Raw genomic sequence first — 111,770 nt, forward strand, 5'->3', positions numbered from 1 at the left:
GCGGGCCAAGAGCGGGACGACGTGGCCAGGCCGGGTGAGGTCGGTCCACGTCGTGGCCGGGGCCGCGAGGGTCCGCGCCGTCAGGGCACGGTCGTGGGCGGAGATGCCGGTGGTGATTCCTTCGGCGGCGTCCACGGACACGGCGAACGGCGGGCAGTCGGTGTCGTCGGCGGGCAGCAGCGGAATACGCAGGGCGCGCAGCCGCTCGCGCGGGAGGGCGACGCAGGCGAACCCGCTGGTGTAGCGGATGAGGAAGGCCATCGACGCGGTGGTCACCAGCTCGGCGGAGAGGACCAGGCAGTCGTCGAGCAGCACCGGTTCGCCGCGGCCCAGGGCCGCGAGCGCTCCGACGTCCAGATCGGCGGCGAGACTCATCAGCCCAGGTAGTCCGTGATCGCGGCGAGCGTGTCGTCCGGGTACTCCAGCAGCATCGCGTGACCGCCGCGCGGCAGGACGCGCAGCGAAGCGTTCGGCAGCAACGCGGCCATTTCCACGGACTGCGACACGGGCGTCAGGACGTCTTCGGCGCCGGCCAGCACGAGGGTGGGGGTCAGCGCCGAAGGCAGGTCCGGGCGGGAGTCGTAGACACGCAGGCCCGCGGCTTGCGCTTCGAAGCCCTCCAGCGACGTCGGGTACGGGTCTTCCGCGGCCAGTTTCGCCTGGGCGGCAAGGGTTTCGTGGTCCGACAACACGCGGGCGGTGAGGCCCCACGCCATGCCGATCACGCCGACGGCCAGCGGGTCGACGTCGGCCCGGCGGAGGGCGAGGCCGGCGTCGAGCCAGGCGTGCTGGATGGGGGTGTACGACGGGAACCCGTTGAGCAGCACGGCTTTCGACAGCAGCGCGCCGTGGCGGATGAGCATCGACTGCAGCACCGACGCACCCAGCGACCAGCCCACGGCGGCGACCGGGCCGAGTCCCAGGAACTCGACCAACGCGGCCGCGTCGTCGGCCAGCGTGTCCACCGCGTACGGGCCCGCGGGCACGGCGCTGCGCCCGACGCCCCGGTTGTCGAAGGTGATCACGGTGAACCGGCGGCTCAGTTCGGGCACCGCACCCGCCCACGCGCTCGAGTTGGCGCCGAGGCCGGCGATGAGCAGCAGTGGCGGGCCTTCGCCCGCGGTGTCGTAGTGGAGGGTCACGCCGTTCACGGTCGCTGTCGCCAAGGTGCACCGTCCTCTCGAAGACACGAGCATCCGGCCGCGCCGGGTCGCGCGACAACGGGAGGATGCACACGAGCCGCACGCCGGACGTGGGCGAACGCACACGCACTGCGCCATCCAGCGGCTTTTGGTCGACGGGGCCGGACATCTGTGGTCAAGATGTCCGCAGGCACCGAGGAGACGAGATGGACACCAACGGCGGTGTGACCACCACGGAACGGGACCTGGCCAGGCTGCTGCACCTGCTCGCCGACGAAACCGGCGCGACGGGCGAGTTCGACCGGCTCGGCGAGGACCTGGCGGGCGAGGGTGACGGCGAGCTCGTCGCTCTCACGCTGACCAGGGCTGCCCGCATCCGCGGGCTGCTCGCCGACCGCAAGCGCCGCGAGCGGGAGATGCAGGCGCTGCTGGACACGGCCAGTGACCTTGCCTCGGTGCGCGAGGTCGACGCCGCGCTCGACGCGATCGTCGCCCGCGCGCGGCGGTTGCTCGGCACGGACGCGGCCTACATGGCGCTCGTCGATCCGGAGACGGGCGACGCGTACATGCGCGTCACGCTCGGCACGATCACGCGGCCCATCGAGTCACTGCGGCAGCCGGCCGGCTACGGCGTCGGGGGCTGGGTCGCGCAGGAGGGCCGTCCGTTCGCCACCGCCAACTACCTGCGCGACGACCGGATCCGCCGCAAGCACTCCGTCGCGTCGGCCGTGGCGGAGGACGGGATCGTGAGCATCCTCGGCGTCCCGATGCGTGTGGGTGCGGAAGTGATCGGCGTTCTGTTCGGAGCCAACCGCGACGAGCGAACATTCGCACAATCCGAGATCGATTTGCTGGGTTCGCTGGCAGATCACGCAGCGATCGTGTTGGAAAACGCACGCCTCTTCGCGGCCACGAAGGCGACCGCCGAGGAGCTGACGGTCGCCAACGACCAGCTCGCCCGCCACAACAAGGCCCTCGAACAGGCTGCGACGGCCCACGAACAGCTGATGGCGATGGTCCTGCGCCGCGCCGACTTGGCCGAGCTGGTGGCGGCGGTCGCGGAAACGCTCGACGGTGCGGTGCTCGCGGCCGAACCCGACGGGACGCCGCTGGCGAAGGCCGGTCCGGCCGAGTTGCTGGACCGGCTGCCGGACCTGCCGCCTGACGACCCCGGTCCCGTTCCCGAGCGGGACCTACGACCGAGCGCGCGGAAGGTTCCGGTACTCGCCACCCAACCCGGCAGGACGCCCCCGGTGAATGCCGATCGGCCGCAACCACCGGAATCCTCAGGCGGCCGGGACCGCGGCCGGACCGGACCGAAGACACCCCCACGCAGCACCGAAGCCGGCCGGGCACCGCTGGTGGAGACCAGCGCCCAGCCACCTGACGCGCCGGGAACCGGCCGAGTCCGCGACGCGCGGGAAGCTACCGCGCTCGCCGCGGAAGCCGGCGGAACGCACCAGGTGGAGGACTGCCTGACGGATCCGGCTCAGCGGCGATGGGAACCCGGAACCGAGCATGGCCGGCGCGCCGACGAGCCCGGTTTTCCTGAACGTCAGACCAGCGGACCCGGCCCCGGCCGCGTGCGGGATCTGGGGCGGCGTGCCTGGACGGTGCCCGTGCGGGCGGGGGCGGAGACGTTCGGGCATCTGCTGTTCGCGGGACGCGCGGAGCCATTGGACACCGACAAGCGGATCCTCGAGCGATCGGCGCAGACGGCGGCCCTGTTGTTGCTGGTCGAACGTCAGATGTCCGCAGCCGAACAACAGGTGCGCGGACAGGTGGTGGACGAGTTGCTCGCCGAACGTGAGCCGGATTGGGCGGCGCTGCGCCGGCGCGCGAAGGTGTCCGGCGCCATCGACTTCTCCGTGCGGCAGACGGTCCTCGTGGTGTCCGCGACAGGCACCACCAGGCGACGGCTGCTGAGAGCCGCCGCCGACTACGTGCGGGCGCACGGAGGTGTGGCGACCGAGCACGGCGGACACGTCGTGCTGCTGCTCCCCTGCGCCGACGCGACGGCTGCCGTCAGAGCCGCGCGGAGGCACCTCGAGCGCGCGACCGACGGCACCGTCACCGCGGGCGTGGCGGGCCCCGCCGCGACCGCGCCCGCCGTGCGGGACCTGCACCGGGAAGCCGAGCGGTGCCACCGGTTGCTCGTCGCACTCGGGCGTGCGGGCACCGCCGCCAGCCTGGCGGACCTCGGCGTGCTCGGCCTGGTGCTCGACGGCGCCTCGCGCGAACACGTCCGCCGCCTCGTCGAGGACAGCGCCGGCGCGATCCTGGTCTACGACGCCGAACACGGCTCCCTGCTGGCCGAAACCCTCGACGGCTACTTCGCCGCCGGCGAGAACCCCCGCGCCGCCGCGCGCCGGCTGCAGGTGCACGCCAACACCGTGTACCAACGCCTCGACCGCGTCGACCAGGTGCTCGGGCACCGCCGTTGGCGCGAACCCGCGGGTGCGCTCACGCTGCGCATCGCCCTGCAACTCCGACGCGTAATCGACCAGATCCCGGTGGTGTCATGACAGCGGAAGCGCTCACCAGGTCCACGGTGGACAATCCCGTCGAAGTCCTCGCCCACCTCACCTTCCTGCTCGCCGAAGAGGCGCCGGCCGGTGACTTCGAGGCCGTCGAGGCGCACGTCCGTGCCCTTCCTGAAGGTGACCGGAAGAACGTGTTGCGGCGAGCGATCGCGGACGCCCGAACCGTCCGCGGCATCCTCGCCCGCCGCGCGCAGCGCGAACGCGAAACCCAAGCCCTGTACGAAACCGCGCGCGACCTCACCTCGCTGCGAGACGTCGACGAGGTGCTCAGCGCCATCGTCGACCGCGTGCGCCGCCTGCTGGCGACTGACTCCACCTACATCGCCCTCATCGACGACGACACCGGCGACGCCTACATGCGCGTCACCTCCGGCACGGTCACCGCGCCGATCCGCTCGGTGCGCCAACGGCCCGGCTCAGGCGTCGGCGGCCGCGTGATCGAGACCGGACGTCCGTTCGCCACCACCAACTACCTCACCGACCCGCGCATCCACCGCGAAACGCAGGTGGCGAGCGCCGTCGGGGAAGACGGCGTGGTGAGCATCGCCGGTGTGCCGATGAAACTCGGACAACGCGTGATCGGTGCGTTGTTCGCAGCCGATCGTCACGAGCGAACTTTCGATCAACACGACATCGCTCTGTTGACCTCGCTCGCGCACCACGCGTCGGTGGTGATCGACAACGCGCGGCTGTTCGGCCAGCTCGGCAGCACCACGGAGGAGCTGCGCGAAACCCACGCGCAAATGTCCGAACAACGCCACGCGCTCGAGCTCGCCGGTGCCGCCCACGAGCTCCTGATGCCGCTCGCGCTCGCGGGCGCCGACCTCGGCGAGGTGGCCGACACGATGGCGCGCCTGCTCGACGGCACCGTCGCCCTCGAGACCGGCACCGACCGCGTCGCCGCCACCGCGCCCGGTGGGATCCCGGTCGACTCGGTGTTCCACTCCGGCACCGTCGTGCCGCTGCGCGCCGGCGGCGAGACGCACGGGCGGCTGTACTTCGGCCGCACCCAGCCGTTGACCGAAACCGAACTCGGCACGCTCGAACGCGCGGCACAAACCGCGACGCTCCTGGTACTTCTCGAACGCCAGACGGCAACAGTCGAACAAGACCTGCGCCACGAGCTGGTGGAAGACCTCCTCGGCGAGCGCGAACCCGACTGGGACTCCATCACGCGGCGTGCGAAAAGGTTCACGGTTCTGGTGGAAAACGAACCGCACGTGATCGTGGTGGTATCAGGCGACGCGCCGGAACTCACCACCGCCGCCGAATGCGCTGCCACCCGGCGCGGCGGCCTCGCGAGCGAAGTGGACAGTCACGTCGTCCTGATCCTTCCCGGGTGTGACGCCGGCGCCATCGCCCGGGCCGTCGCGGCCGAGCTCGACGCCGGCACCCCCGTCACCGCCGGAGCCGCCGGCCCGGCCCACGACCTCCCGGCGCTGCGCACCACCCACCAGCAAGCCCTGCGCTGCCACCGCCTTTTGCTGGCCCTCGGCCGAAAAGGCAGCGGCGCCGGCCTCGACGAACTCGGCGTGGTCGGCGTGGTGCTCGACAACGTCGGGCCCGACCAGCTGCACCGCGTCGTCCGCCGAGCCCTGGGACCACTGCTCGACTACGACGCCGAACACCGCTCGTCCCTGCTGGCCACCGTCGAGTGCTACTTCGACCGCGGCCAGAGCCCGCCCGCCGCGGCCCGCGCGCTCGGCATCCACGTCAACACGCTCTACCAGCGCCTCGACCGCATCGACCACGTGCTCGACGGCGCCGGCTGGCGAGACCCCGAAAACACCCTCGACCTGCAGGTCGCCCTGCAGCTCTACCGGCTCATGCCGGATCCCGCCGAGCCCGCTCCCGCAGCACGAACTTCTGCACCTTCCCCGTCGACGTCTTCGGCAGCTCGCCGAACTCCACCGACTTCGGCGCCTTGAACCGCGCCAGCCGCGACCGCACGTGGCCCACGATCTCCTCTTCCGTGGCCGACGCGCCCGCGTGCAGCGTCACGTACGCCGCCGGCACCTCGCCCCAGTGCTCGTGGGGCGCGGCGACCACGGCGACCTCCAGCACGGCCGGGTGGTCCGCGATCGCCTGCTCCACCTCGACGGACGCGATGTTCTCGCCGCCGGAGATGATCACGTCCTTGCTGCGGTCACGCAGTTCCACGTAGCCGTCGGGATGGAGCACGCCCAGGTCACCGGTGCGGAACCAGCCGTCGGGCGCGGCCGCGCGCGTGGCCTCGGGGTCTTTGAAGTAGCCGAGCATCACGTTGTTGCCCCGCAACGCGATCTCGCCGACGGTGGCACCGTCGGCGGGCACGTCCACCCCGCCGGCGCCGATCACCCGCACGACGCAGGCGATCATGTTCCCCACACCCTGCCGTGCCTTCATCCGCGCCTGCGCCGCCGCGTCGAGGCCGTTCCACTCCGGACGCCAGTCGCAGATCATCGCCGGTCCGAACGTTTCCGTGAGTCCGTACAGGTGTGTCACGTCGAACCCCAGCTCACCCATGCGCCGCAGGATCGCCGGTGACGGTGGGGCGCCACCGGTCGCCACGCGCACCGTCGGGGTGACCGGTGCGGCTTCTTGTGCGTAAGCCAACATCGACAACACCGTGGGCGCGCCGTTGAGGTGGGTGACGCCCTCCTCGCGGATCAGCCGCCACACTTCGGCGGGCTCGACCTTCGGCAGGCACACGTGCGTCGCTGCGGCTGCCGTGACGGCCCACGGGAAACACCAGCCGTTGCAGTGGAACATCGGCAGTGTCCACAAATGCACAGATGATGGTGACAATCCCACGTGGCCCACCATCGCCAACGCCTGCAAGTACGCGCCGCGGTGGTGGTACAACACGCCCTTCGGCCGGCCGGTGGTGCCGGACGTGTAGTTGATCGAAAGCACGGCCCGCTCGTCATCCGGGGTCAACGCCAGCGGAGAAGCGGCCGCGAGCAACGCCTCGTACTCGTCCCCGGCCCGGATCCGCCGCACCCCGCTGACGCTCGACAGCACCTCGTCCACCAACGGGTCGAACACCGGATCGTGCACCAGCACGGACGCCTCGGAGTGCTCCAGGATGTACGCCACCTCGCGCGCCGACAGCCGCGTGTTCACGGCCACCAGCGGCACTCCCGCCCACGGCACGCCGAAGTTGGCCTCCAGCAACACGTGCGTGTTCGGCGCCAGCACCGCCACCGGACGTCCGCCGGCCAACGGCGCCAGCGCCCCCGCCAGCCGACGGCACCGGTCGTGCAGCTCGGCGTACGTCCACCGGGAAGCGCCGTCCACCACCGCGACCCGAGAGCCGTGTGCCGCCGCGGCGCGGTCCAGGTAGGACAGTGGCGTCAGGGGTTCGAACGAGAGCTCCATCAGGCGACCCGCGCCGAGGCGACGAGACCCGCGAACCGCACCACCTCGTCGGCCACCAGGTGCAGCTGCTGCACCACGCGCGGCTGGTCACAGGCACCGTCGGCGAACTGCGTCTCCAGCGAGTTCACCACGGCGCCGTACGGCGTGACCCAGCCACGCAACGCGTGTACCACCGAGCGCAACGCCCCGAGCGTCGTCACCCCCGCCTGCCACCCGTGCGCCGCCACGACCAGCCCCACGGCCCGGTCGGAGAGGTAGGACAACGGGTCCTCGCGCATGTCCTCCACGTAGTCCAGGGCGTTCTTGACCAGCCCCGACATCGACCCGTGATACCCGGGCGACGCGATGATCACCCCGTCGGCCCGCCGCAGGTGCTCGACGAGCTCTCGCGCCACCGCGCCACCCTCGCCGCCCGGCGCGTACATCGGCAGCTGGGCCAACGAAGCGCCCGCGAACGCGTGCGTGGTCGCGCCCAGCTCCTCCGCGTGCCGCAACGCGATCCGCAGCGACTGCTCACTCGACGATCCGGGGCGCACGGTGCCCCCGAGGCCCACGATGTGCAGCTGTCCAGCTTGTTCCACGACCCACCACCCGTCACTCTCGCTGACTTGGCCACCTCATCGTCAGCGGGAGCCGGGCGCGGCGGCAATGGGAATCCGCACATGCCGTGGGCCCGCAGCGCGCACGAACTTCCGTTGTCGCACCCACGTGCCGCCGGTCACAGTCGAGCCCATGGTCATGGCACTGGAGAACAAGATCGCCGTCGTCACGGGCGGCGCGAGCGGCATCGGCCGGGCCACCGCGGTGCGTTTCGCGCGCGAGGGCGCACACGTGGTGATCGGCGACGTGCAAGATGCGAGCGAAACCTTGCGGCTGGTGGAAGAAATCGGCCAAAAGGCTGTGTACAAACGAACAGACACCACCAGCGAAGCCGATTGCGACGCCCTCGTCGCCGCGGCGGTGGCCGAGTTCGGCCGGGTCGACGTCGGCGTGGCGGCCGCGGGCATCGCGACCGCGGCGGGGATGAGCAATGTCGAGACCCGCGCGCAGAACGGCGACGCGACGCACGTGGTGAACCTGGCGACGGAGGCGTTCCGGCGGGTGCTGGACGTCAACGTGCTGGGTGTGATGATGACCGACCGCGCGCTCGCCCGGCAGATGCTCGAACAGGGTGACGGCGGTTCGATCATCAACATCGCTTCGAGCGCCGCGAAGATCCCGCTCGCCGGCGCGGCGCCCTACTGCACCTCGAAGGCCGGCGTGTGGATGCTCACCAAGGTCCTCGGCCTCGAGCTCGCCACCACCGGCGTCCGCGTGAACGCCGTGGGCCCCGGCTACACGGCGACGCCGATGATCGCCGGCATCGAGGACAACGAGGCGGCCTACTCCTCGGCGATGAGCATCACGCCGATGAACCGCCTCGGCACAGCCGACGAGCAGGCGAACGCGGTGCTGTGGCTCGCGTCCGCCGAATCGTCGTTCGTCACCGGCCAGATGCTGCACCCGGCGGGCGGCCAGTTCACCGACTGAGGAATGGAGGTTCCCGCATGACAACGCTGGACATCGCAGGTATCGGGCGGTTCGAGGTCGACCTCTGGGAGGACGGCAGCGGGTCGCCCCTGCTGTACCTGCACGGGTACGAGCGCCACCCCGGTGGCGCGGGCTTCTTGAAGCGGCTCGCCGAGTCCCGGCGGGTGCTCGCGCCCGAGCTGCCCGGCTGGGGCAAGTCGACCGGGTTCGAGCACTTCACCGACGTACTCGACGTCGCGCTGTTCCACCGCGAACTGGTCAGCTCCTGGGGCCTGGAGCAGGTGGACGTCGTCGGGCATTCGCTCGGCGGAATGTTCGCAGCCGAACTCGCCGTGATCGCTCCCCAACTCGTACGGCGGCTCGTGTTGGTGGATCCGTTCGGAGTCTGGCTCGACGACCAGCCTTCACTCGACCCGTTCGGCGCCGCCGCCGACGTGAAGGCCGCCAAGTGGCACGCCGGCCCGCCCGAGCAGGAGCCGACGAACTTCATGCCCGATCCCGAAGACCCGCACGCGGCGATCCTGTTCTCCGCCCGCAACCTCGGCTCGGCCACGAAGTTCATGTGGCCCATCGCCGAGCGCGGGCTCCGGCGCCGGCTGCCGCTGATCTCCGCGCCGACGCTCGTGGTCAACGGCGCGTCCGACGGCCTCGTGACCACCGCGTACGCCGAGGAGTTCGCACGGCTCGTGCCCGACGCCAAGGTCACCGTGATCGACGAGGCCGGGCACTACCCGATGGTCGAGCAGGAGGACGAGTTCGTGTCCGTGGTCACCGCTTTCCTGGATTCCTGAGAGGACGTCGAAATGGGCAGGGTAGACGGCAAGGTCGCACTGGTCACGGGGGGCGCGGCAGGCATCGGCCGCGAGACCGCGTACACGCTGGCGCGTGAAGGCGCGTCCGTCGTGGTCGCCGACATCAACGAGGACGGCGCCAAGGCGGTGGCCGAGAAGATCGGTGAAACGGCCAGCGCCGTGCGCTTCGACGCCACCGATCAGCAGTCCATTCAGGACATGGTCGCCGCGGTGATCGAACGCCACGGCCGCGTGGACGTGATCCACAACAACGCCGCGCTCGTCGGTCCCGACGCGTGGTTCGGCGACACCACGGTGATCGACACCGACATCGCACTGTGGGACCGGGCGTTCGCCACGAACGTGCGGAGCATCTTCCTGGTGTGCAAATTCGCACTGCCGCACATGGTCGAGGCCGGCCGCGGCGGTTCGATCGTGAACATGGCGTCGATCGGCGGGTTGCGCGGGAGCTCCGGGCTCACCGCGTACGGCACCACGAAAGCCGCCGTCGTCGGGTTGACGCGGTACATCGCGGCGCAGCACGGCCGTCAGGGCATCCGCTGCAACGCAATCGCCCCGGGCGTGATCCAGACGCAGCAACTGCTCGACGCGGTGCCCGATCTCCCGGAGCAGTCACTGGCCGGAACGGCGTCGCCGCGCGCCGGGCTGCCTTCGGACATCGCCAACATGGTGCTGTACCTGGCTTCCGACGAGTCGGCTTTCGTCAACGGCGAGACCTACCGCGTCGACGGCGGCTCCATGGCAGCGGGCTGAACCCCTACTTCTTCGAAAGGCAGGTACGCACGTGAAGTTCCACTGGTTCGCGCAGCAGTACTACACCAAGCTCCCCGACGACTACGGCAGCACCGTGCACAGCTCGTGGGTCACGCCGCCGGCATCGGTCGCCGACCCCTCGCAGGTGCACGAGGATTACCACACCTACCTGCGCCTGATGCAGCAGGCCGACGGCCTCGGCTGGGACTCTTTGTTGTTGAACGAACACCACCAGACCTCACTCGCGATGACACCGTCGCCCAACCTGATCGCCGCCATCCTCGCCGGGACCACGCAGAACTCGGCGATCGCGCTGTGCGGCAACTCGCTGGCGCTGTACAACCCGCCGGTGCGCGTGGCCGAGGAGATCGCCATGCTCGACACCATCTCGGGCGGCCGCGTCATCGCCGGCATGGTGTTCGGCACCCCGATGGACACGGCCTTCTCCTACGGCGTGCCGCCGATCGAGCTCCGTGAGCGCTTCCACGAGGCCCGCGATCTCATCACCCGCGCGTGGAAGGCCGAGGAACCGTTCGCCTTCAACGGTAAGTACACCAAGCTGCGCTACGTCAACACGTGGCCGAGGCCGGTGCAGGACGAGATTCCCGTGTGGATCCCGGGCAGCGGCAGTGTGGAGACCTGGGACGTCGTCAACGCCTTCAACTACTGCTACGGGTACCTCTCCTTCAGCGGCAAGCAGAGCGCCGAGCCGATCGTGAAGGGCTTCTGGGACTACACCGAGCAGCAGGGCGCCGACACGAACCCCAACCGGATGGCGTTCACGCAGATCATCTGCTGCGCCAACAGCGACGCCGAGGCCGAGCGGCTCTACGGCGACGCCGTGAAGTACTTCTACCGCCAGAACCCCACGGCGCTGGAGTTCGCGACGCCGCCGGGCTACAACTCGCTCCCGTCGATCCGGGCCAACCTCACGCGGGCGCGCACGATCTCCAATGAGGAACGCATGAAGGCCCAGAACGGCGAACTGTCCTTCTGGGAGTACGACGAGCTCGGCTACATCATCGCCGGCACCCCGGAGCGGGTCGAGCAGCGCGTGCGCGACCTCGTGACGGACCTGCGGATCGGCCAGCTCATCACGTGCATGCACGTCGGCAACCTGTCCGAAGAGGTCGCGGCGATGAACAACCAGCTGTTCGGCACGCAGGTGATCCCGAAGCTGCGCGACATCTGGGCCGGCCTCGAGGACCGCTGGACGCCCAAGGTGAGCCAGCAGCGGATCGCGGAACGCTTCCCCTCCGCCGTCACCGCGGGCTGAACCGCCGAAGGGGCTTCCCCGCGCGATGCGGGGAAGCCCCTTCTTCAGCTCTTGTGCGTCAGGACACCGGATCGGTGGTCCGGGCCGGCAACGTCGGTTCGAGGTCGCCCGCCACGGCCTGGTGCACCCGTACCTCCTTGGACAGAAGGACCGGGATGATGGCCACGGCGAACAGGATCGCACCGACGATCCAGATGGTGTCGAGCTGGCCGCGGCCCGCCGCGGTGGTGTCGATCCACTTCCCGCTCTGGTCGGTGATCACCCAGCCGACCGCGACCTGCATGGCCGCCGACGCGCCGTTGAGCGTGCCGGTGACCTCCGGCCGGGCGATGCCGGCCCAGTAGCTGTTGACCGTGCCCCAGAACATCGGATCGCAGAGGAAGGCGAAGGCCCCGATGAAGAACCCCCACAGAACCCAGGTCGAATCGTGCAGCAGCACACCCATCAGGAACCCGACGGCACCACAGGCCGGCCCGAGCACCAGCCACGGCCGCGTGCGGCCGCCGAACAAACGGGCCACCAGCGTGCCGTTGACGAGTCCGAAGAGGACCGGGATCGCCGCGATGAGCGGGCTGACCCAGGCCACCGTGTCGGGGTTGACCTTGTCGAGGGTGATCAGGCCGTAGGGCAGCCACGGTCCCGAGAGCCACGTCGGGGTCGTCGCCAGCGCGGTCGCGATGATCATCGTGAGGATGCTGCGGTTCTTGAGCGCGCGCAGCAGTTCGCGGAAGCTCAGTTTCTCGCGGACCTCGACCCCGCGGTGTTCGGCGTGGATGCGCGCGATTTCTTCCTGAGTGATCCCGCGCAGCTTCTCGGGTTTGTTGGCAGTGAACAGAACCAGCATCACCAGTGCCGGCACACCCAGCGCCGCCACCACGATGAACGCGTCCCGCCAGGACAGATGGTTCGCCAGCGGCAGCGCGATCGCCGGCGCGAGCACACCGGCGATGAGGGTCGAGCTCATCCAGGTCGACGTCGCCCTGGCGCCGAGCGCGCCCGGGAACCACACGGAAAGGAGCCGTTGTGAAGGGGCCCAGGAGAATCCGAAGAAGACGCCGAAGATCAGGTTTCGCCACCACATCTCGTCGTAGGTGTGGACGAACGCCATCGTCGCCGAGAGCACCGTGACGCCTGAGATGCAGATGATGAGCATCAGCTTGGCGCCGATGCGGTCGGCGAGGATGCCGGCGAGCAGCAGCAGGGGAAAATACCCCAGCAGGTAGCTCGCCGTGACGCTCGAGATCTGGCTCGGCGAAAGGTGCAGGTCGGTGGACCAGAACGGGTTGAGCAGGCTGAACTTCGCGCTGTCCAGCCAGACCACGAAGTTGACGATCAGGATGCTCGCGAGCATCAGCCCGCGTTTGCCCGTGAAGAGCTTCGGGCGGGTTACCGGTGCGGGGAACGACATGAAAGACCCTCCGGACACAGGGGTGCGGATGCAGGTGATGGATAGGGAGGCGAAACAGGTGCCTCAGCCGAAGTGCTCCCGACCGACTAGTCGGTTCGAGACAGCTTGCGCCCGGGTTCAGAGTGTGTCAAGCACCACTTGGCAGCTTCTCGATTCAGGACAAAGTTCTTGTGCGGCAATGGGTTCGTTGATCTCCTGGGATTCACCCGTGCGGCGCAACGCGTGGTTACCGTTCGTTGATGTTCGAGGTTTGGCGCGGTGTCGCGGTTTTCTTCTCGACCACAAAGGACTTTCCCTCGCCTCGGGCCGAGGCGAGTTCTGAGACAGGTTTTCCATGGAACATCCACTTAGGAGGCTGTTGTGCGTGTAGTCACTTGGCAGGCGATCGAAACCCTTTCCCTCGACGAGATCGACGCACCGGTGTGCGGACCGTCCGATGTGGTCTTGTCCGTCGGGGCGTGCGGGATCTGCGGATCGGATGTGCACTCCTACACCGAGGGCATGTGGATCGCGCCCGGCGTACCGCTGGGGCACGAGTACGCCGGGACGGTAACCGCGGTCGGTTCTGACGTCGCCGGCTTGCGCGTCGGCGACCGGGTCGCCGTGAATCCGGCGGCGCCGTGCGGGTCTTGTCCGCGGTGTTCGGAAGGGCGGCAGAACCTGTGTTCCAACGGATCCGGCCATTCCGGCGGGTTCGGGGACCAGGTTCTGGTGCGCAACGCCGTGGTGGGGCAGCACCTGTTCGTGCTGCCCGGTGACTTTCCGTTGGAGGAAGCCTGTTTTCTGGAGCCGTTGTCGGTGGCCGTGCGGGCCGTGCACCACGCCGCGCCGCCGTTGGACGAGCCGATCGTGGTGTTCGGCCTGGGAACAATCGGACAATGCGTGGTGCAAGTCCTTCTCGCGGCGGGCGCCCGTGATGTGATCGTGGTGGATACTTCACCTCGGCGCCTCGCGGCCGCCATGTCCGCGGGGGCGCACGAAGCGTTGAACCCGGCGACTGACGACGTGGGCGCCTCCCTGTTCGCCTCGCGCGGCACGACTTCGTCGCCCTACCAACCTCGTTCGGGCGCGATCGGGGCGGTGTTCGAATGCTCCGGCGCGGCCCCCGTGCTGCCGCTGGCGTTCTCCCTGGCCCGGGCCGCCGCGCCGATCGCCGCGATCGCCCTCGCGGCCCACCCGTTGAGCATCCCGGTCGACGACCTGGTGCAGAAGGAGCTCCGGCTGCTCGGCAGCTTCGCCTACACCCCGCGCGACTGCCAGGAGGCGTTCGACCTCCTCGTGTCGCGGCAGGTGGACGTCCGGCCGCTCATCTCGCACCGCTTCGCGCTCGCGGACATCACGGCCGCGTTCGAGGCGCAGCGGGACACCGGGACGTCGATCAAGGTGGTGGTGTCACCCTGATCTGCCGCCCGCGTCGGCTGTGCGCATCGTGCTGGCCCCTACGGGTGAAACCGCCGGCACACCCTGCGCTGTCCGTGATGACCTCGTGCTCGCGGAGCTGCAGATTCCGAGCTCTGAAACGGTAAGTGCGCAGCTCGACGAGCTTCTGCAACCGGGCGGCGAGAGCGTAGGGCTCGCCGCCAAGGGAGCAAAGTGGTGCGGGTTCGCCAATACCGTGAACAAGTTCAGTCCCGTGGCGAAGAACGCGACACTTGGCGAACAGCGATTTTCGGCGGCGACCCGATAACGCCGGTGGCCGGTGAATCTTTGCGTTCGTACGCGAGACGCGAAAGGGGTGATGAACGACTCCCGGCTCCCCGGTAGTCAGTGGCCGCAGACGGTAAACCTGTGGAGACACAGCAGTGAACGCATCGTTCCCCCAGGGGTTCCCGCCGTACGGAGGTGCGGTTCCCTGGCCGCCCAAGTGAGGGCTCGGGCCCGGCTGGATCGTCGCGATCGTGGTCGGCGGATTGGTGGTCGTGGCCGGGGTTGTGCTGGGGGCGGGCGCGTTGTCCGGCGGCGGCAGCAGCTACGACCAAGCGGACGCAAGTACGAAGCCGCGCCGCTGCCCGGTTGCGACGAGGTCGCGGGGCGGGTCGGGAACCTGCAACGTGCGGGGTTCGACGTCGACACGTCGTCCGGGGCGTACGTGGTGGATCCGGGGCTCCACCTGGGCGGGAAGGCGGCGTGGGGCCCGCTGCCCAGCGGGCAGGCGTGCGAGCCGGCCGTGCTGGACAGCAACGCGACGTTCAAGGTCGGCATCGACAACCGGGATGCCGATCGAGGCGGTACGGAGACCTGCAAGATCCGGGCGGCGACCGTCGCGCAGGCGTTGTACGGCTCGATCCAGCCGCGATAAGCCCCCTGCTCGACGTGATCGACACCACAAGCGACAATGGAGGTCGTGACTGCCACCTTGAGCAAGCCTGCCCTGCGGATCGGCCCCTACCAGGTCGATCCGCCGGTCGTGTTGGCGCCGATGGCGGGGATCACGAACGTCGCGTTCCGGCAGTTGTGCGCGGAGTACGGGGCGGGCATCTACGTGTGCGAGATGATCACCGCGCGGGCCGTCGTGGAGCGGCACCCCGGGACGATGCACATGATGACCTTCGGCGAGCACGAGAAGCCCAGGTCGATGCAGCTTTACGGCGTGGATCCGAAGACGATGCGCGAGGCCGTGAAGATCATCACCGGTGAGGGGCTCGCGGACCACATCGACTCGAACTTCGGGTGCCCCGTCGCGAAGGTGACGCGCAAGGGCGGCGGGGCGGCGCTGCCGTTCAAGCGGAAGCTCTTCGCGGACATCGTGCGCGAATCGGCCGCGGCGGCGGCCGAGGCGGGGGTGCCGTTCACGGTCAAGTTCCGCGTGGGCATCGACGACGACCACCGCACGTTCCTCGACGCCGGGCGCATCGCCGAGGCCGAGGGCGCGGCGGCGGTCAGCCTGCACGCGCGCACGGCCGCGCAGCGCTACTCGGGCCAGGCGGACTGGTCGAAGATCGCCGAGCTCAAGCAGGCCGTGACCAGCATTCCCGTGCTGGGCAACGGTGACATCTTCTCCGCCGCCGACGCGCTGCGCATGGTCGACGAGACCGGTTGCGACGGCGTGGTCGTCGGGCGCGGGTGCCTCGGGCGGCCGTGGCTGTTCGGGGAGCTCGAGGCGGCGTTCGCGGGGCGCGAGATCCCGGCCGGGCCCCACCTGGGCGAGGTCGCGCGGGTGCTGCGCCGGCACGCGGAGCTGCTAGTGGCGCACGACGGGGCGACCAAGGCGATGCGCGATCTGCGCAAGCACATGGCTTGGTACTTCATGGGCTTCCCCGTCGGGTCCGAGCTGCGGCGTGGCTTCGCGATGGTGTCGAGCCTCGACGAGCTCGACGACCTCATCGCCCGCCTCGACTTCGACGCGCCGTTTCCCGAGAACGCCGACGGTCCCCGGGGGCGGCAGGGTTCGCCCGGCAAGGTGACGCTGCCGCACGGTTGGCTGGACGACCCGGACGACGACTGCGTGCCCGAGGCTGAGGACATGCATTCGGGCGGCTGAGCCCGGTGGTGGTTTTCGGCGCCGGCCGGTGTTGGCCGTTGTTGATCGCCGACAGGATTCGAACACGGCCTGTCGCATAATTCGCGGCCGGTGAGGATATTCGCACTCGCCGAACTGATCACGGCGCTGGAAACCACGTGTCGAGTGCGAATTGCAGCGATTGGCTGTCCCCTTCTGCCCAGGCGATGATGCCGTCCGGGCGAAGCAGCCGTGGGCCGATGTTGGTCACCGGGAGGATTTCCACACGGTTTTTCGCACAATTCGCGAAAGCTCGCGTCTCGGGTGTGAGCAGGAGCAGGCCGCGACCGGAGCGCAGGTGTTCGTGCAGTCCGGAGTGGACGCCGTGGTCGTCGGTGAGCTCCAGGTCGGGCGAGTGGAGGCCGACGGGTTCGGTGGCGGGGTACGGCATTTCGTAGCGATGGTCCACACCGGACAGTAGGGCGCTGAAATACCGGTTCACCGCAGGGATTTCCATGAGATCACTGACGATGTCGCGCAGGGCGTCGACGTGGGGACCGGGCGCCAGGAGGGCCGACTGCGCACGAGTGTTGTGCAGGACGGCCGCCGCGGCGGGGTGGCGTTCGCGGGTGTAGGTGTCGAGCAGCGCCTCGGGCGCGGCGCCGCGGATTACGGCGGCGAGTTTCCAGCCCAGGTTCATCGCGTCGAGCAGGCCGAGGTTCAGCCCTTGGCCGCCACTGGGCGAGTGGACGTGGGCGGCGTCGCCGGCGAGCAGGACCCGGCCGTGGCGGTAGGTGTCGGCTTGACGGGCCTGGTCGGTGAAGTCGCGGGGTTCGCGGACTTCTTCGATCGCGACGTCGGCGCCGGTCACGCGGCGGATCGCGGCGGCCAGCTCGGCCGGGGTGACCGGGCCGCGGGGCGGAGTGAATGGGCGGCCTTCACCGGCCGGGTCAGGTGAGGCGATCGGAGCGGCGGCGCTGGTCAAGGTCGCCGGTGTGGATGGAGTGCCTTCGGCCAAGACGGCCGGAGCACCCGGGCGACCGTCGCCGGGCGACGCGGCTGAGACGACCGGGCCCCCGCCGGCAACCAGGGTGGACGGGCGGCCACCATCTGCCGCGGCGACGGGGGTAGGGGTGCTGGTCGAGGTCACCGAGGGCCCGCCGCCGGTCGAGGTGGCGAGGGTGTCCGGGCCACCGCCGGCAGCCGGAGTGGATGGGCGGCCATCGTCGGCCGTGACGACAGGGGTAGGGGTGCTGGTCGAGGTCACCGAGGGCCCGCCGCCGGTCGAAATGGCGAGGATGTCCGGGCCAGCGCCGGCAGCCGGAGTGGATAGGCGGCCTTCGCCGGCCGGGCTGACCGGGGTGGCGGCCGTGGCGACTGGGGCGGGCGTGGCAGAGCCGGCGAGTTCCGTGACGCCGGCGAGGGAGCCGCCGTGGAGGAAGGTGCCGGTGAGGTAGCGGCCGGGGGGTGGGACGGGGCCGGTGAAGGTGGTGGCGCCGGCGATGGTGCGGAGGAGGGGTGGTGTGCCGGGGAAGGCGAAGGGGGCGAGTTTTCGAACGCGGCTGTGTGCGCCGTCGCAGCCGACCAGGTAGAGGGCGCGCAGGTGGTGTTCGCCGGTGGGTGTGCGGGTGGTGACGGTGACGCTGTCGGCGGCGGGGTCCAGGGCGACGACGTCGTGGCCGCGGAGGATTCGGGCGCCGAGGCTTTCGGCGTGGGTGGCGAGGAGGCGTTCCAGGTCGGGCTGCCAGATGCGGGTGCCGCGGCGCCGTGGGTCTGGGGCGAGTTTGTGGATGTTCGCGAAGTGGCCGAGCTCGGTGCCGTGGTCGCGGGTGAAGTCGCGGGCGCCATCGGGGTCGGCGGCCGCCAGGTGGGGTCCGAGGCCGCGACGCCTGAGGGCTTCGGTGGCCAGGGGGCCGATGCCGCGGGCCTTGCGATCACGCGTGGGCTCGGTGAGGCGTTCCAGCACCACGGCGCGGCCGCCGCCCAGTTGGACCTCGGCGGCGAGGAGGAGACCGACGGGGCCGGCCCCGACGACGATCACGTCTGCGTCCATGAGAACTCCCCTTAACTTGTTAAGTGCTACTCTGCGCCTGAACTAGTTAAGGAGTCAAGAAGCATGCCGATCGACGTACCCGACGCGGTGCGCACCGCACTGGGGCTGCTGGAGGAAGACGGGCTCGACAAGCTCACCGTCCGGCGGCTCGCCGGCGAGCTCGGTGTCAAAGCTCCGGCGCTGTACTGGCACTTCAGCAGCAAACGCGCGCTGCTCGACCACATGACCGATGCGATCGTCGAGCCGGTCCTCGACGAGCTGCCGGAAAAGACCACACCCTGGCTCGAGTGGTTGGAAAAGGCGGGGAACGCACTGCACACCGCGCTGCTCGGCCACCGCGACGGGCCGAGCATCGCGATCGGCGCCGACCTGAGCGTGGCCCGATCGCTGGGTGAGTTCGCGGAGCGCGCGGTCGAGGTCCTGCACCGGGCGGGATTCGCGCTCGCCGACGCGACGCGCGCCGCGGGGGTGTTCGTCCACTTCGTCCTCGGCCGCGCGGTCGAGGACCAGACCAGGCCCGACGAGATCGTGGAGATCCCGTTTCCCTTGATGGCACAAGGTTTGCGCGACCGCCAAGCCGCCGGCGCCACCCCGGCCGACGACTTCCGCTACGCGCTCGGCGTCGTGCTCGCCGGGCTGAACGCGACCCGCCCCGCGGCCCCCTGAGTTGCCCCGGCGACTACCCCCGGCGTGACTGCCGACACGACCCTCTGGGAGGACGAGCGCGATGTCGCCGAACACCGCTGGTGCCGAGGTGAACGCTCCCCTGGGGGTCGACCCCGACCGGGCCTCCGTGGCCTGTGTACGACCACCCGCAGGGCAGCAGCGACAACTACGAGATCGACCGCAAGACCGGCGAGCAGATGACCGCCGCGCTGCCGGACGTGGTCGAGGTCGCCAAGAAGAACCGCGCGTTCCTCATCCGCGCCATGCGGTTCATCACCAAGTAGACCGACGTCACGCAGTTCCTCGACTGCACGCCCACGGCCGGGGGCTGCGGGAGGAGAACGACCTCACGCGCTACGTCGAGGGCGAAATCTTCGACCCGCCCTCGATCCTCGACAACGAGACCGTGCGCACCCACCTCGACTGGCACCAGCCGATCGCGCGCTCGCAGGTCGCGACGCTGCACCACCACAAGGGCGAGCGCAACGCGCCGGCCGAGGTGGTGCGCCAGTACATCGACGCGCACGCGCACCGAGATCGAGGAGCTGTTCGACGGGCTGGAGATGGTGGAGCCCGGCATCACGGAGCTCGTGCACCGGTGGCCGGACGGCCCGCAGCTCAAGCCGCTCACGGTCGCCCACCGGATCATCGCCGGCGGGATCGGACGCAAGCTCTGACCTGCGGTTTCCGGCGTTCTCCACAACCTGTCCCCAGGTTGTCCACAGGGGGTTGTGGATAACAGGGAAAAAGGCCACTCCGAACGCCGGAGTGGCCTTTTTCGCGAGCGGGAAAGGATCAGGCAGCCGCGCCGATCAGCACCGAGTGCACCTGGCCGAAGCCCAGGGCGGCGAGGTCCGCGACGTCGTGGGTGACGACCAGCGACTGGCCCGTCAGGTTCGGGCCGGTGTACAGCGTCAAGGTGCCGGAGACGAACTGGATCGAACCGGTGGCCGGAATGTTGATGTTGACCTTGTCGCCGACGTTGCCGTTGATGCCCTGCGAGCCCTGCGGCTCCGAGAAGTTCTTGCCCGAGTCGATGATCGCGCTGGCGCCGGCGACCGGCTTCGCGGGGGCGTTGTCGCCGATGAAGATGGACTGGACGTGGGCGAAGCCGGCGCCGAAGGTGGCCGGAATGTTGGCGACGCTGTCGGTGAGCACCGCGGCGTCACCCGTCTTGCAGTCCGCGCCGGTCCACAGGGTCATCGTGCCGCCGAAGCTCTGCAGCGAACCGGTGGCGGGGATGTGCACGGTGATGCACTCACCGTCGTTGCCGCCGATGCCCTGCGAGCCTTGCGGCTCCGAGAAGTTGATGCCCGAGTCGAGGATGCCGCTCGCGCCGGAGGAGGCGGGCGAAGCGGAGGCGATGCCGGCACCGCCGAGCACCGCGCCGGCGACGGCACCGAAGGCGGCCAGGGAAAGAACAGTCTTGCGCAGCATGGGATTCTCCAGAACCTTGTCGGATTTCCCGGCGCCGCACCTCGGTGCCGGACACCCGCAGACACGGGTCCCGCCCGGTGAACGGTTCACGATCTTGATGTGACGGCGACCACAACGCGCAGCGAAGGTGAGACAGGGCAACGTACTTGCCCGGAAGAATCCTCGCAGAAGAATCCACTGTGGACGGATAGGGTTCGGCCCCGCCGTTCCCGAAAGGAGCGACGGGGCCGTGCACTGAGCCTGGAACTCAGTTCTCGAGCTGCTGCGGCTCGCCACCGACGGTGATCTTGCGCGGCTGGGCCTTCTCGGCAACCGGGATGCGCAGGGTCAGCACACCGTCGACGTACTCCGCGGCCACGCGGTCGGTGTCGAGGGTGTCACCGAGGACGAGGCGGCGCGAAACCTTGCCGCGCGAACGCTCGGAGACCTGCACGCGGGCGTCCTCGCCGAAGGCGGCGGCGCGCTCGGCCTTCACGGTCAGCACGTTGCGCTCCACGCTCACGTCGATCGACTCGCGAGCCACGCCCGGGAGGTCGAACTGCACGACGTACTCGTCACCGTTGCGGTAGGCGTCCATCGGCATCGTGCGCGGCGAGCTGGTGGGCTGGCCGGCGAAGAACTGCTGGGTCAGGCGGTCGAACTGGGCGAACGGGTCGGTCCGGATCAACATCTGCGTTCCTCCTTCAGGTGGCCTCGATCAGCTCCTGGGTGGCTGACCGGACCTTACGAAGTTGACAACGACCAACTCAACTTAGTTGTTCCCGATAGACGCACATCACAGTCAGGAGTTGTCACCAGGCCACCGCGCGGTGTACAGGTGTGAACATGTACATGGGCGGAAAGAAGCAGAAGCTCGTCGGCGACCTCGCCGAGCTCATCCGCTCGGGCCGGCTCGCCCACGGTGACCAGCTGCCCGGTGAGCACCAGCTCGCCGAGCAGTACCAGGTCAGCCGGGGCACCGTGCGCAGCGCGCTGGTGGAACTGCAACATCAAGCGCTCATTTCCACACACGCCGGCGTCGGGTCGTTCGTGACGTTCGACGGGGTCACGCTCGACCAGCGCGTCGGCTGGGCCCGTGCGCTCGCCGACTCCGGCACGCCCGTGACCACCGAGCTGGTCGGCATCACCGAGGTCGAGGACACCGAGCTCACGCGCCGCTTCACCACGCCGAAGTTCGTGCGCGTGAACCGCCTGCGCCGCGACGAGACCGGCCGTGGCGTCTCGCTCGAAGAGGCCACCCTGCCCCCTGTCGGCTCTCTGGCCGAGCTGCGCCTGGTCGACGACTCCATCACGGCCACCCTGCGTGACGCCGGGCTGCACCCGGCCTGCGGCGACCAGTGGATCACCGCGCAGCCGCTCGACGCCGCTTCGGCCGCGCTGCTCGGCCGCCCCGCCGGTGAGCTGTTCCTCAAGGCCACGCGCACGTCGCTCGACGCGGATTCCCGGCTAGTCGAGCACGTCGTGAGCCGGCTCGACCCCGCGCGCTTCAGCTTCCACCTCACCTTCGGCCGGCGATGAGCGCCCGAGGCCGCGCGCTCGCCGCGCTGACCGGACTGGCCGTGGGTGACGCGCTCGGCATGCCGACGCAGTCGATGTGCCGGGCCGAAATCCGCGCCGCGTATGGAACGATCGACGGTTTCCGCGACGCGATCGCCGGGCAGCCCATCGCACCCGGCCTGCCCGCGGGCACGATCACCGACGACACCGAGCAGGCCCTGCTGCTCGCGCGCCTGCTCGTGGCCGGCGGCGGCCACGTCGAGCCGCGGGTGTTCGCCGACGCGTTGCTGGCGTGGGAAGCCGACATGATCCGCCGCGGCTCGGCCGATCTGCTCGGGCCGTCGACGAAAAGAGCTTTGTCGCTGCTGGAAAACGGCGTCCCGCCGGAAGAGACCGGCCGCGGCGGCACGACCAACGGCGCCGCCATGCGCGTGACCCCGGTCGGTATCGCCACTCCGGCCGACGACCTGACGACGCTCGTCGCCGCCGTGGCCGAGACCGCGCGAGTCACGCACAACACCTCACTCGGCCTCGCCGCCGCGGCCGCCGTCGCCGCCGCCGTGTCGGCGGGTGTCGACGGCGCGAACCGCATGGAGGCCTTCGACCTGGCCGAACGCGCGGCCGCCGTGGGCGCGACGCAAGGCCACTGGAGCGCGGGCGGCAGCGTCGCCGCGCGCATCCACTGGGCGCGCGACTGGGTACGGGGCCTGCGGCGCGGCGAGCTGGACGACGCCGTGGCCGACGTGATCGGCACCTCCGTGTCCGCGCAGGAGTCCGTGGTCGCCGCGTTCGCGCTGGCCGAGGTGCTCGACCCGGCCGACGCGCTGACGACGGCCGCGGGGCTGGGCGGCGACACCGACACCGTCGCCGCGATCTGCGGGGCGCTGCTCGGCGCGTGCGGCGAGCAGATCCCGGCCGAGCTGACCGAAACCGTGGTCCGGGTGAACGGCCTCGAGCTCGGCTCGCTCGTTGACGGTCTCGTCACCGTGCGCAGGACCATCCCGTGAGCCGGTTGATCCACACGGGACAGGTCGTCGTCGATCTCGTCCTCACCGTGCCGCGGCTGCCGGCGCCCGGCGGCGACGTGCTGGCCACGTCCACGAACCTGCTGCCCGGCGGTGGGTTCAACGTGATGGCCGCGGCCGCGCGCTCGGGCGCCGAGGTCGTCTACGCCGGCACGCACGGCACCGGCGGCTTCGGCGACCTCGTGCGCGCCGCGCTGGCGACCGAGGGCATCACGGTCGCGCAGGAACCCACGGCCAGTGGCGACACCGGCGTCGTCGTGGCGCTCGTCGACCCCTCGGGTGAGCGGACGTTCGCCACCGGCACCGGCGCCGAGGGCCGGCTGCGCGCCGACCAGCTCGCGCGCGTCGCCGCCGCACCCGACGACCTCGTGTACGTCACCGGCTACAGCCTCCTGCACGCCGCCAACCGCGATGCCCTGCTGCGCTGGCTGCCGGACCTGCCCGGTTCGCGAGTGTTGTTCGACCCCGGCCCGCTGGTGTCCGAACTGGACCCGTATGCGTTGAGTACCCTGTTGTCCACAGTAGACATCGTCAGCTGCAACGCTCGCGAGGCCCTGTCCCTCGACGTCACCGCGCTCGCCGAGACCACGACCGTGATCGTCCGCGACGGCCCGGCCGGCTGCACGATCCACCACCGCGGCGAGACCACCCGGATCGACGGCTTCCCCGTCACCGCGGTCGACACGAACGGCGCCGGTGACACCCACTGCGGCGTCCTGGCCGCCGAGCTCCTGCTCGGCGCCGAACTGCCGAGCGCAGCCCGCCGCGCCAACGCCGCCGCCGCGCTGTCCGTAACCCGACACGGACCCGCCACGGCACCCACACGTGCGGAACTGAACGAGTTCTGTCGGAATATTGACGGCAACACGGGCGACTTCTACCGTCGCACCGACCAAATATGAACAGGTTCAGATAGGCGGGCACCATGGCCAGGACCGAACAACAGGCACCGGAAACAGGCAGCCGGCTCAAGGTCGAGACACACGGCATCAACGTGATCGGCGACGCCGAGCGCCGGGGCCGGCCAAGGGACCTGTTCTGGCCGTGGTTCGGCGCCAACGTGTCGATCCTCGGGCTCAGCTACGGCTCGTTCGCGCTGGGGTTCGGGATCTCGTTCTGGCAGGCGACCGTCGCCGGTGTCATCGGGATCGTGTTCTCGTTCCTGCTCTGCGGCTTCATCGCGGTGGCAGGCAAACGCGGCTCCGCGCCGACGATGACGCTCTCCCGCGCGGCGTTCGGCGTGCGCGGCAACCACCTGCCGTCGGCGATCTCGTGGATCCTCACCGTCGGCTGGGAGACGGTGCTGACCGCGCTCGCGACCATGGCCACCGCGACGGTCTTCGAGCGGCTCGGCTGGGGCGGCGGCACGACGACGAAGGTGATCGCGCTGATCGTGGTCGCCGGGCTCACCGTGCTCAGCGGCGTGATGGGCTTCGACCTGATCATGCGCCTGCAGACGATCATCACGTGGATCACCGGCGTGCTCACCGTGGTCTACGTCATCCTGGTGGCCGGCCACGTGCACTGGTCGGCGGTGAGCGCGGTGCCCGCGGGCTCGGCGCAGCAGTTCATCGGCGCGCTCGTGTTCCTGATGACGGGGTTCGGGCTCGGCTGGGTCAACGCAGCGGCCGACTACTCGCGCTACCTGCCACGCTCGTCGTCCGGACGCGGCGTGATCGGCTGGACGACGTTCGGCGCGTCCGTGGCACCGCTCGTGCTGCTGGTGTTCGGCCTGCTGCTGGCGGGTTCGTCGCCGGAGCTGAACACGAGCGTCGCCGCCGACCCGATCGGCGCGCTGACCACGATCCTGCCGCTGTGGTTCCTGGTGCCGTTCGCGATCGTCGCCGTGCTCGGCCTGGTCGGCGGCGCCGTGCTGGACATCTACTCCTCGGGCCTGTCGCTGCTGTCCGCGGGCCTGCGGATCCCGCGCTACGCCGCGGCGCTGGTCGACGGCGTGATCATGATCGCCGGCACCGTCTACATCGTCTTCTTCGGCGGCACTTTCCTCGGCCAGTTCCAGGGTTTCCTCACCACGCTCGGGGTGCCCGTGGCCGCGTGGTGCGGTGTGATGCTCGCCGACATGCTGCTGCGCCGCCGCGACTACGCCGAAGCCGACCTCTACGACCGCCGCGGCCGTTACGGTGACGTGCGCTTCGGGCCCATCGCCCTCATCGTCGTCGCGACGGTCGTCGGCTGGGGCCTGGTCACCAACGCGTCCGCGAGCTGGCTGCACTGGCAGGGCTACCTGCTGGCGCCGTTCGGCCTCGGCGGCCGCGAGGGCTCCTGGGCGTTCGCGAACCTCGGCGTGCTGGTGGCACTGGTGCTCGGTTTCGTGGTGACGCTGCTGGTCAGCCGCTCGCGCGTGCGCGCGCAGGAGATCGCCGCGTGAAGCCGCTGCTCGGGGTCATCGACCTGCAGAACATCTTCGGCAACCCGTCGAGCGGCTGGTTCACGCCGGGGTTCGCGTCGATCCTGCCTCAGGTGCGGCGGCTGGTGGACGCGTTCGGGCCGCGGGTGGCGTTCACGCGGTTCCTGGCTCCGGAGAAGCCGGCCGGGGCTTGGGTGAAGTACTACGAACAGTGGCCGTTCGCCTTGCAGCCCGCGGATTCGCCGGCGTACGCGGTGGTCGACGAGTTCCCGGTGGAGTCCACTGTGGATGCCTTCACCTTCGGCAAGTGGACGCCTGAGCTGGCCGGCCTGGTCGGCGACGGCGGTCTCGTGCTCGCCGGGGTCTCCACGGACTGCTGCGTCCTCTCCACCGCCCTGGCCGCCGCCGACGCGGGCGTCCCGGTCACCGTGGTGTCCGACGCGTGCGCGGCCGTTTCGGACGAAAGCCACGAGCAGACACTGGCGATCCTGCGGCTGTACGGCCCGTTGGTCGAGGTCAGGACGACGGACGAGGTGCTGGCGGACTGAAACTGGGCCCCCGGCGGAGAAAACCACGCCGGAGGCCCAGGAGATCAACGCAGCCCTACGTCAGCTCGTCCTGCCGCTCGGCCGCGATCCGGCGGACCCGGCCGCGGACACCGAGCCAGCCGGCGATCAGCACCAGCGCCAGCACCGGGATGCTGTAGATCAGGATCCGCCCAGTCGTGCCGCCCCACCAGCTCATCGTCAGGACCAGTAAGAGGAACGCCAGCGTCACGTAGTTCGTGTACGGCGCCCCCGGCAGGCGGTACGACGGCCGGGACATCTCGCCCCGCGCGGCCTTGCGGGTCATCGCCAGGTGGCAGATCACGATCATCGACCACATCCCGATGATGCCCAGTGCCGAGAACTCCAGCGCGACCTCGAAGGCCTCACCGGGCACCACGAGGTTGAGCACCACGCCGAGCACGTACACCGCGGCGGTCAGCAGCACGCCGCCGAAGGGGACGCCGCTCTTGCTCATCTTCGAGGTGAACTTCGGGGCCGAGCCGGCGATCGAGAGCGACCTCAGGATGCGCCCGGTGGAGTAGAGGCCGGAGTTCACGCTGGACAGCGCCGCGGTGAGCACGATGACGTCCATGATGCCGCCGGCCGCGGGGATGCCGAGCTTGGAGAAGAACGTGACGAACGGGCTCTCCCCGCTCTTGTACGCCGTCCACGGGAGCACCATCACCAGCAGCAGCACCGAGCCCACGTAGAAGATGCCGATGCGCCAGGCGACGGAGTTGACGGCCTTCGGGATGACCTTGCGCGGGTTGGCAGTCTCGCCGGCGGTCACGCCGACCATCTCGACGCCGGAGTACGCGAAAACGACACCCTGCAGGATCAGCAACGCGGGCAGCACGCCGGTCGGGAACAGGCCGCCGTTGGTGGTGATCAGGCTCGGGCCGGTCACCACGCCGTCGACGGGCGTGCGGCTGATCAACACGAAGATCGCGACGACCATGAACACCACGAGCGCGAGCACCTTGACGGCGGCGAACCAGAACTCGAGTTCGCCGAACAGCTTCACCGAGACCATGTTCACCGCGAGGATCGCGAACAACGCGATGAGCGCGGGAATCCATTGCTGCAGGTCGGGCCAGAAGAACTGCGTGTACTTGGCCACCGCGGTCACGTCGGCGACACCCGCCGTGGCCCAGTTCAGGAAGTACATCCAGCCGGCGAAGAATGCGGCCTTCTCGCCGAGGAATTCACGCGAATAGGACACAAAGGATCCGGAGGACGGCCGGTGCATCACCAGTTCGCCCATCGCGCGGACCACGAAGAACGCGATGATCCCGGCCACCGCGTAGACGACGGCCAGCGCCGGACCGGTGCTGTGCAGGCGCGAGCCGGCGCCCAGGAACAGGCCGGTCCCGATGGCACCGCCGATGGCGATCATCTGGACCTGACGGTTCTTCAGTCCTTTGTGGTACCCGGCTTCCTCGTGCTTGAACGAGGTTTCCGGCGGCTCGGCGACCGCCGTCTGATCCGAGGGCGACATGTGATTCCCCTGTTCTGACAACAAAGTGCGTGTCGTGACGCAGGGGTCGGCCGACCACTGTGTCGTACCAGACAATGATGTGGTCGGACCGCATCCGGCCGCAACGTGAGCGGCAATAACTTAGGGTTGATTTGAGCTGCGAACCTCAAGCCATTCTCAAATGTGCCCGATAATGCCGAAATTCACGGCCTCCCGTGCCGGAAAACGCGAAACGCGTTTCAAGCCCAGCTGTCCGGCTGTGAGCCGTCCAAGTCGGTGAAGCCGTACTCGCGCGCCAGCTCCGCCGAGCTCACCGAGCGCTGGTTCCACCGCGCGCGCTCCGGGTCCGCGGCCAGCGCGGCCACCGCGCGGCCCACGTACCGCGGCGACTCCGACTGCGCGAAGGGCGGCGGGGCGGTCGGCAGGCCGTCCGGGCGGTCGGGTTCCAAAGCGGTGCGCCAGGTTTCCTCGGTGACGCCGTAGTTGTCGAGCATCATCTCCGAACGCAGCCAGCCCGGCGTGATCGCGACGGCCGCGCCGCCGTACGCCGCGAGCTCGTGACCCTGCGAGAACGCGAGCCGGTTCACCGAGGCCTTCGCGAGGTCGTAGAACACGGAGATCCGGTACTGGGAAGCGTTGTACTCCAGCGTGCCGTCGGTGACCTCGACGAGGAGCCCGCCGGGCTGCGAGACCAGCAGCGGCAACAAGTAGTGCGAGGTCACGAGGTGCGTTTCCACGCCGAGGCGCAGGATCCGCAGGCCGTCGCCGAGGTCGTGCTCCCAGATCGGCGTGTTCCAGTCGGCCGGTCCGCCCTTGAGGCGTTCGGCGCCCCAGATGTCGTTGACCAGCACGTCGAGCCGGCCGTGTTCGCGGCGCACGCGTTCGGCCAGCACCCGCACCTGCTCGTGGTCGAGGTGGTCGACCTGCCTGGGCACACCGGTGCCGCCGAGGCTGGTGACGAGCGCGGCCGTCTCCTCGATCGTCTCGGGGCGGTCGTAGTCGGAGTGGCCGTCGCGTTCCCAGCTGCTGCGGCCGGTGCAGATCACCGTCGCGCCGGCCTCGCCGAGGGCCGCCGCGATGCCGCGCCCGGCGCCGCGGGTCGCGCCGGCCACCAGGGCTACCCGGTTCCGGAGATCAGCCATCACACCGAGTGTGACACGGTCAGCCCGCCAGTGCGTCCCGGACGGTGTCGGCCAGCAGGCGGGTGCACCCGGGGGCGCCGGGATTCAGCAGCAGGTCAACGCCGCCTTCGAGCAATGCCGGCAGGTCACGCGCCGCGACGGGCAGCCAGCCGGCCGCGCGGACGCGAGTGCGGTGCGCGGGGGCCGTGGTGGCGAGCACGCACGGGATGTTGTCCGGCGACGGCGCTACCAGCGGTTCGTCGTCCACGTCGAGGGCGACCGACACCATCGACTCGCGCAGGATCGCGGCCAGCCGGCCGGCGTCGGCGTCACCGCGGGCGACGAGGCGGAGCACGGCGTCGAGCGGGTCAGTCGGCGAACCGGGGCCCGACGGTTCGTAGGCGGGGTTCGCCTCGAAGCGGCCGACCGCGCCGTCTTCACCGGCCAGCCAGCCGCCCATGACGGCGGCCAGCGGCGGGCCCGCGACCTCGGCGCCGTCCTCCGTCGACGACGGCGCCCACGCCGGGTCGACGAGCAGCACCCACTGGTCATTCGCCATCGCCGGCGCCTCCTCCGCTCGCGTGCGGCTCGCCCACCGAGGCGAGGAAGGCGTCCTCCGACTCACTCACCTTGGCCAGCATCGCATCCTGCTTCGCCGCCTGCTCCTTCATGCGCGCGGCGTACTGCCGGATGTGCTCGGCGGTGCGCCACCGGTTCAGCCACGCCAGGCTGCTCAGGTGCAGGCGCCGCATCACCCACAGCGTGTCGCGGGTCCGCTCCACGCGCTGCTCGAACGTACCCGGCCCGCCGCGCCAGCCCTCCAGCGCGCCGCGCACGGCCTCCTTCAGCACGTCGGGCGCGAGCTTCTCCGAGGCGAACGCGCGGATGGCCGTCGCGAGGTCGCGGGCGTAGGACTCCGCGTCGGCGCGGCCCAGGATCTTGCGGAACTGGCCGAGGAGCAGGCCGTTGTCCAGCGTGGCGTCGAGGGCGCCGTGGCGGTCGAGGACCTCGACGGCGTCGGCGGCCCGGCCGACGTCCGTGCCGTGGGCGACCTCGTTGGCCAGGTCAAGCAGCGCTTCGGCGGCGCGGCCGGGCTTGGCGAGCAGGGTGTCGGCGACGCCGTGCAGCTGCAGGAGCGTGTACTCCTCGGCCAATCCGACGGCGACGGCGGTTTCGGCGGCGGACAGCGTGGCCGGCGCCGAGGTCGCGGGCAGCGAGATCGTGGCCACGGCGGCGGTGCCCGGGCCGGTCGTGACGATCGAGGCCGCCGCGGCGGGTGTGGCACCGGCCGGCGTCAGCTCCGCCAGCAAAGCCTGGACCTGCGTGACGAACCGGGCCCGCACGTCGTCCGGGCCGCTCACCTGGACGTGAGGTGCCGGCAGTCCGTCGGCCGCCCGCTCCACAGTGGACTCGGCGATCCACCGCGCGACGGAGTCGTCGAGCGGCAGCGACACCGGTTCGACGTCGAAATCGCTCGCCGGACCGGGCTCGGTGTTCAGGCGCACGGGCCGGGAGACCGCACCGTCGCGCCAGATGCCCTTGCCCGTCACCGTGAACCGCTCGCGCGCCGACTCCGGCAACCGGACCTGCTGCCAGCGTCCGTCGACGAACCGGTGGTCGATCACGTGCTGCACGTCAGCGTTGTGCGAAGCCAGCTCCAGGGCCGCCGTCCACAGCAGATCGGGCTGCTCGTGGCGGGCCACGACGTCGGCCGCGGCCGTGAGGTCGAGCGCAGTCCCGCCCGAACGCAATGCGCTGACCGCGCCGCTGAGCAGCGCCACCGTGCCGCTGCGGTCGCCGAGGTCGACCGGGCCGGCCGGCATCGACGGCCGGTACCACCAGCCGTGTTCGGCCGCCTGGCTCAGCTCGGCGATCGTGCGCCGATCGTCCTCGGTCAGCGCGTGGTCACCGGAAACCAGGTACGAGACGGCCGGGAAGCTGTCCACGACGTTGTCGGGCGACGGCGCCGGCGTGGCGTGCACCGGAAGGTCCATTCCGGACGAACGCACGCGCTGCGTGAACTCGTCCGCCAGCGCACCCGACGCGAGCACGAGCGTCGGCGGGCGGTCCGCCGCCTGCGCCAGCTCGGCACTGCCCTCGGGCGCGGCGTCGATCTTCGTGACCCCACCGGGCTTCGCCCCGCGGTAACCACCGAACGGCGCCGAATCCGAGGAGTACGCCTTCCCGTCGACACCACCGAACACCGCGGGCACGGCCGGGGAATCAAGTGAGAACTCCACCGCGGCCCCGCGGGCCGGCCGGAACGACACCGTGACACCCGAACCGTCGGCGACGCGGATCTTCACCGGCACCCGCGCCAGCAGGTCGCGGTCACCGAGCTCCCGGCCGAGGTGCGCGGCCAGCTCGCGCGCGGCCGCACGGGCCTGCGCGCGATCGCCACCGGTCACGTGGATCGCGGGCAGCTCACCCTCGACCTCCCGCAACGCCCGTGCCAGATCACGCGCGCCGGTCTCCACGAGACTGTCCGGATCGGACACCAGCACCGCTTCGTCCGGGTTCCGCAAAGTCGCCCCGTGCTGGACCTCGCCCAGCGCGCGGTGCACCCGGTCGGGATCGATGTCCAGCAGAGCCCGCGCGGAAGCAGGCAACTGCACGTCGTGGTCGGTCCCGGTGTAGGTGTGCCGGTCGGTCACCGTGCGCACGAGCGGTGCCAGATCCGGGTCCGCCGCGAGGAACGACAGCGCCGCGGCCCACACCAGGTCCGGGTCGGCGTGGCGGCGCACGGCCGGCTCGACCGCGGTCAGGTGCAGGTCACCGGCGCGGTTGTACAGCCCGCGCACCAGGGTCTGCACCACGTGCTGGGTCAGCTCCAGCGTCTCGTCGCGCCCCGACACGGGTTCGGTCCCGCCCGCGGGCGGCTTGAGCCAGCTGCCGTCGCTGTTCATCCGGATGTCGGTCATCTCCGGCAGGTCGAACGCCGACGGCAGGCCGATCCGCCGCGCGGTGCCCGACAGCACCGAGGGCCCGGTGCGCACGATGATCGAGTTGCGGTGCACACGGCCCTGCGGCATCTGGAAGAACACCGGCGGGAGGTCGTACGCCTCGGGCGGCATGAGGTTGCGCTGCGTCTTGCCGTAGTTCTCGCGCACCACGTCGAGGTGCACGCGCGCGAACGGGTGCCCCTTGCTCATCGCGAACGCCGAGTTGGCCACGTTCATGCCGATGCGGTGCGTCGCGTAGCCCTCGCGCGAGGTCGCCGCGTGGAACAGGTCCTCGAGGCTTTCCACCACGTTGTCACCGTCGGTGTAGAGGCCGCCGAAGCGGTTCATCAGCTCCATGCGCAGGATGTCACTGGCCGCCGCGTAGCCCGGGCCGGTCAGCTTGCCGGTCTCGGACTGGTAGAACTCGTTGAGCAGCATGGGGTTCTCGCTCGAGAACACCTCGTCGACGTTCACCAGCCGCACGTGGTGCTGCTGCGCCCAGCCCACGAAGTCACGCACGTCGGCGAGCGGGTCGGGGCCCTCGGCCGGCGGCTCCGTGGCCAGCGCGAGCTCGACCTGAGAGCGCGGGACGTCGGTCCAGAGCACCGGCACCACGCCGTCGTGCAGCCGCGCGGCCGCGCCGCCGAAGTTCTCGCGGAACGCGGACATCGTGCCGGCGTCGCGCAGCGGCCCGCCGAGCCAGATGGCGTGCATGAGCAGCGGCGTCGACGTGGTCTTCTCCAGCGGCTCGACGTCGCCGGGCGCCCACGCGGATAGCCGGTCGTCGGCGCGCGTGTGCTCGATCGTCCAGTCCCTGAGGTCCGGCAGGTTCGCCGGGTCGGCCTGGTCGCGCAGTACCGGCACGCCACGGGTGAGGTTGAGCGTGTCCAGCAGCGCGAGGCCTTGACCGGCGGTGAGGTTCGAGTAGTCGTGGCCACGCAGGAAGCCGGGCGGTTCCGGCGCGAGGTAGAGGCCGAACAGGTCGGGCCCGAGCAGTGGCGCGCCGTCGGGCACCGGGCCGTGGCCGGTCGAGGCGGCGCGCAGGTCCTGGGTGAGCTCGGCGGCGGAGCCGTACGGCGGCACCTCGTCGGGCGTGGCCGTCGCCCGCAGGTACTCGTTGGCGACGGCCGCGAGCAGCGCGGGATCCTCGTGCCGGCCGAGCAGTGCCTGCACCTGTTCGTCGGGCGCGCGGTCGTAGACGGCGTTCACGACCTCGGCCGCCAGGTACAGCGTGCGGGCGCGGTCGGCGAGGCGGACCGGGCCCGCCGTGGCGGGAACCCGGGCATAGCGCCAGTTCTTGAGCAACGCGTTCGTGAGCTCGTCGACCACGGCCTCGGCGTCGAGCGGACGGCCGAGCGTCTCCCAGTGACCGCCGCGGACCACGGCGGTGAACGCGTCGTCGCGGGCGCCGAAGAGCGGGGCCGACGGTTCGTCGTCAGGGCTGTCGTCGCGGTGGTTGGCCAGCACCGAATCGGTGGCCGCGTGGACGATCGACGGCCCGCCACGCGTTTCGAGCGCCGCCTGGAAGTCGTGCGCGACCCCGCCGGGGCCGAGCCGCCGGGCCGCCGCGCACTGGAACAGCGTGACTGAATCCGGCTGCGCGTCGGCGAACTCGGGCGATGCCGTGACGATCTGCGCGAGCGTCTCGCCGTCGACGTAGAGCTCGCGCCGCGTGCCGTCCGGGCCGGTCACGGCGACCTTCACGCGGGTTTCCTCACCGTGGCCGGTGACGAGGAACGTGCGACCCTCGGCCAGCTCGCCGGCCCACGGCGCGTGCACGGGGATGCCGCCGTCGCCGGGGCCGCGGCCGCGCAGGTCGTGCGCCGCGCCGGTGGCGAAGGCCCGCATCTCGTCCGGATCGGCTTCGACCACGAGGTTCTCGCCCCGGGTCTGCCTCAGCCAGGTCTGGACCTTCGCGGCCTCGACGGGGTCGAGGAACGTCAGCCCGCGCGCGGTGCCGGTGAGGTCGGTCAGCACGGTCGTGGTGACGGCGCCGGGCGCGAAGTCGATGGTCACGCCCGGTTCGCCGACGACCTCGCCGGTCAGGCGCGTGTGGTCGGCGTGCACCAGGTGGTCGAACGCCAGGTCGCCGAAGCCACGCTCGTGCAGCAGACGCGTGACGTCGGCCTTGAAGTGGTCCACGCGGTCCGCGGGCACCGTGACCGGCGGCAGCGGCTCGCCGTCGAGGTGGTGCTCGGCGAGCGTCTCGGCGTAGTGCGCGGCCTCGGGTCGCGGGTGCGTGGTCTCGCGCGCCGGGCCTTCGGTCCACGCGGGGTTGAGCCGCGCGGGCCGGGCCAGCTCGTCGGCGCTCCAGGTGCCCTTGCCCGTCACCGTGATCAGGCCGCGCGCCATCGGCGGCAGCGGCACGCGCGTCCATTCGCCGGTGTCCGGGTCGCGGCGGGCGTCGACCACGGTGTGCACCGGCGTGTTCCCCGAGGCCAGGTGGGTCAGCACCGCCGAGTAGACGACGTCGGGCCGCTCGTGGCGGGCCACGAGGTCCTGCACCTCGGTGAGTCGCAGCTCGCCGGTGCGAGCGGCGGTGCCGGCCAGCTGCCGCTCCACAGTGGACGCCAGTGCGAGCGTGCCGTCGTGGTCGGCCTGCGAGATCGGGCCGGCCGGCGGTTCGGTGCGGGGACTGCTGCCGAGTTCGCGGACGAGGTCGACGATCGCCTCGTCACCCGGGCGGCCGCCGAACGTGCGGAAGTGCCCGCCGTCCGTGACCGCGGTGAACGCGCCGGTGGAGCCGAGTGCCTTGCCAAGCGTTGCGGTGTCGCGGCCGAACAGCGTGGGTTTCGTGGGCGCGTGCACCGTCGCCGGCCCGCCGAGATCACTCAACGCGCGCTGGAAGTCGTGCGCCACGCCGCCGGGGCCGTCGGTCTGGCCGGTACCGCACGCGATGAGCGTGACCGACGACTTCGGTCCGGCCTGCGCGAACGGCGCCGAGTTCGCGACGATCCGCGCGAAGGTCCTGCCGTCCACCCGCACGGTATGCCCGCCGACCAGCGTCAGCTTCACCGACTGCGGCTTGCCGTGGGCGAAGACGAAGAACGTGTCGCCGGTGTCGGTGCCCCACGGTGCGGGCGACTTCGCGCCCCAGTCGCCGAACCGGCGTTCGCCCAGGTCCGGCGTGGTGCCGTCGCGGCGCGCCCCGGCCACGAGCGGGTCGAGCGTCTTCGACGTCACGCCATCGTCGAGCGAGGAGACCTCACCGGAGTTGTCGGCGACCCAGTCGTGCTCGACCGCGGACGTCTGCTCGGCCGCCGGCAGGAACGACACCGCGACGACCTTGCCCGAGCGGTCCGTGACCTGGTGCAGCTGGACGTCGTCGACGTCGAAGTCGTAGGGCCGGTCCGCGTCGACGTCCCAGCCGGAGATCGTCGCGGGCCCGGTGTCGGGTGCCGTGTCCGGGGCCTCCACCACGTGCTCGGTCGAGCGCGGGTCGAAGCGGGACTGGACCTTCTTGGCCGGCCACACGTGCGTGGCGAGCCGCCAGTCGACCTCTTCCTTGGCCTGCCACCACTTCTTGCGCGCCTCGTCGGCCTTCTCGCGCGCTTCCCGCACCTGGCGCAGCGCGTCGTCACGGCGGGAGGTGAAGTCGGAGTTGTCGTTGCGGTAGGCGTCGAGGACGTCGGCCAGCTGCTCCGCGTACTCCTGCGCGTCCTGGCGGCGCTGCACGAGCGCGGGCTGCGCGGCGCGGATGTCGCGCACGCCCTGCTCGGCGCGCGCGACCTGGTCCAGCAGCTGCTGCCGCTCGGTTGAGCCCTCGTCGGTGACCGACGCCAGGGCCAGCGCCTGCTCGGCGACGTCTTGCAGCCGCGTGATCTCGGCGTTGCCCTCACGCAGCTCGCGGCCGGCGTCCTTGGCGTCGTTCTCCGCGTCGGCCAGGGCCTCGCGCGCCTCGCGCACGGGGTCGGCGTCGGTCTGGACGGCCAGCCCGTTGGCCTCCTTGGTCAACGTCTTGACGCTGTCACGCTCGTCGAGCCAGCGGTCGTCGGCCTCGCGCTGGGCCGCCTCCACGGCCTCCTCCGCCTTGCGCCAGTCCGAGGCCGCGTCCTTCACCTCGTCCTGCGCCTTCGTGATCGCGTCCGGCAGCGCCTCGCCCAGCAGCTTCTCGAGGTCCACATCGGACGTACGCACCAGCGCCGACGCCGGCACCTTCACCTCGACCGCGGCCGTGCGGCCCCCGCCGAGGTCGGCGACCACGCGGTACTCCACATCGAACCCGACGAGCCCGCTGCGGCCCTTCGGTTTCGCGACGGTGGAGCGCTGTCCACCCGCGACAGTCGCCGTCGGGTCACTCATCGCCGCCGGGTTGCGGATGTCCGCACCAATCCACGAGTGTGAGTTGTCCTTCGGGTCGGTGACGCCGCCGACGCCGGGCATGTACTGGTTCTCGCCGCTGAGCGCTTCCATCGCCTCGCCCGTGAACGTGGCCGTGGTCTGGTCGGTGCGCTCCAGCGTGACGGTGTCGCTCAGGGCCGTGAGGTCCGGGTTGACCAGGCGCGAGTAGACCTTCACGCTGCCGTGGCCGTTCTTGATCAGCGACGCTTCGTGCAGGTCCGGCGCGGCGAGCGGGCCGTCGAGCATGCTCGGCAGGTGGCCTTGGAGGATCTCGTTGGTCAGCGACGTGACCAGCGTGTTGTTGGCGCCGGTGCCCGGTCCGGTGAGGCCGTTGCCGGCGCCGGCGAGCCGCAGCGCGCGCACGGCACCGGCCTGGACGGCGGCCGATCCGCGCACGCCCTCGGTGTGCGCGGACGGCGGGAGCTTGCCCACGCCCTGCGCCTGCCATTCGGCGAGCTTCTCGGGTGTCGCGTCGGCCGCGGTGAGCTCGGTGGTGCGCGGCGCGTAGGCCTTCGGTGCCTGGCCTTCGGTGCTGATCTTGTGATCGTCGGCCCCGGAGCGCACGGTCACGTTCGCGTTCTGCTCGGTGACCGGGTACGTCTTTCCGCCGCGCTGCACCACGAGCTCGAACTTCAACTGGTGGCGGTAGCGCACGGCCGGACCGCTGTGAGAAGCCTTGGAGCCCTTGGTCGTCGCGGTGGCCGACACCGTCTGGTCGGTTTTGGTCTTCGACCCGGACACACCGAGCGTGAGGCCCTCATAGCCGCTGACGTCCGGCTTGGTGTCGCTGAACAGGCCACGCCCCGCGCCGCGGAACTGGCCGCCGTAGGAGGAGCCGTGGCCGGCGTTCTCCTTGTCCGTCACCGCGGCGCTCACGACGTGGTCGATCTCGCCGCCGTCGTGGACGACGTCGAGGAACTCGGTGTCGGTGATCGTCGCCTTCAGCAGCACCTGGTAGGTGTTGGTGGACAGCACGCCGGCGTCGTGCAGCAGCAGCGGCGCGCCACCGTCGAGCGCACTGTCCACCAGGGAGGTCAGGGCGTCGGGCGAGGCGAGGTCGAGCGTGCGCTGCAGGTTGGTCATGGAGTCGTCGAGGACGGACTTCGGCAGCAGCTTGTCGCCCGTGCGGCCCAGCGTCGTGCGCGCGTCGCGGACGAGCTGCGACAGGTCGGGCGCGTCCTCGACCACGGCGGCGCCCAGCGTGCTGGAGGTGCGGCCGACCAGCGCGGGCGGCGCCATCCTGCCCGGCGGCTCGGTGCGCGGCTCGACCTTCGGCAGCAGGCCCTGCTCGCGGGCCTGGTCCTCGGTCATGCGCACGTAGACCGCGCCGGGCAGCTTCACGTCGGCGCCCGCACGCGAAATCGAGCCGTTGACCAGGCTTTCCTGGCGCGTTTCGGCGACCAGCCGCACGTCGGCGTCGTACTGCACGAGCACGGTGCGGCCCTTGGCGTTCACGCGGTTGACGTGGTCGACGCTCGCGCTGACCTCCTTCGAACCGCCCGACGTGCGCGCCCACGGGCTCCACTTGGCCGCCCCGTAGACCTGGCCCTGACCATGGGCGGTGGCCATGCTGCCGTCCGGGCGGATCGTGACGCCGAGCTGCACGTTGCCCTCGAGCGACTGCTTGTGCGTCTGCTCGAACGAGGCCTTCGCGCCACCGGCGAACGTGGTCTCGCTGCCGCCCGCGTCGGACGCCACGACGACCTTCGGATTGCTGAGCGCCACGTTCATCCCGAGCCCGCCGACGCGGTCGGCCACGCGCCGCTCGTAGCGGAACCCGCCCGCCCACGCACCCTGGCGGAGGAACTTCGGCAGCCCGCCGCGGAACGTCTCGGGCGAGAACATGCGGTCCACGCGCTTGCGCGCCTCGCCACCGGACAGGCCGAGCACACCGTCGCCGTCGGACGCGCGCTCCAGCTGGCGCAGAGCCTCGTCCCGCAGGGCTTCGGTGTTGGTGAACGCCTCGACGTGCAGGAACTTCGGCTGGCCGGGCTTGGGGCCGGCCAGCAGGTCGTCGATGGTCGGGGTGTCGTTCTTGTTCAGCACGGTGGTGCCGGGCTTGCCGGGCAGGAACTCGCCGGGGTCCTTCTTCAGGGCCGAGCCGTCGTTGACCCAGAGGTCGACCTTGCCGGAGATCTTCGGCAGTGCCGGGTCGCCGGTCTTGGCCACGGTGGACACCTGGGGCGTCACGCGGAACGGCGAGCCCGGCGTCAGGCGCTTCACCCACGGGCGGTTGCGGGTGTAGCTGGTGATCTCGACTTCGAACTCCACATCGTGCTCGAACACCTGCGCGTCCGGGCTGCCGGAAAGGCTCGTGGTGGTGGTGACGGTGGGGCCGCCCGAGTTCTTCCAGCTGTAGGCGTCGGAGTACTGGATCGGCACGACCGCGGGGCTGAGGCTGGAGTTCGCGATCGAGGTGGACTGCGGGATGACCATGCGGCCTTCGAGCCCGACCGACCAGCTCTTGTCCACAGTGGTCGCGCTGCTCAGCGACGGCGCCGTGGCGACCGAGCCCTTGACCGAGCGACCGGTGGCCTGCCCGAGGTGCCGGCCCGGCGACAGCTTGGCCTTCACCGTGACGCTGATGTACTCGTCGGTGAACAGGCCGCGTCGCTTCAGCTGCACGGACACACCGGGGCCGAGCAGAGTGTCCATCTTGGCCTTGAGCGCCGCGGGCGAGAACGTGGCCGTGAGCTTGCGCAGGTTGGCGAAGCGCTCGGCGATGTCGCGGCTGGAGCTCTTGTCGTCGGCCTGGAACTTGTCCCAGCGCGGCAGGAACTTCGCCATGCCGGGCCGGTCGCGCAGCGCGTTTTCGATCTGTGGCTGGACCTTCGCGGCCGGAGTGAACGTACCCGCGCGCACGTGGCCCGCGGCGGCGGCCGCGGCCAGGTAGGGCGGCTCGTAGCGCTTGCCGACGTCGGTGAGCTTGTCGCGCGTGTCGCCCGGCACGGGCAGGCCCTGGGCCTTGGCTTCGGGCAGGCCCATGCGGACGTAGGCGGTGGCCTCGACGGTCTCGACCTCGCCGGCCGAGGTGACGACGTCGACGTCCACCTTCACCTTGTAGATCCCGATGTCGCCCTTGGCTTCCACCGTGTTCTTCGCCGTGACGCTGGTGCCGCCCGTCGCGGTCTCGGTGACCTTCGACGACACCGACCCGCTGACGCCGACCAGCCCGCCGACCTTGCCCGGCAGGTAGGAGCCACCGCCGACCGTCACGGACAGGTCCATTCCGGACTTCGACGCCGCCGCCGTGGCCCCGCCGTTCACCGACGAGTCGTTGGACCGCACCTCGCTGTCGCCCGGCACCACGCCGACGAGCTCGACGCCCTTCGGCCGCGCCTGCAGCTGCACGGCGTCGCGGTGGCTGCCGTGGGGGCTGAGCAGGTCGTTGGACACGACCGGGCCGCCCTGCAGCGCGGTGCCCAGCACACCGCGGATGCCGCCGCCGCTGACGAACTCCCGCAGCGCCTGCCGCCCCGGCGCCCCGAACTTCGTGACCGACGGGTGCAGCTGCTTGGCGACCTTGTCGAACAGCGCCTGCTCGTCGAGCAGCACGGCCTCGGGCGCGAGCAGCTCGATGCGCTCGGCCCAGTCGGGCTTCGGGTCGCCCTTGGCTTCGGCGTCCGGCTTGAGGTTGCCGAGGTCCTGCGACCACAGCAGCGAGACCTTGCCGTCCACAGTGGAACCGGTGAGCCCGCCGACCTGGTCGGTGACGGTGATCGAGTACTTCACGTCGACGTCGGCACCGTCGACGTCGCCGGCCGAGCGCACCACCCGCTGTTCCGTGCCGGTGACGGTGGACGTGTGCGTCTGCGCCGCCGTCGCGAGCTGCACCGTGGGCGCGACCGACACGTAGGCACCGGGCGGGATCAGCGCGAAGTACGACGTGCCGACGGTCCGCGCGATCGTGTCGTTCTGGCCTTGGGCGTGCGTGGCCTGCGTCTGGTCGTTGACGTCGCTGATCGTGGCGTGCGGCTGCTTCGCGATCCCGTCGGCCTGCACCGCGTCGAGATCGAGCTCGGCCCGCACGTGGACCTCGTACCACTTCTCGCCGACGCGCACCATCGACTTGCGCCCCTGGCCGAGGAACGACTCGAAGCCGGCGCTGTCGAGCGTGCCGGTGATCGCGTCGATGCCGACCGGGTCCGGCGGGTTCCGGCGGGAGTCCAGTGACGTTACCAGGCGCTTGATGGTGTCGCCGACCTGCTTCACGCCCTGCGGGTTCACCGGCACGAGCGAACCGAGGGCCTGGCCCTTCTTGGCGTATTCGGGCAGCCGCTCGGTGAGCGAGCGGGCGTCGGGCGCCGGATCGTCGTCGGCGACGGTGACGACGCGCTCCTGCTCTTCCTGCTCGCGCCGCACGTCGTCGTCGAAGAGCTGCTTGAGCGCGTCGTACTTCTGCGCGTAGTCCGGGTCGTACTCGAAGCGGTGGCCGCCGTCCGCGGTGACGAGCGGACCGTTCTTCCGCGCCTCCTTGATCCCCGACAGGGCCGACTTGGCGCCGAAGGCCTCGACCTTGCCATTGTGGACGAAGTGGCTGTCGGCGTAGTACGACGAGAAATCGGCCTGGTAATACTGGTGGAACTCGTCGAACAGCTTCTTCACGTCGGTGGCCCGCACGGGTCCGCCGCCGGGCCGGCCGACGTCCTTCGCGAGGTTCTCGATGAAATCGTGCACCTGCTGGGCGCTGAGGTCCTTGTCGCGGAAGTAGAAGCCGAACGGGTCGGCGTCCACCATGGCGCGGGCGATGCGGAAGTCGCGAGCGGAGTTCCACAGGCCTTCGTGCCGGTTCATCTGCTCGACGGCGCCGCGGTGCTCCGGCTCGTTGTCGTGCTGTTCCTGCCCGGCGCCGTACTGGTTCTTGGAGTTCAGCTTCTCCATGTCGTGGAACAGGATCGCCTTGGCCAGCGTCTCGCGGGGCACGAACCGGTCGGCGTCGTGCTCGCCGCGGGTCAGGCGCAGGTACTGGTTGAGCACCATCTGGGCGTGCTCGCCGAAGGTGTTCGGGTTCGTCTTCGTCCCGGTGCGGTAGCGGTTGTGCTTGCCCTCGGCCTTCACGACCTCGTTGAACTTGCGCGCGATCGACTCGTGGGAGTCGGGCTTGCTGCCGTCGGGCCGGCTGTCGAGCCGGGTGACGAGGTGGTCGAGGATCCGCTGGGCCCCGTGGTGGTCGTCGTCGGTCTTCGCCAGCTCGTCGCCGATCACGGTGTCGAGGCCACGGCCGATGTCCTGGTGGCGGTCGAACTCGCCGGCCGGGTGGAACCGCGTGTGGCCGCGCGTCGCGCCCTGCGACCAGGCGCCGTACTCGTTGTCGAACGTCTTCGAGTCGACCTGCTTGGTGGCCGGATCGTAGGCGTTCTCGCGGGTGTCGAAGTCGACCTTGACACGCTTCTCGTCGGTCGCGATGGCCGCGCCGATCTCCGCCTGGGTGGCGTAGTCGGGCACCTTCGCCATGAAGGCGTCGACGTCTTCCTGCGTCACGGTCTCGAACTCGATGCCCTTGACCGTGCCGGGGTTGAGCACCCTCGCGGCTTCGTCGGCGAGGGCCTCGCGCTGGTCGGTGGTGGTGAACTTGAGCACGGGGTCCTTGTCCATGCTCGCGCGCACCTTGGCCGCCGCGTCCTGCAGGCCGTTCTCGAACACCTCCTGCAGCTGCTTCGAGCCGCGGCCGACGAGGTCCTGTGTCGTCACGTCGGAGACGGCGTCGGGCAGCACGCCGTCGGACAGGCGCTGCTTCACGGTCTCCCGGTCGAAGCCGAGGCCGGAGCTCTTGGCGTCCTGAGCGATGTCGGCGGTCTTCAGCGCCGCCGAAACCTCGGCCGCGACGGCGTCGGCGCGGTTGCCGGCGAAGTAGTTCTTCTTCGCGCCCTGGTTGTTCGCGAACCCTTCCTCGACCTTGGCGTTGAACTTTCCGTCGGTGACGGTGAACTGCTCCTTGACGGCGTTCTCGACGGCCGTGGTCAGCTTCCGCTTGAAGTCGTCGACCCCGCGGTTGGCGCCCAGGGAGTCGAGCGTCGTGGTCACCAGCTGCTCGGCCGTGTTCTTGGCGATGGCGGCCACGAGCTGCTTGTTGTCCATCACCTCGCGCATCTTCTCGACGGACTCGATCTTGGCGTCGGGCGAGACGAAGTTGGTGACCGGGTCGGTGTGCAGTGCCCGGAACTCCTTGTTGACGACGTCCTTGAGGATGCCGCCGAGGTTCTTCGCGGCCGTCAGGACCTCGTCGCGCACCTTGTTGCCGTCGAGCGCCACCGTGTCCGGACCTCGGTCGAGCTTCTCGCCGAGCGCCGCACCGATCCCGTCGGTGAGCTGCTTGACGACCGAACCGGACGGGCCGCGGGTGTTGAGGAAGACGTTGAGGTCCTGGCGGCGCTGGTCGACGGTGCTCGGCGGGGCCTGCTTCCCACCGTCCTTGCCGGGCTTCTCCTTGTCGCTGGGGATCGAGTCGGAGTGCGGCGTGAAGTACGCGTCCCAGGATTTCCCGCCCTTGAGCTCCTGGTGCGTGTGGTAGAGGTCCGAGAGCTTCTTGGCCAGCGCCCGCAGGTCCTGCGGGTCGTTGCGGAAGTACTTGCGGTCCTGGCCCTTGTCCTTCGTCCAGCCGAACCACGGGTCGTTGTCCTTGCCCAGCGCGTCGGACTGGAAGTCGGGCGGCAGGCCGAGCCGCGAGTAGAGGTCGGCGATGTCCTCCTGGCGGCCGGCCAGCTCGGAGTGGTCGTAGGTCTGGTTGGCGGAGTAGGTGACGAGCGAACCCTTGAGCGCGGCGTCGCGCATCGCGGTGAAGTGCTCGCCGCGCAGACCGAACTGGTTGACGTCGCCGGTCTGGTCCACGTTCATGGCGAGCTTGTTGTCCGGCAGCGCCTCGACCGTCGCTTCGCGGCTGACCTTGGTGAACGTCTCGAGCGGCACCAGGAACGAGCGCAGCACCGGCTGCATGCCCGGCTGGAAGTTGGGGTCGGTCTCGTACTTCGACGTCCACTGCACCGCGCGCATGGGCCGCCCGCCGCCGACCCAGAAGATGTCGGCCTTGCCGGCGCCGCCGAAGACGTTGACGTTGCCCTTGTCGTCCTGGTGCACGTCCTTGAACGTCCCGGGTTTCGCCGGGTTGAGCACGGCGGTGTACATCCGCACGTACTGCTCGCCGCGGATCGTCTCGATCTCGAACTCGCCGCGGTTGAGGACCTTGCGCTTCTCGCGGTCGAACCCGCCTGCGTTGAGATCCTTCTTCGTGAGCAGAACCGAGGGGCCGGGGTAGCTGACGTTCTGGCGTCCGATGTGGACGTTTTCCTTCGTGCCGAGGTAGCTGTCCTCGCCGTTCACTTCGGCCTTGGCGATGTGCACCGGGCGGCCGGTCTCGGGGCCGTGGCTGGTCCAGCTGCCGTTCTGCTCGAGGACGTGGACGCGGAGGCCGGCGGCTCGGGCGATGGCGTCGAGGTCGGTGTCGGTGTTGGCGCGCAGGTTCGTGGTGATGCGGTGGTGTTCCCTCGGCGCGTCGGGCGAGATGCTCGCGATGACGGCGAGGCGGAAGTTGTCCGGGCCTTCGTGTCCGCCGACGTAGACGCCTTCGATGCCGTGGGTGCCGAGCATCGTGCCCTGCTCGGGGCGCAGGACGTCGCGCGGGATCACGGTCCCGCGCCGGACGGGAAGGGTTTTGCCGTTGATCTCGACCTGGCTGCTCGGGGCTTCGGTCGGGGTGTGGAGGTTCGGCCGGTCCTGTGTGGACTCGGTGGTGCGCTGCGGCGGCTGGTACGGGCGGTTCGGCTTGGCGTCCGGGCTGTCCAGGTGGTGGTCGTGGATCACGGCCTGGTTCGAGATGTCCTCGATCTTCGCCAGGTTGTCGTCGGTGAGCGACGTGTCGGACCAGGCGTCGCGGCCCATCACCCCGGGCTGGTCGGTGCGGTTGAACAGCAGCGTGTCGTTCTTGTAGCCCTCGCCGAGGCCGAGGAAGTGCATGACCTCGTGGGTGAGGCCGGTGGGGTTGTCGTTGACGTCCCAGTTGGTCTGGTTCGTCCGCGGCGTGTTGCTGTCCACGGTGGCGTCGTGGACGTTCACCGGGACGCTGCGTGACGGGTCGGAGGTCCAGCTTTCGTCGGCGGGGTCGACGGTGCTGCCCGCGTGGGCGTCGACGGTGACGTGCAGCTGGTCGCCGTTGGGCAGGCGGTAGTGCTGGTTGACGGTGTTGTCGAGGTGGTTCTGCAGGTCCTGGGCGAGCTGGTTGCGCTGGTCGATCGAGACGGAGTTCGACGACGACGTGAGGTCCAGCGGCACAGTGAACTCGCGCACCCAGTTGCCCGGTGAGGTCTCGAACCGGCGCACGTCGTAGCGGACGTGCGTGGCCGTGCCGTGGAGCTGGCCGTGCTTGAGGCCGTCTCCGGAGAACTGCTGCGCGATCGCCTTCTTCGGGTCGAACCGCTCGGCCACCAGCCGGGACGACGGCGCGGTGTCGCGCCGGTTGCCCCAGTCCTTCGGGCCCGGGAGGTCCTTCGGCGACTGCCCGGGGTTTGGCCCGTCGGTCCGCGTGCCGGGCTTCGGCGGCGCGTCCGTCGGGGTGTGCCGGCCGTCGAGGACCTGCCGCGTGAAGTCCTGGAAGTTGCGCAGGTGGTCGGTCGGGTACCCGCCGCGGGAGGCGTTCTGGATCTGCTGCTCGACGTGGTGATCGATTGCGCGCAGATCGGCGTTCGAAATCGAACGCCAGCCACGCGCCGACGCGTCGGACGGCAGCGCGAGGGCCTTCGCGGTCAGCGCGGCCGTGCGGTTGCGCTCCAGCGTGGCCAGCCGGTTTTCCAGCTGCGTGCGGCTGGTGGTGCTGCGGGCGGTGGCGAGCCCGTCGCGCGCCGTCTGCACCCGGACGTCGTAGTCGCCGGGGCGCGACAGGTCGATCAGCTTGTCGATCACGGCCGAACGGCCCGGGTCGTCGGAGTAGACCGACTTCAGGACCTGGAGGTCGGCGCTCTTGATGCCGTACAGCGACGCTTCGAACGCGTCGAGCGCGCCGTCGGTCTCGGTGTCGGCGATGTTCCCCGGCAGGTCGACGTCGCGGCCGGGCACGTGCTCGGCGGCCCGGTCGCGCACCGCGGTGTCGGGCTGGATGAACGGCCGGTTGACCGGGTCGCGGCGGGGCGTGCTCGTCGAGGGCTCGTTCCGCGGCCCGTCTTGCGCTTCGTTTCGCGGTGTGGGGGCGCCCCGCAGATCGCGACTGAAGTCGAGGAAACGCTGCAGGTGCTCGGTCGGGTGCCCACCTGCCTGCGCGTCGCGGATCTGGGTCTCGACGTGCTGCTCGACGTCGGACAGGTCCTGCGGCGTGAACGAATCCCAACCCCGCGCCGACGGATCGGCCGGCAAGCTCAGCGCGTTCACGGTCAGCACCGCCACGCGGTCGCGGCGCAGCTGGTCGGCGCGGTCACGGTGATGCTGGGCCTCCTGGTCGAGGCGCCGCGCCTCGGCCTCGCGGTTGTCCTGGTCGCGGCGCGCCGAGCCGAACTTGAGCGCCTTCGGCAGGAGGTCCGACTTCGACGTGAGCGCCTGCCGGTTGCGCTGCGCGTCGGCCAGCATCTGCTCGACGTCGGCGAGCCGTCGCTGGAAGCCGCCCGGACTGCGGGTGATGCGGGCGAAGTCGTCCATCCGCCGGATCAGCGGCAGCCGGTCGGGGTCGTTCGAGTACTTGGCCGACAGCTCGGCCAGGCCCGCGCGGTCCATCCCGTACAGCGACGCTTCGAAGGACTTCACCGAACCTTCGGCGACGGGGTCGAAGCCGCCGGGAACGCGCAGGTCGCGGTCGGGCGCTGTGGTGTTGTCCTGCTGCTGGGCCTGGGCAGGGGGGCCGGGGCGCATGAACGGCTGCGTCTCGGGGTCGTGTTCCAGCGAGCGGGCCGGAGGTGGCGCGGTGGGCTGGTTCTCGGTGTCCGGCTCGGGCTGCGGCTCCTGGCGGGTGTCTGTGTCCTCGTGGGTGTCCTGGTTCGGGCCCGGCTCAGGGGTGACGTCGCCGGTGTTGCCCGTGCGGACGTTGTTGACGTTCTCCCACAACGAGTCCAGGTGCTCGGTCGGGTACCCGCCGGCACGCGCGTTGAGGATCAGGTCACCGACGTGGTCCTCGATCGCCTGCAGGTCGTCGGGGTGGAACGCGTTCCACTCGGTCGAGGTCAGGTCCGGCGGCAGCCCCAGCGCGTGGACGGTCAGGGCCTCGATCCGCAGGTCCTGAGCATGGTCGAGGCGGGTCTGGGCGTCGTCGAGGAAACCCTGCAGCAGATTCCGCAGCTCGGGGCTGGGGTTGCCCTGCAGGTCGCGCGTCCACTGGTCGACTTCCGCGCGCAGGTCCTGCAGGTGCTCGTCGATCCCGACGCCCATGCGCGCCTGGCCGGTGACGTCGATCATCCGCTCGACCTGGTCGATCTGCTTCGGATCGGTCTGCGTCGAGACGAGCTCGGTGAGCTGCTCCGGGTTGCGGCCGTAGAGCGACGCGGGGAAGCCGAGCTCGCGGTTGCGCGCGTTGCGGCGCATCTGCGCCAGCTCTTCGTCGATCTGCTTGATGCGCTCGACGCGGGACTGCCGCTCCTCGTTGGATTTCTTCCAGTCCTGGTAGCGCGTGTGCACATCGGCGGCCTTCTCGACGCGGCCGCTGTAGTCGGGGTGGGTCGCCAGCCTGAAGTTGCGCTGGTAGCGGGCCACCAGGTCCTCGCTGAGGCGGATGTTCTTCGCGAGGTCCGCGATCTCCTGCGTCGCTTCCGCCGAGCCGAAGAAGCTGCGCAGCTGCCGGCCCGCCGAGTTCCACGTCGAGTTGGCCTGCCGGAACGCGTCGAGGTCCTCCTCCGCTTTGCGCACCTCCTCGGCGAAGGAATCCAGGCCACCGCGGCGGATCTGCCGCACGGTCTCGCGCATGTCCGGCTCCTGCTGCACGCGGGCGTGCAGCGATTTCAGCGCGGAGGTGTCGAAGCCCGCCTTCTCGGCGGCCTCGATCTTGCGTGTGAGGTGGTTGTCGAGGCGCTCGAGCGTGTCGGCGCGGAGGTGCTCGAGACCGTCGGCGTTCTGGCCGGCGACGTGGTTGTCGAGCAGGTTCAGCACCTCGAGGGTGCGCTCGTCGTCGGTGAGCGCGTCGATGCGTTCGGTGTAGTCGTTGCTGAGCGTCTGGTATGCGGTGATGTCGGCGTTGAGCCGCCGCTGCTCCGCCTGCTCGCGCGGGCTCTGGAACCGTTGCGGGGTCCAGGACCGCCGGCCCTTCGCGATCTTGAGCTGCTGGTCGAAGCCGTTGCGCTTGTCGGTGAGCTCGCGGATCAACGCGTTCGGGCCGCCGGGGTGCGCGACCGCCCGCTTGAGGCGCAACATCCGTTCCGCGCGGGCGAACAGCACGGGGTCCTGACGGCCGGACACGTCCGTGACGACGTCGGTGAGCTGGTCGACGTTCATGCCCTCGAGCACGGCGTTGAACCCGTTGAGCAGGTCCTTGCGGGTCGGCTCGCCAAGGGCCGAGTACCGGCCGTTGCGCGACCCGATCTCCACGCGCGGGCCGGTCGCCGGACCGTGGTCGGTGCGGGTGCCACCGGAGTCGACCACGAGGTGGACGCCGAGCGCGTGGGCGATCGTGTCGGGCAGGTGCCGGCCGACGGGGGAATCGTGCCAGGACTGGTTTTCCAGGCCCCGGGTCACCAGGTCGGCGGAGGTGGGCAGGGTGCCGGTCTCCGAGACCTGGTTGGTCAGGTGGTCGAGGAGGTCGCGGTCGCCGGGGGTCAGGCCGCCGGGGTCGATCGCCGCCCGCGTGACCTGCCAGTGCTTCGCCGACGGTTCCGCGAGCTTGTTCGCGACGTTGTCGCGCCACTGGCCGGTGTAGGCGTCGCCGATGAGGTTCGGGTCGGTCGGGGCGAGGTCGGGCGCGATCTTCGCGAGCTGGTCGGTGTCGAGGTGCTGGGCCGCCCAGTGGGAGAGACCGTCGGGGTTGAGGCCGTCGAAGTCGAAGTTGCCCGGGTTGGTGCGGACGTCGGCCACGACCGTGTCCACAGTGGACTTGATGTTGGCCCTGCTCACGAACGGAGCCGCGTGGGCGACCGGCGCGTGCTGGAACGCCGAACTGCGCAGGACGGACTCGACCAGGCCGACGTTGTCGGTGTTCGCCTGGTGTTGCTGCAACGGCCGGGGGTCAGGGTTGCCGGTCTGCGGGCTCGGCCGGGTGTCGAAGGCGCCCGGGACGACGTGGCCGTCGGTGTCCTCATCGGACTGGTTCGGGTTCGGCGCTTCCGCCGGGGTGTGGAGGTTCAGCTTGCCGGTTGCGGACTCACCCGCGTGCTGCGGCGGCTGGTACGGGCGGTTCGGTTTCGCGTCCGGGCTGTCCAGGTGGTGGTCGTGGATCACGGCCTGGTTCGAGATGTCCTCGATCTTCGCCAGGTTGTCGCCGGTCAGCGAGGAGTCGCTCCAGGCGTTGCGGCCCATCACACCCGGCTGGTCGGTGCGGTTGAACAGCAGGGCGTTGTTCTTGTACCCCTCGCCCAGCCCGATGAAGTGCATGATCTCGTGGGTGAGACCGGTGGTGTTGTCCTTGACGTCCCAGTTGGTCTGGTTGGTCTGCGGCGTGTTGCTGTCCACGGTGGCGTCGTGGACGTTCACCGGGACCCCGCGTGACGGGTCGGAGGTCCAGCTGTCGTCGTTCGGGTCGACGGTGTCGCTGGCGTGGGCGTCGACGGTGACGTGCAGCTGGTCGCCGTTGGGCAGGCGGTAGTGCTGGTTGACGGTGTTGTCGAGGTGGTTCTGCAGGTCCTGGGCGAGCTGGTTGCGCGCGTCCGTCGAGACGGAGTTCGACGACGACGTGAGGTCCAGCGGCACAGTGAACTCGCGCACCCAGTTGCCGGGTGAGGTCTCGAACCGGCGCACGTCGTAGCGGATGTGCATCACGGCGCCCTCGAGCTGGCCGTCCTTGAGGCCGTCGCGGTTGCCGGAGAACTGCTGCGCGATCGCCTTCTTCGGGTCGAACCGCTCCAGCACGAGCCGCGACGACGGCGCGGTGTCGCGCCGGTTGCCCCAGTCCTTCGGGCCCGGCAGATCCTTCGGTGACTGGCCGGGATTCGGCTGGTTGTTGCCGCCGTGCGTCTTCGGCGGCGCGTCCGAGGGCGCGAAGGGCGCCGGCGGGCGGCCGTTGACCATCAGGTTCGTGACGGTCCGGAGCAGGTTGTCGAGGTGCTCGGTCGGGTTCCCGCCGAGCTGCGCGGCGGTGATCTGCTGCGCGACGTGGTTGGCGATCCCCGGCAGGTCCTGGTCGCTGACCTGGCGCCAGCCCCACGACTTCGGGTCGTTGCCGACGTGCAGCCCGTAGACGGTGAGCACGGCGGCGCGGTCCTGGTTGAGCTGTGCGACCTGCTGGTTGAGGCGGTCCAGGCGCCGGTTGAGGAACTCGCGCTGCTGGTTGCGTCCGGCCTGGTCGCGGATCATCGAGCCCGTCTTCAGGCTGTTGGGCAGCTGGTCCTTGACGTTCTTGAGGCCCTGCAGGTCTTTGGTGACGTCGTCGATCGAAGTCTGCAGGTTCTTCAGGTGGCCGTCGAGACCGCCTTCGGAGAGGGCGATCTTGTCGTACTTGAGGATCTTTTGGACCTCGGGCAGCCGCATGGGGTCGTCGAGGTAGAGGGTGTGGAGCGCGTTGAGGCCCGAGCGGTCCATACCGTAGAGGGAGGACTCGAAAACGTCGCGTTCGAGGTCGGGGCCGAGGTCGGCGGGGTTCGAGTCCTGGTTGGTGTCCTGGCCCGGGTTCTGGTTCGTGTCCTGAGTGGAGTCTTGGCTCGCGTTGTGGTCGGTGTCCGTTGTGGACTCTGGCTCGGGCGTCGGGCGTTCGACCGGCTTGGTGTCCGGTGTCGACTGCGGGTTCGGGTTCGGGTTCTGGCTGGCCGCGAGTGCTGCCTTTTCCGCCGCCGCCTTGGCTTTCCCCTCCGTGGTCAACGTCTCCAGGTGCTGCATGTTCTTGAAGATGCGCGCACTGCGGGAGATGCGGTTGCCGTAGTCGGGGTTCTTGATCAGGTCGATCTTGCGCTGCAGATCCGACAGGTGGTCCTCGGTCTGGCTGATCTTCTGGTCGAGCTGGGCGCGGTAGTCGACGTTCTCTTTCGTGTCGAGGTAGTTGAGGAAGCTCCACAGGCCCGTGTCGAGCGCGACGTTCTGCTGGTCCTCGCGCAGGCTTTCCAGGCTGTCGGCGGTCTGCTCGGCGAGGTTCTCGAAGTGCTGGGTGCCCGTGACGGGGATGTTGTTCACGAGCTGGCGCACGGTCGGCTCGTTCTGCACGCGCTGCTGCAGCGTCTTCAGGTGCGTGGTGTCGAAGCCGGCCTTGGTGGCGGCGTCGACCTGCTGGTTGAGGTGCGTGTCCAGCGACTTGAGCTGGTTGGGCCGCAGCCGGGCGACGTTGTCGGCGTTGGGTCCGTCGACGTGCTGGGCGAGCAGGTACATGTTGTCCAGCGTCCGCTTGTCGGCCGCCAGCAACAGGATCCGGTTCGTGAGCTCCTCGTGCATCTGCTCGAGGCTGGTGATGAGCTGTTCGCGCTGGTCACGCGTTTCCTGGTCTTCGCCGAGGAAACGCTTGGCCAGGGTGTTGCCTTCGGCCTTGAGGTCGCGGATTCGGGTGGTGACTTCGTTGCGCTTGTCTCGCAACGCTTTCGTGAACTCGTTCGGCCCGCCGGGGTGGGCCACGGCCTGCTTGAGACGCAGGATGCGCTTGGCGCCGTCGAGGAAGTCTTTGTTGAGGTCGTTGGTCAGGACGTCGGAGTTGCCCTGGACCAGTGCTTGCCGCATGCGCTCGAACCGTGCGGCGGGGTTGTTGACGTCGTTGTCGCGCTGGTTCGTCGCGAGGTCCACGACGATGTCGCGCACCTGGTCGGCATCGAGATCGCTCAGCGCCGCCTCGAACCCGCGAACCATCTCCCGCCGCGACGGCCCACCCAGCGCGCCGAACTGCCCGTCCTGGTTGCGAACCCGCACCTCGGGGTTGTTCTCGTCCCCGTAGCGCGACGTGTACTCAGGCCCGCCCCGCTCCACGATCAACCGCACGTCCAACGCATGCGCCACCGCCTGCGGCAACCGCCTGCCGACCACGGAGTCCTGCCACGACGGCGTCTGCAGCCCCTTGACGACCAGATCCGCCGACGTCGGCAGCTTGCCGTGCTCGTTGACCTCGGTGGTGATGTGGTCCAGCACCTGGCGGTCACCGTCGGACAGCTTGCTGCTCACCGCGGTGCGCACGTCCTGCCACCGCTTGCCCGACGGCGCGGCCAAGTCTTGCGACACGGCCTTGCGCCAGCTGCGGAGGTGCGTCGCGTCGTCGGTGTCTCCGGTTTTCGGCTCCAGATCCGGCGCGACGTCCTTGAGCTGCCGGGAGTCGAGGTTCTTCACCGCCCAGTCGCCGAGGCCGTGGGGCTTGAGCGAGGTGAAGTCGAAGTTGCCGGGGTTCTCGGTGACCTTGGTGATGAGCGAGTCGGTCGCGGTCTTGACCTCGGCTTTGGTGAGGAAGGGTTTCGCACTGTCCACTTTGGCCGACTGGAAGTGGGCGCTGCGGAGTGCTGCTTCGACGAGGCCGGTGTCACGGGTGTTCTGGTCGTTCTTGCTGGGCGCTTCGGCGGGGGTGTGGCGGTTACGGCGGGGGGTGGGGGTGGGGTTCGGGTTGGTTTCGGGGTTGGGGTTGGGGTTGCTGGTGGTCTTGATATCCGAGTCCGGCGTGGGGCCGGACTTGGTGTCAGTGGCGGAGTTCTGCTTCGGGTCGGCGTTCGTGTCGATCGCCGGGCTCGAATTCGGCTCGGTCCTGACATCGGTCGCCGAGTCGGTGTCGGTCTTCGTGTCTGTCGCCGAGTTGAGGTCGGTCCCGGTCTTGACTGCCGGGGCCGGGGCGGTGTCGGTCTTGACGTCGGTCGTCGAGTGGGGGTCGACCGCGGTGTTGGTGTCACCGGCCGGGGTGGGCTCGGTGTTGAGGTCGGTGGCCGGGTCGGAGCTGGTGGTGATGACCGGGGCAGGAGTGGGCTCGGTGTTGAGGTTGGTGGCCGGGGCGGGTGTAGGGGTGGTGTCGAGCTTCGGTGCGGGGGGCGGTGCGGTGTTCGGCTCGGTGTCGGTACCCGTGCTCGGGTCGGGGTCGGACTTCGGGTCCGGCGACTTCGAGCTGGTGTTGACCTTGGGGCCGGTGGAGTTCGGCTTCGGTGAGCCGGTGTTCGTCGAGGGGGCCGGGGTCGGCGAGGTGTTCAGCGACCTTGGCGCTGGGCTGGGCGAGCCGTTCGGGTTTGTCACCGCGCTCGGGGTCGGCGAGAGGTTCTCGCTCGGCTTGGGGGCCGGTGCGGTGTTCTCGGTCTGGGTGGGCGACGGCGAAGTGTTCTCGGCCGGAGTCGGTGAGGGTGAGGTGTTCTGGTTCGGCGCCGGGGTTGGGGTGAGGTTCTGGGGTGCGGGCGTCGGGGTGACCTTCGGCTGGGTGGCCGGCGTGAGGTTCGGACCGTCGGTGCTCGTCTTGGTGTCCGTGTTGCCGGAGGTGTTCTCCGAGGTCTGATCGGGTCCCGAAGTCGCCCTGACACCGCCGACACTGCCGGCCACCGGAGGCGGCACCGACTTGGTCGAGCTCGGGTCGGAGGTCGCGTTCGGGCCGGTCTTGGTGTTGCCGGTGGTGTTCGGGCCCGCGTTGGTGGTGGTGTTCGAACCCGTGTTGGTGCCGGTGTTGGTGTTGGTGTTCGAACCCGTGTTGGTGCCGGAGGTGGTGTTGGTGTTCGAACCCGTGTTGGTGCCGGAGGTGGTGTTCGGCCCGGTGCCAGTGTTGTTATTCGAACTAGCGTCGGTTCCCGCGGTGGTGTTCGGACCGGTACCGATGTTGCTGCTCGAACCCGTCGTGGTGTCCGGACCCGCGCCGATGTTGCTGCTCGAACCCGTCGTGCTGGTGGGACCCGCGCCGATGTTGGTGTTCGGACCCGTGGTGGTGCCGGCGGTGTTGTTTGGCCCACTGCCGATGTTGTTGTTCGAACTCGTGTTGGTGTTCGGGCCGGTGTTGATGTTGCTGTTTGAACTCGCGGTGGTGCCCGCGGAGTTCGGGCTCGTGCCGGTGTTGCTGGTGTTGGGGCCGATGGTGGTGTTCGGGGTCTGGGTGGCGTTGCCGCCGGTCGGGGTGTTGGACGGGGCGCCGGTGTTCTGATTGCCGCCGAAGCCGGGGAGACCGCTGTCGTTCTGGGTGGCCGAGTGGCCGCCGGCGGTTGCGGGCGGCGGGGTGGCTGTGGTGCCGGTGTCGGAGTTCACGCTGCCCGGGACCGAGGGCGGCGGCACCGGGCTGCCGGTGTTGACCGAGTTCGGCGCCGACGGCGGCGGCACCGAGGTATCGCCGGTGTTGGTTGTGCCGGTGTTGGTTGTGCCGGTGTTGGTTGTGCCGGTGTTGGTTGTGCCGGTGGTGCTGGAGCCGGTGTTCGCGCTGGTGTTTCCCGGGCCGGTGCCCGTGTTGCCTGCACCCGTGTTGGTGTTGCCGGTCCCTGTGTTGCCTGCACCCGTGTTGGTGTTGCCGGTCCCTGTGTTGGTGGAGCCGGTGTTGCCCACGCCCGTGTTCGTGTTACCGGTGCCCGCGGTGCCGGGCGACCCGGTGTTGCCGGTGCCGGGGTTCGGGTTGCCGTTGAGGCCGCCGGTGGAACCGGTGTTTCCGGCTCCGGTGTTGCCGTTGGCGCCGGAGTTGCCGGTCGAGCCGGTGGCGCCAGTTCCGGTGTTTGTGTTGCCTGAGCTGGAGTTGTCGCCGCTCGCGTTGCCGGCGCCCGTGTTGCCGGTGTTGCCCGCACCGGCGTTGCCGGTGCTTCCAGCGCCCGCGTTGCCCGTGCTACCGCCACCGGCATCGCCGGTGTTTCCTCCGTTGGCGTTGCCGGCACCTGTGTTGCCAAGGTTGCCGGAGCCCGAGTTCGTGTTGCCGCCGGTGTTCGTGCCGTCGGTTGCGCCCGTGCCAGTGTTCGCGCCGCCGGTTGCGCCGCCGCCAGTGTTCGCGCCGCCGGTTGCGCCGCCGGTGTCGCCGGAGCCCGAGTTGGCAGGGCCGCCCGAGTTGGAGCCGCTGTTCGCGCCGCCGGGTTCGCCGGAGCCCGAGTTGGTGGCGGAGCCGTTGTTGCCGCCCGCGCCGACAGACCCGGCTGAGCCGCCAGAACCACCGGAGCCGTTGCCACCGGAGCCACCCGCGGCGGGAGGCGGCGGCACCGACAGACTCCCCAAGTTCGGGTTCCCGTTGATCCCACCCATGTCGCCCGGACCGTTGGGGCCCTTGGCCGTCGGGCCGTCGCCGCCGGCGTTGAGTTTGTCGTGGAGGGACTGGCCGGCGTGGTGGGCGCCGTGGGAGGCGGCGCCGGAGAGGCCGCCGTTGAGGGCGCCCCAGCCGAGGCTGTCGGTGTCGCCGCCGAAGATGGCGGCGCCGGCGCCGCCGACGACGACTTCGGTGGTGGCCTCGTTGGCGGCGGCGCCCCAGACGTTCTTGCCGAACTTGGTGCCGAACTTGTTGTCGAACTTGTTCATGGCGCCGTGGAAGTTGTGGGCGAAGGCGCCGCCGATGCCACCCAGGACGCCGGACTGCATGATCGCCTTGCCGTCGAGGCCGTGGCGATTTCCCTGCGCGATCTGGATGACCTGCGCGAGCATCTCTTCCGCGATCTCTTCCGCCGCCTCCTCCGCGGCGGCCTCCGCGAGGTGTGTCGCGAGGTTCATCAGACGCTGCATGAGCGTCCGCTCGATCTCCACGATGGCGGTGCGCCCCGCCGCGAAGATCTCCGGCACCAGCGGCATCGTGAACGGGTTCGACATCGCCCAGATGATGTCGGCGGCCGTGATCGCGATGGCGATCAACATGCTGTACTTGGACTTCTCGACATCGAGCGCCTGCGCCCGCAACGCCTGCGCCTGGCCCTGCGCCGACGCGATGAAGTCCGTGCCCATCGAGCCGAGGTTGTTGGCGAAGTCGACGAAGTTCTTCTGCACGTCGCCGCCGACGTTCGCGGCCACGCGGCCCGCGATCTGGTTGAAGCCGGTACCCGCTTCGGCCACGCGCCGGGCGACGTCGTCCCACTCGTCAGCCAGCGCACGCATGGCGTCCTCGTCGCCCTGCGGCCAGGCGTCACCCGCGATGATGTAGAAGATCCAGTTCAGGCTCGGATCCACCATCAGGCTCACCGCGGGTTCACCCCCCTACCACAATCGGTCTACAAAGGACTTAGTGAGCCGGCCTCGACTGAATCGCCGGCTTCAGCGCGGTGCCTTCACGCGCCTGCAACGGCGCGGTCGGGCCACCGTCGCCACCGCTGTTGACGTCGGAGTTCAGCTGCGTGAAGTCCGACCGCAACGACCCGGCGAGCTCCGTCGCACCCTCGTCGACGTCGCGGAACGAGTCGGCCATGTCCCGCACCGCATCGGTGGTGCCGTCCACAGCCTTGGCCCACGCGTCGAGTCCGTTGTAGATCTTGCCGGCCGCGGCCAGGTGGACGTTGGCGAAGTTCGAGCCGTTCTTGTCGTTGCCGGTCGCCGCCAGCACGGTGCTCGGGTTGGTCAGGGCCTGCACCCGCTGCGCCAGGCTCCTCAGCTCGCCCGCCTTCTGGGCGAAGCCGTTGGCACTGTTGGTGAGTCCGTCCGCGTCGACGAAGAAGTCGTCAGTCATGCCTGGGTCCCTTCCTCCATGCCGGGAACACGTCCCGAGAACAACGCCCGCACGTCCACGCGGCCGCTCATCAAGTCCTGCGCCGAGAGCCCGGGCGGCAGCATCGGTGCCATCGCCTCCGCCGAGGCGGCGATCGACTTCTGCCGCGCCTCCTCGACCGTTTTCACGATCACCGCCGCCAGCTCGGCCGGCGCCATCCTCTTGTACACACTGGTGGGGAAGGAAAGTTCGGTCAGCTCACCGGTACGCGACACCGTCGCGGTCACCTCGCGCCGCGCCGACGTGGCGCTGGCGGTGAGCGAATCCACCTGCTTGCGGTTCTCCTCGAACCGCTCGCGCTGCTGCTGGTAGGCGCCCATGGCCTCGTCCAGCATCTTCTGGTACGGCGAACTCATGCGTTACCTCCTCAGCCGACCGACGCCAGGCCCGGGCCCAGCGCCAGCGCTCCGGTCTCAGGTGGACGGATCCCGCGCAGGTCCGCGGCCGCGAGCGTGCGCGACGCCGCCGCCACCGACAGCGTCCGCGCCAGCTCGTGGGCCGCGTGCACGGTGTGCTCGGAAGCCGCCGCCAGCTCGTGGGCCAACGCGTCGCGCACGTCGTCCGGAACGTCGTGACCGCGCCGCACCAGCAGCCGCACGGCGATCTCCGCCAGCTCGTCCACTGTGTACTCGCCGAGCTCCCAGCCGACGGTGAACGAACTCCGCAACGTCGGCACCACACCCAGCAACGCCGCCACGCGCTGCGTCTGCCCGGTCAGCACCACGACCGGGTCGGCCGGACGGCGCGTCACCGCTTCAGCGACGGCCTCCAGGACCTCCGCGCCCGAGCTGTGCGTCGCGATCTCCCAGTCACCGTCCACATCGAGCACGAGCACGCCACCGCTGGCGTCGTTCATGGCCGTGCGCACGAGGTGCTCGGCCTGCCCCGGCCAGCGCGGGTACAGGTCCGCGGCCACCGAGCAGCGCACGAGCTGCCCGACGCTCACCAGCCCCAGCTCCGCCAGGCTCAACGCGTACAGCTTCGCGAACTCGGCCCGCCCGGACCCGCGTTCGCCGCTGATCACCAGGTTCGCCAGGTGCCCCAGCGGCTGCCGCTCCTGCTTCAGCCCGCCCAGGCGCACCAGCTGGCGCTGCGCGTTCTCCCGCACGCCGGCCTGGCCGACGAGGGTCCGCAGCCGGTTCCAGCCGGTGCTCGCGCCGACGGCCGCCGCCGGGTCCGAACCCACCGACACCGCCGCCGCGGCCGCCGCCGGCAGCTGCACCAGCTCCGCCCGCAGGTCCTCCGCCGTCAGCCGGTTGAGCTCCGAATCCTTCGACGGCGGCTGCAACGCCAGCCGCGAAGCCTGGTTGTTCACCATCGCCTCGAACAGCTTGCGCGCCACACGACCGTTACCGAACGTCGCGTCCTTCGGCACCCGCTCGAAATACTCGCGCAGCGCCTGCAGGGCGTCGTCGGTCAGCTCGTAGTAGTGCTTGCGCGTCAACCCGGTCGTGATGGTGACCAGCTCGTCGACGCTGTAGTTCGGGAACTCGATCGTGCGCGTGAACCGCGACGCCAGACCGGGGTTGGACTGCAGGAACAGATCCATCTGCTCCGAATAGCCCGCGACGATCACCACCAGCGAGTCACGCTGGTCTTCCATGATCTTCATCAGCGCGTCGATGGCTTCCTGCCCGAAGTCCGGACCGGACCCGCCCGAACCCGCGGCCAGCGTGTACGCCTCGTCGATGAACAGCACACCACCGATGGCCTTCTCGACCACCTCGGTGGTCTTGATCGCCGTCGAACCGATGTACTGACCCACCAGGTCCTGGCGCGCGACCTCGATCATGTGGCCCTTGGACAGGATCCCCAGCTCCGCCAGCACCGTGCCGTACAGGCGCGCGACCGTGGTCTTACCGGTACCGGGAGGACCCGCGAACACGAGGTGGCGGCTCATCGGCGGCATCGGCAGCCCCATGCGCTCGCGCATCTGGGACATCTTGATCAGGTTGATCAGGCCGGTGACCTCCTTCTTCACCCCGGCCAGACCCACCAGCGACTCGAGCTCACCCAGCGGCCCGTCCAGCACCTCACCCGCGGCGTCACTCACGCTCTGCGGGCCGGCCGGCTGGTCGGGCGCCGACGGGAACTCCGAGGCCAGCCCGCTCGAAGGTTCCGCCCGCACCTGGTCGGTGCTCACGTTCTCGACCGTCGCCTGGTCGTCGTCGAGCCGGTGCACGGCCTCGCCGCCCGCGTCGTTGACCACGCAGTCGCGGATCGTCACCGGCTCGCGCGTCTCGACGAGGAACCCGTCGCCGCCCGCGCCGAGCACCTCGCACTCGACCAGCGACCCGCGTGCACCCGCTTCCAGCACGACACCGTTGCGCTTGGCGCTGCGCACACGGCACCGCGAAGCACTCAGCGCGGCGCCGCCCGCAACGGTGATCCCGTCGGCCTTCGCCTCGGCGATTTCACAGTCCTGCAAGGAACTCTCGGCCGGGCCCGACACACGGAGGCCGCCACCGCGCACCAGCACCGAGGTGAGCGACGACGGCGTGCTCGCCCCGAGCGTCACGGCGTGTTCGGCGGTGGAGCTCACTCTGATGTCCGCCACGGTCACCCGCGCCGACTCGGTCGCCTCCAGGCCGGCCTCGCGACCGGTCTCGATCGACGCGTCCGCGAGCTCCATTCGCGACTGTCCGGAAAGGACGATGCCCGGCCCGGCTTCGGTGTTGAGCCGCAGGCCGGTGATCTTCACGGCCGCCTCGGCGTTCACGAGCACCGCCGTCTGCGTCGAACCGCGCACGGTCGCGCGCTCGAACTTCGGCGCCGCCTCGCCGTCGACGAGGATCGCGACCGGCGAGCCCTCGAACGTGCAGTCCACGAACTGCGGCGCCGCGTTCGCCGTCGCCTGCACCGCGTTGCGCTCGGCACCGGAGAACACGCACTCGCGCAGCAGCGGCGCCGACGACCCGGCCACGTGCGCGGCCTGCATCGGCGCGGCGACGAACTGTGAGCTCGCCACCGAGATCCGGCCCTGGCTGGTGAGATAAAGGTCGACGTTTGCGCTTTCGCGCACGGTGAGACCCGTGATTGTCGCGCGGCCCTGTTGTTCCACCACCATCGCGGGTTTCTGCGCGCCGGTGATCTCGCAGTGTTCGATCACTGCCACGGCCTCGCCGTTCACGCAGATCCCGTTGCCCTGCGGACGGCGCACCGCGCACCGGCGCAGCACCACGGACCCGACCTCGGCCACCACGATCCCCGACGACGCCGCGTCGAGGATCTCCGTGTCCTCGATGGTGCTCTGCGCGGGCGAAGCCACGACCACGCCGGCGCCCGCCGAGCTCGTCACCGTGCAGCCGCGCAGCGCGAGCTGGCCCTGCAGGCGCGCGAGCAGCGTCGCCCAGGACGCGCCGGAGATCCGGCAACCGTCCAGCGCCGCCTCGCCGCGCACGACGTCGACGGCCACGAGGTTGCTGTCGGTGCTGGTGAGCGTGAACCCGCGCAGCTGCACCGCTTCGGCGTTGGCGACGAGCACGCTGCCCTCGCTCGCCACGACCTCGACGGTGCCCGCACCCTGCTCGGCGACCAGCGAAACCATCCGGTCCACCACGAGGTTCTCCTCGTAGCGGCCCGGGTTCACGCTGATCGTGGCCCCCGGCTGCGCCTGCGCCAGCGCGGCGCCGATCGTCGGGAACGCCCCCGGCCGATCACCGCCGACCACGAGCAACTGTCGGTTCATCGAATCCGCCTCTCCCGCCTCGACACCACGCTCACACCAGCCCCGGGAGCGCCCCGAACCGCGGCGCTGAGACCTCGGCGATCGGGTCCCGGCCCTCGGCCTCGGCCCATACCTCGAGCTCCCGGCGCAGCGACACCAGCGCCAGCTCGTCGAGCGAGATCCGGTCGGACGCGACCTTGCCGGTCTCGTCCACCTCGCTCGACGTCAGTTCCCGCAGCAGCACCAGCCCGCGTACACCCTCAGCGGGCTCGCGCAGGTCGAGCACCTTGAAACTCGTGCCGGGCACGAACAGCACCCGGTTCTCCACGCCACCGGCGGTGGGTTCCAGCAGCTTCGTGCGGCGGGCCGTGATCGACCAGACCAGCACGTCGGTGTCGCCGTCCAAAGTGGACGACGGCTGCGTGAGCGTGTTGAGGAAACCCCACTCGGTGAGCACCTTCTGCGAGTGGAACAGGTCCCACTCGGACTTCGACACGGACGTCGCGAACGTCGCCGGCCCGCGGTGCGAGGGCAGCCGGCTCAGGCCCGCCACCACGCAGCGCGCGATCGGCACGTGCGGCCCGTTGGCGCCGGTGCGCAGCGCGCCGTCGATGGCCGCGCCCTTGGCCGAGAGGTACAGCTGCACGGCGACGGCGTCGGTGAGCACCTCGGCCGACGAGGTCGACAGCGCCCCCTGGAACCCAGGGTGCTCGGACAGGATGCGGGCCACGGCGTTGGACATCAGGCCGTACTCCGCACCGAGCGACTTGCGCAGCCACTCGCGTTCCTTCTCCGCGCCACGCTTGGGCAGCAGCGCCGTCGCCTCGGCGCCCGGGGTGGGCTGCAGGCGGGCCTCGCGCTTCTCGGCCGGAACGACCGGCTCGGCCGCGGCTTCGGTGGCCGGCGCGTTCTGGCTGGTCTGGGCGGTTTCGGCGGTCGCGGTGGTCTCGGTGGTCTCGGTGCTCTCCGTGGTCTCGACGGGAACGACCGGTGCCTGCACGGTCGGCGCCTCGACGGACGGCGGCGCCACCGGCGGCACCCCCGCGGCAGGCGGCATCCCGGCCGGCGGCGTGGCAGCGGGCGGCATCCCCGCGGGCGGGGTGGCAGCAGGCGGCATCCCCGCCGGCGGCGTGGCGGCGGGCGGCATCCCTGCGGGCGGGGTCGCGACCGGTGGCATCGACACGGGCACAGCGGCCAGGCTGGGCGGGGCCACCGGAGCCGGCGGCATCCCGGCCGGCGGCGCGGCGGGCGCATTCGGCGCGGCCGGACCCGAGAACCCGGTCGGCGCACCCGGAATCGGCGCACCCGGGCCCGCGAACCCGCCGGGCGCCGCGAACTTCGGCGGCGCCGACGGACCCGCCAGCGCAGCCGGAACCTCGGCCCCACCCTCGGGCGCCGCGAACTTCGGCGGCGCCGACGGACCCGCGAGCGTGGCCGGAGCCCCACCCTCGGGCACTCCGAACTTCGGCGGCGCCGACGGACCCGCCAGCGCAGCCGGAACCTCGGCCCCACCCTGAGAAACACTGGGACCGCTGGGCCCCGTGAACCCGGCACCGCCAGGCTGCTCGGCGTGCCGACCCGTCGGCTTGTCGTCCCGCGCGTCCCCGAACGGACCGCCGGAGGGTTCCCCCACAGGCACCATCGGCGGCCGAGCCGTCGTGATCGTGATCGGGCCGCTGACGCCGGCCAGCGACCGCGGCACCCCGACACCCGGGTCGAGGCGCTGCGTGATCGTCGGCTCGGACCGCAGCAGGGCCGGCTCCGGCGTGACGGCCACCTCGAGGTCCACGGGCGCGGCCGGCTTGTACTCGCCGGGCATCACGACCTCCGTCGGGCTGGCTTCCAGCAGCGCCGGGACCGGAGCCGCGTCGCCCTGCTCGATCTCGGCGAGCGCCTTGGTCGTCACCTGCACCCGGCCGCGCTCGGCGAGCAGCGCGTGCGCGGGCAGCACGCGGCTCATCCGCCGCGTGTTCTCGTCGAGCCGCGCGAGCACGTCCTGGGCCAGCATCCGCATGCGGTCCACGGCGTCTTCGCTCGCCGCGTCGAAGGTCAGGTTGTTGATCGAGTTGTCCAGCGTCAGCGCGCGCACGGCCGGGGTGTCGCGGCCGTCGTGCGGCGAGCGCACCAGCAGGCCGGACTGCACGACCTCGATCACGGCGTCGGGCGAGTACCAGTACACGGCCGGGGCGACCTCGCTGAGGCCGTGGATCGGCGCGCGGTGGCTGAGCAGGCGCGGCGCCTGCACCGGACCGCCCTGCACCCGCGGCTGGTAGCCGATCTCGCGCACGAACGTGGTCCAGCCGAGCCGTCCGTCGAACAGCACCGTGCGCACGTCGACCAGCTGCGGCGAGCCGACGGGCAGGCCGGTGTAGAACGCGACCTCCTTGCCCAGCAGGTCCGCCAGCGCCTGGCCCAGCGTCGTCCCGGCCGGCACCGACATCGGGCCGTACTGCACGAACCGGGCGTTGGTCCGCACGTTCTCCGGCAGGCGCACCCACAGCCGCGCCGCGTCGTCGAGCGTCAGCGGCGGGCAGCCGGGGCAGCCCAGCACGATCGTCATCGTGTCGTGCTGCGCGGGCAGGCCCTTGACCAGCGCCGCGCGGTGCGCGCGCTGTCCCTGGTCGAACCCGACCGGCCGCACCCACAACCCGCCCGGCAACGGCTCCGCCACCCCGCGCGAGCTCGTGGACGTGAGCTCCGCCGTGAGCCCGGAGTCCCACGACGGCCTCGGGAACCGCTTGGCCTCCCACTTCGGCGCACGTCCCGGCTGGAACTTCACCCAGCCGCTGCCGCGTCCGGAGTGGACGAACAGGGCACCGCCGGCGCTCGGGATCACCGAACCGTCAGGCGCGAGCACCGTGCGGTTGATCCGCTCCGAGAGCCACTGCCCGGCCAGCGCCGACGTCTCGCGCGAACGCCCGCCGATCACCAGCCGCACGCCACGACGGCGCCGCGGCAGGACCTTCGCCACCGACTCCCACAACGAGATCGGCGAGTCCACCGGCAGGTCCACGACGACCAGGTCGTGCTCGGTGTCGGCCGCGACGCCCAGCGCGAGCGCCTGAGCCTCATCGGTCATCCCGGTCGACGGGTGGACGACAAGAGCGTTCCCGACCGTCTGCTTGTCGAGGGTGGTACCGGAGGCACCGGTCCCGCGACGCACCAGCGAGAGGTCCATGTTCACCTTCGTCCTTCCTACCGGCACCGGCCCGAGCTCCCGGCACAGCTGTCACGTGCGGCGTAGGTCTATCGGTTCACGTCGGGATGCGCACCGTGTGGGACGGCCCGCCGGTGCCCCCCACTGGTGCAGACGGCGCGAGCCCGCCGGCGTGATGCGCGATCAGGCCGTAGAGGAAAAACCCGACCACGATCAGCAGGCCCAGCAGCGCCCCGCCGAGCAGGCCGTTCCAGGTCCGCTTGGCCGGCACGTCGAGGTGGCTCGCGTCGCCCAGCACCAGGGCCGAGGTCATCCGTCCGATGAGGAACGAATACGCCTCGACGTGGTCCTTCTGTGTCTGCACCATCTCAGCTCACCCCGTTCACGCCGTGAGCCCGGTGGCCCAGCCGTAGACCCCGAACAGCTGCAGCAGGATCGGGATCACCGCCACCGCGCTCAACGTCTCGGTCCAGTTGGCCAGGTGGCCCCAGATCGGCAGCAGGCGCCGCGGCGGCGGCCGCAGCATCGCCAGCACGAGCAGGAAGAACACCAGCGCCAGCCCGCCGGCCGACACCCCGCGCCAGTCGGCCGCCATCGGGTCGACCAGCGACAGCGCGAGCAGCACCAGCCCGACCGCGCCGGCCACCGACAGCGGCACCCGCTGCCACGCGCCGAGCAGCGCCCGCGAGCGCATCAGCACCGCAGCGGCCACGAGGAACGCCAGCAGCTTCGGGAACAGGTCCTGCTCCGCGAGGAACGGGGACGCACACGTGAACACGACCGCCGACGCGATGCAGAAGATCGTGAGGTAGCCGTCGGCGTAGGCCGTCTGCTTCACCATCTGCTCCGCGGGCGCGGGTTCGATGTCGTACTGCAGCTCCGACGCGGTGCGCGGCAGCTGCGGGCCGCGGATGCGCGCGAACCGGATGCCGATGCGCGGCGCGAACACGAGCAACGCGATGAGCACGGCCGACACGAGGCCCGCCGTCTGCGTGGTGGTGAGCCCGGCGCCGAGGTGCAGCCACATCGAGATGGCGCCGGCGACACCCGTCGCCACCACGGCGCCGAAGGGCACGAACGGCAGCCCCGGCGACCACGCGGCGCGCCCGCCGATGAGCAGGCCGCCGGCCAGCGCGAACGTCAGCGAGCCGACGAGGATCGGCGCGCCCTGCAGGTCGAACGCGGCGCCGACCCCGGCCACGCCCACGGCCCCGGCGATGGCCGCGAACCCGCAGCCGCCGAGGCCGAGCAGCAGGAGCAGCGCCTCGTCGTCGGAGCGCACACCGCACGCGACCGCGGCCACGACCAGGCCCAGCGCCACGACGGCGGTCCCGATCGCGGACAGGCCCAGCGGACCCGGCATGAGCAGGATCCACGCCAGCACGACCTGCGCGAAGATCGCGAACCCGAGGAACAGCCAGCGGTTGAACTCCGGCTTCCAGCGCCCGGGCTGGCGGCTGACGGCGGTGGCCATGCCGTCGGCGATGTCGTCGAAGTCGAGCTCCGGCAGCGGGTCCTGGCGGGGGCGGAGGTGGAACTCCTCGCCCTCCTTCCAGTCCAGCGACTCCGGCGTGCCGGCGGCGTCGAGCGGGGCCTCACCGAGGCGTTGCAGCACCCACGTGTCGGCCAGGTCCTCGCGGCCGCCGGTGTGACGCAGCAGCACCGGCAGCAGGCTCGTGAGCGGCACCGACATCGGCACGGCCAGGTCGGCCCGCCCCTGCGGCCCGTACACCGTGATCCGGCAGAGCTCGCCCTGCATGGCTGTCAACGTCCGCTCCTTCCAGCGCGCGCGTTGTCGTCGAAAGCACCGTGTTCGAAAGAGCTCATCGCAGGCCGCCCACCAGCTGCTGCTGCTCGGCTTCCGCGCCCAGCGGCACGTAACCGGTCTGCACGAGCTTCACGCCGCGGCGGGTGACCAGCTGCGCGCGGCCCGGGGGCAGGTTGCGCGGGGTCGCCTCGCCGAGGAACTTGCCTTCTTCCTTGGGGTAGGAGAAAACCACACCGGGGCTGCCGAGCTCCCAGGCCCGGCGGATCACCGCGTCGCTCAGCGCCCGCATCGCACCGGAGGTGCTGCGCGCGACGATGAGGTGGAACCCGATGTAGGAGCCCTGCGCGAGCAGCGACAGCAGCGGCTCCAGCGGCGAGCCGATGCCGCCGGTGAGCAGCTGGTAGTCGTCGACCACGAAGAACAGCCGCGGGCCCGTCCACCAGTCGCGGCGCTTGAGCCGGTCGGCGGTGATGGACTGGTCCGGCACCCGCGGGGTGAGCGACACGCTCGCCTGCCCGGCCAGCTCCTGCAACGCCTCCGTGGTGGTGGCGTAGCCGACGCGGTAGGCCTCGGGGACCTCCGTGTCGAGCATGCGGCTCGGGTCGGCGAGCACGATCTTCGCCTCGCTCGGCTGGTAGCGCGCGAGCACCGAACGGATGACCAGCCGCAGCAGGTTCGTCTTGCCGGTCTCGTTGTCGCCGAAGGTGAGCAGGTGCGGCGTGGCCTCGAAGTTGTGCCACACCGGCAGCAGCCGCTGCTCGTCCTGGCCGAGTGCGATCCGCAGGTCGCCGTCCGGCCGCGGGAGCTCGCTGATCGGCAGCGTGTTCGGCAGCATCCGCACCGCCGGCGCCTTGCGGCCCGGCCAGAACGTGTGCACCTCCTCGGCCACGGCCTTGGTCGCCGCCGCCAGGTCGTCGGTCGCCGAGCTGCCGTCCATGCGCGGCAGCGCCGCCAGGAAGTGCAGCCCGTCCGGCGTCATGCCGCGGCCGGGCTGGTTCGGCACCGTCTTGGCCTTGCGCGAACCGATCTCCGACTCCATCGGGTCACCCAGGCGCAGCTCGAACCGCGTCTGCAGCAGGTCGCGCAGGTACGGGCGGATCTCCGACCAGCGCGTGGACGCGATCACCACGTGGATGCCGAACGACAGACCGCGCGAGGCCAGCTCGCCAATCTTCTGCTCCAGCTCCGAGTAGTCGTTCTTGAGGCTGTACCAGCCGTCGATGACCAGGAAGACGTCGCCGAACGGGTCGTCGATCTGGCCGCGCCGGCGCAGCTGCCGGTAGACCTCCATCGACTCGACCCCGCGCTCGGAGAACACGTTCTCGCGGTACTCCATGATCTGCGAGATCTCTTCGATGGTCCGCACCACGCGGTCGCGCTCGAGGCGCGTGGCGACCGAGCCGACGTGCGGCAGGCCGTTGATCGACATGATGCCGCCACCGCCGAAGTCCAGCCCGTAGAACTGGACCTCCTGCGGCGTGTGCGTCATCGCCAGCGCCAGCACCAGCGTGCGGACGATGGTCGACTTGCCGGTCTTCGGACCACCGACCACGGCCACGTGACCCGCGGCGCTGGACAGGTCGGCCATCAGCAGCTCGCGCACCTGCTCGAACGGGCGGTCGATCATGCCCATCGGCACGCGCAGGCGGCCGTGGTGCGCCGGGTCCTGCACGCTCATGCCGCGCACCGGGTCGGGCAGCACGCTGGGCAGCAGCGAGTCGAGGCTCGGCGACTCCGCCAGCGGCGGCAGCCACACCTGCCGCGCCGCCGGGCCCGCGCCCGTGAGCCGGTCGACGAACACGTCGGCCAGCGTCGGGCCGGTCGGCGCCGCGTCGAGAGCGTCCACATCGGACATCTTCTTCTCGCCCGCGTCCGGCTCGTCGTCGCGGATGATGAACCGGCTCGGGCGCGCCTGGGTGAAGAACGGCACCACCTCGCGGCTCACGCGCGCCGCGTCCGCGTGGCCCTCACCGTTGCCGGCGGGCACGGGGCCGGACACGTACGCGGCCTTGAACCGCACCAGGTTCGTCGTGTCGATCTTGAGGAAACCGTTGCCCGGCTCCGACGGCAGCTCGTACGCGCTGCCGACCCCGATCACACTGCGCGACTCCATCGAGGAGAACGTGCGCAACGCGATCCGGTACGACAGGTGACCCTCCACGCGGTGGATGCGGCCCTCGTCCAGGCGCTGCGACGCGAGCAGCAGGTGCACGCCGAGGCTGCGGCCCAGCCGCCCGACCGACACGAACAGCTCCATGAACTCCGGCTTCGCGCTCAACAGCTCGGAGAACTCGTCCACCACCAGGAACAACGTCGGCATCGGCGCCAGCTGCTCACCGGCCGCGCGCGCCTTCTCGTACTCGTACAACGACGGATAACCGCTGGCCCGCAGCTGTTCCTGCCGGCGCACCATCTCACCGTTGAGCGAGTCCTGCATGCGGTCGACCAGCGGCAGCTCGTCGGCCAGGTTCGTGATCATCGCCGAGGTGTGCGGCAGGCGGTCCATGCCCAGGAACGTCGCGCCACCCTTGAAGTCCACCAGCACGAAGTTCAAGATCTCCGACGAGTGCGTCGCCGCCAGCCCCAGCACCAGCGTGCGCAGCAGCTCCGACTTACCCGAACCCGTCGCGCCGATCAGCATGCCGTGCGGTCCCATGCCGCCCTGCGCCGACTCCTTCAAGTCCAGCTCGACGATCTCGCCCTCTTCGGTCACCCCGATCGGCACCGACATCCGCGCCCGCTGCACGGCCCGCGGCCGCCACTGCGCCGCGATGTCGAACGTGTGCACGTCCTTGATGTTCAGCAACGCCGTCAACCCGAAGTCGCTCTCCAGCGGCTGCTCCGCGATCTCCAGCGTGCCGCTCGTGCGCTTCGGCGCCAGCAACCGCGCCAGGCCCTCGGCCTGCGTCACCGACAGCTCGTCGCGAAACGCCGAACCCGCGCCCGTCCCGGCCGGGAACTCGACCAGATCGTCCTTCGTCGTCAGCCGCAGCACCTTCGGGCCACCGGGCAGCGCGCCCGTGACGTCCAGCAGCACCACGTTGCGCAGACCCGCGCCCACCAGCCGCGACGACTCCGGGATCGGCGCCAGGTGCGCCACGATCACCACCAGCGGCTCCGAAGTGGTCGGACCCATCGCCTTGTCGTGGTCGTCGCGATCGGCCACATCCGGGCCCAGGATGTCCATCAGCTCGTCGTGGTCCGTCGCCAGCAACCGCAACGGACCCGCCGGATCGCGGAACGTCGGATGGTTGTTGTGCGGCATCCACTTCACCCAGTCCCACTGCGACTGGGCCGCCTCCGTCGTCAGCACCGCCACCCGCAGCTCATCCGGCGAGTGGAACGTGATCAGCTGCGCCAGCATCGCCCGCACCAGCCCGACGGCCGCCTCGGGATCACCGTCGAACTCCACGCTCGTGAAGCTGCGCAGCCCCACCGCCGTCGGAATGCCCGACAACGTCCGGTACGTCTCCGTGAAACGCCGCAACGAGATCGCCGACAGCGGATCCAGGTCCTCGATCGGCTTCGTCACCGGCGGCATCAGCTCCAACGCCGACTGCTGCGACCCCAGCCCGATGCGCACCCGGCCGAAGTCGTCGTGCGACACCCGCCGCTCCCACAACCGCGGCCCCATCGCCAGCGACCACAACGAGTCCGGCGACGGGTTGTTCCACGCCACCGCCCGCCGCTGGTGCTCCGCCGTCGACCGCGCCCGCTCCCGGACCTGCGCGATGTAGCGCAGGTAGTCACGCCGCTCGGCCTTCATCTTCCGCTTGCGCTCACCGGCACTGCGCGTCAGCTGGCCCAGGCTCATGGCCATCATCGACACGCCCATGCCGCCACCGAGCACATACGTCATCGGCGAGCTGCCGCCCACCCCCGAGAACGCCAGGATCATCACCATCGACCCGATGCCCATCGGCAGCATCATCAACAGCGAGTTGAAGTCCCGGGCCGCCGGCTCGGCGAGCACCGGCGGCTCCTGCAGGTCCTCCTGCCCCTCGGGCAGCTCCGGACCCGCGACCCGCGGGCCGCGCTTGACCGTCTCAGTACTCACCGGTGCACCTCCTTCCCGAACTTCCCCGTCACTCGAGCACGCCCGAAGGCCGGCTCGCCGGACGGCCCCACGCGGACTCGTCCTGGCTCAGCAGGTCCGCCATCGTGCGCTCGGCCTCTTCCTCTTCCTCGCCGTCCTCGGCTTCCGCAGTGTCCTCTTCGGACTCGAGCTCGTAGGGGTCGGGTCCGCCGTTCGTGGGCAGCTCGTCCGCGTAGAACTCGCCTTCGCCGGTCCGCACCCGCTGGTACTTCGCGAGCTGCGGCGAGTCCTCCGCACCACCCGCGGGGCGCCACGGCTTGTCCGAACGCTCCACCAGGTCGGTGACGAAGTCCTCCTCCCGCTCCTCGCGCTGGGCGAACGCCGAGGAAGGCAGCAGGCCCGGCAGGAAGTCCGCGGTGCCGGCGTCCCACGCCGAGGTGTCGACGACCTCCGCGGCCTGGACCACGGCGATGCGCACCTCGTCGGGCTCGCCACCGCCGACGCCGCCCGCGATCGCGCCTTCGCGGTCGTCGTGCTTGCCGTTGTCCTGCTGGGCGTTCTGCGTGTTCTGGGCCGACTGCGTTGCCGGGCTCGCCGGGGTTGCGGGGGTCGCGGCCGAGCCGGCCACGCCCCAACCCGCTTGCACCGGCGGCACCACGACCGGGACGGCCGGGACCGCGCTCGTCGCCCAGCCACCCGAGCCGGCGGCCGGCTGGTCGCCGGTGCCCCAGCCCGTGACGGGGGCCGGGTCGTCGGGGGTCGCCGCGGTCACCGGCTCGGCCGGCGTGGCTTCGACGGACGTCGGGTGCACCGGGGTCGGGTGGACGGGCGTCGCTTCGACCGGCACCGCGGTGACCGGAGTGGCGTCGACCGGCACCGGTGCGGCGGGCACCGGGTCGGGCGACGTCGACCACGACGTCGCCGGCGCGGCCGGGGTGTCGCTGACCACGGCCGGGTCGCCGGCACCCGCCGGGACCTGACCGTTCGTCCACGGCTGCGTGGTTCCGTCGAGCAGGCTCGCGGAGTCGGGCCGCTCGGTCGCGGTGCCCGTGGGCGCGGGGCCGCCCACACCGTTCTGCGGCGGGACGGGCATGCCCGGTGCGCCGGCGCCGTCGTGCGCGGCCGGCGTGTCGAGACCGTCCACGGAGGACAGCGCAGGCGGCGCCCAGTCGGCCGACTTCGACGGCGGAGTGTCCCCGAACGAGCTGGGGTCACCGACGCCGGACGGCGAGCTCGCCAGCCACGCGTTGTCCACGCCACCGAGCAGGCCGGCCGAGTCGGGCCGGTCGGCGGCCGGCGCGTTCGCACCCGACCCGCCACCCGCGCCGCCCGGCGGCATCATCGGCATGCCCGAGCCGGCGCCACCGGCGCCGACCTGGCCGGGACCGTTCGTCCCGTTCGGGTCCGTCAAGGACTGCGGCAGGTCCGGCGGCGGCACGAGGTTGCTCGAGTCGAGCCCCTTCACCCCGTCCAGCCCACCGCTGTCACCGGCGCCACCGAGGTCACCGGTACCGCCGACGCCCGCGTCCGCTCCGGGAGGCGGAGCCCACGACGCCGACTTGAGCGGCGGCGTCTCCCCCAACGAGGTCGGGTCGCCGATGCCCTGCGGGACGTCGGTGAGCCACGGCTTGTCGATGCCCCCGAGCAGACCGGCGGAGTCGGGCCGCTCGCTGGCCTGGTTGCCCAGGCCGCCCGCGCCACCACCCGCGCCGCCCGGCGGCATCATCGGCATGCCCGAGCCGGCGCCACCGGCGCCGACCTGGCCGGGACCGTTCGTCCCGTTCGGGTCCGTCAGGGACTGCGGCAGGTCCGGCGGCGGCACGAGGTTGCTCGAGTCGAGCCCCTTGATCCCACCGGGACCGTCCGAGCCGGCGCCACCGAGGCCGCCGACGCCGTCGAGGTTCGCACCGCCGGCGCCACCGGTCCCACCGGCGTCACCGGGCGGCGGCGCCCACGAAGCGTGGCTCAACGGCGGGGTTTCGCCGAGCGAGGTCGGGTCGCCGATGCCCTTCGGGATGTCCGTGAGCCACGGCTCGTCGACGCCACCGAGCAAGCCCGCCGAGTCCGGCCGTTCGCTGCCCTGGTTGCCCAGGCCGCCCGCGCCACCGGCGCCGGTGGGCGGCGGCATCATCGGCGGCGGCGGAATCGCGCCCTGGTTGCCGTTGTTGCCGCCGTCCTGCAGGCCCGGCGGCAGGTCCGACGGGTTCAGCGCGTTGCTCGACAGGTTGTTGCCCAGGCCGGCGCTGCCCGCCGGCGGCGGTGTGAGGGCCGGCGGCTTGATGTCGCCGAGGCCACCACTGCCACCCGTGCTGCCAGGACCACCGGAGTTGCCGAGGCCGAGGTCGCCGGGGCCACCGCCGCCCTGGACGTCACCGGGCGGCGGCGTGAGCGCGGGCGGCTTGATGTTGCCGAGGCTGCCGCCACCCCTCGTGTCGCCATTGTTGGCGCCCGTCGAGCCGGGCGGCGGCGTCAGGTTGGGCGAGGTGAACGGAGGCAGGTCGCCGAGACCACCGTTCTGGCCGCCGTTCTGCCCGCCGTCGTCGCCACCGATCGAGCCCGGCGGCGGCGGCAGGTTCGGCGACGTGAGCGGAGGCGGCGTGGTGTCGAAGTTGCTCAGGCCCGTGCCGCTGGGGCCGCCACCGCCGGACGTGTCGAGGTTCGGCGGCGCGACGTCGAGGTTCTGGAACGGCGGCGGGTCGCCGGCACCGCTGTCGCTGCCACCGAGGCCACCAGGCGGTGGCGGGATCTCCGCGGCGTTGAGGGGTGGCGGGTTGCCGCCGCCACCGGCCCCGTCGCCGCCACCGAGGTCACCCGGGGGCGGCGGGATGTTGGGCGGCGGGACGTTGCCGCCACCACCACCGCCGTCGCCACCACCGGCACCCCCGCCAGGCGGCGGGATGTCGGCGGGCGGCGGGATGTTCGGGGGCGGTGGCAGGTTGTCGCCGCCGCCGCCGGGGGGCGGGACGTTCGGCGGCGGTGTCGGCGGGGCCTGGCCGGGCGGCGGCGGGCTGTAGCTCGAGGTCGCGACGGTGTTGTACTTCCCGGCCAGCTGGTTGCCGACCTGGCGCATGTCGTTGGTCATCATCTCGACGGCATCGGGGAACTGCGAGATGAACGCCCGCCCGTCGCCGAGGACCTTGCCGCGGGCGATGACCTGCTCGGCGTAGTAGCTGTCGATGTAGCGAAGGGTGTTCTGCGCCCACTGCAGGTAGGCGGCCGAGTTCACGAGCTGGGTCGGGATGTCGCGCGCACCGCCACCGCCGTCGGTGATCATGTGCACGAGGGCGTCGAACTTCGCGCTCAGGTTGCCGGCGAGCACCTTGAAGTTGTCGGCGGCGGTGCCCTTCCACGGCCCGTCGTCGCCGGCGAGGGCGGCGGTCTGGTCCTTGATGGCTTGGGAGATGGCGGCGAGGTTCAGCTGCGTCGTCTGGAACACGCCCGCGGCTGCCTGCAGCGACTGCCAGTTGACGTTGCCGTAGGCCCGGTCCAGGTTGTCCTGACCACCGGTCATCGAACCGCCGCCGAGGATGGCGGCCTCGATCTGCTTCCAGGTCAGCCCGTCGAAATCCTTGTTCGGGTCACCGGTGGTGTTCGCCATTCCGGTGCTGCTGGAATCGGGCCAGATGCCGTTGTCGTCCTGCTGGAACCCGTTGTTGTTATTCGGGTTGGTCACTGCCGCTCCATCTTCCCTTGCTCACCCGGAACCTGGGACCGCCGTCCCCGAGACGGCGGTCAGCTGTGCTTGTTGCCCGCGTTGTTGATTTCGTTGCTGACGTTGCCGAAGTACTGGTTGTACTTGTCCATCGTCATGTTGTTGGCCTCGTCGGCGTCGTCGTAGGCCTTCGACGCCGTGTTCACGGCTTCGGAGAGGTCGTGCAGCGACGTGATGAGGTCCTGGATCGTGGCGCGCGTGGTGTCGCGCACCCCGCCGGGTCCGACGATCGGCTGGGTGATCTTGCTGTTGGCGGTGGCGAAGATACCGGGCTTGACGGTGATGCCGTCGAGCTGGCCGGGCAGGTCCTTGAGCGGGCCGTCGGCGAGGGTCTGCATGTTCGTGGCGAACGTGCGCATCGCCTCGGTGTTGACCGTGGTCACGCCCTTGCCGGGGTGGTCGGCGCCACCGGGAACCGGGGGCGGCGTGGTGACGGTGCCCTGCGGGATCCACTGGTTGTCGACCGGCGGCGGGGTCTGGTCACCAGGGCTCTTGAACGGGCCGCTGGTCGTCGCCGAGTTGTTGTTCCCGTCGCCGTTGATGGAGTCCATCACCGTCTTCGCCGATTCGAAGACGACTGGGTCGAATGCCATGAGTGCTCACTGTCCTTTCAGGTCTGCGGACCCGGTGGGGACACCGGGGGCGCGGCGGGTGACCCACCGCGCCCCGGGGACCCGCGACGCCGGCATCAGCGCTGCGCGAACCGCTGCGCGTTGCCGCTCTCGGTGGTCGAGGTGCCCTCGTTGATGTGCGACAGGGTCTGCGAAGCGGCGTCGAGCGCCTGCGGCAGGACCTGGGCCTGCTGGTGGCACCACTCGTAGGTTGACTGGAACTCGTCGGCCGCGGCACCGGTCCAGTGCTCGCGCTGCGCCTGGATCTTGCTGTGCATCTCTTCCAGCAGCGAGGTGATCTGCTGCGCCTGCTGCTTGGCCGTGTTGACGGTGTCGCCCATCACGGCGAAGTTGATCTGGAAGTTGCCCAGAGCCATGGATCTGTCCTCTCAGGAGAAAGCTGGGGGGGTTGGTTTCGAGCAGATCAGAAGCCGTTGAGGCCGCCGCCGCCGATGGCCGCGGCCTGGGCGCGAGCCGTGGCGGTGTTGTCCTCGTCGCCGCGGTCGTAGTCCGCCGCACCCTGGGTGACGTGCTCGGAAAGGGTGGTCAGGCGCTGCACGATCTTCTTCACCGTATTGTCGAACTCGCCCATGGCCTGGTGGAAGATCGTGGCGGAGTCCGACCGCCAGGTGCCGAGCAGTTCCTGCATGGTCGAGTCCACCTGGCCGCCGGTGCTCGTGATCCCGTCACCGGTGCTGGTGATCGTGCTCGCACCCTGACGCATGATCCCGGTATCGACCTTGGCGCCGTCCTGCGAAGCCATGCTCTTCTCCTCTGGTTGGTTTGATCTTCGATTGTCGACACGTAGTCGAAGCTGCTCTCCGTCAACACGACGTCATCGTGGGGACGGTTCATCGCAATTGCCGTGACGCCGCTTCACACTTCCGAGGTTCGAGAAGGCTGACCGGAGCCGGCGAGGTAACGGTAAGTGAGTGCACGAAGTCACGCGCTCGGATGTTCCCTTATGGACACCACGTCGCGGACGCGGGGGCAACGGCGTTCACGACTGGACAAACAGGACATGGCCCAGCAAGGCCCGGGTGCGGCTGACCGGATCGGTCCGTTCCTTGCCCTTTTTTCCACCAAGGTCTGCATGAGAGGCCATCGCCGGAAAGTGTCGGTGCGCCCCCGTAGAGTGCGAGCCGTGATCGACCAGCTCACCATCCCGACCGAAGCAGGCTCTTTCGACGCGATCGCCTCCGGGCCGGAGGACGGTCGCCCCGTGCTGCTGCTCCACGGCTTCCCCGAGGCCGCTGTGGAGTGGGAACACCAAGTGGCGACCCTCGGTGTACTCGGCTACCGCGCCGTGGCACCCGACCAGCGGGGCTACTCGCCGGACGTTCGACCGGAACGACCGGCGGAGTACGGTATTTCTACCCTGGTGGACGACGCCGTGGCAATGGCGGACGCGTTGGGGTGGCCGAAGTTCGACCTCGTCGGCCACGACTGGGGCGGGGCCGTCGCGTGGTGGACCGCGGACGCTCACCCTGGCCGGGTGCGCAGCCTCACCGTGGTGTCCACTCCGCACCCCGCGGCTCTCGGGGCGGCGATGAGGACCGACGAAGACCAGCACCTGCGCTCGGCGTACATGACGGAGTGGCGCGCGACCCCGGCTACGGAGCGGAAGATGCTCGCCGACGGCGCCCGCGCGCTGCGCGACGTCTTCGATCGCCGCATCCCGCCGAGCCGGATCGACGAGTACGTGCGGCGCCTCGAGGAACCGGGCGCGCTCACAGCCGCGCTGAACTGGTACCGCGCCGGGCGGCCGGGCGGGAAGATCGGCAAGATCGAGGTGCCGACGCTCTACGTGTGGTCCACCGAAGACGTCGCGTTCGGCTCCACCGCGGCGCTCGACACCGGCAACTGGGTCACCGGGCCGTACCGGTTCGAGATGCTCGAGGACGTGTCCCACTGGGTCGCCGAAGAAGCCCCCGAGGCCCTCACCTCCCTCATCGTGGAGCACCTCGGCAGCCACTGACGAAGGAGCCGGCCCGGATTTCGTTGGCACACGGGAATTATTACTGACATCCGTCCAATTCGGACCGCTGGACAAGATCGTTCACCCGAGGCGGTCACGCGTCGGCCCGCGGACCGGTGGCTGTCACGGACTGTGCTGTTCGGCGCGGTTCGCCAGGGGTGGTTCGTAGGTCGCTTTTTCACCGCGGGCAGGGGTTTCCGGTTGCCGTCGGGCTTCCGGACGCGCGGCGATCGGTGCGTCAAGAGCCGGCTCGGTAGTTCACCCGAGCCGGGTCGAGCGGCGGCTCGCCGGCCCCGGCGGTGACGGATCGTGTCGACCGACCGGACCCGGCGCCGTTTTGTCCACTTCGGACTCGAGTGTTCACCCGAGGCGGTCACGCGAGGGCGCGTGGGGCCGCAGCCGTCACGCACCGTGCCGCCCGGCCACCCGAAACGGGATGAACAGCACGGCCACCCGCCTTGCGGCGGTACCTCGTCCGTGGAGCTCTGGTGTTCAGTGGTCACGTGGACACCATCACCGAATCCGAGTCCGAGCGCGTCGTCTTCGTCACGGAGGACGGCGTGCCGACGGGAGAGACCGGGCCGAAGCTCGCGAGCCACCACGGCGAGACGCGGCTGCACCTCGCCTTCTCTTGTTACGTGCTGCGCCGTTCGGACCAGGCGTTGCTGATCACGCAACGGGCGCCGGACAAGAAGGTGTGGCCGGGGGTGTGGACCAACAGCGTCTGCGGGCACCCCGCGCCGGGCGAGTCGCTGCCCGACGCCGTGCGCCGGCGCGCCGCGTACGAGATCGGGCTGCCGGAGCTGCAGGACCTGGAGTGCGTGCTGCCGAAGTACCGGTACCGGACGCCGCCGTTCCAGGGGATCGTGGAGAACGAGTTCTGCCCGGTGTTCGTCGCGTGGGTGGATCGCGACCCCGAGCCCAACCCCGAGGAAGTCGGCGGCTGGCGGTGGGTCTCGTGGGCCGATTACGCACAGTTGCTCGAAGGCACTGGGGTAAACGTGAGTTACTGGGCCAAAGACCAGTACGCGCAGCTCAAGGGCAAGAAACCGTTTTCCACGCTGGGGCGGTAGAACTTCGGTGCGTGACAAAGCCGGGCCCACGTCGTCCACTTGAGCGATATTCGCTTTCGCGCGTACCGATGTCTCAAGACACCGCTCCTTTAAGACGACAACCATGAGGTGGCGGAGGTGGGTGTGGCGGCCGAGGACGAGTTCACGGCGGGTACACCCGCTCCCGATCTGCTGAGCCTGCACGAGTCCATCGCCGGCATGTTCGCCAAGCAGGGCGACTGGCGCCGGGCGTACGAGCACCTGCGGTCCGCGCTCGACATCGCGCGGGCCGGCAGCCTGCGCGACCCGCTGACGTCGAGTTACAACCGCCGTTACCTCGACCAGCGGTTGCCCGGGCTGCCGGCCGCGCGTGGTCTCGCCGTCGCGCTGATCGACCTCGACCTGTTCAAGCACGTGAACGACACGTACGGTCACCTCCTCGGCGATCGCGTGCTGTGCCGCGTCGCCGACCTCCTGCAGGAGGAGCTGCCGCCCGACGGGTTCTGCGCGCGCTACGGCGGCGAGGAGTTCGCGCTCGTGCTGCCGGGCGTCGACGCGCCGAAGGCCGTGCGCATCGTCGAGGCCGCTCGCACGCGCGTCGCCCGTCACCCCTGGTCAGAACTTCAGCCCGGCTTGAGAGTCACCATCAGCGCGGGCCTGGCGCACGCTTCCGCCGGCCCGGTGTCCGCCCAGCGGCAACTCCTGCGCGCGGACAACCTCCTGTACGCGGCGAAACGCGCGGGGCGCAACAAAGTCGCCTATCAAGACCGCGAAACGAAGCGCGTCATTACCCACTCTGAGTAACGTAAACGCGGGCCCACTCCCTTTTGCTTGCTCCAATCTTCACCTGTTCGTCCGCTTCGGGCCGTCTTGGGTCGACTCATGGTGAAGAAATTCGCGGGAGGGTGTCGTCACGAACGGCGGGTATCCGTACGATAACGAAAACCTCCCGGGGAACGACGTGCCCTGGGAGAGCCGGAACGAAAGGCCCCCGCCGCCGGTTCGTCAGCGCCCGAAGTGCGAAAGGAGTCCGAGTGCCCGACGATCGCCCCCTCCCCGGCACCGGTCGCCACTCGGACAACGGCACCCCCCGCACCCGCGCCGGCCGCCGCCGCTCCATGGAAACCCAGGGCGGCATCAGCGTCTCCGACGTCGTGGCCCGCCACACCGGCGAACGCCCGACCTTCGACACCGAGGATTCCGACCCGGGCTCGCGCCGCGCGGAGCCCGGGGGACGGTCGAACGGCAGCTCCCACCTGGCGGAGTCGAACGGCAGCGCCCGCCTCGGCGGCCCCAACGGCTACTCTGCCTCGCCCGGCTCCCGCACGGGCTCACGACGCGCCGACGACTCCGGCTTCGAGGGCAGCTCACACCTCGCGGACTCGAACGGCAGCTCCAGCCTGCGCCCAGGCACCTCGCACCTGGCCGAGTCCAACAGCACCTCCCGCCGGGGCGGCGCCAGCACCTCGCACCTGGCCGAGTCCAACGACACCTCCCGCCGGGGCGGCGCCAGCACCTCGCACCTGGCCGAGTCCAACGGCACCTCCCGCCGGGGCGGCGCCAGCAGCTCACACCTCGCGGACTCGAACGGCAGCTCCCACCTGGGCAGCTCGCACCTCGCAGACGAGACCTACTCGACTTCCTCCCGCTCGCACCGCGCCGAGCAGCCGCCACCTCGCGGCCGCCGCGCCCGCCCCGACGACGACCCGCCCGCCGCACCTTCGGCGGGCGGCCCCGTGCCACGCGCGGATTCCGCAGGCCGGGCCTCGCACGCCGCGGACGCGCCGGAGCCGGCCCACTCGCGCGGACCCCGCCGGGCCGCGCCGGAACCACCTTCCCCACGCCGTCCGACGACCTCGCAGCCACTCCCCACCGGCCGCCGCCGCGCCCCGGAACCCCCGACCCCCGGCGGCAGCCACGCCGTGCCCGACGACGGCCCAGACTTCTCCGACCTCCCGGCCGCCGAACCCCCCGGCCGCCACGGCACCTCCGCGCCGCCCGAGCCTCCGAACGGCCGCCCCCGCGGCCGCACCCCCGGCCCGACCGGCGCCGCCCCACTGCCCCCGGCCGAACGCCCCGCCCGCCCCAACGGCCAGCGCCCCGGCCCGAACGGCCTGCCCGGCGCAGGCGGCAACGCCGCGCCGAACGGCAACCCAGGCCCGAACGGCATGCCCCCCGCCAACGGCATGCCACGGCCCAACGGCGCCGCCGGCCCGAACGGCAAGCCCGGCCCCAACGGCAAGCCCAGCCCTCAGACCGGCACGAACAGCATGCCGGGACCCAACGGCGCTGCCGGACCCAGTGGCAAACCGGGCCTCAATGGCAACCCATCGGCGCGAGGCGACGCGAATGGCATGACCGGCGCAAACGGCGTGCCGGGCGCAGGCGGTCCTGCCGGACCTCACGGCAAGTCCGCACCGAGTGGCACGTCCGGCTCGCATGGTGTGCCAGGAGCTGCCGGGCCCCATGGCAAGGCCGGCCCGAATGGCATGGCGACGGCCAACGGCATGCCACGACCCGGCGGGCCTGCCGGTACGAACGGCAAGCCTGGGCCGAATGGCAGCGGCATGCCGGGGGCCAACGGCGTTGCCGGGCCCCATGGCAAGCCCGGATCGAACGGCACCGGGCCGAACGGTGTGCCCGGGCCCAACGCCAAAGCCGGGCCCAGCGGCAAGCCGGGACCGAACGGCATGCCGAACCCCGGTGGGATCCCGGGACCGGATGGTCTTGCCGGTGCGAACGGCAAGCCGGGACCGAATGGCACGTCCGGACCGCACGGTGTGCCGGGGGCCAACGGTGCTGCCGGGCTGAATGGCAAGGTCGGGGCGAATGGCAAGCGGCGGCCCCAGGCCGGCGCGAACGGCCGGCCCGGGCCGAACGGTGCCGTCAACGGCAAGCCCGGCGCGCCCGGCAAGCCCGGCGCAGACCAAGGTCTCGCGGCCGACGGGTTCGACGAGAACGACGAAAGCGCCGAAGCAGACCACCAGAACAACCAAGCCGCCCCAGGGGCTGAGCGCACTCAGCTCACTTCCCCCGTCGGTGAGCGCACTCAGCTCACCCCTCCTATCGACGGCAAGCGTCCGCCTCGCCAGCGTCGGACGCCCGCGCGGCCGGCCGGGGTGCCGGCGCGGTCGGAGCTCGATCCGTTGACCATGACGGACGAGATGGAGGCGATCGACGAGGCCACGCAGTACCGCAGGAAGATCGACCACACCCTCGCGCGCTTCTCGGCCGCCCACGACGAGATGCTGGCGGAGGAGGACAAGCGGCGCGAGCGGATGGCGCGGCTGACCGCGCGGCCCGTCGCGTTGTTCGAGCAGACGCGCACCGCGCTGCAGCGCGTGGTGGCGCCCACGGGGATCTACAAGGCGATCCCCGCCGAGGCGGACGACGAGAACCCCGAAGAGCGCGCCCCTCAAACGCGTCTGCAGGAAAAGAAGCAGCGCCACAGCGAGAGGGCCGTCCGGATCGGGCGGATCGTGCTCATCGTGCTGGCCGTGCTGGTCTTCCTGGGCACCGGCGTGGCCTGGGGAGCGGTGAACTGGTTCGACGCCAAGTTCACCCAGGTCTCCGCGCTCGACGAGAACTCCTCCGACATCCGCAACGCCGAAGCCCAGGCCAACGACGAGAACTTCCTCATGGTCGGCTCCGACAGCCGCGACGGCGCCTCGGCGGAAGAGGGCGTCGGCACCGCCGAGAGCAACCCCGGAGCGCGCTCGGACACCGTGATGGTCGCCCACGTGCCGGCCGACCGGAAGCGCGTGGTCGTGGTGTCCTTCCCGCGCGACCTCGAGATCAACCGGCCCGACTGCAACCGCTGGGATCCCTCGAAGTCCGCCACCACCGACGAGGTCGTGTCGGGCCAGAGCATCGCGAAGCTCAACACCGCGTACGCCGTGGGTGGCCCGCAGTGCGTCACGAAGGTGATCCAGAAGATCACCGGCTTGCGCATCAACCACTTCGTGGGCATCGACTTCAACGGCTTCAAGGACATGGTCGACGCGGTCCACGGCGTCACCATCAACAACGAGAAGCCGATCGACGACGAGGTGCTCGGCAAGGTCCTGCTGGAGACCGGCGACGTCACGATCTCCGGCGACCAGGCCCTGAACTACGTGCGCGCCCGCCACGTGAAGGGCGACCCGACGTCCGACTACGGCCGCATCAAGCGGCAGCAGGCGTTCATCGGCGCACTGCTGAAGAAGGTCATGTCGTCCGACGTGGTCCTCGACCCCGGCAAGCTGTCCGGCTTCATCACCGCGTTCGCGAAGGCCACCTTCGGCGACAACCTCGGTGTGCAGCAGATGATGACGCTCGCCCAGTCGATGCGCGGCGTGGACCCGTCCAAGATCAACTTCATGACCGTGCCCACCACCGGCACCGCCAACAAGCGCGGCAACGAGGTCCTCGTGCAGTCCAGAACGGACTCGCTCTTCGACGCCTTGCGCGACAACACCCCGCTGCCCGGGGAAAAGCCCACCACCGCGGCCAACGCGGGCAGCTCGTCGAAGATCGACAGCAAAACCACCGAGGGCTGACCCGCGGGATTTGTTAGACCGGATTCACGTGCGGTTCACCCGGCGATGCGGTATTCGGACAACGCGCGTCGTAGGGTGTCTCCATGCGTGAGGCTTACCATGTCGAACTCGAACAGCTCGCCGAGAACCTGGCCGCCATGTCGGCTCAGGTCGCCGACGCGATGGAGCTGGCCACCAAGGCACTGCTGGAGGTCGACCTGGGCCTCGCGGAGCAGGTGATCAGCGACGACGCGAAGGTCGACGACGCGCGCGCCGAGTGCGAGGAGCAGGCATACGCCCTGCTCGCCCTCCAGGCACCGGTCGCCACGGACCTGCGCACCGTGCTCGCCGCCATCCACGCCGCCGAGAGCCTCGAGCGCATGGGCGACCTCGCCCTGCACGTCGCCAAGGCCGCGCGGCGTCGTCACCCCGAAGCGGTGCTCCCGGAGACGGTGAAGCCCTACTTCGTCGAGATGGGCCGCGCCGCGGTGAAGCTCGCGCGCCAGGCCGAACAGGTCATCAAGTCCAAGGACGTCAACGCCGCCAAGGACCTCGAGACCGAGGACGACCAGGTCGACGACATCCACCGTCACCTGTTCACCGTGCTGATGGACCGTGAGTGGCCCTACGGTGTCGCCGCGGCCGTCGACGTCACGCTGCTCGGCCGCTTCTACGAGCGCTACGCCGACCACGCGGTCTCGGTCGCCAAGCGCATGATCTTCGTGGTCACCGGCCGCATGCCGGGCTACGAATCCGACGAGGACCTCAACGTCTGATCTCACGGCCGGCCGGCGACGGCTGTTCGATCAGAGACCGGTTCGACTGTCCACTTCGATCTTGATCCGACGCTGGTTTCTCCTCGCTGACAACGGATTCCGCGGCAACGCGGACCTGCGAAGGAGAACAATGATCACCAAGCGTTTGGTCGCGGCCACCCTCGGACTGGTCGCAGCCGGTTTCTTCGCCGTCCCGGTCGCCGAGGCGGCAGCCGCTCAGCCGGCTCCCGCCGCGGCGAACTCGACGTGCGCGCTGGACAAGGCGAGGCTCGCCAGCGCCCAGAAAGCACTCGACGCGGCCAAGGCCGTCGGTGCCAACGCCGCGGTCATCGCCGCCGACAACGCCGCCGTGAACGCGGCCCGGCAGGCCATCGCCCGCGACTGCCGACCGGCACCACCGACAACGAACCGGCCCCTCCGTCCACATCGGACGGAGGGGCCGTTTTCCCAAAGACCACAGTGAACGATCAGCCGAACCGGCCCGAGATGTAGTCCTCGGTCGCCTTCTCGTCCGGGTTGGAGAAGATCTTCTCCGTGTCGTTCAGCTCGATCAGCCGGCCGGGCTGGCCGACGCCGGCGAGGTTGAAGAACGCCGTCTGGTCGGAAACACGGGCCGCCTGCTGCATGTTGTGCGTGACGATGACGATCGTGTACTCCTTCTTGAGCTCACCGATCAGGTCCTCGATGGCGAGGGTCGAGATCGGGTCGAGCGCGGAGCACGGCTCGTCCATCAGGAGCACGTCGGGCTGCACCGCGATGGCGCGGGCGATGCAGAGCCGCTGCTGCTGACCACCGGAGAGGCCGCCGCCCGGCTTGTTGAGCCGGTCCTTGACCTCGTTCCACAGGTTGGCACCGCGCAGCGCGCGCTCCGCGATCTCGTCGAGCTGCTTGCGGTTCTTGGTGCCGCCCAGGCGCAGCCCGGCCACCACGTTGTCCTTGATGGACATCGTGGGGAACGGGTTGGGGCGCTGGAACACCATGCCGATCGTGCGGCGCACCTGCACCGGGTCCACCGCGGACGCGTAGATGTCCTCGCCGTCGAGCAGCACCTCGCCCTCGACGCGCGCACCCGGGATGACCTCGTGCATCCGGTTGAGCGTGCGCAGCACGGTCGACTTACCGCAGCCCGACGGCCCGATGAACGCGGTGACGTTGCGCGGCGGCACGTTGAGCGTGACGCTGTCCACGGCGTGGAACTTGCCGTAGTAGATGTCTACGTCCTTGACGTCGATTCGCTTGGCCATGACTCACTTCTTCTTCGGGGCGAGGAGCCGGGAGAGCAGGGTGGCGAGCAAGTTCAGGATCGCGATGATGATGACCAGCGTCAACGCCGCGCCCCAGATGCGGTCGAAGCCGACGCTCCCGGGGTCGAGCGAGTTCGTCACGCGCTCGTTGTTCATCACCAGCGGCAGGGCGGCCTGCTCGCCGTCGAAGGGGTTCCAGTTCACGTAGGCCGAGTAGCCCACGAGGACCAGCAGCGGCGCCGTCTCGCCCATCACGCGGGCCAGCGCCATCATGATGCCGCCGATGATGCCGGACAGCGCCGTCGGCAGCACGATCTTCATGATCGTCTTCCACTTCGGCACACCCAGTGCGTAGGACGCCTCGCGCAGGTCGTCCGGCACGATCCGCAGCATCTCCTCCGACGAGCGGACGACCACCGGGATCATGAGCAGCACCAGCGCCAGCGACACGGCGAAACCACTGCGCGGCAGGCCGAGCGTGGTGATCCACAGCGCGTAGATGAACAGCGCGGCGACGATCGAGGGGACACCGGAGAGGATGTCGACCATGAACGTGGTGGCCTTCGCGAGCTTGCCACGGCCGTACTCGACCAGGTAGATCGACACCAGCAGGCCGATCGGCACCGCGATGATCGCGCAGATCAGGCCCTGTTCCAGCGTGCCGATGATCGCGTGCAGCACACCGCCGCCGACCTCGTCGCTCAGCACGGAGCCGAAGTCCTCGGTCCACCAGTTCGTGAACGGGATGCGCTTGATGCCGTTGACGACCACGGTGTAGAGCACCCACACCAGCGGCACCACGGCGACCAGGAACGCCAGCCACACCAGCACGGTGGCGAAGCCGTTCTTGGCCTTGCGGGCCAGGCTGACCTGCTGGAACGCGGGCGTCACGGCGGGACGTTCGAGCGTTGTGGACATGCTCAGTCCCCCTTCTTGCTGATGATGGACCGGGCGGCGAAGTTCACCAGGAAGGTCAGCACGAACAGCACGAGACCGGCGGCGATGTACGCGCCGGCGGAGGTGGCGTTGTTGAACTCGCTGTAGTTCGCGGCGATCTTCGACGCGAACGTCGCGCCACCGTCGAAGAGGCTCCAGTCGAAGTTGCGGCCCTGCGGGATCAGCAGGATGACCGCGAGCGCGATGGTCTCACCGAGCGCGCGGCCGAGGCCCAGCATCGACGCACCGATGTAGCCGGCCTTGCCGAACGGCAGCACCGTGGTGCGGATGACCTCCCAGCGGGTGGCGCCGAGCGCCAGCGCGCCTTCGATGTGCGGGGTCGGCGTGCGCTCGAAGACCTCACGCGAGAGCGAGGTGATGATCGGCAGGATCATCACCGCGAGCACGATGCCGGCGGTGAAAATCGTGCCTCGCACGTTCGGCTGCACGTTGCCCGGCGCGAAGAGGGGGAACCACGAGAAAGTGGAGTTCACCCACAGCGAGAACGGCTCGATCGCCGGGGCGAACACGATGATGCCCCAGAGGCCGAAGATGATCGACGGCACGGCGGCCAGCAGGTCGATCACGTAGGCGAACCCGCGAGCGAGCCGCTTCGGCGCGTACTGGGTGAGGAACAGGGCGATGCCGAGCGAAACCGGCATGGCGATGATCAGCGCCACCAGCGAGGTGGCCACGGTGACCTCGGCGAGGTCCGCGATGCCGAACGCCATGTTCGTCGGGTCGTTGGTCGACCACCCGTGGTTGAACAGGAAGTTGACCTTGTCGACCTTCAGCGCCGGGATGGCCTGGATGATCAGGAAGATCCCGATCAGTCCGATCAGCGCGACGATGAAGATGCCGGCCCCGGTGGTCAGGTTCTGGAAGATGCGGTCACCGGCCCGCACCTTCTTCGGCTTCTCCTGCGCGGGTGGCCTTTCGGGCGCCGGCGCGGATGTTGTGTCCGAAATCGGATCCTCCGGGAACGCTCGGGCGGACGACGAACGCCCACCGGGGCCGCCGGTGGGCGTTCGCGTCGAGGATGACTCGCTCATCGACTGGGGTTCTGTCCAGCGTGTACTTGTTGTTCAGCCAAGTCGAGGATAGGTCAGGAAATCGCCTTGATGGCGGTCAGCACCTTGTCCTGCAGGCTCTGCGGGATCGGCACGTAGCCCTTCGACGACAGCTGCTGCTGGCCGGTGGTGGCCGAGACGGTCAGGAATGCCTTGACGGCCTTCGAGACGTCCGCGTTCGAGTACTTCGAGCACACGAGCTCGTAGGTCGTGAGCAGCAGCGGGTAGGCGCCGGCCACGTTGCTCGCGTAGATCTTGTTCAGGTCGAGCGCGAGGTTGTTGGAGCCCGGGGTGAGGAAGGTCGCGGCGTCGAGCGACTTCGCGACGTTCTGGGCGTTGAGCTCGACACCGCCGGAGCCGCTGTCGATCAGGGCCGGAGTGACGCCGTCCTTGGCGAACGCGCCCTCCACGTACGTGATCGAGCCGTCGGCACCCTTGACCGTGGTGGCGACGCCGTTCGAGCCGGAGGCACCGTTGCCGACGCCGCCGACGAACTTCTTGCCCGCGCCCTTGGTCCAGTCGGCCGGGGCCGCGGCACCGAGGTACTTCTGGAAGTTGTCGGTGGTGCCCGACTCGTCCGAGCGGGAGACGACCTGGATCGGCTTGTCCGGGAACGTGATGTTCTCGTTGCCCTTGACCGCCTTGATGGCCGGGTCGTTCCAGTTCTTGATCGCACCGGTGAAGATCTTCGCGATCACGGAAGGCGTGAGGGTCAGCTTGTCGACACCCGAAAGGTGGTAACCGACGGCCACCGGGCCGACGACCATCGGGATGTTCCACGCCGGGGAGGCGCAGCGCTTGTTGGCGGCTTCGAGGTCCGCGCCGGTGGCCGGGGAGTCCGTGCCACCGAAGTCGACCTGGTTGCCGTTGAACTGCTTGACACCCGCGCCCGAGCCGCTGGCGGTGTAGTTGACCTGCTGGCCACTGCACTGCTTGCCGTAGGCGAGCTTGAAGACGTCGATGGCGTTGTTCTGCGCCGTCGAGCCCTCACCGGACAACGGGCTCTTGCCACCGCAGTCGACCTGCGCGGTGCCGGTGGCGGCGGGGGCGGCGGCCGAGCTGGAGTTGCTGCTGTTGCTCGCCGCAGGGTCGCTGCCACAGGCGGCGAGCACCAGGGCGGCGCTCGCCACGATGCCCACGGCACCAAGGGGCCGCATGATCTTCACTGCATTTCCTCCACTCGGAGACTTCGCCGGATCGGCGCGCGTCTCAGCGCGCCGGATCCGGACATTAGGCAGCCCCGATGGACGGTCCCCCTTGCTCACATGAACGCAAAGTGAACAAGGCACCGTATGTGAGCAGGGCGACTACGCCGAAAGGGTGTCGTGTCCCTGCCGTGACCTGCACGTACGCAGAAAGTAACACGGGGCACTCACCCCGTCATGGTGATTACCGACCGTACTGGACGTCGGTTTCGAAACGCGTGAACCCCAGCTTCGAATAGACCGCCAACGCCGGTGCGTTGTCACCCTCGACGTACAGGATTACTTGGCGTAATCCCTTCTCGCGCAAATACCGAAGCCCGGCGAGCGTCAGTGCCTTGCCGAGTCCACCACCCTGTGTGCCCGGATCGACACCGACGACGTAGACCTCCCCGACCGGCTCACCGCCGAAGCGGCCGGGCACGGGCTCGTGCACCTTCGTCCAGTGGAAGCCGACAACGTCGCCGGCGTCGTTCTCCGCCAGGAAGAAGCCGGCCGGATCGAACCACGGCTGCCGTTCCTCGGCGCGCAGCTCGTCGACGCTGAACGCGCCCTGCTCCGGGTGCCAGTCGAACGCGCGCGCGTTGACGGCGATCATGGCTTCCTCGTCCTGCCCCGGCACGAACGTGCGCAGCCGCAGACCTTCGCGCAGCACAGGTTCGGGCCAGTCCGCGCCTTCGACCTCGACGTGCAGGATCAGCAGCTCACGCTGCCGGCCCAGACTGAAGTCCTTCGCCAAAGCGGCGGCCGCGGCGCTGTCCCCGTGGGCCCAGACGCGGGCGCCCTCGGCGGCCTTCGCGTCGAGCTCGCGGGCCAGCGCGGTGCCGACGCCACGACGGCGGTAGTCGGGGTGCACCACGACCTCCGCAACTTGGCGGCCGTAGGAGTCGCCCTCGGTGTCGAGGTGCGCGTAGCCGGCGGGCTTGCCGTCGAGGCGCGCGAGCAGGTGCAGCCCGCCCGCGAACTCGCGCGGCAACGGACCGGTCGCGTCGACCTCCGGCCGCCCGTCGGCCGCCTTCGCCGCGAGCAGCACCTCCCGCACCGCTTCCGCCGCGTCGGCCCCGAGTTCGGCCGTCCAGCCCGTCAGCTCTGTTTCCGCCACGAAGCCGACATTACCCACGCGCGGCGCTGCGTGAAGGGGCTCGTCGGGGGAATCGGCGCGCGTCAGCGGCTGGAGTATTCAGGCGCGGATTCGATGGCCGGCGCCGACTGCTTCGGACCGGACTTCGCGGGGCGCTCGAACTTGTAGCCGACGTTGCGCACGGTGCCGATCATCTGCTCGTGCTCCGGGCCCAGCTTGGCGCGCAGGCGCCGCACGTGGACGTCGACCGTGCGCGTGCCGCCGAAGAAGTCGTAGCCCCAGACCTCCTGCAGCAGCTGTGCGCGGGTGAAGACGCGCCCGGCGTGCTGCGCGAGGTACTTCAGGAGCTCGAACTCCTTGTACGTGAGCTCGAGGGTGCGCTTGCGCAGGCGCGCGGTGTAGGTGGCCTCGTCGATCACGAGGTCGCCCACGCGCAACTCCGCGTCGACCTGGCCGGAGACGCCGTCGCGGGTCGTCACGAGCCGCAGCCGCGCGTCGACCTCGGCGGGGCCGGCGGTCGGCAGGAGGATGTCGTCGGTGCGCCACTCCGAGCTCACGGCCACCAGGCCGCCCTCGCCGACCACGGCGATCACGGGCGTGCTCGCCTCGTCGTCGCCGGCACCCTTGAGCAGGCGGCACAGGCTCTTCGCCGAGGCGAGGTCGCTGCGCGCGTCGAGCAGGATGACGTCCCGGTGCCCGGCGTCGAGCAGGGCCGTCACCTCGGGCTCGCGGACGCGTACGGTGTGGGGCAGCAGATCGAGCGCGGGAAGCACAGAGGTGGGGTCGGCTTCCGCGGTAAGTACCAGAAGGTCCAGGCTCATGGAGCCACACCGCCTTCACAAAGTCAGGTCCTGGCGCACGGCCTCGAACGTGGGCCTCGGTCGGTGCTGAGTGAGAATACCGGGTGAACAACACGTCACCTAGCTCGTGCTGGATCGATCACACCTGGCCGAGCCCAGGAAGTGCCCCGGCCCCCGACGAACAGGAGAACCGACGCGATGGTGAGCAGGCCCGTGACGCGGGACGACCGACCGGCTCCTCGGCCGGACAACCGGCGTCGCGGACGGCGCGTCCGCCGCTGGGTGATCGTGCTCGGGGTCATCGTGATCCTGCTGGTCGGAGCCGATTTCGGAGCCGCCGCGTTCGCCGAGCACACGATCTCCCAGAAGGCGCGCGAGCAGCTCCGCCTGACCGACGACCCGTCGGTCGACATCCACGGTTTCCCGTTCCTGACGCAGGCGCTCTCGGGTGACTACAGTCACATCACGGTCTCGGCCGACGGCGTGCCCGTGGGCGGTGAACTACGCGATCTCGGCGTGAGCGCGGAGCTCGAAGACGTAACAGCGCCGTTGTCCGACCTCACCGCGGGCAACACGAAGAACGTGAAGATCGGCAAGCTCACGGGCGCCGTGACGATCAAGGCGTCGGACATCGCGCGCATCTCGCCACTGGACAAGATCCAGAACCTGCGCATCGACCAGAGCACCGAGGCCTACGTCAAGTACGGCGACACCGACCAGGGCCAGGAGCCGGACCCGACACCCACCAACGCGGCGGGCGAGCCGGAGGACGGCAACACCGCCGGTGTGCGCCTTTCGGGTGACGTGCAGGTGGCCGGCCAGAAGGTGGAGATCTTCTGCTTCGCGCTGATCGAGCTCAAGGGCAAGACGATCACGATCACCCCGCACCGGCTGCAGTTCGGGAATGACCACGAGACCACCGTCGTTCCGGACTCAGTGCAGAAGGCTCTCCTGCCGAACTTCCGCGCCACGATCGACACGAGCACGCTGCCGCTCTCGGTCACCCCGACCGCGGTGCGCGTGGACAGCGGTTCCGTGACGATCAAGGGCGAGGCGACCAACGTGAACTTCTCGGATCTGTCTACGTCGAAGGGGTGAGTGCCCGGTGACCGGAGTCTGGGTCCTGCTGGCCACGCTGGTGGTCGCGGTCGTGGCCGGCGTGCTGCTCAAGGCGCGCAACGGGCGGGTGCGCGCGGCCAAACCGGCCGCCGCGGCCCGCGATCTCGCCCAGCTGCCCGCTCCGGTCGCCGAAGCGCTCGACCCGGCTTCGGCCGTCACGCTCGTGCAGATCTCCACGACGTTCTGCGCGCCGTGCCGCCACACGCGCGCGATCCTGTCGTCGCTGGCCGACAAGACCGCGGGACTGCACCACGTCGACCTCGACGTGACCGAGCAGCCCGAGGTCGCCCACGCCCTGTCCGTGCTGCGCACCCCCACCACGCTCGCGCTGACCGCCGACGGCCGCGAGCTGCTGCGCGTGGGCGGCGTGCCGAAGGGCCCGGAGCTGCTGGCAGCCCTGCGTCCGCACCTGGCCGAAGCCGACGTCAGCTGACCCGCGGCGACCGCTTCACCGGCTGTTTCCCAGACTCCGGGACTCGTCCCAAGGTATGAACGCGGTTCCCTGTGCGTTGGCGCACTGGGTACCCTCGGCGGCGTGGACGAGCTGCCCATCACCCTCCTGACGCAGCGCCGCGCAGTGGACCTGTGCCGCGTGCGCAGCAGCTTGTGTCCGCGCCTGTCGCGCCGGCGCTGAACGACGTCCCAGCCCCGGTCTTCCGGCCCGCTCGACCCGTCGCCGCGTGCCTTTCGCACGCCCCCCGCCTCGCCCTCAGCAGGAGGAACCATGCCCGCCGGACCGGCCGTCGACCCGCGTGGCCCGCGGTTCGCCGCGATCATCACCACGATCGTGCTCGCCGTGGTGCTCGTGACGCAGTGGTGGCCGCTGCTTGCCCTGCAGACCGTGGTGTTCGCGATCGGCGCGTTCATCGGTCTCAAGCCGGCGCCGTACTCCGTGCTGTACCGCGCGCTCGTCGCGCCGCGGCTCGGCCCGCCGACCGAGCGCGAGGACGCGGCGCCGCTGCGGTTCGCGCAGGCCGTGGGCTTCGTGTTCGCGCTCGTGGGCACGATCGGCTTCGTCGCCGGCGTGACCCCGCTCGGCATCGTCGCGACGGCGTTCGCGCTGTTCGCCGCGTTCCTCAACGGCGCGTTCAACTTCTGCCTCGGCTGCGAGATGTACCTGCTGCTCAAGCGCTTCAGCCCCGCGCGGGCTTCCTAGCACTGCCAAACCCCAGAAGGAGATGTTCGCTTCCATGAGCCGTGAAGACGCCCTGGTCACCACCCAGTGGGCCGAGGACAACCTGGACACGCCCGGTGTGGTGTTCGTCGAGGTCGACGAGGACACGACCGCCTACGACGCCGGGCACATCCGCGGTGCGGTGAAGCTCGACTGGCGCAACGACCTGCAGGACGGCGTGCGCCGTGACTTCGTGAACAAGGCCGACTTCGAGAAGCTGCTGTCGGAGAAGGGCATCTCGAACGACGACCGCGTGGTCCTCTACGGCGGCAACAACAACTGGTTCGCCGCCTACGCGTACTGGTACTTCAAGCTCTACGGCCACGAGAACCTGCAGCTGCTCGACGGCGGCCGCAAGAAGTGGGAGCTCGACGGCCGTGAGCTCAACGCCGACGAGGTGAAGCGCGAGCCGACCACGTACAAGGCCAAGGAGCAGGACCTGTCGCTGCGCGCGTTCCGCGACGAGGTCGTGCAGGCCATCGGCGAGAAGAACTTCGTCGACGTGCGTTCGCCGGACGAGTTCTCCGGCAAGCTGCTCGCCCCGGCGCACCTGCCGCAGGAGCAGTCCCAGGTCCCGGGCCACATCCCGGGCGCGCTGAACGTGCCGTGGGCCAAGGTCGCCAACGAGGACGGCACCTTCAAGACCGAGGACGAGATCAAGGACCTCTACAGCGAGGCCGGCATCGACGAGTCCAAGGCGACCATCGCGTACTGCCGCATCGGTGAGCGTTCGTCCATCGCGTGGTTCGCGCTGCACGAGCTGCTCGGCTACTCGGACGTGAAGAACTACGACGGTTCGTGGACGGAATACGGCTCGCTGGTCGGCGTGCCGGTCGAGTTGGGAGCGAAGTAGATGGCTGACGACGGTTGCGGCGCCCCGGTCCAGGTGGCCACGCCCGCTGACTTCGACACCAACGGTCAGGTCGTGCTCGCCGGCAAGGTGACCGGCACCGACGGCCCGCTGGGCGGCGCCTTCGTGCGCCTGCTCGACGGCGGCGGCGACTTCACCGGCGAAGTGGTCGCCTCCCCCGAGGGCGACTTCCGCTTCTACGCGGCGCCGGGCTCGTGGACGGTGCGCGCGCTGCACCGCACCGGCAACGGCGAGGCCTCCGTCACCGCCGAAGGCCCGGGCCTGCACCAGCTGGCGATCTCGGTCGGCTGACGCGCTTTTCCGTGAAGGGCCCTCAGGGATTTCCCTGGGGGCCCTTCACTTTTCTGGGTTCACGACCCGCTCGGTGTGGCCGCGCGGCGAAGGGCACGTCTTGACGGGGCCGTGACTGTGCTCACCGCGGCGACCCTGCGGGGAGCCTGGGGGCGCCGGGCGGACTATTCTCCTCGCTGTGGAGACCCTGTTTACGATCCTGCTGGCCCTGGCGGCAGTCGCCATCGTGTGGTTCGCCTGCTACGTCGTCTACCGGCTGTACGCCGACCAGCGCTGAGCACCATGACCGCCAGTGGCGATGAAGCCATCGCGGCCGCCGAGGAGCGCGCGGCGAGCACGCGCACGCGCAACCTGCCGTTGTGGGACGACCTGCCGATCTCCAACGACACGGCCAACCTGCGCGAGGGCCCGAACCTGAACGACGCGTGCCTCGCGCTGCTGCCGATGGTCGGTGTCTGGCGCGGTGAGGGCGAGGTCGACTACCCCACCATCGACGGGCCGGTCAAGTTCGCGCAGCAGCTCACCATCGCGCACGACGGCCGCCCGTTCCTCACGCACGAGGCCCGCGCATGGCTGCTCGACGACGAGGGCAACGTCATCCGCCCCGCCGCCCGCGAGAGCGGGTTCTGGCGACCGCAGGAGGACGACACGATCGAGCTGCTGCTCACGCACAGCTCCGGCATCGTGGAGCTCTATTACGGCAAGCCGCGCAACCAGACGTCGTGGGAGCTGGGCACCGACGCGGTGATCCGCACGGCCACGGCCAAGGACGTCACCGCCGCGCAGCGGCTCTACGGCCTCATCGAAGGCAGCCTCGGCTACGTCGAGGAGCGCGCCATGATGGGCCAGGAGATGCAGCCGCACACGTCGGCTCTGCTGCACCGCGTCGTCGGCTGAGCAGGCCTCTAAGCTCTGTCCATGCTCTGGCGGCCCTGCGGCGAGCACGCCGCCCTGCTCGACTGCGACTCGCTCGCGCAGATGACCGCCGCCCGGGCCACGGTCGAGGCCGCCGGCGTCGACGGGATCGCCGAGCTCGTGCCCGGGGCGCGCAGCCTGCTGGTGGTGGCCGAGCCCGGATCACCCGCGCTCAAGTCCGTGCGGGAGCTGCTCGACGGCGCCGACCTCACGCACCCGCCCACGGGTTCGCCGCGCGAGGTCACCCTGGACGTCCACTACGACGGCGAGGACCTGGCGCTCGTGGCGCGCGATGCCGGGGTGTCCGAGGACGACGTCGTCTCGCTGCACACCGAAGCCGAGTACACCGTCGCGTTCACCGGCTTCGCGCCCGGGTTCGGCTATCTGACGGGCTTGCCGGACGCACTGCGCCAGCCCCGGCTCGAGTCGCCGCGCACGAAGGTCCCCGCCGGGTCCGTGGGCATCGGCGGCGAGTTCACCGGCGTCTACCCACGCGAGTCGCCCGGCGGCTGGCGGCTGCTCGGGCACACCGACGCGACGCTGTTCGACCCCACCGCCGAGCGGCCCGCACTGTTCGCGCCCGGCGACCGCGTGCGCTTCCGGAGCGTGTGATGCGCGCGCTGGAGATCGTCCACGCGGGACCGCTCGCGCTGGTGCAGGACCTCGGCCGGCCCGGTTACGCGCACCTCGGCGTGCCCCCTTCGGGCGCCCTCGACGCCGACGCCCTGCGCCTCGGCAACCGCCTCGTCGGCAACCCCGAGGACGCGGCCGGGATCGAGGCGTTGCTGGGTGGGCTGGCCGTGCGGGCGATGGCGCCGTGCACGGTCGCCGTGACGGGACCCCTCGTGCCGGTGCAGGTGGACGACCGGCACGTCGGTTCCCACTCAGCCGTCTCGCTGCGGGCGGGGCAAACGCTTGCGCTCGGCCGCCCGACGGACGGTTTGCGCAGCTACCTGGCGGTTTCCGGCGGGATCGCCGTCGAGCCGGTGCTGGGCAGCCGCTCGCGGGACGTGCTCTCGGGCATCGGGCCGGAACCGCTGGAAGACGGCGTATCGCTGCCGCTCGGCCCGGTCGCCGGAGTGCCCGCGGGAGCCGACGTGGTGGTCGCCCCCGCGGCATCCGAACGGCTCGTCGTGCCCGTGGTCCTCGGCCCCCGCGACGACTGGTTCACCGACCTCGTCGAGGGCCTCGGCGCCTGGTGGACGGTGACCCCGGAGTCCAACCGCGTCGGCCTGCGCCTCGACGGCCCGCCGCTACGGCGCGCGAACACCGCCGAGCTGCCCAGTGAAGGCCTGCTGACCGGCGCGATCCAAATCCCGCCGAGTGGCCTGCCCGTCGTCTTCCTCGCCGACCACCCCACGACCGGCGGCTACCCGGTGGCCGCCGTGGTGAGACGCGGGTCACTCGGCGCGCTCGCTCAGGCACGCCCCGGAACCTCTGTGCGGTTCCGCTCGTCTTGATGGGCGTGGAACGGGTAACGGTCACGGGTGGGACAGGTGTCCTGGAGCTGAACAGCAGCACTCGCGTCGAGCTGCCGCCGGCGTTGCGCATCGCGCTGGCCACGGGCCAGCTGCGGCGTCCGCTGGCCGAGACCCTGCGTGACCTGCTGGCCCTGCTCGTCGACGGGTGTTACCAGGTCGACGGCCCCGCCCGCCTCGACTCCGACGAGCCCCTCGTGCCCACCGCGACCTGGCCGCCCGACGACGAAGCGCGCGTCGCCTACTACCGCACCGCGATCCGCAGCGGCCACCGTCCCGTGGCCGTCGTGCTGTCCGGCACCCGGCCGTTGATCCTCGACGGGCACCACAAGATCGCCGCCTACGAAGCCGAAGGCTTGCGCGCGTCCGCCGTGGTGATCAGCGAGGCGCCGGCTCAGTACTCGCCTTCGTAGGCCGCCACCAGCTCGCGGTGCAGCTCCGCCGAGTCGGGCAGGGCGGTGCCGTCCAGCGTGTGCACGCGGGTGACCAGCCGGACCGACGACGCGAGGAAAACCCCGTCGGCCGTCGCGAGGTCGGCGGCCGAGAACGGCTCCACCTTCACCGTCCAGCCGGCCTTCTCCGCACCGCGGAACAGCGCGGCCTGCGTGGTGCCCGGCAGGATCCCCACGGTCGACGGCGGCGTGTAGAGCGTGCGCTCGCGCGCCAGCACGACCGTGGACGTCGGGCCTTCCAGCACGGAACCGTCGGCGGCGGTGAAGATCACGTCCTGCGCGCCGCGACGGCCGGCCTCGCGCAGGGCGGCCATGTTCACGGCGTACGAAACGGTCTTGGCGCCCAGCAGCAGCCACGGCGCGCGCTCGGCGACGTCGGCTCCGAAGCCGCGTTCCAGCGTCACCGCGGCGACGCCCTCGGCACGGGCGCGGCGCACCTTCTCGTCGATCTCCATCCCGAGGGCGAACGCGGTCGGCGTGCCGGCCGGATCACCGTCGACACCCCGCGTGTACACGATTTTCAACGCGATTTCCCGGCCACCAGCCCAGTTGTCGATCACGGCGCGGGCAGCAGTCTCGAACGCGGCGAGGTCGGGCGCCGGCAGCTCCAGCATCGCCGCGGAACGGGCGAGCCGGTCGAGGTGCGGACGCAGTTCCCGCGGCTTTTTGTCGGCCACGAGGATGGTCTCGAACACCCCGTCTCCGCGCAGCAAACCGAGGTCGTCCACACGAATGTGGGCGGCTTCGGGGTCGGCCAGGGTTCCGTCGAGGAAGGCAAGGACGCGCATGACGTCACCCTACTGGCACAGCGTGGCGCAGCCACTCCGTCGAGAGCGGTGGTGCGGCGGAAGGCGGAGCTAGTCTTGTGGGCATGGCCTACCGCTCGCCGTTGCTCGAAGCGCCCCGCGCGATCGCCGCGCCCGACGGACACCCCGAGGCGGGAGTTCCGTGGCACTGGGGCGATCCGTTCGCGGAGCAGCGCACCGCCGCCCGCGGCGTGGTCGTGATCGACCGCTCGCACCGCGAAGTCCTGGCCGTTTCGGGCGAAGAACGCTTGAGCTGGCTGCACCTCGTGATCTCCCAGCACGTGACGGAGCTGCCGGAGGGGTCCGGCACCGAGGCCCTCGTGCTCGACAGCCAGGGCCACATCGACACGCACTTCGTGCTGGCGCACCTCGACGGCACCGTCTGGCTCGACAGCGACCCCGGCCCGGTCGCCACGAGCGCGCTGCCCAAGGGCGGCAAGCAGACGTTGCGTGAATACCTCGAAGCGATGAAGTTCTGGTCGAAGGTCGAGATCCGCGACGCCACAACGGAACTCGCCGTCCTCACCGTGCTCGGGCCCGAGGCCGAACGCGTGCTCACCGCGGTCGGCGTGGAGGTCGGCACCGAGCCGTACTCCGTGTCGGCGTTGCCCGGCGGTGGTTTCGCGCGCCGCGTGCCGTGGCCGTCTCGGTCCAGTGTGGACCTTCTCGTGCCGCGCGAAGAGCTCACGCAGTGGTGGCAGCGCCTCACCGACGCGGGCGCACGCCCGGCCGGCAGCTGGACGTTCGACGCGCTGCGCGTGGAATCACGGCACCCGCGCCTCGGCGTGGACACCGACGACCGCACCATCCCGCACGAGGTCGGCTGGATCGGCAGCGCCGCCCACGTGGCGAAGGGCTGCTACCGGGGCCAGGAAACCGTCGCGAAGGTGCACAACGTCGGCCGTCCGCCGCGGTACCTCGCGCTGCTGCACCTCGACGGTTCACCCGAGATCACGCCCGAAACGGGTGACCCGGTGCGCCTCGGTGAACGCGTGGTGGGCCGCGTGGGCACCGTCGTGCAGCACCACGAGCTCGGCCCCATCGCGCTGGCCCTGGTCAAGCGATCCGTGCCCGCGGGCGCGGAACTGCTGGCCGGCCTGGGGAAGGACGACGCGGCGGAGGACTCTGAAAACAACACTGACCGCATCGTTCAGGCCATCGTGGACCCGGACTCCGTGCCGGCTGAGCACGCCGCCCCTGGTCGGGAGGCCGCGCAACGGTTGCGGGGCTGAACTGAACCCGGCGGTAGCATTGTCGGGGAATCTAGAGCAGGATGTGCCCGTGATCGAAGTGCGTCCCGGTGGGCGACGGCGGATCGACCGCGTCCTCGCCCCGGGATACCTCACCGGACTCGGCGACCTGCCGCTGCCGGTGCTGCGCGAACGCCGTGACGAGGCCGCGCAGGAGGAGACCGACCTCTCGTACCTGCGCCGGCTGCTGCACGCGCGGATCGACATCGTGCGCGCGGAACAGCAGCGCCGGTCGTCCGGTGGCGAGAGCAGCATCGTCGACCAGCTCGCCACGATCCTCGCCGACAACGCGCTCGGCCCCGCCACCGGTTCCGGACGCCACCAGCAGCTCGAACCCTCGCGCGCCGGCGAGCACCGTCGCCACGCCGAGGCGCTGATCGGCGACACGGACCTCACCGACGTCGGCACGCTGTCCGACGACAAGCTCGCCTCCGCGCTCGACACGTACGCCGCCGAGGAGTCTTCGGTGTCCACGTTCCGGCGCCAGGTGCAAGGCGTGATGGACACGCTCAACGCCGAGATCGCCGCCCGCTACCAGCGCGGCTCCGCGACCGTCGACGAGCTGCTCGACTCCGAGCTGGGACGCACCGAAGAGTGACGGAACCGGTTCTCGTCGAGGTCGAGCGGTCCGGCCTCGTGGAAAGCGTGCACCGCGGCTCGCTCGTGATCACGGCGCCGGACGGCAGCGTGACGCACTTCGTGGGCGACGTGACGAGTCCGGTCTTCCCGCGGTCGTCGACCAAACCCCTGCAGGGCGTCGGCATGCTGCGCGCCGGCCTGGGCTACGACGGCGCGGACCTCGCACTGGCCTGCGGTTCCCACTCCGGCGAACCCGGTCACGTCGAGCGCGTCGCGGCGATGCTCGTGGCGGCCGGTCTCGACGAGTCGGCGCTGGCCTGCCCGCCGGCCTACCCGCTGCACGAGCCCACGATGCACGCGGCGACCGCGCCGTTGCGCGTCACGATGAACTGCTCCGGCAAGCACGCCGGGATGCTCGCCACCTGCGTCGCCGCGGGCTGGCCGACCGACGGTTACGAGGAGCCCGACCACCCGCTGCAGAAGGCGCTGGCCGACACCGTCGTGGAGCTGACGGGCGAGCCGATCGCCACCACCGGTGTCGACGGCTGCAGCGCGCCGCTGTTCGCCTACTCGCTCACCGGCCTGGCCCACGCGTTCGGCCGGTTGGTGCAGGCGTCGCCGGGGTCCGAGGAGCTGCGCGTCGCCGACGCGATGCGCGCGCACCCGTGGCTGGTCGCCGGCACGGACCGGGAGGACACCGCGCTGATGGGCGCGGTGCCGGGGCTGCTGTCGAAGATCGGCGCCGAGGGCGTGCTGGCGTTCGCGCTGGCCGACGGCACGGCGGTGGCGCTGAAGATGTCCGACGGCGCGAAGCGTGGCTGCGCGCCGCTGGCCGTGGCGGTGCTCGCCCACCTGGGCGTGGACGTCTCCGGCCTCGAAGCCCTCGCGAACCCGCCGGTGCTCGGCGGTGGCCGGCCCGTGGGCCGGCTGCGCGTCAGTTGGAGCGCTCCCTAGCGGCGAGGTCGCCCCAGAACTCGCGCAGCTCTGAGAACAGTTCCGCCAGCTCCTCGACGTTGCCGGTGCGCAGGGCTTCGAGGATGTCGTGGACCTCCTCGGCCGTGGTGTCGGACTCGAGGATCGCGTCGGCGAACAGCTGCACCAGGCCGCCGTAGTCCAGCTCCACCACGGAGTCCGGGTCGAAGCTCTCCAGCCACTGGCGCGTCTGCGACAGCACGCGGCCCGGACCGGAGTCGCCGAACGCGGCCTCGATCAGCTCGGCGGCCTCGGCCGCGCGGGTCAGCGCGTCGGACATCGACGTGCGCCACGACAGCTCGCGCGCCGGATCGTCCTGGCCGGAGCCGAGCACGAGCTTGCGTTCGTCGGGGTCGACGAGGACGAACCACGGCAGCGGCACGGTCCACGTGGTGGTGAGCGTGTGGGCGGCGGCCGTGGTCAGGTCGGCCATCGCGGCCTTCGTGCGCGAGCGGGCGCGGTCGGCCGATACCCCGCCGGCGTCGAGCACGGCGTTCTTCAACGCCGGGGTCGCGTCGCCGAGGAACGTCACCAGCGCGGCGGCCGCGCGGGCGCGCAGTTCGAGCGGGCAGACGAACGGGCCGGCGCCGGGGTGATCGGCCGGCACCTCCGCCGGGTCGAGCACGAGGACGTCGGTCAGCAGGCTCGGCGCGGGCCGCCCGTCGGCGAGCTCCGCGGGCAGCAACCGGGCGGGCGCGGCCGCCTGTGACTTGAGCCACACGGCCTGTTCGCGTTCACCGATCGCGGCCCGGCGCAGCTTCGCCGCCGCGACGGCTTCATGCAGGCGGTCGTCGGGCGGGTCGCCGAGCGCGAGCAGGGGTTCGTACACCCTCAGATACGCCACGAAGGGACGGAGCACCTGAGCATCGTGGCACGCCCACCTGCGCCGATCACCCCCGACAGGCCGGTAACCGGCGTCCGGCGGACACTGTCGCCACCGGCACACCGTGCCACGTCGCATCGAACCCCCGGGACACGGTACGGTGTGACCAGGAAAGAACTGTCGAGACGATGCGGGGCCGCCGATTCCCCCGGCCGCCCCGCCCCTGTGCGAGGGGGTCGAGCCATGGGGCGCGGCCGGGCTAAGGCCAAGCAGACGAAGGTGGCGCGCGAGCTCAAGTACAGCTCCCACGACACCGATTTCGATGCTTTGCAGCGCGAGCTGTCGAGTGATTCCTCGGCCAACAACGGGCACGAGGACGACAACCGGTACGAGGACCCGTACGACGACGGGTACGACGAATACCGGCGTTGAGCAGACGCGATACGCGAGGGTGGAGTCCGGGCACTGCCCGGCACCACCCTCGCGCGTCGCGTGCTGCCCATTTTCTGTGCCTGCCTGACGAAGGAGCTAGCCGGTGACAGACATTCAGCGAGTCGGTGTGGTGGGTGCCGGGCAGATGGGCTCGGGCATCGCCGAGGTGCACGCCAAGTCGGGGTTCGACGTGGTGATCACCGAGGTCAGCCAGCCGGCGCTCGACGCAGGCAAGGCACGCATCGAGAAGTCGCTGCAGCGGGGCGTGAAGAACGGCAAGCTGTCGGCCGAGGACGCCTCCGCGGCGTTGGGGCGCTTGCGCTTCACCACGGACCTGGCCGACCTCGCCGACCGTGACCTCGTGATCGAGGCGATCCTCGAGCAGGAGCAGGCCAAGGTCGACGTCTTCGCCCAGCTCGACAAGCTCGTCTCCCGCACCGACGCGATCTTCGCGTCGAACACGTCGTCCATCCCGATCGTCAAGATCGCCATGGCCACGAGCCGCCCGCAGCAGGTCGTGGGCATCCACTTCTTCAACCCGGTGCCGGTGCTGCCGCTGGTGGAGCTGGTCCCGTCGCTGCTCACGGCCGACGACACGGCCCGCCGCGCCGAGGAGCACGCCGGGGCCCTGGGCAAGACGGTGATCCGCGCCCAGGACCGCGCCGGCTTCATCGTCAACTCGCTGCTGGTGCCCTACCTGCTCTCCGCGATCCGCATGGTCCAGTCCGGCTTCGCGAGCGCCGAGGACATCGACCGCGGCATGGAACTCGGGACGGCCCACCCCATGGGCCCGCTGCGTCTGTCGGACCTCATCGGCCTCGACACGGTCAAGGCCATCGCGGACTCGATGTACGACGAGTTCAAGGAGCCCCTCTACGCGGCCCCGCCCCTGCTCCTGCGCATGGTCGACGCGGGGCTGATGGGCAAGAAATCCGGTCGGGGCTTTTACACCTACTGATCGCTGATCGCTCGAGGTGGCGGTCGGTGGGCCTGACGGCCCGCCGCCGCTTGCCGGCCGGGGGTGCGACCGGTCCCTTCAAGCCGCCTACGCCACGCGAACGGTCCCCTCAAGCCACCACCGCGCCGCGACCGGTCCCTTCAAGCCGCCCACGCCACGCGAACGGTCCCCTGGGTCCGCAAGCCGCCCCGCGTCCGGTCCCACCGATCGGTTGGCGCGCAGCGAGCGGTCCCCTCGAACCGCACGTCGCCATCAGCGCCTCTGCGACAGGACCGTCCAGGCCGCCTCCACAGCGCCATCCCCGATCACGGTTTGAACGACGCTCGCCGAGCCGCTCGGCGCAGGATCGTGAGGATGGCCGGGCCCAGGACCAGGATCGCGACGAGGTTGGTGATCGCGCGGCCCGTGTCCCAGCCGAGGGTGGACGTGAGCACGGTGAAGACGAGGAACCGGTGCAGGTTGGCCCCCAGAGGCGCGCCCGGCACGAAGTCCAGCGCCGACGTGCCCGCGAGGAACGGCCAGGTGAACATGGTCATGGCGAGCCCGTAGAAGTACGCGGCAACCACGCCGTAGGCGGCGAGCAGCGCGATCTCCCAGCGACCTCGGACACCCCGCGGCAGCAGGCCCGCGCCGAGGCCGACCAGTGAAGACGCGAGCATCTGGAACGGCAGCCACGGGCCGACGCCGCCCGTGAGCAGCGCGGAGGCGAAGAGCGAGGTCGCGCCGAGCACGAAGCCGAAGCCGGGGCCGAAGACGCGGCCGGCGAGTACGAGCAGGAAGAACACCAGCTCGATGCCGCCCGTGCCGACGCCGAGGGGCCGCAGGGCCGCGTCGACGGCGGACAAGACGCCGAGCAGGGCCAGTGCCTTCGCGTCGAGGCCGCCGCTGGAGAGCTCGGCGAGGACGATCAGGATCAGCACCGGCAGCGTCGCCATGAAGATGAACGGCGCGTCGGCGGTGTGGCCCGACGGGCGCGTGGACACGAACAGCGGCCAGCAGAACATCGCCAGGCCGAGGACCACGGCGACCACCAGCACCACCACGGTTCGCAGCCGGATCCGGACGGCCGGGCCGAGGAAGTCCGTCACCTCAGCGCCTGCTCGACCTCGGCGACCGTCAGCCACTCCTGCGGCGCCAGGACCTTCGCGACCTGCGGTGCGAACGCCGGCGAGGACACGACGACGTCGGCGGTCGGGCCGTCCGCCACCACCTCGCCTTCGGCCAGCACCACCACGCGGTGGGCGACCACCGCGACGAACTCGACGTCGTGCGTGGCCAGCACCACCGCGACCCCCGAAGAAGCCAGCGAAGCCAGTACCGAGGCGAAGTGCCGCTTCGCCGGGTAGTCCAGGCCGCGCGTCGGCTCGTCGAGCAGGACGACGGGCGGCGCCGCGGTCAGCTGCACGGCCAGTACGAGCGCGAGCCGCTGTCCTTCCGAGAGGTCACGAGGGTTCGCGTCCGGCGAGACACCCGAAACCAGCCGGTCCAGCAGCGCCCGGGCCGTGCCGGCGGCGGCGCCCGATTCGGCGTCGGCCTGCCGGCACTCGGCGGCCACGGAGTCGAGGTACAGCAGGTCGGACGGGGTCTGCGGCACCAGGCCGACGCGCGACCGCGCCACCCGCGGCCGCACCGCAGCCGGGTCCGCGCCGAGCACGTCGACGGTCCCGCCCGAGCGCGGCCCGCTGCCCTGCAACGCCCACAGCAGCGAAGACTTGCCGGACCCGTTGCGCCCCATCAGCGCGACGACCTCGCCCCGGCCCAGCCGCAGGTCCACCCCGCGCACGGCCACTACGCCCCCGTAGCGCACCTGAACCCCCCGCGCGGTGAGCACGTCCTCCGTGGGCACGCCGGCCACGGCGGGGCGGGTCACCGACGAGAGCCGTTCCCGCAACGGCCCGGCCCGCCGGCGCGCGTCCCGCACCGAGAGCGGCAGCGGTGACCAGCCCGCGAACCGGCCGAGCTCCACGATCGGTGGCGCGACGTCGGCGTCCGCGAACACCTCCGCCGGCGGTCCGGACCGCATCGAACCGCCGCCCGGCAGGTAGAGCAGCCGGTCGGCGTACTGCGCCACGCGCTCCATCCGGTGCTCCGCGACGACAACCGTGGTGCCGAGGTCGTGCACCAGCCGCGTGATCGCGGCCAGCACCTCCTCGGCGGCAGTCGGGTCGAGCGCCGACGTCGGCTCGTCCAGCACGAGCACGCGCGGGTGTGCCGTGAGCACGGACCCGATCGCCACGCGCTGCTGCTGCCCGCCCGACAGTGTCCGAAGTGGACGGTCGCGCAGCTCGGCGATGCCCAGCAGGTCGAGCGTCTCCTCCACGCGCTTGCGCATCACGTCGGGCGCCACGGCCAGCTGCTCCATCGCGTACGCGAGCTCCTCCTCGACGGTGTCCGTGACGAACCCGGCGAGCGGATCCTGCCCCACGACCCCGACGACGGACGCCAGCTCACGCGGCGGGTGCGTGGCCGTGTCCAGACCGTCGACGAACACGCGCCCGGCCAGCGTCCCGCCGGTGAAGTGGGGCACGAGCCCGTTGATGGCCCCGAGAAAAGTCGACTTGCCGACCCCGGTGCGCCCGGCCACCAGGCACAGCTCGCCTTCCTCCACCACGAGGTCGACGCCGCGCAGCACGGGCGCGGAAGCTCCGTCGTAGGTGACGGTGACCTGCGAGAACTCGATCACCGCGCCACCTCCGCGACGGGCAGCGGCCGCGGCGCGAGCCAGGCCGGCAGCACCGCGATCAACACGGCCAACGCCGGCAGCAAGGGCAACGTCGGCCAGCTCGGCGGGCTCACCGACGTCACCAGCTGCGCCGGCGGGCAAGCCAGCAGCAGCCCCGCCGACACGACCCCGCACAACACCACCAACGTCTCCGGCAGCCGCCACGGATCGGGCCGGTACGCGGTCCGCTGGATCCGCCGCCCGCCCAGCACGAACCCGGCGGACGCCACGACCAGCCCGGCCACCAGCATCGGCACACCGAGCCAGCTCGACGACCCGTCGAGCACCCCGTACACCCCGACCGCGACCCCGACCAGCCCGGCCAGCACGCAGGCCGCGATCAGCACCCGCACACGCGGCGCGAGGTACCCGCGCCGGCCGTAGCCGCGCGAGTCCATGGCCGCCGCCAGCAGCAGCGAGCGGTCCAGCGCGTCCGCCAGCACCGGCACGAAAACCCCCTTCACGAACCTCAGCCCCCGGCCACGCGCCGCCCGCAGCCGCCGCGCACGCCGCACCCGCTGCACGCTCTCCACCAGCTGCGGCGCCATCGAAAGCGCCACCGTGACGGCCGTGCTCACCTCGGCCAACGCACCCGGCACGGCCTTGAGCAGGCGTTTCGGGTTCGCCAGCGCGTTGGCGGCGCCGACGCAGAGCACGATCGCCGCCAGCCGCAGCCCGTCGTAGAAGCCGCCGAGCAGCTCCTCGGCCGACGTCGGGCCCAGCAGCTCGATCCCGGCGGCCGCGGCGGGCAGCGGGATCGTCGGCAGCGTGAACAGCACGTGGCCGCCGTCCTCGCCGCCGATGAGGATGCGGAACAGCACACGCGACACCACGATCACCCCGGCGACCAGCGCGTACACGCGAAAAGCCAGCGCCCACGGCGCGTCTCCGCGACGGTTCACGACCACGAACCCGGCCACGGCGATCACCAGCGCCAGCAGCAGCGGGTTGGTGGTGCGGCTGGCGGCGACGGCGAGCGCGAGCGCCCACACCCACCACGCACCCGGGTGCAGAGCCCGCGCGTTACCGGGCAGCACGCCCGCGCCGCAGCCCGACGACCACGCCCGCGACGACGAGCACCGCGATCACGACGAGCCCGATCACCAGGCTCCACGGGAAGCCGCTGCCGCCGGAATCCGTCGACGCGGCGGCGGGAACAGGTGCGTTGGCCTTGCGCACCGGCGCCACCCGCGGCGGCGGGTAGTCCTGGAACGACTTGTTGTGCGCGAACGACCAGCCCTCGAAGCTCCCCGCCGGCGGCTTCCAGCCCTGCACACCGACCTGGCTCGACGCCCACTTGCCGCCGTCGGTCGCCGTCCAGAAGCTCCACGACGCGCTCTCCGGCGGCATCCCCGAACACGACTGGTCGGCCGGTTTGCCCTCGATCTTGCAGATCAGCGCCAGGCCGTACTTGCCGACGCCCGCGATGTCGAGGCCGGCGTTCTGCATCGCCGCCACGCCGTCGGCCTGCGGCCCGGGCGCGCAGCGGATCAGGGTGTCGCCACCGAGGTCCTGGAAGTCGACGACCACGGTCACGCCGTTGCCGTCCGGGCAGTAGCCCGCGGTGCCCTTCCCGGGCACGGTCGCGGTGGCGGGACTCGCGCCGGACAGACCGGCGGTGACCAGGAGCGCGGCCACGGCAAGCATCCGGACCGGAGACACACGGAGCAGGGCAGGGATTACTGATCCGGCCAAAAGTAGGCCGACCCTCACGCGGCGCGTAACCGTTACTACGAAGCCATTCGGCCGTGACTGTGGTCGGATTGGTAATGGTCGGCACAAAAACCGCATCGTTGATGAAACCTCGCATCGAGTCGGACCACGGCGGGCGATCCGGCTCACGGCCGCGCGGGCGGCCGCTCACGGTTGCGGGTCAGCGCCGGATTCCCACCGGCTTCCCCCGATCGTGGTGTACAGCTGACCGACGTTAACCCACCGGAGGTACCCGCCGGAAGCGGCGCCGGACACACCTACACTTCCGGGCGTGGACGTCGGACAGCTGCGCATCGGCCTCGTCGGAACCGGTCCCTGGGCGACGACGGTGCACGCGCCGGGCCTGGCCGAGCACCCCGGCACCGAGCTCACCGCCGTGTGGGCGCGCCGCGTCACCAGCGCCCGTCCGCTGGCCGAGGCCCACGGCGCGGTCGGCACCGACGACCTCGACGAGCTGTTCTCCCTGGTCGACGCCCTCGCCTTCGCGGTGCCGCCCGCCGTGCAGGCGGAGATCGCGACGCGCGCGGCCGAGGCCGGCAAGCACCTGATCCTCGAGAAGCCCATCGCCGCCGACCTGGCGAGCGCACAGCGGCTGGCCGACGCCGTGGACAAGGCCGGCGTCGCGTCGCTCGTGATGCTCACGCTGCGGTTCTCCCAGCAGACGCGCGAGTGGCTCGACGGTCTCGCCGCCTCGGGCGGCTGGCGCGGCGGGGGCGCGCGCTGGCTGTCGGGCGCGCTGCTCGGCGGGCAGTACTCGACCTCGGCCTGGCGCCTCGACGCGTCCGGCGGCGCGCTCGCCGACATCGGCCCGCACGCGTTCGACCTGCTCGACGCGGCCCTCGGCCGCATCACCGACGTGCTCGCGGCCCACCGGGGCCCCGACGACCTGTGGCAGCTGATGTTCGCCCACGAGGGTGGTGCCACGAGCACCGCGACACTGTCGCTGCGGCTGCCGGTTCAGCCGACCGTGGTCGAGGTCGCGGTCTACGGCGAGCACGGCTACCGGACACTCGGCCGCAAACCGGGCACCGCCGGGGAGTCCTACACGGCCCTGCTCGACGACTTCGCGGCCATGGTCGCGAGTGGCACGACGACGCATCCGTGCGACGTCCACCGTGGCCTGCACCTGTCCGCGCTCATCGAGAAAGCGCGCGAGCTCGCCGGGTAGTACACAGGCTCGAACCCTTGTTTTCCGTTGTGGAACAAGGCTTTTCGCCAAGTCGGCGAAATCCTTCCACAGGGTTGTCCACAGCATCCACTATGGACGGTCCGCGCCTCGACCGAACCACGGGAAGCCGTTTCGCGCCACCGGAAAGATCACCGAATAGTGCGGCCCGCTGAGCATGCCGACTCGAACCGGCAATGCGAAGGTTGATCTTGGAAGGGCGGGAAGAAGCAGTTCAGAGGGGTTCGAGAAGGGAAGCGCATGGGTGCCTTGCTGCGCGCTTTCTGGGGGATCATCCCGATCACGGCCATCGCGGTGCCATACGCGCTGCTCTGCTGGCCCTTGCTCGCCGCGCGGAGGCGGCGAAGAAACAGCGGCATCAGCCTGGGCCACGCCTCGGCGACCGCGGCCGTCGACGTGACGGCGGTGACCATCGGCGCACTCGTGCTCTGCCTGGTCATCATGCCCGTCGGCACCGCTTCGGGGAGCACCCTCGACCTCGTGCCCGGCGCCGACCTCTCCGCCGCGCTGTCCGACGACGGATCGCTCTGGCAGGTCGTCGGCAACGTCCTCCTCCTGTGCCCGCTGGGCGCGCTCGTGCCGCTGCGCCTGCGCCGGCTGCGTTCGCTCAGCCGGATCGCGCTCACCGCCCTGAGCGCGTCCGTGCTGGTGGAGGCCACGCAGTTCCTCATCCACAGCGGCCGCGTGACCTCGACCGACGACGTGCTGCTCAACACCATCGGCGCCACGCTCGGCGCCGCACTGACCCGCCGCGGCTGGCGCTACTTCGACGTGGTGCCCGTGGTCGCGATCCCGCAGCAGGTGCGGCGGACCGTCTGCAACGCGCCCGTCCGCCTGCGGGTGCCGCGCTCGGTGTGGGACACGCGCTACGCCGGGATCGGCCACCCGGAACGGCGTTGAAATAAATCGGTTGCCCTTGCTGGGACACTGAAAGCTCTCGGATCTTCGGACGAAGGAACGCCTATGTTTGCCGCCGCTGCTCGCGACGGCCGAGGTCAGGCCTGACGCGAGCCCGTCAGCCGTCCTTCCCACGCCCTGCCCTCCTCGGCAGCGCGCGTGGGTTTCCTTCGACCCCGAAAGGGATCACCCAGCATGTCCGCCCTTCAGGCGTATGTCCGTGCCACCGCGCCCCGAGGCCGTGCCGTCGAACGGATCGGCCCGTTCCTCGCGACCTTCTCCCGCACCAGTGAAAACCCGATGCTCAACTACGCGATCCCCGACGACGGCGCCGCGCCGTCACCTGCGGAGATCACCGCACTGACCGAGGCGTACGCGGGCCGCGGCCTGCAGCCCCGGCTGGAGTTCTTCACCGAAGCCGCGCCCGACCTGGAGAACCTCCTCGTCGCGAGGGGGTACTCGCTCGAGCGGCGCATCCCGCTCATGACCTGCACCCCGGCCGACTTCGTGGACCGCCCGGCACCCGCCGGGATCGTGCTCCGGGCGCCGGAGACGGACGCCGACCTGCGCAGCCTGCGTTCGGCGCAGAACGTGGCCTTCGGCGCGTCTCCCGACGTGTCCGACGCGGAGCTGGCGAGCACCCGCTCGTTCGGCGACCGTGCCGTGCGCGCCGAGGACACCGCGACCGGCGCGGTGATCGGTGGCGGGTTCGCGCTGGACATCGTGGACGGCGCGGCCGAGATCGCCGGCATCGCCGTCGCCGAGGCCTACCGCCACCGCGGAATCGCGTCGGCGATCACGGCGTACCTCACCCGCCTGGTCCACGAGCGAGGCGGCCCCACGGCCTTCCTCACCCCAGGCGACGAGGGCATCGCCACGGTCTACCGCCGCGTCGGCTACCGGCCGGCCGGCGAGTGCGTGCACCTGTCGGTGAGCTAGTCGTCGAACCGGCCGCCGCGGCCGCGTTTCACGTCGCTGCGGCGTTTCTTCGCCGCCAGGCGGCGTTCCCTCGAACCCCGGGAGGGTTTGGTGGGACGCCGCTTAGCCGGCGGCGGCGCGGAAGCCTTGAGCAGCAGGTCGGCGAGGCGTTCGCGGGCGGCGTCGCGGTTCTGCAGCTGCGAACGCTGCTCGCTGGCGGCGATGGTGATCACGCCGTCGACGAGGCGACCCGCCAGCCGCGCCACGATCCGCTCGCGCAACGACTCCGGGATCACCGCCGACCGCGCGACGTCGAACGAGAGCTCCACGCGCGAGTCGGTGGTGTTCACGCCCTGCCCGCCCGGTCCGGACGACCGGGAGAAGCGCTCGCTCAACTCGGCCGCCGGAATCACGAACCGGGAGCCGACCACCACGTCCTCTGCCACTGATGCCACGCTGTCCAGTCTCCCAGCCGCGACAACCGCGTTTCTAGAACCGCGGGTGGTCGCCCGAGAGCACGGCGCGCGGGCCGTCGGGGTCGTCGGCCGGCTGCACGTCGCCGAGAATCCACGCCGGCACGTGGCGCGCGGTCAGCACGGCCAGCGCCCGGTCGACGTCCTCCGCCGACACGATCGCGACCATGCCGACGCCCATGTTGAACGTCTTCTCCAGCTCGGCCCGCTCGACCTTGCCGCGCTGCCCGATCAGCGCGAACACCGACGCCGGCGTCCACGTGCCGCGCTCCAGCCGCGCGACGAGGCCCCGCGGCATCACGCGCGCGAGGTTCGCCTCGAGGCCGCCGCCAGTGATGTGCGCGAACGTGCGCACCTCGGTCTCGGCGGCCAGCGCCAGGCAGTCCTTGGCGTAGATCTTGGTGGGCTCCAGCAGCTCTTCGCCGAGCGTGCGGCCGAACTCCTCGACGTGCCCGTCGAGCGGCATGCGCGCGATGTCGAGCAGCACGTGGCGGGCCAGCGAGTAGCCGTTGGAGTGCAGGCCCGAGGAGCCCATGGCCAGCACGACGTCGCCGGGGCGCACCTTCTCCGGCGTGAGCAGCGCGGACGCCTCGACCACGCCGACGCCGGTGGCCGAGATGTCGTAGTCGTGCTCGCCCATCAGGCCCGGGTGCTCGGCCGTCTCGCCGCCGAGCAGGGCGCAGCCGGCCTGCACGCAGCCCTCGGCGATGCCGCCGACCAGCGCCGCGATCTTCTCCGGGACGACCTTGCCGACGGCGATGTAGTCCTGCAGGAACAGCGGCTCGGCGCCGGTCACGACCAGGTCGTCGACGACCATGGCCACCAGGTCGATGCCCACGGTGTCGTGCTTGTCCAGCGCCTGCGCGACCGCGATCTTGGTGCCCACGCCGTCGGTGGACGACGCGAGCACCGGCTCCTTCCACTTGTCCAGCTTCAGGGAGAAGAGCCCGGCGAACCCGCCGACGCCACCGCGCACCTCGGGGCGGGTGGCGCGCTCGGCGTGGGGCTTGAGCAGCTCGACGGCCTGGTCACCGGCTTCGATGCTGACACCGGCGGCTGCGTACGTGGCGCTCGTGGACTCGCTCACGGAAGCGGACTCCCTACTGGACAATTCGGACTAGGGACGCCGGACGGCGTCTTCGGCACCGTACCCGGCCGGGCTGACCGGAGTCGCTTTGCCATTGACCGAATCCATGCTTTCCAGCAGGTGCTTGCCGATCAACGCGTCGTCCGGCAGGTCGATGGGGTATTCGCCGGAGAAGCACGCGGTGCACAGGCGCGACTTCGGCTGCTCCGAGGCCGCGACCAGGCCGTCGAGCGAGATGTAGCCCAGCGAGTCGGCTCCGATCGAGCGGCGGATGCCGTCGAGGTCGACGCCGTTGGCCACGAGCTCGGCGCGCGAGGCGAAGTCGATGCCGTAGAAGCACGGCCAGCGCACGGGCGGCGAAGCGATCCGCACGTGGACCTCGAGCGCGCCGGCCTCGCGCAGCATGCGCACGAGCGCGCGCTGGGTGTTGCCGCGCACGATCGAGTCGTCGACCACGACCAGGCGCTTGCCGCGGATCACGTCGCGCAACGGGTTGAGCTTCAGCCGGATGCCCAGCTGGCGGATCGTCTGCGACGGCTGGATGAACGTGCGCCCGACGTAGGCGTTTTTCACCAGGCCGGTGCCGTACGGGATGCCCGAGCCCTGCGCGTAGCCGATCGCGGCCGGCGTGCCGGACTCCGGCACGGGCATGACCAGGTCGGCGTCGGCGGGGTGCTCGCCGGCGAGCCGGCGGCCGATTTCGACGCGGGTGGCGTGCACGCTGCGGCCGGCGATCGTGGTGTCGGGGCGGGCGAGGTAGACGTACTCGAACACACAGCCCTTGGGCTCCGGGTTCGCGAAGCGCGACGAGCGCAGGCCTTCCGCGTCGATGGCGATGAGCTCGCCCGGCTCGACCTCGCGCACGAACGACGCGCCGCAGATGTCGAGGGCGGCCGTCTCGCTCGCCACGACCCAGCCGCGCTCCAGGCGGCCGAGCACCAGCGGGTGCACGCCGTGGGGGTCGCGGGCGGCGTAGAGGGTGTTCTCGTCGGCGAAGACCAGGCAGAACGCGCCCTTCAGCGTCGGCAGCAGCTCCATGGCCGCGGCCTCGATGCCCTTGTCGGCCGCGTTGGCGGCGAGCAGGCCGCAGACGAGGTCGGAGTCGCTGGACGAGCCGGTGAGGCCCGCGTGCGGCTTGAGACCGGCGGCCATCGTGCGGTCGCGCAGCTCGGCGGTGTTGACCAGGTTGCCGTTGTGCGCGAACGACAGGCCGCTGCCGGTGGCCGTGGTGCGGAAGATCGGCTGCGCGTTCTCCCAGATCGTGGCGCCGGTCGTGGAGTAGCGGCAGTGCCCGACGGCGATGTGGCCCTGCAGGGACTGCAGCACCTGCTCGTCGAATACCTGGCTGACCAGGCCGAGGTCCTTGAAGACCACGATCTGCGAGCCGTCGGAGACCGAGATGCCGGCCGCCTCCTGCCCGCGGTGCTGCAGCGCGTACAGGCCGTAGTAGGTCAGCTTGGCGACCTCTTCCCCGGGAGCCCAGACGCCGAAGACGCCACACTCCTCGCGGGGTTCCGGTTCGGGCTGGTCAGGACTGGCGGAGGGGTCGGAAACCACCGAGGTGCTCCCAGGAAGACGTGGGCGGGCCAAGTCCAAGTGTAAGGGGTGTTAAGGCGGGTCACGCCGTGCGCGACGTGGTTCTCCCCACTTCACGGGCCCGCCCGCGAGAGCAGTGCTCGCGTTGTGGATCTTGGTTCTCGGCCCCGAACGTGAACCAGGCCCCGCACGACGTGGCTGTCCACGTCGCACGGGGCCTGAAGATCAAGGGTGTTTCAGCGGGCCGCGAGCCACTTCGAAGTGCCGCCGCGCCCGGGCACCCAGCACCCCTTGGCGGGGGCGAGCGCCTTGACTTCCTCGTCGGGGAGCGCGAGCACTTCGGTCAGCACCTCGGCGACTTCACCGCGACGGCGCCACAGCCACTTCTCGGGCTCGAAGACGTTGTCCTCCGTGCCCGGCACGCGCGTGGCGATCGCGTCGTCCTCGGCGTTGAGCCGGACGACGTCCACCACGTTGTCGTGGACCCGGACGCCGACCACGGCTTCGAACTCGCCGTTCGCGTCCGTCTGGTGCACGAACCGGTAGCCGCGGCCGATGAGCTCCTGGAGACCGGTTTCGACGGTCTCCAGCGCGTCAGCCGAGGACATCGTCGAATTCGCCGTCCTTCGCGCCGGCGAGGAACGCGGCCATCTCCGCGCGGGTGTACACGAGCGCCGGGCCGGTCGGGAAGCGGGAGTTGCGCATCGCGATCTCGCCGGAAGCCAGCGGAGCGACCTCCACACAGTTGCCCACAGCGCCGCTGTAGCTCGCCTTGCGCCACTGGGCGCCGGTCAGACGGTCGGCCGGAATGCCGTTCTCGAACCGCTCAGCCATGATCCCCACCTTCCGGGACGGTGAAAAGCTCAGGAATCTGCACGTGCATCTACCTGCGATGGGGACGCTAGCACGCGCTCATGCAACGGTAAATGCACGTGCAGAAGTTTTTGCAAGTTTCTCACTGCGTGACGACAAACTTCAGTAGAAAGTCCCGGTCGGGCGATTACATCACCACTCGAAGGGGTGAAAAACTACACTGCGTCGCTGTTGACGCCGGGAAGGTCGCACTGAGCGAAACCCGACAAACCGGCGATCTCAGCGGGTGAGCAGCCGCGACGGCGGGTGAGCGTCAAAATTTCAGCGCCGGCCGGTGCGCGGCCGCGTGGGCGCCTCGACGCCCCGAGAGAGTGGCACGGCGCCCGCACACCGGCAGCGAGGCCGAGGACCGATCAGGGGCTCAGGCAGACCACGAAACGGTGCGGCTCAGATCTCCGCGCGCCGCTTCGCCAGGCGGGCCCGGCTGCGTTCCGGGGTCTCCGCGTCGACGGCCAGCAGATCGAGCGCGCGGCCGTACTTTTCGATCTCGTCGCGCTTGTCCAGGTAGTGGGCGCCCGTCAGATACTCGACGTAGGCGATGTTCGGCAGTTCCGATTCGGCGAAGCGCAGGAGCGCGAAGGCGTGCTCGGCCGAGAGGCCGCTGCGGCAGTACGGGAGGACCTGCACCGACACGTGCGGCAGCGTGGTGACCTCGAGCAGGTACTCGAGCTGCTGCTTGAACACCTTCGGCCCGCCGATCGGCCGGTAGAGCACCGACTCGTCGAGCACCGCCCACACGCGCGGCGCGTCGGGCCTGGCCAGCATCTTCTGGCGGCGCATGCGCAGGGCCACGAGCTGGTCGACCTTCTCGTCGGCCATCTCGGGGCGGCCGTGGCTGAAGATCGCGCGGGCGTAGGGCTCGATCTGCAGCAGGCCGGAGACGAACAGCGGTTCCCAGATCTGGATGCGCGACGCGGCTTCTTCCAGGCCGACGAGGTCGGTGAACCAGCCGGGCACGGTGTCGCCGAACTTGCGCCACCAGCCGGCCTCGTTCGACTGCTTGACCATGTCGAGGAAGGCGCGGCGCTCTTCTTCGTCGGCGACGCCGTACATGGTCAGCAGGTCGGCGACGTCGCGTTCCTTGAAGCCGACGCGGCCGAGCTCGAGGCGGGAGATCTTGGACTCGGAACCACGGATGTTGTAGCCCGCTTGCTGACGCGTGATCCCGGCTTCCTCATGCAGCTTGCGCAGCTGCGAGCCGAGGATCATCCGGCGCGCAGTCGGGCCGAGGCTCTGCTCGCCACCGGACGCGTTCACCGCGTTCATGACCGGG

The 111,770-nt window shown here is 70.6% G+C and carries 81 protein-coding genes, 2 pseudogenes and 1 riboswitch (1 of these 84 cut by a window edge); of the genes and pseudogenes, 42 read left to right on the forward strand and 41 right to left on the reverse strand.

What is annotated here, in order from left to right:
* Both AB0K15_RS19235 and AB0K15_RS19240 read right to left on the reverse strand, forming a co-directional pair.
* Nucleotides 1-375, reverse strand: the 5' portion of a protein-coding gene (locus AB0K15_RS19235; protein WP_364051727.1) for a 3,4-dihydroxy-2-butanone-4-phosphate synthase. Its footprint begins 144 nt before the window's first position; 375 of the gene's 519 nt are visible here — the first part of the coding sequence; its start codon is at nucleotides 373-375; its stop codon lies off the left edge, out of view.
* Nucleotides 375-1,166 (reverse strand): alpha/beta hydrolase, encoded by a 792-nt coding sequence (locus AB0K15_RS19240; RefSeq protein ID WP_364051730.1) that lies wholly within the window; start codon nucleotides 1,164-1,166, stop codon nucleotides 375-377. The genes AB0K15_RS19235 and AB0K15_RS19240 overlap by 1 nt, the downstream gene beginning before the upstream one ends.
* 182 nt (nucleotides 1,167-1,348) lie before the next feature.
* On the opposite strand from AB0K15_RS19240, the gene AB0K15_RS19245 reads away from it, so the two are divergent.
* Both AB0K15_RS19245 and AB0K15_RS19250 read left to right on the forward strand, forming a co-directional pair.
* Nucleotides 1,349-3,667 carry a GAF domain-containing protein gene (locus tag AB0K15_RS19245; protein WP_364051733.1) on the forward strand — a complete coding sequence of 773 codons (2,319 nt, stop codon included), beginning with the start codon at nucleotides 1,349-1,351 and terminating at the stop codon, nucleotides 3,665-3,667.
* Nucleotides 3,664-5,613, forward strand: coding sequence for a GAF domain-containing protein (locus AB0K15_RS19250; protein ID WP_364051736.1), 1,950 nt, complete (start codon nucleotides 3,664-3,666; stop codon nucleotides 5,611-5,613). Before AB0K15_RS19245 ends, AB0K15_RS19250 begins: the two co-directional genes overlap by 4 nt.
* On the opposite strand, the gene AB0K15_RS19255 is transcribed toward AB0K15_RS19250, so the two are convergent.
* Together AB0K15_RS19255 and AB0K15_RS19260 are read right to left on the reverse strand one after the other, a co-directional pair.
* Nucleotides 5,510-7,045, reverse strand: a complete 1,536-nt coding sequence (locus AB0K15_RS19255; RefSeq protein WP_364051739.1) for an AMP-binding protein — start codon at nucleotides 7,043-7,045, stop codon at nucleotides 5,510-5,512. The genes AB0K15_RS19250 and AB0K15_RS19255 overlap by 104 nt on opposite strands.
* A complete protein-coding gene (locus AB0K15_RS19260; protein ID WP_364051742.1) occupies nucleotides 7,045-7,626 on the reverse strand; it encodes an NADPH-dependent FMN reductase in 582 nt (193 codons plus the stop codon). Before AB0K15_RS19260 ends, AB0K15_RS19255 begins: the two co-directional genes overlap by 1 nt.
* A gap of 151 nt (nucleotides 7,627-7,777) precedes the next feature.
* Between AB0K15_RS19260 and AB0K15_RS19265 the strand changes: the two genes are divergently transcribed.
* From AB0K15_RS19265 to AB0K15_RS19280, 4 genes are read left to right on the forward strand one after another with little or no spacing between them, the layout of a single operon-like run.
* The gene (locus AB0K15_RS19265; protein WP_220245006.1) at nucleotides 7,778-8,575 is read left to right on the forward strand and encodes an SDR family oxidoreductase; all 798 of its coding nucleotides are present in this window, start codon (nucleotides 7,778-7,780) and stop codon (nucleotides 8,573-8,575) included.
* A 17-nt stretch (nucleotides 8,576-8,592) separates the two neighbouring features.
* The gene (locus AB0K15_RS19270) at nucleotides 8,593-9,366 is read left to right on the forward strand and encodes an alpha/beta hydrolase (protein WP_364051746.1); all 774 of its coding nucleotides are present in this window, start codon (nucleotides 8,593-8,595) and stop codon (nucleotides 9,364-9,366) included.
* Nucleotides 9,367-9,378: 12 nt separating this feature from the next.
* A complete protein-coding gene (locus AB0K15_RS19275) occupies nucleotides 9,379-10,140 on the forward strand; it encodes an SDR family oxidoreductase (protein ID WP_364051749.1) in 762 nt (253 codons plus the stop codon).
* 31 nt (nucleotides 10,141-10,171) lie between these two features.
* Nucleotides 10,172-11,416, forward strand: a complete 1,245-nt coding sequence (locus AB0K15_RS19280) for an LLM class flavin-dependent oxidoreductase (RefSeq protein ID WP_364051752.1) — start codon at nucleotides 10,172-10,174, stop codon at nucleotides 11,414-11,416.
* 58 nt (nucleotides 11,417-11,474) lie between these two features.
* Here AB0K15_RS19280 and AB0K15_RS19285 read toward each other — a convergent pair whose 3' ends face one another.
* Nucleotides 11,475-12,824, reverse strand: a complete 1,350-nt coding sequence (locus tag AB0K15_RS19285; protein ID WP_364051755.1) for an MFS transporter — start codon at nucleotides 12,822-12,824, stop codon at nucleotides 11,475-11,477.
* Nucleotides 12,825-13,184: 360 nt separating this feature from the next.
* On the opposite strand from AB0K15_RS19285, the gene AB0K15_RS19290 reads away from it, so the two are divergent.
* From AB0K15_RS19290 to dusB, 4 genes are all read left to right on the forward strand, one after another.
* Complete coding sequence (locus tag AB0K15_RS19290; protein ID WP_364051758.1) at nucleotides 13,185-14,225, forward strand: alcohol dehydrogenase catalytic domain-containing protein; 1,041 nt, start codon at nucleotides 13,185-13,187, stop codon at nucleotides 14,223-14,225.
* A gap of 19 nt (nucleotides 14,226-14,244) precedes the next feature.
* Nucleotides 14,245-14,511 (forward strand): hypothetical protein, encoded by a 267-nt coding sequence (locus tag AB0K15_RS19295; protein ID WP_364051761.1) that lies wholly within the window; start codon nucleotides 14,245-14,247, stop codon nucleotides 14,509-14,511.
* Between the two features lie 405 nt (nucleotides 14,512-14,916).
* Nucleotides 14,917-15,123: a hypothetical protein gene (locus AB0K15_RS19300; RefSeq protein ID WP_364051764.1), complete on the forward strand. Its 207-nt coding sequence runs from the start codon at nucleotides 14,917-14,919 to the stop codon at nucleotides 15,121-15,123.
* A 36-nt stretch (nucleotides 15,124-15,159) separates the two neighbouring features.
* On the forward strand, nucleotides 15,160-16,305 hold the full coding sequence (gene dusB / locus AB0K15_RS19305; protein ID WP_364051767.1) for a tRNA dihydrouridine synthase DusB: 1,146 nt from the start codon (nucleotides 15,160-15,162) through the stop codon (nucleotides 16,303-16,305).
* A gap of 118 nt (nucleotides 16,306-16,423) precedes the next feature.
* On the opposite strand, the gene AB0K15_RS19310 is transcribed toward dusB, so the two are convergent.
* Nucleotides 16,424-18,316, reverse strand: coding sequence for an FAD-dependent monooxygenase (locus AB0K15_RS19310; RefSeq protein WP_364051770.1), 1,893 nt, complete (start codon nucleotides 18,314-18,316; stop codon nucleotides 16,424-16,426).
* A gap of 63 nt (nucleotides 18,317-18,379) precedes the next feature.
* On the opposite strand from AB0K15_RS19310, the gene AB0K15_RS19315 reads away from it, so the two are divergent.
* From AB0K15_RS19315 to AB0K15_RS19325, 3 genes and pseudogenes are all read left to right on the forward strand, one after another.
* On the forward strand, nucleotides 18,380-18,982 hold the full coding sequence (locus AB0K15_RS19315) for a TetR/AcrR family transcriptional regulator C-terminal domain-containing protein (protein WP_364051773.1): 603 nt from the start codon (nucleotides 18,380-18,382) through the stop codon (nucleotides 18,980-18,982).
* A gap of 134 nt (nucleotides 18,983-19,116) precedes the next feature.
* On the forward strand, nucleotides 19,117-19,266 hold the full coding sequence (locus AB0K15_RS19320; protein WP_364051973.1) for an SAM-dependent methyltransferase: 150 nt from the start codon (nucleotides 19,117-19,119) through the stop codon (nucleotides 19,264-19,266).
* Between the two features lie 44 nt (nucleotides 19,267-19,310).
* Nucleotides 19,311-19,659 (forward strand): annotated as a pseudogene (locus tag AB0K15_RS19325) (SAM-dependent methyltransferase).
* Nucleotides 19,660-19,777: 118 nt separating this feature from the next.
* Here the strand turns inward: AB0K15_RS19325 and AB0K15_RS19330 are convergent.
* Nucleotides 19,778-20,419, reverse strand: coding sequence for a hypothetical protein (locus tag AB0K15_RS19330; RefSeq protein ID WP_364051776.1), 642 nt, complete (start codon nucleotides 20,417-20,419; stop codon nucleotides 19,778-19,780).
* 247 nt (nucleotides 20,420-20,666) lie between these two features.
* Complete coding sequence (locus AB0K15_RS19335) at nucleotides 20,667-21,089, reverse strand: Hsp20/alpha crystallin family protein (protein WP_364051779.1); 423 nt, start codon at nucleotides 21,087-21,089, stop codon at nucleotides 20,667-20,669.
* 155 nt (nucleotides 21,090-21,244) lie between these two features.
* On the opposite strand from AB0K15_RS19335, the gene AB0K15_RS19340 reads away from it, so the two are divergent.
* Genes AB0K15_RS19340 through AB0K15_RS19360 form a run of 5 tightly spaced genes read left to right on the forward strand, consistent with a single transcriptional unit; the run spans nucleotide 21,245 to nucleotide 25,857 of the window.
* Nucleotides 21,245-21,937 (forward strand): GntR family transcriptional regulator, encoded by a 693-nt coding sequence (locus tag AB0K15_RS19340; protein WP_364051782.1) that lies wholly within the window; start codon nucleotides 21,245-21,247, stop codon nucleotides 21,935-21,937.
* The gene (locus tag AB0K15_RS19345; protein WP_364051785.1) at nucleotides 21,934-22,923 is read left to right on the forward strand and encodes an ADP-ribosylglycohydrolase family protein; all 990 of its coding nucleotides are present in this window, start codon (nucleotides 21,934-21,936) and stop codon (nucleotides 22,921-22,923) included. Before AB0K15_RS19340 ends, AB0K15_RS19345 begins: the two co-directional genes overlap by 4 nt.
* Complete coding sequence (locus tag AB0K15_RS19350; RefSeq protein ID WP_364051788.1) at nucleotides 22,920-23,843, forward strand: PfkB family carbohydrate kinase; 924 nt, start codon at nucleotides 22,920-22,922, stop codon at nucleotides 23,841-23,843. The genes AB0K15_RS19345 and AB0K15_RS19350 overlap by 4 nt, the downstream gene beginning before the upstream one ends.
* A gap of 23 nt (nucleotides 23,844-23,866) precedes the next feature.
* Nucleotides 23,867-25,330 (forward strand): cytosine permease, encoded by a 1,464-nt coding sequence (locus AB0K15_RS19355; protein ID WP_364051791.1) that lies wholly within the window; start codon nucleotides 23,867-23,869, stop codon nucleotides 25,328-25,330.
* Complete coding sequence (locus tag AB0K15_RS19360) at nucleotides 25,327-25,857, forward strand: cysteine hydrolase (protein ID WP_364051794.1); 531 nt, start codon at nucleotides 25,327-25,329, stop codon at nucleotides 25,855-25,857. Before AB0K15_RS19355 ends, AB0K15_RS19360 begins: the two co-directional genes overlap by 4 nt.
* Before the next feature lie 55 nt (nucleotides 25,858-25,912).
* On the opposite strand, the gene AB0K15_RS19365 is transcribed toward AB0K15_RS19360, so the two are convergent.
* The 15 genes from AB0K15_RS19365 to AB0K15_RS19435 form a co-directional block, all read right to left on the reverse strand.
* Nucleotides 25,913-27,355 (reverse strand): amino acid permease, encoded by a 1,443-nt coding sequence (locus tag AB0K15_RS19365; RefSeq protein ID WP_364051797.1) that lies wholly within the window; start codon nucleotides 27,353-27,355, stop codon nucleotides 25,913-25,915.
* A 218-nt stretch (nucleotides 27,356-27,573) separates the two neighbouring features.
* Nucleotides 27,574-28,476 carry an SDR family oxidoreductase gene (locus AB0K15_RS19370; protein ID WP_364051800.1) on the reverse strand — a complete coding sequence of 301 codons (903 nt, stop codon included), beginning with the start codon at nucleotides 28,474-28,476 and terminating at the stop codon, nucleotides 27,574-27,576.
* Between the two features lie 19 nt (nucleotides 28,477-28,495).
* Nucleotides 28,496-29,014, reverse strand: coding sequence for a type VII secretion system-associated protein (locus AB0K15_RS19375; protein ID WP_364051803.1), 519 nt, complete (start codon nucleotides 29,012-29,014; stop codon nucleotides 28,496-28,498).
* Nucleotides 29,004-54,836 carry a TcdA/TcdB catalytic glycosyltransferase domain-containing protein gene (locus AB0K15_RS19380; RefSeq protein ID WP_364051806.1) on the reverse strand — a complete coding sequence of 8,611 codons (25,833 nt, stop codon included), beginning with the start codon at nucleotides 54,834-54,836 and terminating at the stop codon, nucleotides 29,004-29,006. The genes AB0K15_RS19375 and AB0K15_RS19380 overlap by 11 nt, the downstream gene beginning before the upstream one ends.
* A 49-nt stretch (nucleotides 54,837-54,885) precedes the next feature.
* Nucleotides 54,886-55,326, reverse strand: coding sequence for a hypothetical protein (locus AB0K15_RS19385; protein ID WP_364051809.1), 441 nt, complete (start codon nucleotides 55,324-55,326; stop codon nucleotides 54,886-54,888).
* Nucleotides 55,323-55,721 (reverse strand): YbaB/EbfC family nucleoid-associated protein, encoded by a 399-nt coding sequence (locus AB0K15_RS19390; protein ID WP_364051812.1) that lies wholly within the window; start codon nucleotides 55,719-55,721, stop codon nucleotides 55,323-55,325. The genes AB0K15_RS19385 and AB0K15_RS19390 overlap by 4 nt, the downstream gene beginning before the upstream one ends.
* 11 nt (nucleotides 55,722-55,732) lie before the next feature.
* Nucleotides 55,733-59,053 carry a right-handed parallel beta-helix repeat-containing protein gene (locus tag AB0K15_RS19395; protein WP_364051815.1) on the reverse strand — a complete coding sequence of 1,107 codons (3,321 nt, stop codon included), beginning with the start codon at nucleotides 59,051-59,053 and terminating at the stop codon, nucleotides 55,733-55,735.
* A 31-nt stretch (nucleotides 59,054-59,084) separates the two neighbouring features.
* Entirely contained in the window at nucleotides 59,085-62,210 is a 3,126-nt protein-coding gene (locus AB0K15_RS19400; RefSeq protein WP_364051818.1) for a hypothetical protein, read from the reverse strand.
* Nucleotides 62,211-62,286: 76 nt separating this feature from the next.
* Entirely contained in the window at nucleotides 62,287-62,556 is a 270-nt protein-coding gene (locus AB0K15_RS19405) for a type VII secretion protein EccB (RefSeq protein WP_364051821.1), read from the reverse strand.
* 15 nt (nucleotides 62,557-62,571) lie between these two features.
* On the reverse strand, nucleotides 62,572-63,948 hold the full coding sequence (gene eccD, locus AB0K15_RS19410; RefSeq protein WP_364051976.1) for a type VII secretion integral membrane protein EccD: 1,377 nt from the start codon (nucleotides 63,946-63,948) through the stop codon (nucleotides 62,572-62,574).
* A 64-nt stretch (nucleotides 63,949-64,012) separates the two neighbouring features.
* Entirely contained in the window at nucleotides 64,013-68,014 is a 4,002-nt protein-coding gene (gene eccCa / locus AB0K15_RS19415) for a type VII secretion protein EccCa (RefSeq protein WP_364051824.1), read from the reverse strand.
* 28 nt (nucleotides 68,015-68,042) lie between these two features.
* On the reverse strand, nucleotides 68,043-71,666 hold the full coding sequence (locus AB0K15_RS19420; protein ID WP_364051827.1) for a hypothetical protein: 3,624 nt from the start codon (nucleotides 71,664-71,666) through the stop codon (nucleotides 68,043-68,045).
* A gap of 59 nt (nucleotides 71,667-71,725) precedes the next feature.
* The gene (locus tag AB0K15_RS19425; protein ID WP_364051830.1) at nucleotides 71,726-72,298 is read right to left on the reverse strand and encodes a hypothetical protein; all 573 of its coding nucleotides are present in this window, start codon (nucleotides 72,296-72,298) and stop codon (nucleotides 71,726-71,728) included.
* A gap of 95 nt (nucleotides 72,299-72,393) precedes the next feature.
* Complete coding sequence (locus AB0K15_RS19430) at nucleotides 72,394-72,693, reverse strand: WXG100 family type VII secretion target (RefSeq protein ID WP_364051833.1); 300 nt, start codon at nucleotides 72,691-72,693, stop codon at nucleotides 72,394-72,396.
* Nucleotides 72,694-72,740: 47 nt separating this feature from the next.
* Nucleotides 72,741-73,079 (reverse strand): WXG100 family type VII secretion target, encoded by a 339-nt coding sequence (locus AB0K15_RS19435; protein WP_364051836.1) that lies wholly within the window; start codon nucleotides 73,077-73,079, stop codon nucleotides 72,741-72,743.
* Nucleotides 73,080-73,460: 381 nt separating this feature from the next.
* On the opposite strand from AB0K15_RS19435, the gene AB0K15_RS19440 reads away from it, so the two are divergent.
* The 6 genes and pseudogenes from AB0K15_RS19440 (at nucleotide 73,461) to AB0K15_RS19465 (ending at nucleotide 81,102) form a co-directional block, all read left to right on the forward strand.
* Nucleotides 73,461-74,294, forward strand: coding sequence for an alpha/beta hydrolase (locus tag AB0K15_RS19440; RefSeq protein ID WP_364051839.1), 834 nt, complete (start codon nucleotides 73,461-73,463; stop codon nucleotides 74,292-74,294).
* A gap of 503 nt (nucleotides 74,295-74,797) precedes the next feature.
* The gene (gene idi, locus AB0K15_RS19445) at nucleotides 74,798-75,367 is read left to right on the forward strand and encodes an isopentenyl-diphosphate Delta-isomerase (protein WP_364051842.1); all 570 of its coding nucleotides are present in this window, start codon (nucleotides 74,798-74,800) and stop codon (nucleotides 75,365-75,367) included.
* A 108-nt stretch (nucleotides 75,368-75,475) separates the two neighbouring features.
* Nucleotides 75,476-76,150, forward strand: coding sequence for a GGDEF domain-containing protein (locus AB0K15_RS19450; RefSeq protein ID WP_364051845.1), 675 nt, complete (start codon nucleotides 75,476-75,478; stop codon nucleotides 76,148-76,150).
* 2,315 nt (nucleotides 76,151-78,465) lie between these two features.
* A pseudogene (locus tag AB0K15_RS19455) lies at nucleotides 78,466-79,812 on the forward strand (LCP family protein); the annotation flags it as partial.
* A gap of 155 nt (nucleotides 79,813-79,967) precedes the next feature.
* Nucleotides 79,968-80,639, forward strand: a complete 672-nt coding sequence (gene phoU, locus AB0K15_RS19460) for a phosphate signaling complex protein PhoU (RefSeq protein WP_364051848.1) — start codon at nucleotides 79,968-79,970, stop codon at nucleotides 80,637-80,639.
* Nucleotides 80,640-80,769: 130 nt separating this feature from the next.
* Nucleotides 80,770-81,102 (forward strand): hypothetical protein, encoded by a 333-nt coding sequence (locus AB0K15_RS19465; protein ID WP_364051851.1) that lies wholly within the window; start codon nucleotides 80,770-80,772, stop codon nucleotides 81,100-81,102.
* A gap of 4 nt (nucleotides 81,103-81,106) precedes the next feature.
* Here AB0K15_RS19465 and pstB read toward each other — a convergent pair whose 3' ends face one another.
* From pstB to AB0K15_RS19495, 6 genes are all read right to left on the reverse strand, one after another.
* The gene (gene pstB, locus AB0K15_RS19470; RefSeq protein WP_364051854.1) at nucleotides 81,107-81,883 is read right to left on the reverse strand and encodes a phosphate ABC transporter ATP-binding protein PstB; all 777 of its coding nucleotides are present in this window, start codon (nucleotides 81,881-81,883) and stop codon (nucleotides 81,107-81,109) included.
* Nucleotides 81,884-81,886: 3 nt separating this feature from the next.
* Complete coding sequence (gene pstA / locus AB0K15_RS19475) at nucleotides 81,887-82,801, reverse strand: phosphate ABC transporter permease PstA (RefSeq protein WP_364051857.1); 915 nt, start codon at nucleotides 82,799-82,801, stop codon at nucleotides 81,887-81,889.
* 2 nt (nucleotides 82,802-82,803) lie between these two features.
* Nucleotides 82,804-83,724, reverse strand: coding sequence for a phosphate ABC transporter permease subunit PstC (pstC, locus tag AB0K15_RS19480; RefSeq protein ID WP_364051860.1), 921 nt, complete (start codon nucleotides 83,722-83,724; stop codon nucleotides 82,804-82,806).
* A 200-nt stretch (nucleotides 83,725-83,924) separates the two neighbouring features.
* On the reverse strand, nucleotides 83,925-85,055 hold the full coding sequence (gene pstS, locus AB0K15_RS19485; RefSeq protein WP_364051863.1) for a phosphate ABC transporter substrate-binding protein PstS: 1,131 nt from the start codon (nucleotides 85,053-85,055) through the stop codon (nucleotides 83,925-83,927).
* A 223-nt stretch (nucleotides 85,056-85,278) separates the two neighbouring features.
* Nucleotides 85,279-86,178, reverse strand: a complete 900-nt coding sequence (gene mshD, locus AB0K15_RS19490; protein WP_364051979.1) for a mycothiol synthase — start codon at nucleotides 86,176-86,178, stop codon at nucleotides 85,279-85,281.
* Between the two features lie 77 nt (nucleotides 86,179-86,255).
* The gene (locus AB0K15_RS19495; RefSeq protein WP_364051866.1) at nucleotides 86,256-86,993 is read right to left on the reverse strand and encodes a response regulator transcription factor; all 738 of its coding nucleotides are present in this window, start codon (nucleotides 86,991-86,993) and stop codon (nucleotides 86,256-86,258) included.
* Nucleotides 86,994-87,170: 177 nt separating this feature from the next.
* On the opposite strand from AB0K15_RS19495, the gene AB0K15_RS19500 reads away from it, so the two are divergent.
* The 10 genes from AB0K15_RS19500 to AB0K15_RS19545 all read left to right on the forward strand — a co-directional run bounded on the left by AB0K15_RS19500 (nucleotide 87,171) and on the right by AB0K15_RS19545 (nucleotide 93,233).
* On the forward strand, nucleotides 87,171-88,070 hold the full coding sequence (locus AB0K15_RS19500) for a DUF2993 domain-containing protein (protein WP_364051869.1): 900 nt from the start codon (nucleotides 87,171-87,173) through the stop codon (nucleotides 88,068-88,070).
* A 7-nt stretch (nucleotides 88,071-88,077) separates the two neighbouring features.
* Nucleotides 88,078-88,524 (forward strand): thioredoxin family protein, encoded by a 447-nt coding sequence (locus AB0K15_RS19505; protein WP_364051872.1) that lies wholly within the window; start codon nucleotides 88,078-88,080, stop codon nucleotides 88,522-88,524.
* Between the two features lie 102 nt (nucleotides 88,525-88,626).
* Nucleotides 88,627-88,725, forward strand: coding sequence for a putative leader peptide (locus AB0K15_RS19510; RefSeq protein WP_364051875.1), 99 nt, complete (start codon nucleotides 88,627-88,629; stop codon nucleotides 88,723-88,725).
* Between the two features lie 90 nt (nucleotides 88,726-88,815).
* Nucleotides 88,816-89,247, forward strand: coding sequence for a DUF4395 domain-containing protein (locus AB0K15_RS19515; protein WP_360597889.1), 432 nt, complete (start codon nucleotides 88,816-88,818; stop codon nucleotides 89,245-89,247).
* 34 nt (nucleotides 89,248-89,281) lie between these two features.
* Entirely contained in the window at nucleotides 89,282-90,118 is an 837-nt protein-coding gene (locus tag AB0K15_RS19520) for a sulfurtransferase (protein ID WP_364051879.1), read from the forward strand.
* Nucleotides 90,119-90,427 (forward strand): DUF1416 domain-containing protein, encoded by a 309-nt coding sequence (locus AB0K15_RS19525; protein ID WP_364051882.1) that lies wholly within the window; start codon nucleotides 90,119-90,121, stop codon nucleotides 90,425-90,427.
* A 282-nt stretch (nucleotides 90,428-90,709) separates the two neighbouring features.
* Nucleotides 90,710-91,324 (forward strand): FABP family protein, encoded by a 615-nt coding sequence (locus AB0K15_RS19530; protein ID WP_364051885.1) that lies wholly within the window; start codon nucleotides 90,710-90,712, stop codon nucleotides 91,322-91,324.
* Between the two features lie 21 nt (nucleotides 91,325-91,345).
* Nucleotides 91,346-91,954, forward strand: a complete 609-nt coding sequence (gene pxpB, locus AB0K15_RS19535; RefSeq protein ID WP_364051888.1) for a 5-oxoprolinase subunit PxpB — start codon at nucleotides 91,346-91,348, stop codon at nucleotides 91,952-91,954.
* Complete coding sequence (locus tag AB0K15_RS19540) at nucleotides 91,954-92,802, forward strand: biotin-dependent carboxyltransferase family protein (protein ID WP_364051891.1); 849 nt, start codon at nucleotides 91,954-91,956, stop codon at nucleotides 92,800-92,802. The genes pxpB and AB0K15_RS19540 overlap by 1 nt, the downstream gene beginning before the upstream one ends.
* 5 nt (nucleotides 92,803-92,807) lie before the next feature.
* Complete coding sequence (locus AB0K15_RS19545) at nucleotides 92,808-93,233, forward strand: hypothetical protein (RefSeq protein ID WP_364051982.1); 426 nt, start codon at nucleotides 92,808-92,810, stop codon at nucleotides 93,231-93,233.
* On the opposite strand, the gene AB0K15_RS19550 is transcribed toward AB0K15_RS19545, so the two are convergent.
* Complete coding sequence (locus AB0K15_RS19550; RefSeq protein ID WP_364051894.1) at nucleotides 93,215-94,060, reverse strand: aminodeoxychorismate lyase; 846 nt, start codon at nucleotides 94,058-94,060, stop codon at nucleotides 93,215-93,217. The genes AB0K15_RS19545 and AB0K15_RS19550 overlap by 19 nt on opposite strands.
* Nucleotides 94,061-94,143: 83 nt before the next feature.
* Between AB0K15_RS19550 and AB0K15_RS19555 the strand changes: the two genes are divergently transcribed.
* From AB0K15_RS19555 to AB0K15_RS19565, 3 genes are read left to right on the forward strand one after another with little or no spacing between them, the layout of a single operon-like run.
* Nucleotides 94,144-95,310, forward strand: coding sequence for a folate-binding protein (locus AB0K15_RS19555; protein ID WP_364051897.1), 1,167 nt, complete (start codon nucleotides 94,144-94,146; stop codon nucleotides 95,308-95,310).
* 49 nt (nucleotides 95,311-95,359) lie between these two features.
* Nucleotides 95,360-95,926 (forward strand): aerial mycelium formation protein, encoded by a 567-nt coding sequence (locus AB0K15_RS19560; RefSeq protein WP_364051900.1) that lies wholly within the window; start codon nucleotides 95,360-95,362, stop codon nucleotides 95,924-95,926.
* Entirely contained in the window at nucleotides 95,923-96,861 is a 939-nt protein-coding gene (locus AB0K15_RS19565) for an asparaginase (RefSeq protein WP_364051903.1), read from the forward strand. Before AB0K15_RS19560 ends, AB0K15_RS19565 begins: the two co-directional genes overlap by 4 nt.
* Here the strand turns inward: AB0K15_RS19565 and AB0K15_RS19570 are convergent.
* On the reverse strand, nucleotides 96,842-97,738 hold the full coding sequence (locus tag AB0K15_RS19570; protein WP_364051906.1) for a hypothetical protein: 897 nt from the start codon (nucleotides 97,736-97,738) through the stop codon (nucleotides 96,842-96,844). The genes AB0K15_RS19565 and AB0K15_RS19570 overlap by 20 nt on opposite strands.
* Before the next feature lie 207 nt (nucleotides 97,739-97,945).
* Between AB0K15_RS19570 and AB0K15_RS19575 the strand changes: the two genes are divergently transcribed.
* Entirely contained in the window at nucleotides 97,946-98,134 is a 189-nt protein-coding gene (locus AB0K15_RS19575) for a DUF3073 domain-containing protein (protein WP_360597910.1), read from the forward strand.
* Nucleotides 98,135-98,237: 103 nt separating this feature from the next.
* The gene (locus AB0K15_RS19580) at nucleotides 98,238-99,092 is read left to right on the forward strand and encodes a 3-hydroxybutyryl-CoA dehydrogenase (protein WP_364051909.1); all 855 of its coding nucleotides are present in this window, start codon (nucleotides 98,238-98,240) and stop codon (nucleotides 99,090-99,092) included.
* Nucleotides 99,093-99,397: 305 nt separating this feature from the next.
* On the opposite strand, the gene AB0K15_RS19585 is transcribed toward AB0K15_RS19580, so the two are convergent.
* From AB0K15_RS19585 to AB0K15_RS19600, 4 genes are read right to left on the reverse strand one after another with little or no spacing between them, the layout of a single operon-like run.
* Nucleotides 99,398-100,180, reverse strand: a complete 783-nt coding sequence (locus AB0K15_RS19585; RefSeq protein ID WP_364051912.1) for an ECF transporter S component — start codon at nucleotides 100,178-100,180, stop codon at nucleotides 99,398-99,400.
* Complete coding sequence (locus AB0K15_RS19590; RefSeq protein WP_364051915.1) at nucleotides 100,177-101,775, reverse strand: ATP-binding cassette domain-containing protein; 1,599 nt, start codon at nucleotides 101,773-101,775, stop codon at nucleotides 100,177-100,179. Before AB0K15_RS19590 ends, AB0K15_RS19585 begins: the two co-directional genes overlap by 4 nt.
* Nucleotides 101,772-102,848 carry a CbiQ family ECF transporter T component gene (locus AB0K15_RS19595; protein WP_364051985.1) on the reverse strand — a complete coding sequence of 359 codons (1,077 nt, stop codon included), beginning with the start codon at nucleotides 102,846-102,848 and terminating at the stop codon, nucleotides 101,772-101,774. The genes AB0K15_RS19590 and AB0K15_RS19595 overlap by 4 nt, the downstream gene beginning before the upstream one ends.
* Entirely contained in the window at nucleotides 102,838-103,461 is a 624-nt protein-coding gene (locus AB0K15_RS19600; RefSeq protein WP_364051988.1) for a hypothetical protein, read from the reverse strand. Before AB0K15_RS19600 ends, AB0K15_RS19595 begins: the two co-directional genes overlap by 11 nt.
* 158 nt (nucleotides 103,462-103,619) lie before the next feature.
* Nucleotides 103,620-103,755: riboswitch (cobalamin riboswitch) on the reverse strand.
* A 43-nt stretch (nucleotides 103,756-103,798) separates the two neighbouring features.
* Here AB0K15_RS19600 and AB0K15_RS19605 point away from each other — a divergent pair.
* The 3 genes from AB0K15_RS19605 to AB0K15_RS19615 all read left to right on the forward strand — a co-directional run bounded on the left by AB0K15_RS19605 (nucleotide 103,799) and on the right by AB0K15_RS19615 (nucleotide 106,549).
* Nucleotides 103,799-104,695 (forward strand): Gfo/Idh/MocA family oxidoreductase, encoded by an 897-nt coding sequence (locus AB0K15_RS19605; protein ID WP_364051918.1) that lies wholly within the window; start codon nucleotides 103,799-103,801, stop codon nucleotides 104,693-104,695.
* A 258-nt stretch (nucleotides 104,696-104,953) separates the two neighbouring features.
* On the forward strand, nucleotides 104,954-105,613 hold the full coding sequence (locus AB0K15_RS19610) for a VanZ family protein (protein ID WP_364051921.1): 660 nt from the start codon (nucleotides 104,954-104,956) through the stop codon (nucleotides 105,611-105,613).
* Nucleotides 105,614-105,805: 192 nt separating this feature from the next.
* Nucleotides 105,806-106,549: a GNAT family N-acetyltransferase gene (locus tag AB0K15_RS19615; protein ID WP_364051924.1), complete on the forward strand. Its 744-nt coding sequence runs from the start codon at nucleotides 105,806-105,808 to the stop codon at nucleotides 106,547-106,549.
* Here the strand turns inward: AB0K15_RS19615 and arfB are convergent.
* The 6 genes from arfB to AB0K15_RS19645 form a co-directional block, all read right to left on the reverse strand.
* On the reverse strand, nucleotides 106,546-106,974 hold the full coding sequence (gene arfB, locus AB0K15_RS19620; RefSeq protein WP_364051991.1) for an alternative ribosome rescue aminoacyl-tRNA hydrolase ArfB: 429 nt from the start codon (nucleotides 106,972-106,974) through the stop codon (nucleotides 106,546-106,548). The two genes, AB0K15_RS19615 and arfB, sit on opposite strands and share 4 nt — an antisense overlap.
* 43 nt (nucleotides 106,975-107,017) lie before the next feature.
* Nucleotides 107,018-108,088: a phosphoribosylformylglycinamidine cyclo-ligase gene (gene purM, locus AB0K15_RS19625; RefSeq protein WP_364051927.1), complete on the reverse strand. Its 1,071-nt coding sequence runs from the start codon at nucleotides 108,086-108,088 to the stop codon at nucleotides 107,018-107,020.
* A gap of 30 nt (nucleotides 108,089-108,118) precedes the next feature.
* Nucleotides 108,119-109,645, reverse strand: a complete 1,527-nt coding sequence (gene purF / locus AB0K15_RS19630) for an amidophosphoribosyltransferase (RefSeq protein WP_360597929.1) — start codon at nucleotides 109,643-109,645, stop codon at nucleotides 108,119-108,121.
* A gap of 215 nt (nucleotides 109,646-109,860) precedes the next feature.
* A complete protein-coding gene (locus AB0K15_RS19635; protein ID WP_364051930.1) occupies nucleotides 109,861-110,232 on the reverse strand; it encodes a hypothetical protein in 372 nt (123 codons plus the stop codon).
* Nucleotides 110,219-110,458: a DUF397 domain-containing protein gene (locus AB0K15_RS19640; RefSeq protein ID WP_220245081.1), complete on the reverse strand. Its 240-nt coding sequence runs from the start codon at nucleotides 110,456-110,458 to the stop codon at nucleotides 110,219-110,221. The genes AB0K15_RS19635 and AB0K15_RS19640 overlap by 14 nt, the downstream gene beginning before the upstream one ends.
* Nucleotides 110,459-110,884: 426 nt before the next feature.
* On the reverse strand, nucleotides 110,885-111,763 hold the full coding sequence (locus AB0K15_RS19645) for a helix-turn-helix transcriptional regulator (RefSeq protein ID WP_364051994.1): 879 nt from the start codon (nucleotides 111,761-111,763) through the stop codon (nucleotides 110,885-110,887).
* Between the last annotated feature and the right edge of the window lie 7 nt (nucleotides 111,764-111,770).

Origin of the sequence: Amycolatopsis sp. NPDC049253 (genome assembly GCF_040678995.1) — a bacterium.
Taxonomy (GTDB): domain Bacteria; phylum Actinomycetota; class Actinomycetes; order Mycobacteriales; family Pseudonocardiaceae; genus Amycolatopsis.

Excerpts from the sequence above, each read along its gene's own strand:
- AB0K15_RS19245 (WP_364051733.1), top strand. The coding sequence starts at position 1,349 with ATGGACACCAACGGCGGTGTGACCACCACGGAACGGGACCTGGCCAGG.
- AB0K15_RS19250 (WP_364051736.1), top strand. The coding sequence starts at position 3,664 with ATGACAGCGGAAGCGCTCACCAGGTCCACGGTGGACAATCCCGTCGAA.
- AB0K15_RS19255 (WP_364051739.1), bottom strand. The coding sequence starts at position 7,045 with ATGGAGCTCTCGTTCGAACCCCTGACGCCACTGTCCTACCTGGACCGC.
- AB0K15_RS19265 (WP_220245006.1), top strand. The coding sequence starts at position 7,778 with ATGGTCATGGCACTGGAGAACAAGATCGCCGTCGTCACGGGCGGCGCG.
- AB0K15_RS19270 (WP_364051746.1), top strand. The coding sequence starts at position 8,593 with ATGACAACGCTGGACATCGCAGGTATCGGGCGGTTCGAGGTCGACCTC.
- AB0K15_RS19275 (WP_364051749.1), top strand. The coding sequence starts at position 9,379 with ATGGGCAGGGTAGACGGCAAGGTCGCACTGGTCACGGGGGGCGCGGCA.
- AB0K15_RS19285 (WP_364051755.1), bottom strand. The coding sequence starts at position 12,824 with ATGTCGTTCCCCGCACCGGTAACCCGCCCGAAGCTCTTCACGGGCAAA.
- dusB (WP_364051767.1), top strand. The coding sequence starts at position 15,160 with ATGGAGGTCGTGACTGCCACCTTGAGCAAGCCTGCCCTGCGGATCGGC.
- AB0K15_RS19310 (WP_364051770.1), bottom strand. The coding sequence starts at position 18,316 with ATGGACGCAGACGTGATCGTCGTCGGGGCCGGCCCCGTCGGTCTCCTC.
- AB0K15_RS19315 (WP_364051773.1), top strand. The coding sequence starts at position 18,380 with ATGCCGATCGACGTACCCGACGCGGTGCGCACCGCACTGGGGCTGCTG.
- AB0K15_RS19330 (WP_364051776.1), bottom strand. The coding sequence starts at position 20,419 with ATGCTGCGCAAGACTGTTCTTTCCCTGGCCGCCTTCGGTGCCGTCGCC.
- AB0K15_RS19335 (WP_364051779.1), bottom strand. The coding sequence starts at position 21,089 with ATGTTGATCCGGACCGACCCGTTCGCCCAGTTCGACCGCCTGACCCAG.
- AB0K15_RS19340 (WP_364051782.1), top strand. The coding sequence starts at position 21,245 with ATGTACATGGGCGGAAAGAAGCAGAAGCTCGTCGGCGACCTCGCCGAG.
- AB0K15_RS19345 (WP_364051785.1), top strand. The coding sequence starts at position 21,934 with ATGAGCGCCCGAGGCCGCGCGCTCGCCGCGCTGACCGGACTGGCCGTG.
- AB0K15_RS19355 (WP_364051791.1), top strand. The coding sequence starts at position 23,867 with ATGGCCAGGACCGAACAACAGGCACCGGAAACAGGCAGCCGGCTCAAG.
- AB0K15_RS19365 (WP_364051797.1), bottom strand. The coding sequence starts at position 27,355 with ATGTCGCCCTCGGATCAGACGGCGGTCGCCGAGCCGCCGGAAACCTCG.
- AB0K15_RS19370 (WP_364051800.1), bottom strand. The coding sequence starts at position 28,476 with ATGGCTGATCTCCGGAACCGGGTAGCCCTGGTGGCCGGCGCGACCCGC.
- AB0K15_RS19375 (WP_364051803.1), bottom strand. The coding sequence starts at position 29,014 with ATGGCGAATGACCAGTGGGTGCTGCTCGTCGACCCGGCGTGGGCGCCG.
- AB0K15_RS19380 (WP_364051806.1), bottom strand. The coding sequence starts at position 54,836 with ATGGTGGATCCGAGCCTGAACTGGATCTTCTACATCATCGCGGGTGAC.
- AB0K15_RS19385 (WP_364051809.1), bottom strand. The coding sequence starts at position 55,326 with ATGACTGACGACTTCTTCGTCGACGCGGACGGACTCACCAACAGTGCC.
- AB0K15_RS19390 (WP_364051812.1), bottom strand. The coding sequence starts at position 55,721 with ATGAGTTCGCCGTACCAGAAGATGCTGGACGAGGCCATGGGCGCCTAC.
- AB0K15_RS19395 (WP_364051815.1), bottom strand. The coding sequence starts at position 59,053 with ATGAACCGACAGTTGCTCGTGGTCGGCGGTGATCGGCCGGGGGCGTTC.
- AB0K15_RS19400 (WP_364051818.1), bottom strand. The coding sequence starts at position 62,210 with ATGGACCTCTCGCTGGTGCGTCGCGGGACCGGTGCCTCCGGTACCACC.
- AB0K15_RS19405 (WP_364051821.1), bottom strand. The coding sequence starts at position 62,556 with ATGGTGCAGACACAGAAGGACCACGTCGAGGCGTATTCGTTCCTCATC.
- eccD (WP_364051976.1), bottom strand. The coding sequence starts at position 63,948 with ATGCAGGGCGAGCTCTGCCGGATCACGGTGTACGGGCCGCAGGGGCGG.
- AB0K15_RS19425 (WP_364051830.1), bottom strand. The coding sequence starts at position 72,298 with ATGGCATTCGACCCAGTCGTCTTCGAATCGGCGAAGACGGTGATGGAC.
- AB0K15_RS19430 (WP_364051833.1), bottom strand. The coding sequence starts at position 72,693 with ATGGCTCTGGGCAACTTCCAGATCAACTTCGCCGTGATGGGCGACACC.
- AB0K15_RS19435 (WP_364051836.1), bottom strand. The coding sequence starts at position 73,079 with ATGGCTTCGCAGGACGGCGCCAAGGTCGATACCGGGATCATGCGTCAG.
- phoU (WP_364051848.1), top strand. The coding sequence starts at position 79,968 with ATGCGTGAGGCTTACCATGTCGAACTCGAACAGCTCGCCGAGAACCTG.
- AB0K15_RS19465 (WP_364051851.1), top strand. The coding sequence starts at position 80,770 with ATGATCACCAAGCGTTTGGTCGCGGCCACCCTCGGACTGGTCGCAGCC.
- pstB (WP_364051854.1), bottom strand. The coding sequence starts at position 81,883 with ATGGCCAAGCGAATCGACGTCAAGGACGTAGACATCTACTACGGCAAG.
- pstA (WP_364051857.1), bottom strand. The coding sequence starts at position 82,801 with ATGTCCACAACGCTCGAACGTCCCGCCGTGACGCCCGCGTTCCAGCAG.
- AB0K15_RS19495 (WP_364051866.1), bottom strand. The coding sequence starts at position 86,993 with ATGAGCCTGGACCTTCTGGTACTTACCGCGGAAGCCGACCCCACCTCT.
- AB0K15_RS19500 (WP_364051869.1), top strand. The coding sequence starts at position 87,171 with ATGGTGAGCAGGCCCGTGACGCGGGACGACCGACCGGCTCCTCGGCCG.
- AB0K15_RS19515 (WP_360597889.1), top strand. The coding sequence starts at position 88,816 with ATGCCCGCCGGACCGGCCGTCGACCCGCGTGGCCCGCGGTTCGCCGCG.
- AB0K15_RS19520 (WP_364051879.1), top strand. The coding sequence starts at position 89,282 with ATGAGCCGTGAAGACGCCCTGGTCACCACCCAGTGGGCCGAGGACAAC.
- AB0K15_RS19525 (WP_364051882.1), top strand. The coding sequence starts at position 90,119 with ATGGCTGACGACGGTTGCGGCGCCCCGGTCCAGGTGGCCACGCCCGCT.
- AB0K15_RS19530 (WP_364051885.1), top strand. The coding sequence starts at position 90,710 with ATGACCGCCAGTGGCGATGAAGCCATCGCGGCCGCCGAGGAGCGCGCG.
- pxpB (WP_364051888.1), top strand. The coding sequence starts at position 91,346 with ATGCTCTGGCGGCCCTGCGGCGAGCACGCCGCCCTGCTCGACTGCGAC.
- AB0K15_RS19540 (WP_364051891.1), top strand. The coding sequence starts at position 91,954 with ATGCGCGCGCTGGAGATCGTCCACGCGGGACCGCTCGCGCTGGTGCAG.
- AB0K15_RS19550 (WP_364051894.1), bottom strand. The coding sequence starts at position 94,060 with ATGCGCGTCCTTGCCTTCCTCGACGGAACCCTGGCCGACCCCGAAGCC.
- AB0K15_RS19555 (WP_364051897.1), top strand. The coding sequence starts at position 94,144 with ATGGCCTACCGCTCGCCGTTGCTCGAAGCGCCCCGCGCGATCGCCGCG.
- AB0K15_RS19575 (WP_360597910.1), top strand. The coding sequence starts at position 97,946 with ATGGGGCGCGGCCGGGCTAAGGCCAAGCAGACGAAGGTGGCGCGCGAG.
- AB0K15_RS19600 (WP_364051988.1), bottom strand. The coding sequence starts at position 103,461 with ATGCTTGCCGTGGCCGCGCTCCTGGTCACCGCCGGTCTGTCCGGCGCG.
- AB0K15_RS19610 (WP_364051921.1), top strand. The coding sequence starts at position 104,954 with ATGGGTGCCTTGCTGCGCGCTTTCTGGGGGATCATCCCGATCACGGCC.
- AB0K15_RS19615 (WP_364051924.1), top strand. The coding sequence starts at position 105,806 with ATGTCCGCCCTTCAGGCGTATGTCCGTGCCACCGCGCCCCGAGGCCGT.
- AB0K15_RS19635 (WP_364051930.1), bottom strand. The coding sequence starts at position 110,232 with ATGTCCTCGGCTGACGCGCTGGAGACCGTCGAAACCGGTCTCCAGGAG.
- AB0K15_RS19640 (WP_220245081.1), bottom strand. The coding sequence starts at position 110,458 with ATGGCTGAGCGGTTCGAGAACGGCATTCCGGCCGACCGTCTGACCGGC.
- AB0K15_RS19645 (WP_364051994.1), bottom strand. The coding sequence starts at position 111,763 with ATGAACGCGGTGAACGCGTCCGGTGGCGAGCAGAGCCTCGGCCCGACT.